Raw genomic sequence first — 115,343 nt, 5'->3', positions numbered from 1 at the left:
CGGAAGCCGTTTGCTAAAGAAGTTTTCGGCTGCTCGTCACATTCCACCCTACTCGCTGCTTCTTGCCGCTATTGTCCCAGCCCTCATTGTGCTTGGATCAAAAGTCTCTACAGATGCGCTTACAAAGGTCATCAGTTTTGCGGCATTTGGCATTTATCTTGGTTTCCAAATGGTTGTCTTTGCTGCACTTCGAGCTAGACTAAAAGGATGGAAGCCAAGTGGTAAGTATCAATTGGGCAAATGGGGAATGCCGATTAATATTGGTGCGCTTGTCTACGGAATCATTGCAATGATCAACATGTGTTGGCCAAGAACACCAGATGCCCCTTGGTATGATAACTATATCGTGCTGCTTTCAGGAGTCATAGTTGTTGGTATTGGCTTAGTGTATATGGTGATTCATCGCAGCTACGGACATAGCGATGTGCCATATGATGTTGCGATACCGAAAAAAAATAAGCTTGATAACGTGTCTATTAGTCTTGACGCGCCGGCTGATTCGGCAAATCAGTAATTTAATAGACGGAACCTTAGGAATGTGTCTAAAAGTAAAGCCGCCACGAATGGCGGCTTTATTTTTAATGTTGGACTTGCTTTTGTTGTTCCATTACCTTTTTATGTGAAGGAAGGAAGAAACTAACTAATAGGTTTGCAATCGCGATAAAAAATACAAGAATAAACACAAGGTGAAGGCCATGTGCAAGAGCCTCTTGAATCATCGTAACGATGTTAGCGGGCAGTTTATTGATTGTTTCAGAATTTAAGGCATTACTAATATTGCCTCCTCCGCCCCATGGTCCATTCGAATGTTCCTTACCAAATTGAATGAGTGAGTTATTAAAAATGGTTCCAAAGACTGCAATTCCAACCGTTTGTCCTATTGAACGTGTAAATGAGTTTGTAGCAGTTGCCGCTCCCCGCATTTGCCAGCCAACCGCGGATTGAACAAGAACGGTTGTTGGGGTTGTGGCATAACCCATTCCAAGACCAATGACAACCATAATTCCGACAAAATACCAATAAGGTGAGCCAAGTTCCACAGCTAGCAACCATGTTCCCCCAAGGGCAATCAAAATTGCTCCAAGGACTGCGGTTAACTTTGAGCCAATTTTATACATATAACGTCCTGCAAAAGTGGCACCTAAAGGCCATGCAATCGACATTGGCATTAATGTAAGCCCTGAGCTTGTAGCGCTGTGGCCAAGAATCGTCTGGATCCACATTGGCAAATAAACATTAACCCCTATTAATACAGCACTTGCCAGAAAACCAATGAAGTTTGAAACAAAGATCACTGGAATCCGGAATAACGATGGCGGAAGCATCGGTTCCTTCACCTTAGTTTCAATAAAGCCAAAGAGGACAATAAAGATTACCGCAACCGCAAACAATGAATAAATTGCTGTCGAATTCCATGCATATTTCTGACCCGGACCAGCATTTAGAAGCGCGTATAAAAGGGTTGAAATCCCAATTGTAAAGGTAATCGCTCCAAGATAATCGATTTTTGGGGCCTTTTTCAATTCAACTGTTTCATGGAAGAAGACAGTGATTAATACCAATGAGACTAAACCAACCGGCAAATTAATGTAGAATATCCAGCGCCAGCTGATTTGATCCACAAAGAAGCCGCCTACCAAGGGACCAAGAAGACCGGCTATTCCCCAAACCGAACTAAACACTCCTTGCATTTTTGCACGCTGTTCACCAGGGTAGAGATCACCGATAATCGTAAAGGTTAACGGCATCACCGCACCAGCTCCAATTCCTTGAAAAGCACGGAACCAGATTAACTGGGTCATCGTATGAGCAGCACCTGACAACATCGAGCCTGCCACAAACAAAATAACCCCGGTAATAAAAATTTTCTTACGGCCAAATAAATCAGCTAATTTTCCGTAAATCGGAGTCGTTACAGAAGTGGTAAGCGTATAGATGGCAAATACCCAGCTGATTAATTTTAGCCCGCTAAGGTCACTGACAATCCGCGGCATTGCAGTACTAACTACCGTGACATCAATAGCGACTAAAAGAATGGCAACCAGCATCGCGGCAGTTACCATTTTACGATTCGTCGTTTTTTTGGACATGTTTCTTATCTCCTTTAAGGATTTGTCAAATGATTGCTAAATTATTTTAGTTTATCCATGCTTTTTAGTCAACAACTTGACTAAAATAATCAACTATTTTAAGATAGTCAATAAATTACGAAAATGATTTTGCTAGCTATCACGGAGGTTTAAATGGAAGATTTAAAAACAAACATTACATTAGATTTCTTGAGGATATCCAATCTATTAAGCAGATATGGCTCAAAAATAGTTGCAGATGTTGGCTTAAACAGCATACAGCAATGGGTGATTCTGAGAACAATCATTAATAGAGGAGATATTTCAATTGGTGAACTAAAAGAAGAATTGCTAGTTACGAAACAAAATATGACAGGGATGATCAATCGTCTTCAAAAATCAAATTTGGTTACACTATTTCAAGATTCCGAAGATAAACGACGAACGCGTGTAAAAATAACAGATGAAGGTCATCGAGTTTATGAGCAATTGAAATCTTTAAGAAATGATTTTAATGCCAAGACGTATCATATTTATAATGACCAAGAAATATTGGTTTTGAGCGATTTACTTAACAGGCTTATTGGACATCTGAAAGAGGAATGATTTTTTAATTATAGTCAAAAAGCATGAAAGGCAACCCCTAAAAAGGTTAGTTGCCTTTCTCTTTTGTCATTCCCGTGGCATTCATTATCTTATCCTCTTAAGCTTGTTTGTAAATATAACACTAGTTCAGTGCGATTGTTGAGCTCGAACTTGTCAAGAATGCGAGAAATATAGTTTTTTACTGTACCTTCCGTTAAAAACAGCGCACTCCCGATTTGCTTATTGCTTTTTCCTTGCATAATCAGTTCCACGACTTCGATTTCCCTTGGTGTCAACATATTGACCAATTGTTCTTTTATCTTATTTTCATTAATAGATGTCTGATCCATGGAATTTAGCACTTTGGAGATTTTTGAGCTGACTTGTGAATGAAGCAGCATATTGCCTTCACAGGCCGCCTTGATCGCTTTAATGATTTCTTTAGAATTTGAGTCTTTGAGAATATAACCGTCTGCGCCAAATTTAAGTCCGTTGAATATATACTCATCTTCATTAAAGGTTGTCAGAATAATTACTTTTACACTCGGATAGGTTTCTTTCACGATTTTTAATGTCTCTATGCCGTCCATTACTGGCATTCGTATATCCATTAGAATGACATCAGGCAACATGTTTTTCAGAATCTCAAGCAATCGCTCTCCATTTCCGGCTTCCCCGACAATTTCTACTTCTTCATGCAGGCTCAAAATCATCCTCAGCCCTTCTCTTACCATTTCCTGGTCATCGACAATCATAATCTTTGTCATGTGCGCCTTCACCCTCTTTATGACATTTGTTATTTTTTAAGCTGGTATTTCAGCCGTCAGTTTAAACCCGTATCCTTTTTCCGAAGAGAAACTTACCTTCCCATTCATTAAAGCAATTCGTTCTTCAATTCCTTTTAGACCATGTGATTTTTTGATATGACCGCAGCCTTGGCCATTGTCTTCCACAACGACTCGTATTACTTCACCGCTTCTCTTGATATCAATTTGGAACTGCTGTGCTTTGCCGTGCTTTAATCCGTTGGTCACCGCTTCACGTACTGAAGTATAAATACAATTTTTCATATCCTGCTGGCCCAATTCAACCTCTTTATCAAAATTAAGTGTGAACTTTAACTTGCCTGTGGTTTCCAGGCTTTCAATCATATCGTTCAATAATTCCTCCAGCTCAATTTGGCTGTTTATCGATTGATCCTTTAATACAGCAACAGCCTTCCGAAGCTCCTTTATGGATTTTTTGGAAAAATCATGGGCTTTCGAAATGGCCGCCCCTGCTTTTTGCGGATTGACCTCAATCATATTTTCGGCAAATTCCAAGTGCATACGAAGTGCAATAAGGGAATGTCCAATGGAATCATGCATCTCTTGTGCAATTCTTGTTCGCTCCTTAACAATGGTGATTTCTTTCAATTTGGCATGTGCCTCCACCAATTCAGCACTTAATAGTTGGCCTTTCTCTCTCTCCAAACTGATGGCCCTAAACAAATAAACCAATAGCAACATGGCAAGGTAGGGAATTAACGATGTTTGAACATCCGCCTTCACAATGACCGTTCCAGCTAAAAAAACAATAAAATGGAAGGCAATAATCCCCTTTTGAATTGACTGACCGGACAAAAAGATTTCTGCGAGGGGAAATACATAATAAATACCCGTTAACGGACTATCAAACAACACCATAAAAATGCCGATCACCGCAATATTCACTACCAGTGACACCTTATAAAGAATTGGATACCCCTCTAATAAGCGATAGCGGTTTCTGAAAAAATCATTTGCTTGCAGCAACAAAATAACCGTGACCCATACAGCTTTCATTTCGATTGAAAGGCTTTCTCTAGTGACAATTTCATACAAAATCGAGAAGACAATCACTGCTTTAAAGGCCCAAACCATTTTTCCAGACTTACTGTTAAGCATATATCTCTCCTCCAAAAGCCATATATATAAAGATATTATACTATTACATTTGTTGGAAAGAACATAATCCATCGTCATATCAAAATGATGACTAAAGTCATATAGCAATTGTTGACGAAGGTGACTACTTGGAGAATGTCAGGGACCTTATAATCAAGGTGTGATAACGAAAACAAAAATTCATTACAAATAAACTTATTTAAAAAGGAGAATCGGAAATGAACGGAATAGCAATGTATGGAATCATGGTTGTGATTATGGGATTGGTTTTTTGGAGTAGAACAAGGGCGATGGTTCGTCCGATTCAAGGGTCAGGGATCAGGATATTACTTCCGGTGCTTTATATACTTCCGGGGCTTTATGCATTATCAACTCTTCCATTGCAATTGAAAATATCAGAAATGGCCGTTGCATCTTTCATTGGGTTATTGCTTGCGGTACCCCTTATGTTGACGACCAATTATGAAATTCGTCAGGACGGCAAAATTTATGTACAAAAAAATAAAACCTTTTTCATCGCATTGGTTGCAGTTGTGGCGATTCGAATCATATTAAGGCAGTTTATATCGGGCTTGGATCCAGCAAGTTTAACTATGCTTTTCTTAACAGTAGCTTTCAGCTATATTGTACCTTGGAGAATGGTTTCCTTTGTTAAATTTAGAAAAGCAAAACTGGCACAAGCCCTTGGTAAAGAGATTTTACCTATTAATTAAAAGAGATTGTTTATATTAATTTCGTTTTAGTACCTGATTAAAGTGGAATTATTTAAAAGTAAAGGAGACCATCTAAAAGACGGCTTTGAGATGGTCTCCTTTATCAGAAATTTTTATGGTTCAGGCTTCATTTTTCCTAAAAGTGCCACCCGAACCGTCCTCTCTGGCACTCCCGGTCAGAATTAAATTTTATATTCACTCTTTATAAACTTTTCCAATGCTGGCAGTGAGCGTTCCACTTTTTCTGTGTCGATGCAATAGGCCATTCGGAAATAGCCCGGACATCCGAAACTATCGCCCGGAACCAGAATCAAATCATATTTTAATGCCTTCTGACAGAATACTTTAGCATCTTCCTCAAGCGCCTTTGGGAAAATATAGAATGTCCCGCCTGGTTTCACACAGGTAATTCCCAATTCTACTAATTTGTTATAAATCAAGTTCATATTTGTTTCATAAACAGACATATCACTCGTTAAATCCACAACTTCCGAAACAGCAAGTTGAATAATGGAAGGCGGGCAGTTATGTCCTATGCCCCTTGAAATCTGTCCGCACATACTGACAATCAGGTCAGAATCTATGCAGGCAGGATTTACCGCAATATAGCCAATCCGTTCCCCCGGCAGTGAAAGGGATTTAGAATAGGAGTAACAGGATAGTGTGTTGTCATAATAGTTTGACACATAAGGAGCTTCTACCCCTTCAAATACAATCTCCCGGTATGGTTCATCAGAGATAATAAAAATTTCATGTCCGTATTCTTGTTCCTTTTTGCGAAGAAGATCTGTTAATTTTTGAATGGTTGCCGTTGAATAGATCACTCCCGATGGATTGTTTGGAGAGTTAATCAAAACGGCAGATACTTTCTCCGTCAGCATTTCTTCGAACAAAGTAAAGTTTATCTGAAAATCTTCTGAATTGGGAGGAACTACTTTCAGTACCGCACCTGTTATATCTATATATGGATGGTATTCAGGGAAAAATGGTGCAAATGTCAGTACTTCGTCCCCAGGTTGTGTTACGCAGCGTACTGCATGGGCAATTGCGCCAGCCGCACCACTTGTCATAAAAATATGATTTTCCGTGTAATTCATATGAAACCGGCAATTCAATGATTGGGCTATTTTTTTTCTGACAGAGGGAATTCCTAAACTAGGACTATAGCCGTGAAGCTCTGCAGGACTTTTACTGTTCAACAAATCCATCATCGTCTGCGTAAATTCTTTCGGAACGGGGACAGATGGATTTCCCAAACTGTAATCAAATACATTCTCATAACCTATTTCCTCACCGCGGGCTGCGGCAAATTCAGCTAGTTCTCTAATAATAGATTTACCTTTTAACATATTCTTGTATTGTTCTGAAATCATTCTTCTCCTCCTAGTCTGTTAAGCCTTTTTCATATAGTTATTTTAATCCCTAAATTAACTTTATGACCAGAATTTCAATATTTCAAGAACTTATCCAAAATACTTTTGTAAAGGTCCTAACAAAAGCAAAAAAGACCCTCTCAGGAAGCAATCTGCTTTTGAGTTGGTCTCTGTGTGCCAATAGAATCCCCGTGGCATCGGTCGCTTCTTATTGAACTTTTTCCAAGTGACGGACAATTTGCCCATAATGCCCCAAAACATGCTGAACAATTAAGTGGTCGACTAAAAATGATAACGGTTTTCCGTCAAAGTTTGGATTATAACTTGGAGCTGTTTTCACTAGATCCTCTTCTTTAACTTTTAAAAGTGCTTCTTCTACTTTAGGGACTAAGTTTTGCAATGCATTTATGGCATCATCTTTATTTATACGTGATACAATCTCTTCATTTACTGCAGCTAAACGACGCACATGTTCATGATTACGTCCCCATTTTGCCCCTGGAACCACCAACAGTGCTTCCAAATCTACAACCCAAAAATCTACAGCTTCTAAAATATGAGAAACAATTTGCATGGCTGACCATTCATTTTCAGAAGGTTTCACATAAAGTGTCGCCTCTTCCGTATTTTTCAATATTGCTACAATATCCTCAATACCCTTTTTAAACAATTCCAATTTTTCATTCAGTACCGCTGTTTTCATAGAATATGTCCTCCCTCAATTAGGTAAAAAAACGTCCAGAATATCTGTGCAAAGAAAATGCGCTAGAGTTAGCTCTAACGCGTTTTTCTTTGCGAAAAGTTGTAAATTAGCTATCTACACGCTGATAATTCTTATTGAAATAGCCATATAGGAAATCAACATTGTGGTAATCAGTTGGTTTGTGCTGCTCGAAAAGACGGTCACGAAGCAGGGTGATAAGCGGATCCACTGCGTGAATCGTTTCGCCCCATTTTCGAGCCGATCTTTGAACCATTGAAGCACGTGGAATTCGAACTTCCTGGTATGTTTTAAAGGCTTCTTCGTAGGAATTATGTCTTTTTAGTTCTTCTCCCAACACGAACGCATCTTCAAGTGCTTGAACGCCGCCTTGAGCTAAATATTGAAGCATGGCATGACCAGAATCACCTAATAATGTAATTTTGCCTTTTGTCCAATTTTCGATTGGCTCACGGTCATACATTTGCCAGCGGAATTGGCGGTTAATGTAATTTAATGCATTTTGCACTTTTGGATGACTATTTTCAAAACGACGTGCCATTTCTTCTGGTGTTCCCCAGTCTTCCACTGTAGCATCATAAGATTTAAATACTACTACCTGATTATAAAGCTCACCACGGCGAACTGGGTATTGTACCATGTGAAGGTTTGGTCCAATCCACATGATTACATCATCTAAGTCTAAGTTTGTGCCATGAGCTATTTCTTCAATTGGAATAGCCCCACGGTAAGCTACATACGCTGAGTTTACTGGTTCATCATCAATAAAAAGTTTGCGAAGCTTAGATTTTACCCCATCCGCACCAATAACTGCCTCTGCACTAAACGTTTCACCATTTTGGTTGACAATAGTTACTGTATCACCATTTTGTTCCGCAGTTTGAATACATTGGTTTGTAAAGAATTGGATATTACCGCGTTTTTGACATGCTTCATAAAGGACTCTGTGCAAGTCAGAGCGATGCAATACGATATAGGGTTGGCCGTATTCTTTTTGGAAAGCTTCCCCTAAGTCTAGAGTTGCTAATTCTTTTGCAGTATACACATCTTTAAGGACAAGACGTTTTGGGAACACCGCATATTTCACAATTTCTTCCTTTACACCCAGCCGGTCTAAAACTTCTAACGCGTTTGGTGCCAACTGAATCCCTGCACCTATTTCCCCAAATTCAGGTGCCTGCTCAAAAATTGCGATTGATTTACCAGTTTCCTGGATTGATAGAGCTGCAGCTAAACCACCGATTCCTCCACCGACGATAATAATATCGCTTACATTAGTCATTGAAAATTACCTCCAATTAAATTATTATTTTCTATAAATAGAGAACAGTGTTCCTGATAAGTAAACTTTATATCATTTTTCACTATTTCGTCAATACAAATGTTGAAAAATTTAGAAACTTCTAATCTCTTCTTATATTAAAATCTAATCATCTGAGTTATTTTTCTGAAAACAAATAATATTGACAATCCTTAAAAATTCAATTAATATTTTTATAAATAGTGAACTAAGTTTATAATTAGTGGAAATAGGAGGATAACAATGAAACTTATAAATTTTACAGCCGCTGGGAATACACGTGCAGGGGCAATCGTTGATAATAAAGTGATCGACTTAAACTATGCTTATCAAGCACAGTTAAAAGCAGAAGGAAAATACCGATACGAAGCTATCGCAAAAGCATATGTGCCAGATAATACAGATGAGTTATACCAAGGTGGTAAGGAATCACTGAAACTAGCACAAAATGCCGTTGATTTCATTTTAGCTAATCCTGAAAGCTTTGATAAAAAGGTGGTTTACAATTTTGAGGATGTTAAAGTAGAAGCACCTGTGCAGCGTCCAGGCAAAATTATTTGCGTTGGTCACAACTACCGCGAGCACATTTTAGAAATGGGCCGGGAAATCCCTTCGAACCCAGTTATTTTTGCGAAATTTTCCAATACTATCTTAGGACCAGAGGACAATATTCCGCACTATCCAATTTCTGACCAGCTTGACTATGAAGCAGAGTTTACTTTTGTTGTCGGAAAACAAGCTCGCAATGTTTCCGAAGAAGATGCATTAGACTATGTAGCAGGTTATACCATTACAAATGACGTAACCTATCGTGATATTCAACGTCGCACTCTTCAATGGCTACAAGGAAAAACTGTAGAAGGCAGTGCACCAATGGGACCATATTTAGTAACTTCCGATGAGATACCAAATCCATCCGGCTTAGATGTTGTCCTAAAAGTAAATGGTGAAGTACGTCAAAAAACGAATACTGCCAATCTAGTATTCACCGTTCAAAAATTAGTAGCTTTCTTATCAAATTTAATGACGTTAGAGCCGGGAGATGTTGTATTAACAGGAACTCCTGGGGGCGTTGGAGTTGCTATGAATCCTCCGCAATTCTTAAAAGATGGGGATGTAGTTCGGATTGAAATCGACCAAATTGGTGCTCTTGAAAATAAGGTAAAGGCAACAGAAGTGGTAGCCACTGTTTAATTAGAAGATGCAATGGGGTTGAGTAGCATACACGCTGCTCCCCTTTTCCCTATATATTTGAATAGTAGAGGAGAATGTGAAATGGCTGAAGTAAATCAAGAAGTTCAGGAATTTATGAAAAGCTCAATTGTAACCGATTACACAAAAGATATTCAACAATACAACTTAGGACCTCTTTGGGAAGCAATCCCAGCAATTATGCACAAAACGCCAAAGCCTCAAGCACAAGCTTATCTTTGGAGCGATGAATTAATCAAAAAGAAAATGGCTGAAGCAGCTCAAATCTTCACACCAGAACGCGGCGGTGAACGTCGTGCGATATATTTCCAAAACCCTGGCTTAACATATCGTGAACCTTGGGGATGGGGATCTACAACTCAAACGATTTATGCAGCGGTACAAATGTTATTGCCTGGTGAAAAAGCTCCATCTCACCGTCACTCACAAAGTGCATTGCGCTTCATTTCTGAAGGATCAGGTGCATACACGATCGTACAGGGGGAACGTATTTTCATGGAGGAAGGCGACTTTTTAATTACTCCAAAGAACTTATGGCATGGGCATGCACATTTAGGTACAGAGCCTATGTATTGGATGGATGCTTTAGATATTCCGACTATTTACTCAATCGGCGGTACATTCTTTGAACCATATGAAGATGGCCTGCAACAACCGGATATTCCAGATAATTTTACAGAGAGACGTTATCGCGGCGGAATGGTTCGTCCTGTTGGCGATGATAAATTCACGGTTGCTCCACTTGCTAATTATAAATGGGATCGCACTGTAGAAGGAATTAAAGGCTTGATGGAATTCGAGCCAAATCCACACCATGGATACGCGGTTGAGTACATTAACCCCTCTACAGGTAAATCGGCTAACCCGACACTTGGCACAAGAATGCAGCATTTGCCAAAAGGTTTCCAAACAAAGGCATTACGTCATACACACTCAACGGTTTACCAAGTACACAAAGGTGAAGGTTTCACAGTAATTGACGGCATTCGCTTCGATTGGAAAAAAGGAGATTACTTTGTTGTTCCAAACTGGGCTTGGTATGAACACTCTGCATCAGAAGACTCTTACCTATTCTCTGTTAACGATTTACCGATTATGAACCGTTTCGACTTAGAGCAAGAGCAATCATTTGAGGAAAATAACGGCCACCAAAAAATTACTGGAGAATTTAAAGCAGACTTCCGTTAATAGATTGGGCAAGGTTAAATAAGGGTAGAACTCAGATTCTTCCAATTCAAAGTAAGAAAAAGAGACCATCTCAGGTCGCCAAAATGGCTTTTGAGATGGTCTTTTTTATCATCTATTATAGTTTCTCTTCAACATCACTTTACAACCTATTTGGTTGTTTGACCAAATGCTTGGTCCACATACTGACAAGCACAAACACAAGAAGTGATACAACGATAGGGATTGTTACACTATTCATACCAAATAAATTGACATGGAAGTGATAAATATAAACATAGGAAACAAGTCCGACAATCATCGACGTAATCGCTCCGTATTTATTCGCACCTTTCCAATATAGACCTAACACCACGACCCATAAAAATGCCGATTCCAGCCCGCCAAACGCAAATAAGTTTAGCCAAATTAATAGATCTGGCGGATTTAAGGCAAATAACACAACGGCAATTCCGACAACTGTTGTCACAATAAAGCTCATACGTTTAATTTCAGCATCTTTTGCACTTGGTTTAATAAAATTTAAATATACATCTTTTACAAGCGTCGAGCTTACTAAAATTAATAAGGCGTTTACCGTCGACATAATGGCTGCCATTGGTGCAGCTAATACAATTCCAGCAAGAACAGGCGGTAAAATATCGAGCGTTAATGTTGGCATCACTTTATCGCCAATTTCTATCCCTGGAATCACTGCACGGCCGAATACACCGATTAAATGCATCCCAAACATAATGGTCCCAATCCCAATTGTTCCAATAATGATTGCCCGATGCATTCCTTTTGAATCTTTATAGCTCATCGCACGAACGGCAATTTGCGGCAAGCCAATTACACCGATTCCAATTAAAATCCAGAAGGTTGATACATAAAGCGGTGAAAGGCTTGAATCTGCACCGTATGGCGAAACAAGATTTGGATTTTCTGCAACAAGATTTGCCATAATGGCAGAAACCCCGCCTCCTTCAATGGTAACCGCTACAAGGAGAATGACTGTACCTATAATCATAACGGAACCCTGCAGTGCATCTGTTAAGGCCACAGCCGCAAAGCCACCAATAATTACATATACAAGCACCGCTACGGCAAAGATGAGCAAGGCACCCCGGTAAGGTAACCCGGTTAAGGACTCGATTAATCGTGCTCCTCCAACCCATTGCGCTGTCATCGATGCGAATAAAAAAACAAAAATAGCAATTGCAGAAAGCAGCACAATCGCATTGGATTGATAACGAGCCTTTAGGAAGTCAATTAACGTAATTGCCTCGTATTTACGTGCAATAATCGCAAACTTTTTCCCTAGAATCATCAAGACAAAATAACCTGCAGGTAATTGAGCCATTGCAAGCAGCACCCAACCTAGACCTGTTTGATACGCTACACCAGGGCCACCAATAAAACTTGATGCACTTCCATATGTTGCCATCATGGTCATTGCGAGCAGGAAGCCACCCATTTCACGTCCACCAAGGAAATAATCTGATAGAAACGAATCTGATTGTCGAACACGCGCATTTGCCCAAAAGCCAATAAAGAAAATAATGACAAGGAATAATGCAAGTGGAATGATTACTTGCCAGTGCATTCTTCATCTTCCTCCTCAAGTGAAACTTCGGAAAAGAAGAATTTCATGACGATGGCGATTAACACAATCATGAAGACCGTACCAGCAATACAGCTATAAAAGAACCATGCCGGAAAACCGAGGATGTACGTATATGTTGTCGGGTCCTGCCTTCCAAGACCGTACGCAAAACCATACCAAATAGCAAAGTTAATTATCACAAGAATGACACCTATCATTGCTTCTCGGTGTGCAATGCTAAAACGTTTATCTTCCATAAGTTCACACCTTTCCTTACTTCATTTTAAGTCTAATTTATTGAAAGACAAGTATTATATACAATAAAACCGCCAGCACAAGCATCTTCATGAAGGAAACATGCGCTGCCCGACCTATATGTTGCAGTCGGACAATGGTATTGCTGACTAACAAGATACTTTAAATAAAAAGGGGGAATCTTAAAAGTTTTTATACTTTTAAGGTTCCCCCTTTTTAAATTACCCTGTTATTTTTGCTTATAGCACCTTACTTAAGAAAGCCTTCGTTCTCTCATGCTGAGGGGCACCGAATAACTGATTCGGTTCATTTTCTTCTACAATATACCCTCCATCCATGAAGATAACACGATCTCCAACTTCCCGGGCAAATCCCATTTCATGTGTAACAACTACCATGGTCATGCCTTCTTTAGCAAGCTGCTTCATAACCTCTAAAACATCCCCGACCATTTCAGGGTCAAGTGCAGAAGTCGGTTCATCAAAGAGCATGATTTTAGGATTCATTGCCAGCGCTCTTGCAATGGCAACACGCTGTTTTTGTCCGCCGGATAGTTCTCCCGGGTAGCTGTTAGCTTTTTCTTTAAGCCCAACCTTATTAAGTAGCTCAAGAGCGATTTTTTCAGCTTCCGCTTTATCCGTAGAAAGAATTTTAATAGGTCCTAAAGTGATATTTTCTAAAACGGTTTTATGAGGGAAAAGATTAAATTGTTGAAACACCATTCCAACTTCTTGTCTTACTTTGTTTATATTAATTTTGGGGTCCGTTATATTATGTCCGTTAATGACCACCTCGCCACCCGAGATTTCTTCTAGGCGATTTAGGCATCGAAGAAATGTACTCTTACCTGATCCAGAAGGACCAATGACACATATTACTTCTTTTTCTTGTATTTCTGCATTAATATCTTTTAATACCTCTAGATTTCCGAAAGATTTTCTTAAGTTTTTTACTGTTATAATGCTCATCGAACCTGAATCCTCCTTTCAACAAAATTAGCAAGAAGGGTTAACAAATAAATGATGATAAAGTAAATCACACCTACAGCAAGCCAAATTTTAAATGCCTCAAAAGTTGCTGAAGCCTGAATTTGACCCTGTTGTGTTAAATCCGCAATACCAATAACGGATAATAAGGAAGTGTCTTTTAAACTAATAATGGATTGATTCGTAATGGTAGGCAGCATTCTTCTAAAAGCCTGTGGCAGGACTACGTAACGCATGGTTTGTGCTCCAGTAAAACCAATCGATCTAGCTGCTTCTGTTTGTCCCTTATCGATTGATTGAATTCCTGCTCTGATAATTTCTGCAAAATATGCCCCTGCGTTAATGGCAACGGTGATAATACCGGCTGTTGTACTGTTCAAGGAAATCAAATGGAGGGAATTCACTCCAAAATAAATAAAAAATAGCTGTACGATAAATGGGGTTCCTCGAATTGCATCAACATACACCTTGGCAATCCAATTCAAGATTTTAATAGGCGCTAACCGGAACAAGGCCATCACTAAGCCAATTAAAAAACCTAGAATAATAGCAATAACAAATATATAAATTGTGACTTGAAGTCCTTTTAATAATATCGGTAAAGATGCAGTAATTACGTCCACTGTTTCATCCCCTTTCAAAAAGAAAGCGCGCTTTTATGCGCGCCTATTAACAATATTATTCACCAAGATAAGATTTTACAATTTTATCATATGTTCCATCTTTTTTAAGTTCAGCAAGACCTTTATTAATTTTTTCAATTAAATCCTTGTTTTGACCTTTCAAAACAGCAATTCCATATTGGTCGCCATTTAATCGATCACCCACAATTTTCAAACCAAGGTCCTTTTGGGCAATAGCGTAAGAGATAACTGGGTAGTCTTCAATAAGTGCATCTGCATTTCCATTAGAAACTTCCTGGAACATTGCAGGACTATCGTTAAATTGAACGACTTTAATTCCTAGCTTAGATGCATTATCTTGTGCATATTTCGCACCTGTTGTTCCTTTTTTAACAGCAACAGTTTTTCCTTTAAGTTCATTAACTGACTTAATAGTTGAATTATCTTTTTTAACAACAACTGTTAAGCCTGCGTCAAAATACGGAGTTGAGAAGTCTACTACCTTTTTTCTTTCATCTGTAATGCTCATTCCAGCAATCGCTACATCAAGCTGATTAGCCTGCATGGCTGGAATAATTCCACCAAAATCCATTGGATTAAGTTCAATCTTAAAGCCCTGATTTTTCGCAATTGCATTGATCAAATCAATATCGATACCCTTATAATCATTTCCATCTTTATATTCAAATGGTGGGTAAGTGGTATCCACGCCTACTTTATATACCTTTCCACTATCCGCTTTCTCTCCTGTTGTTTCCTTGCTTCCGCAAGCTGCGATAAAGAGAGTAAGGATTAAAAATAAACTAAATAAACCAAATTTCTTCATTCATAGCACCCCTATTTTTTAGATTATTTTTAATAGAATAAAAATATTACTTTATTAATATATCACAGATATTCAATATTATTAAAGTATTAATTTTTGGCATTTAAATTCATCTTATTTAATAAATATAAAACCGCCTCCGTACTGTTAAGTTTTCAATAAAAATATGTAATTCTATCAATGTAATAGGAATATGATTAAAGTAAAATTCGGAAAAATCTATTATTTAGTATTTCTCAATATTCCGATTAAATTATTTAAATATAACAAATCTCTTAAAAAAGTACAGCTATACTACAGCAAAGAATTTTGGTTCGGAGTAATTGTTATCCCCCCTTAACAAAAAAATCCCCCAAACTAATTAGAATGAGGGGGCGTTTCCTAATTAAGTTTAACGAGGTACTTACTCAGTTATCTTCAACTGTGTCCGCGTTGAAAACATCGGATAAATCGTACTGTGAATCAAACTCCATAACATCTCGAGAGCAAAATATGCCATCGCCAAACTCGATATTGTAAAGATCCCGCGCAAAAGCTTCTCTCCAATAAATTTCCGGGACCAAGCAACCAACAGAGATATGCCAACACACCAGACAAAAGCACCAGCAGCAAAGCCAACAAACAAAATCACCAACTTATCCATTAACGGCATGCCTGTAATACGGGCTGCAAATCCTCCGCCAATCCCGCCCCAAAACGCAATACCAAACGGATTGGCAATTGAAAATACAATCCCCGTCAAAAAATCCCGTTGTTCTTTCTTTCCTGACTGATTCAAATCAATGGGTTTACGAGCGTCTAAAAAGGACATCCATGCCATTCGAAGTAAAAAAGCAGCACCAGCAATCCCCAAAATGATTTGTACTGCCAAAAAGTGAAAAACTAGTGCCACACCTGTTAGCCCGACAACAGCCCAAAGCAAATCCCCTAGTAAAGCTCCGATCTCCACGGAGAAGGCTGGCATAAATCCTCGCTTTAATCCTCTTCGTAACGCTTCTGTGTTGACCGCTCCTGGGGCTGCACTGTAAACAAATCCAAGAACACAAGCCGTTATAATTAAACTAATCATTCAAACAACCCTTTCCGTTTCTCACGCATCCAATCGGCAACCTGGGTTTCCGCTTGTTCATCTGATTTTTCAAGTTCTGTAACAATTTTTTTATAATCAGTGTCCTTCCGATTTTGGCTCATTTTAGCTGCGGCTTCAATGGAGGTAATTTCTATTCTAAAACCAACAATTCCTTTCATTTCGCTCTCAAGCAACTTAGGATCGAGCGTAGACATCAGCCTCCCGTTTTCTCGGTGAGACTCGTAACGGTTGAGCAGCATATTCAAATCCGCTATCAACTCATCACCAGTAACGATGCGTGCTGTTCCATACGCATGTACGGCTAGATAGTCCCATGTGGGGACCTCTTCTACCGTATACCAACTTGATGATATATAAGAATGAGGTCCTTGAAAAATAAGCATTACATCAGCATTATTATCTAAAGTCTTTTTCTGCATGTTTCCGTAGGCGATGTGCCCTGCCGCATAGATTTTCCCTTCATCTTCGCGAATCTCTATGGGAACGTGTGTAGCAATGGGTCGATGTTCATCGACAGTAATTAATAATGCAAACGGATGAGACTTCATAAATTGAATTGCCTCATCATTCTCCATACGATATTGCTTAGGAATGTACACAATAATCATCCTTTCAGCTTGTAAATAAGTTTTAATAAATTAAACTTCCGATAAAAAAATAATATTATACAAACTGACATAAAAAAAGGTACAATAATCAACAAATATACATGTCAGAAGGAATGCAAATGAATAATACCATTTTTACTTTTAAAGATAACTCTCCAAAATACAAACAAATCTACGAGAAATTTAAATCTTTTATTGAACAAGGAGACATTCTGGCAAATGAGCAAATGCCCTCCATCCGGGGGCTTGCTGATTCCTTACATGTAAGCCGCAATACAACATTAATGGCATACGAACAACTTGTTGCTGAAGGGTATATTCGTGGAGAGGGCCGAAAAGGTTATTTGGTAAATGAGTTAGAACCCCTGATAACTCAGGACACATTATTCTCTCATAATAAAACGCATACAGAGTCCAAGAAATCTCCGGTAGTTAATTTCAGGGCAGATGCCGTTGATCAAGCACATTTCCCACTGAAAGTTTGGAGAAGAATTGCCAATCAAGTATTAACATTACAGGATAGCTTTCGATATGGAGAACCATTTGGGGAAGTAGCCTTGCGCGAACAAATCTCCACCTATTTATTCCAATCACGCGGAGTGAAAACAAATGCAAATGCAATTATTATCGGAAGTAGTACCCAACAAATGCTTGTATACCTCGGACAAATACTGAAGGATGAATTCCAGAGTATTATAGTTGAAGACCCTGGTTACGATGGTGCAAGGGAAGCTTTTCAATTCCATCGTTTTATGTTTGAAACTTTGCCGGTTAATGAAACAGGTGCTGATTTTTCACAATTAGAACAAACCAGGTCACAGCTAATCTATGTAACCCCCTCCCATCAAAGTCCAATAGGAGTAAGCATGTCCATCGGGCAAAGGCAAATGCTTATACACTGGGCTAACAAGATGCATGGATATATTATTGAAGATGATTATGATAGTGAATTTCGCTATACGCAACAACCATTTCCAGCACTTGCTTCCATGGATTCAACAAGAGTCATTTACCTAGGGAATTTCTCAAAGTCCTTTCTTCCGGGAATCCGTCTAAGTTATATGGTTCTGCCACAGGAACTTTTAAACCGTTATAAAAATCAATTTCTTCATTTCGAGAGTACCACTTCGCTTCTTAGCCAGCTTACAATGGCTAAATTTATAGAAGAGGGAGAATGGAATCGCCATATTAAACGAATGCGTATTGTTTATAAAAGAAAAATGCATTACTTAGTTTCAGAATTAAAGGAACATTTCAAACAAAATCTATCCATTATTGGGGAGCAATCTGGTTTGTATGTACTAGTTAAGGTACATCTAAATCGTTCAGAAGATTGGTTAATCGAGCGCGCTTCCATTTATGGGGTTAAAGTGTATCCTACATCCATCTATTTCATAAAAAATCATTCTAATGAACCAATTATTAAACTTGGATTCAGTAATCTTACCAATAATGAAATAAAGTTAGGAGTAAAGCTTTTAAAAGAGGCTTGGGCATAAAAAACACCCCTTCGTCGTTAGTTGAGCCTAACGAATGAGGGGCGTCCATTATTTGATTAAATCTATCAACGTTCAGCACTCAACTTACACGGAGTATATATGGCAACACATGGGGTGTTGATGAGTTTACACTCGTTTTTTAAAGCTTTGTATAGAACTCAACCAATTCTTTCATTTTTTCTAAAGTATTTCCACATTGGAATAATTCATTTCTTACCTCCAGGTTCGGTTGTATAATAGACTCTTACCCAGTTGTTAAACGCCCAAGTATATAAAATTCAATTTTAATAGGATGGGGCAGACTTTATTTTAGCCCAAAATCGAATTACATTTTTCACAAAAAATAACTTCAAGATAGAAAAAGCAGCCAAAATCTAGTAAGATATCCACATGTGACATTAGATAAGGGGTTAAAAAAATGAGCGTATTAAACGTACAAAATTTAAGTCACGGTTTCGGTGATCGTGCGATTTTTAATAATGTGTCTTTTCGACTTTTAAAAGGAGAGCACGTTGGACTAGTTGGAGCAAATGGTGAGGGTAAGTCCACTTTCATGAATATTGTTACTGGGAAGTTGCAACCCGACGAGGGGAAAGTTGAGTGGTCGCGAAAAGTTCGTGTTGGTTATTTAGATCAGCACGCTGTACTTCAAAAAGGTACCACGATGCGTGAGGCTTTGAGTACTGCTTTTCAATACCTTTTTGATGCTGAATCAGAAATCAATGAACTTTATGCAAAAATGGGTGACGAAGGCGCTGACATCGATGCATTACTTGCAGAAGTTGGAGAGCTACAAGAAACTTTAGATAGTAATGATTTCTATCGAATTAATTCAAAAGTTGAGGAAGTTGCTCGTGGTCTAGGATTAGATGATGTTGGACTCGATCGGGATGTAGATGATCTTAGTGGTGGGCAACGTACGAAAGTGTTGCTAGCTAAGCTTTTGCTAGAAAAGCCAGAAATCCTATTACTAGACGAGCCTACGAACTATTTGGATGAACAGCATATCGAATGGTTGAAGCGCTATTTACAGGAATATGAGAATGCATTTATCTTGATTTCACATGATATTCCATTTTTAAACAATGTTGTTAACTTGATCTATCACATGGAAAACCAAGAGTTGAATCGCTATGTTGGTGACTATGATAACTTTTTAAAAATACATGAAATGAAGAAGCAGCAGCTAGAGTCTGCTTTCAAGCGTCAACAACAAGAAATAGCTGATTTGAAAGATTTCGTTGCTCGTAACAAGGCAAGTGTTGCGACTCGTAATATGGCGATGTCCCGTCAGAAGAAGCTCGATAAAATGGAAATTATTGAATTGGGGAGAGAGAAGCCGAAACCAGAGTTTAATTTCAAAGAAGCTCGTGCAGCTAGTCGTTGGATTTTCACGACTGAAGATCTTGTTATTGGTTACAACGAACCACTTTCCCGCCCTCTGAATTTGAAAATGGAACGCGGGCAAAAGATTGCATTCGTGGGTGCAAACGGTATTGGTAAGTCTACTCTTTTAAAAAGTATTCTTGGGTTGATTAATCCGCTGGAGGGTAAAGTGGAACGTGGTGAGTATCAACACATCGGTTATTTCGAGCAGGAAGTTAAACAGTCCAACTACAACACTTGTATTGAAGAGATTTGGAGTACGTTCCCAAGTATGAATCAGGCTGAAGTCCGTGCTGCTCTTGCAAAATGTGGATTAACGACGAAACATATTGAAAGTAAAGTCGAAGTCCTTTCTGGTGGCGAAAAAGCCAAAGTTCGATTGTGTAAAATTTTAAACACAGAAACGAATTTATTAATTCTAGACGAACCTACCAATCACTTGGATGTGGACGCAAAAGAAGAATTGAAGCGTGCTTTAAAGGCATATCGCGGAAGTATTTTGATGGTATCCCACGAACCTGATTTCTATCGTGAAATTGCAACCGATATTTGGAATTGTGAGGATTGGACTACGAAAGTGTTTTAAATATAGATTAAGGGGTACCCAATGAGTAAATTATTCTTGGGTACCCCTTTTTATAAACCATCCAAAATTATTCAGGCTTAACAGCTTTAAATTCGTCAATAGTTTCAGGGGTATTTTTACCTTCTTTTCCTTGGAAAAGGTCGATATTAACGGTCACATCCATACAGCCAAGGTATTTTCCATTTTCATCACGTACCGCCATGAATTTTTGATAAATTTGTCCAGATTCACCGGAGTGTTTTGGAAACCAAAATTCCCATTCATCGCGTGTTCCTGAACGGAAATCATTCAACAATTTTTCAACGTAGTGAGCCACTTTTGGGTGAAGCTCAAGCACAGGGCGACCAATCGCTTCTTTACGGCGATCATGCACACGGTTTGGATTATTTGAATACCAACGGAAAATATCGTTGGCGTCGCAAAAACCCATTTCAAATGGCAAAAGTTTGATGATTGAATCCAAAGTACTTGCTTTAATCGCACCAGTTTCAAAATTAATCACAGCTTCAGGACTAATTAATTCTGACAACTTTTTTTCAGACATATATAAGACTCCTTTATGAGAAAAAAATAGTACAAATATTAGTGAGCAAAAACAATCGCCCACTAATATTATAATCCTTTTATTACTATTAACCTATTCTTAGATTGCTTCTGCATAGATTGCTGCAAATTTCAAGAGTGCATCAACTGGTTTAAATTCGTTGGCTTGGTACATTGTATCTTGTTCACCTTCAAACTCGAATTAATGAATTAAATATAAAAAGGAGTGGGCTTGAAGCCACACTCCGACATGATGAATTTCTTGAAATGATTAAAAAACCTTCGGAACACAATTAACCGTTTCTTACCTCTTAATGAAGTAACGGAGGAGATACTCCACCACTTTGTTAAGCGTATTGAAGTTGACAGGAACGGCACTCCGATAATTATTTTTCAGTTTTCAATTTTACCTGGTTAATTTCCCCTCAAAACTATCTGCGACACACATTCCACATGTGTGGACTGTAATTGACAACACAATTGATGTTGGTGGGTTTATCAACATTCTAAGGACTTTATAAAATGATTGTCTTTATAATTACGATGGCACTTCTAACAGTAAACATCCTTTTGTTGATTGGTCTAAATTAGAAGTACGCCAGCTTAGTTGGGGTACTTAAAGGTGGATTGCTAATCAAAAATAATTCACCCTTAATGTATGGACATCTTATAAGAGACGGTATAGTTATTAAAGTATAACGTTTTGAGTTGCTTTATTCCCGTTACCAAAAAAAGAACTGCATTTTGCAACTCCTCTGTTTAAACAAAAGCACAAAATTAGTTTAAGGAAGCCATTATCAATTAACTTACAACTGGATTCATATAATCTGCTTTTCCATTCAATAAAATGATTTTATCCTTAAACAAAAAAAGTCTCAAAAAACAATCGTTTTTGAGAAGTTAAATCACAGCTGGGAAGCAAGATCTAGAGTTATGCTTAAGCAATTCCTTTGTGCCCGAACTTCCTTGTGCTTCTTATCTCTGTTACGGAAGATATATTGATGGTGTTATATTCTCTAAACTCACATATTTTAGTTGGGCTCTAGGTGATTTAGTTCCAATATTCCATATCTCATCCTTCAACTGCTTTATATTTGTAAATCTTGACTCTTGTTTAATAAGAACTGATTCTAAGTATTCTAAAAACCGTTCCTTTTGTGTTTTATTATCTGATGGATATTTAAATGAACTAAAGGTACTAGGAATAGCCAGCCCATCAAAATTTATTTCTTTATGTAATTCAATTAAAACTGCATCTTCCAAGGAAACTGAATTTTTAACTGCATACTGTTCGAATTGACTCCAATTCTTTCGCTTTAATGATTTGAAATCTTTTTTATACTTATTTAAATTTAATCCCTTACCTTTTAATTTACAACGGGTATTAAATGGGGGATTATACTTTTGTATCATTCTAATTTCATAAAAGAACCTGTGGTGAGGGTTTTTATCAAAAATATAAATTTCAGATTTATATATGTACTCATATTCATCTTTGTGTTTAATATACCTCCCGCTTTTTGTTTGTCCTAAGTGCGTATCTCCTTCAAAATGGTTTGTCAGTCGATCCCCCAAATTTTTCGCTTCACCAATATAAATAGTTTCACCATTCTTATCTTTAAGTATATAAACACCCGATTTTTTACTTATTTTTAATTGTTCTAGTTTATCACTATCCCATACATATACCTCTCCTGCTTTAATTGGGTCATCGATTGTAATAGTAATTGACATAAAACCATTCTTCTCCTTGTTTATTTGTTTTGTACGTATTTTATTTAGAATGAAAACCCTTATAGTACTTACCTGTTTCGTTACTTCATAGAAAGGCGATGCCATTCATTAGCACACGCTACTAATCTTAAATCCATTTGAGTTGCTTATTATTAAGTTTTAATTGATACAAATCTTCTAGCTTTTCAATTAAATATTCCTGAATACTATTGATGTGATCTTCGTTAGATAAAAAGTCCACTAAACTCTTTGCACTATATCCATAAAAATAATCATTTTCGTCGGAAGGTGGATTGAAGATCCAATCGGCTGTGTCTCTACAAAAATCCTGTATGACCTTTTTGGCATCCTCTTTCCTTCCGCAATTTGGGTGTACTTCTATGAATACTGTTAGAAAGGGATACTCCTCCTCAGTAAACTCAAATCCACAACCTATAAACTTCCAATCAGTTTGATCATTTATGAGTATGTATAAGTTATTGTCTCTTAATTGAGTTGTTCTATGTGACCATTGTTTGGGTTTTCCAAACAATTCACTAAACTTCACAGATACCTTACCATCTAATGTTTCATCCAGCATAGATTGAAGCCTTTGTGCGTTTTGTATAGCGTAAATATCTATTGGTGTAAACTTTCGACTCTTATTCAATTCCAATCCCTCCATATAATCTAATACTTGGCTGCAATATAAGTCTGCCTTGAATTGTAACAGCCAGTTGTATACCTGGTACCATCTTATTTGGGTAAAACCACTTCCATTAAAACTATCCAATATATTCGAATCTTTTGGATCATAATGTTTCGTTATATATAGAAGGTGTGTAAAATAACCACTTTTCCGGTGTTCTCTTAGATGATCTGCATATCTTGTTAATTGGTCAAATCCTTCTGCACTACCAATCTTATTTTCTATAAATAATAAATGCTCTTTATTTTTATACGCAAAAGATATTACGATGTCAGGACGGCTATCGACCGTATGCCAAATTAATTTATTGTAAGTTCTCTGAGTAAAGACCTGAATTGAATTAATTTCTGATTCATTAAAATTAATTTGTAAGAAATTATTTAAAAATGAAAATAACCACTTTGAATTCTGTAAAATAGGGCTGATTATTTCGGTCAAGTAATCCTCTAACTGATGAGTGTCTTTATTTTTAAGTAAATCATAAATTCTATTAAAAAGTGGTCTCTTCATTTAACCCCTCCTTGCTTGTGTATAATTTCCCATTTTGAATCATAGCGTTAAGGAAGTAATCCCGTTCTTTAGTATATGTATAGTAGCAGCTTTGTTAATCTTTTTATCATAATCAGCAAGAAGCAATTGAACTTGAGATAATAGTTCATAACTTTTTTCAGATGTTTGTGGTAATTTTACAAACCACATTTTTAATACATCTTCAGTATCAACACCCGTTTTCCTTGAACCTCTATCGTACTTTTTAGTACTCATAGCCCTGTAACCAATATATTTGCTTGGCCCAAATAAATTAATAGAGGCAATAAAATACCAATGTCTAAACTGCGACAATTGTGTAATTATATCAGTCTTATTTTTTAAATCTTCATTAAATTGTTTTACGTTTTCTAGGACCTCTTCTAGACTTGTTACTAATTCATCCATAACAGTTCTCCCCAAAATTTATTTATCTCTACCTGTTTCTCTTGTTAATTCTTAATACTATAAGAAAAGCAATTAACATATTCGAAAAACTAGTAAGTATAACTCCGCACATACTTACTAGTTTTGTTTCTCTACTTTAAAACATAGTATGGATTTTCTACTAATTCGATTCCTGCTGTTTCATACCTAATAAACAAACTTTCATAATCCCATTCCTCATTGACACACATTACCCTTCTTAGCCCTTTTTCATCTAATTTTTTATCTTCTTCTTTGGTTATAAGAGCTGTAAAGTAATACTTTAATAGGATATTACCGATAATACCTTTATCCGGAGACTCATTTTTTAATTCTTTAATAATATCTTTGAAATATATGTTTTTACATACTACGTGTTCCTTAATGTATGGAGTTTTCTTGATAGGATCATACATTTCTAAAGCTTTTGGGGTAATATATTTATGCACCCTTATACCATTCCAATCATAATTTATATCTAAAGTTTCTTTTGCAGAGGACCTTAAACATCTATATACGAAACCTTGAATAAAATTCGTACTATTTTGAAAGGTACGTATAGATTCAGGATCCATTAATTTTATTGCATTGTAGTTTCTTACTAACCACTCTACAGCCCTTTTATAAACTAATTTCTCGGCTGATGTAGTATTATTTTTTAACATATTCATACCTCACTAGTGCTTAAGGAAATAACACTTACAGTAATTCGTATCATACTCTTAGCTAGATTTAGACTATATGTATCCAGTTTTCCCTTAACAGCTTCTTTATCGGTTGTAAAAAAATAAGTAGCTCCATCTTTAGAATATGATTCACCGTACCAAATCCCCTTTAATAGCAGACCAATTGAAACGTTTAAAATTTGTTTCTTTTTTGAAAAATCTTGCCGCCTCCTGAATACTTTGACATTCAGCGATTAATCCTTCTCCTTTGAAAATGTTTAGGGGGGGTTCTACTTTGTTTTGAATTATAGGTCTTTTTCTCTCCATATTGCACCTATCTATTTATTATTTTTATTCATCTGTATTTATTTCGAAAAACTCTAAAACTTTATCAATAGTGTATTGACTTCTCAATTTATAGGCACTATTCTGATTAGCTCTTAAGCCCTTCACCCAAAAAGCTTCCTCCTTAGATACATTGGCTAACCACTTCACTTTAACAACATACTCACACTTCTCAAGATCTTCTACATCGTGAAACATATTGGTTGCTTTGAGGTTTAGATCTGACATTTTAACTTCTGTTTGATTAACCTTAAATGTAACATCTTTTATTGGTTTAACAGTATCTATTACTGTACCAATACCGACATATCCACTTTTAGGTATCATACAAAATATTCTTGAACCAACAAATAATTGGTTTAATGTCCTACTATACCAACGTCCACCACCTGCTGAAATAAATCCATAATTTACTGCATCCTCCCATTTTCTAGAAGCCTTATCTTCAAAATTAACTACAAAATCTTGTTTATTCCATTTTTCCTTTTTATTCTCTACTTTTGTATTACTAGATTTCTCATCTATTACATTAGGATCTAAAAGCCAACTTCTAGTTAAGAAATGTTGTTCTCCCTCTTCGAAATACCGGAAGAAAACAGCATTAATTGGAACATCATAATTATTTGATAAATAATTAATTATTCTCTCTGTTTCACTATCAAGTTGTGACGAAACGATCGTAATTTGATGTGTGTCATTTAACTTATCTGGTAAACTATCATCAAATTTTTCAGCAAATGCTTCTTCTAAGGGGCCGTTATTTTTTTCTTCGTATATTCTTAATACTTGATCATATGAAAGATTCTGTACCCAGGATGCATAGTCTATTGCTTGAGCTACTACTTCTCTAGGTGCTCTATTCTTCTTTAATTCAATAATATGAAGGTTTCCCTCTCCATCTATTGCGAGCATATCTAAATATTTCCCATACTCTGTTTGAACTTGTCTACCAATCAATAAAAGATCATCAGATAGAATAGACAAATCTTTCGACAATATATCTTCTAACTTTTTTTCTGATTCAATTACAGAAAAATCAACCTTTTTTATACCGCCATTTACCTTCCATATCCCAACTTCTATAGGCATATACTCACACCTCTATATAATATTAATTAAAAGAAAAATTGTAATTTTCACACTTAGTTTTATAGTATAATATTACCATAATTTCCTAAGAGAAAGGTGAGTAATATTGTCTAAAACAAAATCTTTAACACACGATGCAATAATGAAGGCCTTAGATTGGTCTTATGATAAAGCAATTAATGGTGGTGTACCTGGAATGGACACCGCCATAGAATTAGCTGATAGTTATTTAAAAAAGAGTGGGACCCTAGACGAAAAAGTTAAAAGTTTAATACTTTGGCAAAACACAAAAAGTGCTACTAGTGGATTTTTAACAGGTTTGGGAGGACTTATTACATTACCTGTTGCTGTACCCGCCAATATAACTAGCGTTATTTTAGTTCAAATGAGAATGGTTGCTGCTATTGCACATATCGGTGGTTATGATGTAAAAGATGACCAGGTTAAATCTTTTGTTTATGCCTGTTTAGCTGGAAATGGAGCAAAAGATATTCTTAAAAATGCCGGCGTTCAGATAGGAAAAAAACTTGCAGTAACCGGTATTAAAAAAGTTCCTTTCGAAGTAATAAAAAAAATCAACCAAGCTGTAGGCTTTCGCCTACTAACAAAGTTTGGAGAAAAAGGAGTCATCAATTTAGGTAAGATGGTACCTTTAGCAGGAGGAATAGTTGGCGGTACCGTGGATGCAGTTGCTACAAATACTATAGGGAATGTTGCATACAAGCTGTTTATTCAAGAACAAAACTTTAAAAGTAATGAAGAACCTGAAATTATTGATATGGTATAGAATTATAAGGTCTGTTTTAAAACATATGAAGTTTGAGGATTTATACTACAAATTCATTAAAGCTGAGGGTGAGTTCTATGAAAATAACCAAAGACATAATTGCTCGATGTTACTATTATTCAAAAAAAGTCTATCAAAGGCAGATTAATAGAACTACTTCTACTATTTAGTGAGTTAGGAATGAACCAAGGTAGTGCTGGAGATTGCATTGAGGATTGAATGACACATCCTTCAGGGAAATAATAGTATAGTTTTAGGAGTTAGAAATTGAGAACAAAGGTAAGTTATTCGCATTTACGAGAATTTAAGCCTTTTCAACACCACGCTTGCCTAGCAGTTAATGTTGACTTTATCTTTCTTTTTATTAATTGATGGTTTTAAATTAAAGATAAAAATTTTAATTAATGTTGGTTAATATTATTAATGTATGTTGAAAGGCTGAAAGTTAATGGATCTAAAAGGGAGAGGAAATATTTGTACGACTTTACAAATCTAAGTGATGTAGAATTTGAAAAACTTAGTTCAGATATATTAAGTAGAAAGTTAGGAGTGAAATTACGATATTTTGCACCCGGAAGGGATGGAGGGATTGATTTAGTAGATGATGTTGCACAAAAAAATATTATTGTTCAAGTAAAACATTATGCTAAAAGCAGTTTTAGTAGTTTATTAACCTCTTTAAAAAAAGAAGTAGATAAAGTAAAAAAACTGAAGCCAAATCAATACTATGTATGTGTCTCTCAACAAATTACAGCGGATAATATAAATGATATTTATAATCTATTTAAAGATTATATGGAGGATACTTCCAACATAATTACAAGAGATATTTTAGTCGAATTCTTAGAACAAGATAGTAATCAGGATTTACTTAGAAAAAATTTCAAATTATGGTTATTATCAGATAAACTTTTAAAGGATATTTTTAATAATAAAGTATTTATTGATAGTGAAGTATTATTAGATGATATTAACGAAGAATTTAAATATTTTGCTCAAACAAAAGTTTTTAATGAAGGTCTAGAAATTTTGAAGAAGTCTAGATTATTAATGATTCAAGGTTCGCCCGGGGTAGGAAAATCAATTAACTCAAAAATGTTGGCTGCTGCGTTTGTCAAAGAAGATTATATTATTAGATACACTACGGATGGACAAGTTAGCAATATCAAAAGTGTCATATCCCAAAATCCAGATGTAAAGGAAGTCATATTATTAGATGATTGTCTAGGACAGTATTACTTTAGTTTAAAAGAAGGTCAAGATTTAGAATTGGTATCTTTAATAAAGTATATAAAACAGTATGAAAATAAAGTTCTTATTTTAAATACTAGAGTTACAATTTTTAACGAGGCAAAAAGGTCCCGACTTCAATTCAGGCGTTATTTAGACAAAGGAAAGTTACCTATTAAGACTATTGATATAGATGCAATTTCGTCAGAAGAAAAGGCAGAGATTTTTTATAACCACCTGTCAAAAAATAAAATACCTAAAACTTATTTTAACGAATTGCGAAAAGATAAAAAGTATAGAAAAATAATTGAGCATAGGAACTATAACCCACGGATAATTGAATTTGTTACTGAAGAGTATAGATATAGTAAAGTTAGTCCTCCTGGCTATTATAACTTTATTTTAAATCACTTAAATAATCCTATGGACGTATGGGCAGATGAATTTGAGCAAAAATTAGAGGAAATAGATAGAATATTTATGTATACACTCTTTTCTTTGACGGATACATATACGGATATTATTGCTTTAGAAGATTGTTTTATTTTTAGATTAAATAACGAGGGTCGTGCACAAAGTACAGTAAATCTATTTGATGATGTTAAATCTAGATTAACTAAATCTTTAGTCAAAATTATGGATGTTAATGGTTCAAGTAAAATCGGCGTTCTAAATCCCTCTATAAATGACTATATGAACAGTTATCTCCAGTCAAATAAAGTTGGGCTAAATGCAATTAAGGAATCTATTTTATATATTGAACAATTTGAAAAGGTTTTTGAGAAAGAAGAAGTAGAAAAAATATTGATTAGTAAATTGATATCAGGAGAATTTATTAATTTAAAAAGCTATGGTAATAAAAAAATTGAATACTTATTTTATGGTATATCTAAATATAATATTTTAAATGATAGTTATAAACCACTTATAAAAAGTTGCTTTTATAAAATAGATGAAAGTTTAAGTTTTTTTGGTGAAAAACTCGAGAAAAAAGATCTTTTAGTTAAATTCCTAGAAGAACCTGCATTGTATAATTTTTATGAGATTGAGCAGAATTTAATGACCGAGGAGTTTAAAGATGATTTTATAAGTAATTTAGATTATAAAGGACTAATTGAAGTTTTATCAGTAATAAAGAATAAAGAATTATCACTTCCCGGATTAACTGAACAATTGAAGTCGGACTTTTTTGATTCATTGGATTATTATTTAAGTGACGATATAGAGATATATGACTATATAGAAGATATTGATGGTTTCGAAGTTTTTTATGATTTAATGCCACCAGAAGAGCATTCTAAGGAAATCGATGAAGAGATACAAAAACTTCATTCTAGTGTTAGTAATCTTATTTCAGATGAATTAAGAAGTCAGTTAGATAAAAAGGTAGATTTTGAAGCAATTAAAGAGGAAGTGGAACAAATACTTGAAAAAACCATTTCTAAAGATAAAATATATGATGCAGTTGAAAGACATCTTTATCAAGAAAATGAACCTGACTTCGATGATTATCCAGATGATTATGAAAATAGAGGGTATGAACCCGGAGATGTAGATCCAACTGATATAATATTTGAAAGAGATTATTCAGAAGAAGAATAAATAATATTGTGTCCTTACACATTAACTATGTTATACACAAAAATATTTAGTTCTATTTATCAATGATCAGGATATTCAGATTAGAAAGTTTATATAAAAAAACTAAACCACCCTGGATTATATATTAGGGTGGTTTTATTGGTGAATACACCAATATATTTTTATCTTACTTTTTTTCACTACCACTAGCAACTTCCTTCATAGCGAATTTGATCTCAACTAGTGCTTCTTGTTCTTCTACCTTTTCATCTGCTTCTCCATCTTTATCAATATGAATTGTTTCATATTGATAATCACCCATCATCATATTGAAATGAGCCCTATGATCCTGAATATAAAATATCTTCTTAAAAACATCGAAGTATCTTTCCACAACTTCTTCATTACCTTCGACATACAAGTCTTCACTTATATAATGTGAACCATCATTAATCCACGAAATCAAGGAGCGGCATATCACTTTTTCTTCATATTCAAATTTATCTTCTAAATCATCGATATTTATATTTCCGAAGAACTTAAAATAATTTTCTAGAATTCTCCGCATAACATTTTGAATTGAGACAATACTTTGGTTCTCTCTTATTTTTAATTCCCTCCATAGTAGTTCATATGAGGTCTTTATCGGGTTATCTTGATACCTTTGAATGTAGGATTTATTATTGCTCTTTCTAACAATCCAGAAACTTCCTTCACCGTAACTCTTCTTTCCTTGATTGAAAGTAATTTCTTTATGGAAATAAATATTATGAGTAAAAATAAATAATTGCTTAATATCTGTGGAATTATTTTTTATATCGAACATTATTTGTCTAACTAAGCTGCTCACCATAAACAGAACGTTACTGTCTAGACTGGAAATAGGATCATCAATAACGACTACCTTATCCGTAACGATATCTTCTTTATTATTAGCACCTTTTAAAAGTTGGTAAAAATATAGGAATGTTATAAATGTCTTTTCCCCTTCACTTAATGTATCTTTAACATCTTCACCATCTTCCCTTACAATTTTATAATTTCCTTTTTCAGAAGTTGTGGCCAATTTAAAGTTTTTAAAGCCAAAAGATTTAAGGATATTATTTATCTCATTGACTGAATGCTCAACACTAGTGACTTGTTCTTGATATTTTAGAAGATCGTTCTCAAATTGGCTCTTAAAACCATTCTTTGTTTCCCGGCTACGATCCAAACCTATCAAAGCCTTTTCAATTCTGGACTTTTCTCGGTTAAAATTATCAATGTTTGATTTATTTTTTTCCGCAATATATCGCCACATATCATTAATTAGATTTTCTTTTTCTACCTTTACATTCTCAATCAATCGATTATATTCATTAATTTTATTATTTGCATATGTAATCTCTTTATTTATCTCTTTTATGAAACTTGATAATTTGACCAGTTCTACAGATCTACTTGGTTCCTTCTTCTTTTGTTGGATTAATAGCTTGTTCTCTTCATACTTAGATTGAATTAAATTAAGTAATTGTTGAAGTTTGTCTTTTTTAATAAACGAATTTTGTTGTTCAGCTAATATACTTATCTCTGCTATTATAGATTCGATTCTCTGATGATATTTCTCAGTAGCGGTTGTTAAAGCTTCAATTTGTTTTATGTATGTTTGATCAAAATAACTGTTTATTTTGTCTTCAAATGCACTAGGAAGGGTTTGCTGACAAAAAGGGCATATCCCTTCCGTCTCTTTTAAAATCAAACTTCCTTGTTGTACCCAGTCACTGATGTTTAATTTAGATATTAAGTCAGCAATATCAACATCTTCCTTACCTATAATCTTTTGGCTTAAAATGGGGTTATTCTCTAATGTCTCATCATAAGAAATACTTTTAATTAATTGAACTTTTTCAGCCGGCCTATCAAAAATAGACTCCTTCTTAAGTTTAATCTCTTCGATTGTTTTTAACTCTTTATGCAAATTACTAGATTCCTCTAAGCACTTTTGCATAAATTTATCTTTAGAATTTCTAAATCCCTCAATTAAATCTTTAAAGTCAGTATCTATTTCTCTTTTTATTTCCCAACATTTTTCTCTGAACTCATCTATTACATTTTCTTTTTCCCTTTTCTTTTCATCATATATATCACTTATTCTTTTTATTTCATCCTGGTGACTACGTACCTTTTCCTTTAAATCGTCTATTGTTGCTTTTAAATCAACCGAATCCTTACCTAACGTAAATATACCTTTAATTGGATTATCTAAGCGGAAATTCTCATTAACAAAGTTACGGTTATAAACATAGGTAACCATATTTTCATCTTTCCACTCTAATGAGCAGTTTTGAAAATTTTCTGGGTTACGAATAAGCTCAGTAATTGTTGTTTTACCGGTTCCATTGTTACCGTATATAAAATTTATCTTTTTTAAATCATCTAGTGTAGCACCGTCTTCATTATAAGTGGCAACGCTTTTTAAACTAATTCTACTGATCATTTTTTCACTCCCTAATCTGCTAGAAAATAAGTCCTCATATCCCAATTAAACCTTACCATAAAATACCATACAAGAACTGTGGTTTTATTAAAATTTAAAGAATATAATCCTTTCGATTAAATTTTGATCTAGTAAATTAGGAATAAATAAAACGAATAATTAAACACAACTTTTGTTGTTTCCTAATTTGATGAAAAAAATATTTATTTTTTTCTAGAAACCTTGGTTTTTGAAAAAATTAAAGAATATAATCCGTTTGAAAAATTAAAACAAGAAATTTGGAAGTAATTCAACCAATAATTAAACACTTACATAAAAGATAGAGTATTGAGCTTTAGTTACATCCATTTTTCAGAAATATTCATCATAAGAATAAGGAGAGATACTTTATGAAAGTTTTCCGCTGCTATGCTTCACAAGAAAATGCACTGAATGTAAAAACTATTATCCAAGAGTTATTAGTTTCTGAAGTAGAAAGAATAATAGACCAATCAGCAAAAGATAACAATCCACTAGATAAAAATAGACAGTTAGGAAGTGATTGTGCTTGAGACATACAGAACAAGATTTTTCATTAACAAGAATAGACCACAACAACTTTGCAGAAAAATTAGTAAGGCTACAGGAGGATGGTTACATCTCACCATTCCTACTACAGCAATTTCTCAGCTATAAATATTGGAGGATAAACAATGAAAGAAAAGAACTTTAAGTCTTTTCCCGGCCAGGAGAAAGGAATTATCCAAATACTTATTAAACAAACAAATGTAGAAGAGTCTGTTCAGCTAAGATTTGATTTGGAATTCGACGACCCGTGCCCAATAGTTAGTTAAGTTTCCTTAACCGTTTAAAACACACCTATTTCCGTCAAAGATGTAAAGCGGAGGTGTGTTTATGCGGAAGAAAATTAATATCCAGACGGATTCTGAGATTAACCCTGTAGCTGAGATTTGGATTCAACATTTAATTCAGCGAATAATTGTTGAGCAATTAGATTTACCTCATCGGCTTCAGGCAAAATTACTTCATCAAAAAATTCCGAAGGAAAGTGAGAACAATGATTCAAACAAAAGAAAACATAACAAAGTATAAGGTATTCTACCGTCGAGCTAACATCACCAATCAAAATCTAGAAATGCAGGAATCAGCTGATGCTTTATACAGAGAGAATTATTCACCTAGTGAGATTTTAATAATGAATGAAAATGGAGTTTCTGCAAACACAACTATTGAGAATCGGCCACAAATGAAAAAACTGTACCAAATGATTATGAAGGATCAGATTGATCTTATCTACGTTTATGACCGGTCAAGATTGTTCCGAGATTTTTATTTATTTAATGATTTTCTTTTACTCTGTAAAAAGCATAATGTGAACATTTTTTATACTTCAACAGGAAATGGTTATCAAAAGGAAACACACTCCACACTTTTAGACAATCTTTTTATTAAAGATAGTAAAGGGAAAAGAAACAATGGTTCAAACAGTAAAGAACAAAAGCAAGTATAAAATCTTTTTTCGTAGAGTGAGTACCACCAACCAGGATTTAGCTATGCAGGAATCAGCTGATTCTATGTATCGCAAGAATTACATTCCTAATGAGATTTTAATTTTGAATGAGGATGGAGTTTCTGCTAACAAACTGGATATTGAGAAAAGGCCACAAATGAAAAAACTAATCCAAATGATCATTAATAATCAAGTTGAGATTGTCTATGCCTTTGACCGCTCAAGATTGTTCCGGGACTTTTATGAGTCTAATTACTTTGTTTCACTGTGTAAGAAACATAATGTAAAGATTTTCTTTACATCAGCTGGGAATGGTCATCAACAGGCAACAGATAGCACACTTATTGAAGGCGTAATGAACATTGTAAGTGATGTTGAGGGAAAAAACATTGCTAGGCGAACAGAAGAAGCGAGAAAAAGATATCCAGCTCATAAGCTTGGATACATAAAACAAAAAGAGACTAAGCAGTACATTAAGGATCCTAGTAAAAAGGATGCTTTACTCCAATTCTTTACTGCAATCAAAAAGGTTACAACACACAAAGATTTGGAAGAAATTTTAAAAGAGTATAGAAAAATCCTTAAAACTACTACAAATCAACTAATTAGAATTGCTAAGGATCCTTTTTATGCCGGATATGATTTGACTACAGGGAAGAACAACCTTTCACACGTAGAGCCTTATTTAAGTTATGAGGGCTTCCAAGAGTTACAAGCTCACAATACCGTGTTTTTAACTTATCAAGAGATTGAACGATCTTTAAGGAATCAAGATATTTACAATGTGAGTTGCGGCATTTGTAGGAAGCCAATGATTTTTCATATGAATATCCCAGCTGAAAAAGCCTGGTACTCCTGCTCACGAAAACACTCAAAAACTTTATTAGAAACTGAAGATTTATTTCTAATTATTAATAAGTCACTAGGCAAAATCATTGAGCACTTAAATACAGAACTGCTGCTTAAAGATTCAAGGCATTTCTTCCAAATACTTCGGAAAAATGTTGATGCAGAATTGAAATCACTAGAAGTAAAAAAACATAATTTGATGGAAAAAATCATTTTTGATACTGATGATTTTACCAATTGGAAAGAGAACCCTCATTACGTTGAAATTACAAAATTAGAGAACATACAAAAGGAGCGTCTTAACCTAATAGAAGAAAAAGGTGACCTTTTATTAGAAAATGAAAGTTTAGTAAAACTTGTAAAAGATTATTTACATAAATGCAAACAAACTAATCCTTTTTTCCTAACTTCGTTGCTTATCCGAACATTATATGTTTATCCAAATGAGGTAAATATTGAAGTTAACAAATTTGACTATCTCCAAGATTTTCGTTCCCAATACATTTTTAAAGGAGATGATTTACTTTGAAATTAGCATTTGCTTATATTCGCCGCTCTTCGTATAAGCAACAAGAAAATAACAGTGTCGAAATCCAGAAACAGCATATTCAGGAATTCGCCAAGCGGAATCAAATCATTGTTCCTGATGAACTAATTTACATCGAGGATGTTACAAGTGCATATTCCAAACGTGCGGCTCAACGGAAAATGTTGATGGAACTGGGAGAAAAAATGGTTGAAATGAATATACCGACTGTTATTTTTCACGATATTTCTCGGATGGATCGTACTGGTTATTCATTCACTATTGATTTTTACCGCCCAATGTTAGAAAAGCTGCCGGAACTAGAAGTCTATACAACTGACTCGAATAAACCTATTGATCCTGAAGACACTAGTATCAAAATGAATTTCTTGTTATTCCAACACGAATCAGAAGTAAAATCTGAGCGTGCAGTAGGTAATTTAACAACTTTTTTAGAAAGTAAAGAAACATTTAGACCCGGATCAAAAACTCCTTATGGATATAATCAGATTAAAAAACAAAAACACCAACAACAATTGGAACCAAATGAAAATGCTGACATTGTGTCTTTTATTTTTTTCCTGTCAAGCTGGGGGAAATCTTTACAAAAAATCGCCATAATCTTAAATGAAGCAAATATTCCCTCACCGATGGGAGGTACTTGGCGGTCTAGCACAGTTGAAAATATCCTTAAAAATCCAGTTTATACAGGAAAATTAATCTGGGATATACCTAAACGGACAGATGGTGGAAAAAAGCAATTTGTTTTTGAAGATTCACATCCCGCAATTATAAACAAATTCCAACCACAGTTAATAAAGTTAAATAACCAACTTCAAAAGACTTTCGGCAGAATAGATACACCGTTTCTTTTTTTAAACAAGGTGAAATGCAGACATTGCGATCAATTGTTAATTACTCAAAATGCTTCGACTAGACGAAATGGTAAAAAGTATCCTTATTATTACTACGTATGTAAGCATTGTGGTTATAAAGTAAACATCCAAGAAGTTCACGACAGGTATATCCCTTTGATTTTAAAGCGTGTAATGGAACTATTATCTAGACACCAGATAGAACCTCAAACCTTATCATTTATTAATCATATGATTAATGAGGTTGAAAACAGTATCAACTCTAAAAATCAACTCTTAAAGAAACTCGAGGAAAAACTAAAAATTGCAAGGGATCTTAAAGATCGAGAACTTGAGTTGAAAATTTTGGAATTTATTCAACAACACAAAATTTTTTTAAAAGAATACACGATTTGCCAAGAAAATTTAATGACAACTTATCAACTTGTAGAAAAGGATCAGTTCTTTTCCAGATTTAATGAAATACTGGATCATAAATTAGGATCAGATGAGAAAAGACTCATCATCTTGTATTTTGTAGACTACCTTATTCTCTCTACTGATCAGGAACCACAATTACATTTTAAATCAAATATCTTCTCCCAATCTAATGGATTAACCTATTGGATGAATTATCGAAATGTAATAATTGATTATTGGACAAATAACCGAACATTTAGCTGTTGGAAATATCGCCAACTTAGACTATACCCAGAACCCCTATAACAAGGGGTTTCATTTGAGGCTTGTTCGGTACTTTATCCAGATTGGTATACCATTACGGACAAAGTATCGAAAAATTATTATTAGTATGGACGAACTACCGAAATTTATACATAGGTAAAATGAAAAAGGAGAAATCAAAATGTACTTAAACTCAACTCAGATAAGCTCAGCAACTATTGGCAATGCTATAGTCATAAACCCACCAACATCTCAATACTTTACTACTTTTGGTGGTGAACGCATTATGAGATGTGCAATTTATGCTCGTGTATCCACTGAGATGGAGACACAAAGAACTTCTATCGATAATCAAATCGATTTATTTCGAAATTACGCTGCCCAAAATAATTGGGAGATCGTAGAGATATACACAGACAAGCAATCAGGAACAAAAGGAAACCGTCCAGGTTTAAAAAAACTGATTGATGACGGTAAGGCTGGTTTATATGATGTGATATTAGCTAAGGAACTTTCCAGGTTAGCTCGAAACGGAAGATTGTCTTATGAATTAAGAGATACCTGCCTACTAAATAACATTCATATTGTCTGCCTTGATAACTCGATTAATACAATTACCGGGGACGTTCAGAACTTTGGTCTTTTTGCTTGGCTGTATGAAAATGAGTCAGCAAATAGCAGCCGAAGAAATAAGGCTGCCAAACGCACAAAAGCTAATAGACGTTTATTTGTAGGTTCCAATCCACCTTATGGATACTACTCTGACAAAGGTAAGCTAAAAATTCGTGACGATAACACACCGGAAATTGTTAGACGAATTTTCGAAGAATACCTGGATGGAAAAGGAATGGATTCCATAGCTAAAACCTTCACAGCTGAAAGAATCCCTACTCCTTCTCAAATCGCGAGAAAGTCTAATGCATCACCTTTATGGCACGCATCAACAGTAAAAAACATTTTAAACAATCAACATTATTGTGGTGACCTTGTTCAAAACAAAACTGAAACTGTATCCGTTACAACAACAAAACGAAGAATTCTTGGTGAAGACAAAGCTACGATACAAGAGAATACTCACGAGCCTATCATCTCAAAAGAGACATTCCAGGCCGTCCAAAAGATGCTTCAAACAAGAACTCGTACAAGTACAGCCCCTAAAAAGCATCTGTTTACGAATATTTTGTTCTGTGAAAATTGCCAAAAGGGAATGTGGTTTAAGGCTAATCAAAAAGGCTATAGGTGTGGCGGCAATATTAAACACGGAGATACTTTCTGCGAGAATAGAGTAGTTATCCGAGAAAAAGAACTAGAAAACATTATCATCGAAGATTTACAAGAGCTTTTTAAATCTATTCAAGACGATGAGTTCCTAAGAAGCTTACAAAAGAGACTCGATCAGAAGAAATTTCTGATAAATAATGAACTCAAAAAAATTGAAAACAAATCAAATAAATTACGTTCTAGAAAGAAAGATTACCTTGATATGTATGCTGACGAAATACTATCTCGGGAAGAGCTAGTGGAATATCGTAAACAGATTGATCAGGAAGTATCAAATTTAGAAACGGCTAAGATCAAGTATCAAGAAAAACTAGAAGAATGCGAAAGTGAGAACTATGCAATTGATTTAGGTAAGAAGCTTAAAGAAGTTTCAATACTAAACGATTTAACTCCTCAAGTCTTACACTCACTGGTGAATAAAGTCACCTGTAGCGTTGATGGTAATCTTCGTATTCATTACAATTTCGTAAATCCTTTCGAAGAACAGGAATAGGCAACAACCACAAGGGTTAGTTGCCTTCTTTTAAAATGAGTTGCGAGATACATTCGACGTGCGCCGTCTGTGGAAACATATCCACCGGCTGAATGTACTTCACTTCATATTTAGCACTCAGTGTCTGAATATCCTTCGCCAGTGTCGATGGGTTACAAGATACATAAATCAATTTTTCCGGTTTTACCTGCAAAATCGTTTGCAGCAATTGGTTATCAAGTCCAGTTCTTGGCGGGTCCACAACCATAACATCTGGATTCCAGCCTTTTTTAACCCATTTCGGCAGCACTTCTTCCGCTTTCCCAGGTACATACTTTGTATTTGTGAATCCGTGGCGTTTGGCGTTTTTCTTTGCATCATCAATCGATTCTGGAATAATATCCATCCCGCGGACTTCCGCAGCCTGATCCGCCAGCCATAACCCAATTGTTCCCACGCCGCAATAAGCATCGACCACTTTTTCGGTACCGGTAAGCCCAGCCGCTTTCTTCACTTCATTATAAAGCTTGACGGTTTGCGTTGGATTCAGCTGAAAAAAGGTTCTTGCTGAGAGTTCGAACTGTAAATCCCCCAATGTTTCTTGAATGACTTCATTACCGGCGAGCGAAACCGTCTCCTCGCCAAAAATGAGTGAGGTTTTCTGGCCGTTAATGTTTTGCACAATCGACTTCACATTCGGGAGCCTTTCTTGGATTTCCGATATGATAAGCTCCTTTTTAGGAAGTTCCTTTTGTGAAGTGATTAAGACAATTTGGATTTCACCTGACTGCACACCAACACGGGTGACAATCGTTCGAACGATTCCTTTACGGGATTTTTCATTATAAATCGGGATCTTTAAATCCTCTAAAATTCGTTTCACCAGCGCTGTGGCTTCATTAGTTTGTGAATGCTGAACAGCACATTGGTCAATATCAATTAACTGGTGAGAGTTTAAGCCATATAATCCGGCAAGGACCTTTCCATCTCTTTGCCCCACTTGGAAACTGCTTTTGTTCCGGTATCCCCACGGATCTTCCATTCCAATAGTTTCACGGATGTCCAATTTGTTTACTTCCAGTTTTGTATGGCGTTCAAGCGATTGAATGACAATATCGCGTTTTTCTTTAAGTTGTTGGTCATATCCTAGATGCTGAAGCTGGCAGCCGCCGCATTGATCATATACTGGGCAGAGCGGCTGAACACGATGAGGTGATTTAATGCGGATTTTTTTAATTTTTGCTTCGGCAAATTTCGGATTAATTTTTGTCGCCTCAACAACTACCTCTTCTCCTGGCAGTGCCCCCGGTACAAAGACTACCTGTTTTTTAAAATATCCGACTCCTTCGCCGTTGATGCCCAACCGTTTTATGGTCAGCGGGAAGGTTTGATTTACTTGTATTTTAATGTTTTGATCTGTTTTCATGTTTTTCACGATTCCATCCATTTTTATTTTCAACGTATTATAGCATGTTTCCAGATTAATTGTCGGAGATTCCTTTACCGCCTATGGGTAAAATTTCCGTTGCCTCAATACCAGCAATAAGTGTTTTGGCCCGCTCAATCATTGCTTTTGACTCTTCTAATAATAGTGATCTTTTGTGGGCTTCCACATTTGTCCAAACCTCTGTAACCCAGATTACTTCCGGCTCACTTTTTGATTTATTGACGATATAGATTTCACACTCATCAAGAATTTTCAAAGCTTCTGTCGCGTTTAACAATATTTGTAATAATTCATCACTTTTCCCCTGGATTGCGGTAAATTTAACGTACATGCCATATTTATTCATACGTTCCTCCCTCATTTATATCTGCTATAAGTATGGTCACACATCGTTATATTGAAAACAAGTTCTTTATGAAAAAACCCGAACTCCTGTTGGAATTCGGGTTTTGGTCTTATTTTTTATAGTCATCCAGACTTTTGAATTTATAGCCTTTATTTTTTAAATCCTTAATCACTTTTTCTAATGCATCCGCATTATCTTTTGAAACCGTGTGTAAAAGCATGACACAGCCCGGATGAATTTGCTTCATGATATTATCGTACGCATATTGCGCACCTTTTTGCTGATTAACATTCCAATCCACATAAGCGAGTGACCAAAATACATGGGTGTATCCCGCATCTTTGGCAACTTTCATCGTTCTCTCGCTAAAGACACCTCTAGGCGGGCGTAAATATTTCATTTCTTTTTGACCCGTTAATTCCTTTGTTTTGATCTTAACGGTATCCAGTTCCTCTTTGATTTTTGCGTCGCTGATGGTCGTCATATCGGGATGATGCCAGGAATGGTTACCGACAATATGACCTTCTTCCACCATTCTTTTGACGAGATCCGGCTGGGAGGTTAGGTAATGACCAGTGATAAAAAATGTTGCTGGTACCTTTTCTTTTTTCAGGACATCAAGAATTTTCGATGTGTAGCCATTTTCATAGCCGTTATCAAAGGTTAAGTATAAGGTCTTTTTTTGAGGATCCCCTTTATAAAAGGCCCCATACTTGGCTAGAAGTTGATCGTACAGTGCCCCAGCCTCCGGCGGTTGCTCATTAACAGCTTTTTTGAAGCCCCAATGAATCGGTTGATTCGAAACAGCTCCATATGTAACACTTGGAACGAGCATAAGCAGCATTCCAAGCATGGGCAGTATTTTTTTCATCCATGTTCCCCCTATTTTGTTTCTTTTAGTGTTTGTTTTAAGAGGGAAAACATAATTGGAACTTATAGGAAGGTTTTTGGTTGGTGGTAGATACGGCCTTTGTTAGTGCCAGAATGGGGGAAATTCAAAATGGAAAATAAATAGGCTGCGGCTCTTGAGGATGGAAGTTGAAGAAACCAGCATAATTCTGCGTTTGTGATATAGGGCTTGATTAGGAGAAAGAAGTCTTTGAGAGCGGAAAGATGAGCATCTATTGAAATGGCATTACACCCAGGGCATCTCCACTTTCTTCCTTTATAGTGCATAGGAAGATATAAACATTTTGGACATAGAACCCCCGGTATTAATTCCCTTGGGCAAATATTGTACATTTGGAGAACATCACTTTGAAGTGGTGTTTGTTTATTCAAAATTTGTTTTTTTATTTTTCCCATTTGCTTTGGATCAAGACAGTCCTTTTTAAAAAATTTTTCATATTCAGCAATCTTCATTAAAAGGTTTTCTGCTCTGCAAACTTTCTTTTCTGCCTCCATATATCCGGGGGTAATGTGCAAAGTGGCTTTTGAGTTTGTGAAACAAACAAGATGATCTAAGGGGATAATTGGTAATAGATTTTTTTCAAAAAAATAATTTAATAAAATTTTATGGCGGGCGACTTGAGAAAGTGGATTGGAATATACCCTTTTATTTTCATTTACCTCTTGAGTTAGTTGATGCCGTTCTAAAACAAGCGAACCAGAATAGTTTTTACTATCAATAATTAAGCCGGATTTTTCAGAAAGGAGGAAAGCATCAATTTGGAAGTAGGAATCTCCTTGCGGGAGTCGTATGTCGTGGAAAATGTGGTATTTTTTTGGTGGAAGTAAGCTTAAATAGTAGTGTAGGTTCTTTTCTCCTCGATATCCCGATCTTAGATTTGTTAGTTTTTCTTCAATATCTTGCCTACTTGGATGATTTTTAGCTGTTCTTCGCTCAAGGGCCTCGTGCTGTGCCAGTAAAATCGGTTTGGTCAGGTCTTTTTCAAACAAAAATATCACTCCTTTGTCTTTTGAGTTTAATTTTATCGAAATTTGGGGTATTTTTTGCTTGGTAAATTAGACAACTTTTTGACTATTTTAATTTATCAACACTTTTCGGGAGGATATCAACACTTTCTGGGCCGATATCAACACTTTCTTTAAAGATATCGACACTTTTTCAGCAGATATCAACACTTTTAGCAGGATATCAACAATTTCCGCCAAAACGGAGTACTCTGCCCCCACTAAGTTGCAAAATCATCAAAGAAAAAGGGACAAGCGCAAGCGCCCGTCCCCCAAAGCAAAATCTTATTTAAAAATCGGTTCCTTAAACTGAGCTAATTTTTCCAATGAAGACTTATCCACATCAGCATGCAAGCTGTTACCGTGAGAGTCCATCGTTACAACAGCAGTGAACCCTTCAACCTGAAGGTGCCACATCGCTTCTGGAATACCAAATTCCATAAGGTCAACACCTTCAACAGACTTAATACAATCTGCATAATACTGAGCCGCGCCGCCGATGGCATTTAAGTACACACCACCATGCTCTTCTAATGCAGCCAAAGTTTTTGGACCCATACCGCCTTTACCGATAACGGCACGAATACCGAACTTCTTCATGATATCACCTTGGTAAGGCTCCTCACGAATACTTGTTGTTGGGCCAGCAGCCTTCACATGCCACTCACCTGCTTCGTCTTTTTGCATAACAGGTCCACAGTGGTAAATGACTTGTCCATTTAAATCAACTGGTGCATCGTGATCCATTAAATGTTTGTGAATGGCATCACGGCCAGTATACATCATTCCCGTAATTTGAACCACGTCGCCAACCTTCAAATCGCGGATTTGCTCTTCTGTGATTGGTGCTGTTAACGTAATTACGTCTTCAGATTTAGCTGCAGCAGTTTCCTTTTCAGCCTCAGTCGCAGCAAAATCAATGAATTCTCCATCTTGGTACATCCATTCATTGATTTCCCCTGTTTCAGGATTTACTGCAACACCCATGCGGCGGAATGCCCAACAGTTATAAGCAACAGAAACATAGAAGCTGGCAGGAATACGGTTCATCACGCCGATTTTACAACCTAGAAGAGTTGCCTCGCCGCCGAAGCCCATTGTACCGATGCCAAGTTTATTTGCATTTTCCATTACGTATTCTTCTAACTTACGAAGATCTTCGTTCGGATTTACATCTTCAACTGAACGGAATAACTGTTCTTTAGCTAGATCATAGCCGGAAGAACGGTCGCCGCCGATACCTACACCGATAAAGCCGGCACTGCAGCCTTGTCCTTGTGCTTGGTAAACAGAATGCATGATACATTTGCGGATACCATCAAGGTCACGACCGGCACGGCCTAGGCCTTCAAGTTCACATGGAAGGCTGTATTGGATGTTTTTATTTTCACAGCCACCGCCCTTTAAGATCAAGCGCACATCAATATAATCTTTTTCCCATTGATCAAACTTGATGACTGGTAAGCCTGCACCAAGATTGTCACCGCTGTTTTTACCTGTTAAGGAATCAACAGAGTTTGGACGTAATTTTGCTTCTTTTGTCGCTAAAACAATCGCATTGCGAATCGCTTCTTTTAATTCTAGTTGGTTCACCCCAACAGGAGTTTTAATTTTAAAGGTAGGAAGACCAGTATCTTGGCAAATTGGTGAAACTTGATCATCCGCCATTTTAATATTGTTCGTAATCGTTGCAAGGCTCATTGCGGCACTTGTACCTGCATTTTCCTGTTCCTTGGCAGCTTTTACTGCACGGCGAACGTCTTTTGGAAGTTTCGTAGAAGTTTCTACAACTAGCTTGTACATGCTTTCTTGAAATTTTTCAATATTCAATTCGAGTACCCCTTTCCCTTTGTCCCACTGATTTATCTTTTTTAATTTTATAACTATTCGACGGAATCCATTATACTCCTAAACGCCCTAGAATTAAAGGATAAGCTTGAAATCGGTTACTTGGTATTATGCGGTAAATCGCTTAAAAGCCATATAAAAATGAGCCTGCTATTAAACAGACTCATTCGTTTCACGATTATTGAATTCTCGGCATTTTGATTCCATATCATCGAGCATGGAAAGTAAACGGTCAATATCCTCAAGATCCGTATCTTCCGGATCAATTGCATCTAACACATCAAGAAACATATTTAATCGTTGTTTTAAAAAGGTCACTTGTAGATTTTTATCTTGTACAGGACTACCCATAGTAGTTCACTCCTTTCGTGAACATTATAACAAATGTTGCACTTGATTACAGTTTAAATTGGGTAATTGTGCCTTTAAGTTTTTCTGCTTGTTCTTTTAATTCACTCACCAATTTTTCTACATCCATAATGCTTTCTGTTTGTTGGTTCGTTACGGATGAAACTTCATGTGCACAGGCAGAGGTTTCTTCGGCGATCGCTGCAACTTCACTGGACTGACGGGAAAGCTCTTTAATTGCTGTCATTTGTTTATTGACAAGAGTTGCAATTTCTGATGTTGAAAGAACCATTTCATTCACACTTGTAGTCATTTCTTCAATCGCTATATTTGTTTGGGTTCCTTTAGCGACTTCGCTATTGACCGATTGCAGTTGTTCGGTCATTTGATTGACGACATTTTGAACTTCTTGTTGTATATTCTTTATTAATTTGGTGATACCTTGGACAGCATTTGCGCTTTCATCTGCAAGCAAGCGAACTTCATCCGCTACAACCGCAAACCCTTTGCCATGCTCTCCAGCGCGTGCAGCCTCTATGGAAGCATTTAGAGCCAATAAATTGGTTTGATTTGCAAGATTACCAACAAGTTGAATGATTTGTTCCACTTGTGAGGCATTTTCCTTAAGTCTTATTACGGTCTGGAGAGAAGCTTGATTACTTAAGGAAAGATTTTCAATTCCCGAAATTAATGATTGAATAACAATTTTTGATTTTTGTAAATCTTTAACTACTCCCTCCGATACAGACTCAGAGGCCTTCGCTTTCTCCTCAACCTCTAAGGCAATCTGTATTACTTCATCAACCGATTGAGCGGTAGCTTGTATAGCGGCGGCTGAACCTTCTGCTCCTAAAGAAATCTCATTGATCGCCTTTGCAATCATATTCGCCTCCTCTGAAGCTATCGCAGATTGCGATGAAATCGTAATAACCTTATTATTGGTTTCATTAAAATTTTCATCAATATTTTGTACCATTTCTCTTAAACTAAAGAGCATTTGATTAAAAGCCATTCCAAGTGAACGGATTTCATCATCTGCTTTCGATACTTCTGCATCCTCACTAATGTCGCCGCTAGCTGCCTTTAATGCTATTTTTTCCAACTTTTGCAAAGGCTTTGTTATAAGACCGGCGGCAAGAAAGGCCAGGATACCAGACCAAATAATTCCAAGTGAAAATGTTAGAATAGTAAAAGTAATTTCCCCCATTCCTATATTTTGTTTTAAAATTGGATAAAAAACATAAATAAAAATGGCACTTGTTGAGTATGTAATCACTGCCAATACGATAATAAAAAGAACGAGCTGTTTTCTAATGCCAGACCTATACTTTATTTTCTCCTGCATTCTTATGTCCTCCCTGAATCTGGTAAAGCAAATCCCCGATAATTCTCTTGCTATTCAACATTATATGACAATTTCCGCCAATACTATAGATTAAATTTGACAATGTTCGTAAAATTGCCATTATGAATGAACAAGACCCCTACCGAACCAATCTGTAGGAGTCTCCAGTGCTAAATCAACGTGGGTGTTCAGGTGCTATGAACCCAAAAGATACAAAATCTTGAACCGGAATCCATGCGCCAATGCCCTGAGAGGTAACATTTTTAACAACAATAAACTTTTTATTTCCTTTTAACATGAGATAGACTTCCCCATACGTAACTTTCCCTTTTTCACTTACCCCTGGTGCATAAGCAAATAAATAGCCTAAGCGGTTAGCTGGAATGTTATAAACATGATCATTTTTCGTTCCACCGCCAATAACCGTTTCAAACGCAAGTGGCAGTCGGGTTTTCTCCATCGCCGTGAGCAGCATCATTTTCTTAACCATTTCTGCATCCGGGATTTTAGAGGTCAAACCGCCACGGACGATTTTTTGCGATTCTTGGACATAGTGAATCTTGTAGGGTGCCTTGCCGCCACGATTATCAAAAAAGTTGGTATTAATTTTTTGATACTCCCAATTCGGCGAGGTTTCCGTTGACTCATAGTTCAGCGGCCATTGCCCTAAATAAACGATGGCACGATAGCCAATCGCAAATGGAGTACTATTAATGCTGGACTCATTAAGCATGCGAATCAAATCAGGATTTTGAATCTTTACCTTCGAAGAGTCAATTAATTTCTTTGTCAAATCACTTGGCTGTAAAAGCGGCAAATCCTGTGTCGAATTCGGATAAGTATTTTCCTTTGAGATATTTCGAACAGAAGATGGGACAGCATATTTAACTGCCTCTCTTTTCACCGCAGCTTTTTCAGCAAAAGCAGTAGGCAAAATTGTCATGATTAATAGCATTGACATAAGGACAGGGGCAAATTTTTTCACTAAAAAAACTCCTTTCAACATATCGCATTAAACCGTCTGCTCATAGTTTTTTCGGAGTTCCTAAATATTATCCCTTTCGAAAAATAATTTCTGGTCAAGCCTCTGAATTCCTGTTAATTTTTGACCGTTTTTAAAGATTTGACACAAAAATGTAATAATCAGAACATTTACAAAATTCAATCATTCAATTATAATAAACTTAACCTTTTAATAAAGGAGGGCAGCAATCAATCTGCTAACCAATTATCATTTAAGGAGGTTGGGATCCCCGACTTATATGAAATTTCAACACTCGTGTTTTTTTCAGGTTCGTTCTTAACTAACATGAAGGTTGGTGATTGATGGTCCCATTGAAAAGCGAGATTGATTTTAGCCTAATTTAAATTGTCACTATAGCACATGAAGCGTGAATTACCCGTACATGAGAATTTAGTAAAAAGAAGACTCTAAGTCATTTGACTTAGAGTCTTTCCTGGCTGGTAAGAAAGTGCAACTACTCCTCTGTCTTCCATTAGGGCTCGCCAATCGGCGAGTTTTCTTTATTAAAGAAGGAAAAATCCAATCCCCAATATCACGTAGGCGGCGATTAGGGTCAATCCTTCGAACCAGTTGGATTCCCCATCATTGGAGATCACGACCATTAGCAAAACGGATGAGACCATTGCGATGAGTTCCTGCCAGCTAAATAAGAGCGGCATCGAGGTTTCAAAAAACAGCGAGATAATAACCAGAACAGGAAGAACAAACATCGCAACCTGTAGTGTTGAGCCGATTGCGATTTCTACTGCAATATCCATTTTATTTTTAAAAGCCATTAAAACAGCTGAAGCATGCTCTGCCGCATTTCCAACAATCGCAACGATGATAATTCCAATGAACATCTCTGTCCAGCCAAAGGATTCCGCCACAACCTCAAAGGTATGGACAAGATGCTCAGAGATATAGGCAACCGCCACAGTGGCAATGGCTAAAACGGCAATCGCTTTTCCTTTTCCCCATTCCGGATCCTCTTCATCATGAACAATATTTTCACTATCATGTTGATAAACTCCCCGATGCGTAACGAGCTTGAAAAATAATGCAGCTAAATAAAGGATAATCAGGATAATCGAAATTCCAACGCTTAATGTCAGTTTTTTGTCTTCATTCATGTTCATCGAAAAAACTTCTGGAATGACAAAAGCAATCATCACTGCAAACATCAAGAGTCCGGAATTATGACGGGCATCGTAAATATTAAATTCCTGACGTTTGTATTTAAGACCGCCGACAAAAAAGGATAATCCAGCAACCAGGAGCAGATTCCCTAATACGGAACCCGTTAACGAGGCAAGAACAATCCCAACAAGCCCGGCTTTTAAGGAAAAGATTGAAATAATTAACTCAACCGCATTACCAAAGGTTGCATTTAAGAGGCCGCCAATTCGTGGTCCAGCCACAATCGCCAAACTTTCCGTGGCTCTGCCCATATAGCTTGCCAGTGCAATAATTGTTAAACAATAAATAATAAATAAAAGGATACTAGACCAATGTAATAGTGTGCCAATAATTGAAAGTGGCACTCCAATGAATGTCATGAGCATAAATATTTTATTTGTCACGGCGTTCCCTCCAGCCTAAAATTTTTTCCACAAATACCACTATTCTCCTGTAAAAAACCCCATCAATGAGAATACACTATTTTACAGCTTATTAAAAGTTTCGATAAATTTTTTTCTTGCAAATACTGGATTTTCTCGTTACCATCATTTAGATACGATTATTTCAGAATAGTAAGTAAGAGGTTAATTTTATGCAAAAAAATCATTTTCATTTTTCAATTTTAGTTAGTATTGTTGCTATTTCCGGGTTTTCTCAAGGAATGCTGCTGCCGCTAATTGCGGTCATCTTTGAAAAAAGTGGTGTTTCTTCTTCATTAAACGGACTAAATGCCACAGCACTTTATATTGGAATTCTCCTCGTCTCTCCTTTTATGGAGATGCCTTTACGAAAGTATGGGTACAAACCGGTGATTTTAATAGGAGGAGGAATAGTCGTTGCCGCACTCGCCCTTTTTCCCGTTTGGCAATCATTTTGGTTTTGGTTTGTTTTGCGTTTACTGATTGGAATCGGCGACCACTCGCTCCATTTTGCCACCCAAACCTGGATTACTTCTTCCTCACCACTCAATAAACGTGGAAGAAACGTTGCCTTGTACGGATTATTTTTCGGAATTGGCTTTGCAGCTGGTCCACTAATGACCCCATTGGTGAACATCAATCAGTCTCTTCCGTTCATCGTTTCGTCGGTCCTTTGCTTGATTGGTTGGTTCTTTTTACTGGCTCTAAAGAATGAATACCCTGAACAGGATGCAGGAATCAATTCCTTTTTAAGAACGATTAAAAGGTTTAGCCAGGCATTGAAATATGGCTGGGTTGCCTTTTTACCGCCCTTTTCATATGGTTTCTTAGAATCATCCTTAAACGGCAGTTTTCCCGTATATGCCTTGCGGACGGACATCAATGTGGCCAGTGTTTCCATTGTTTTATCGGGATTTGCCATCGGCAGTATTGTGACACAACTTCCTTTAGGAATGATAAGTGACCGCTATGGACGGAGAAATGTGTTAATCACCGTTCTATTTTTGGGGTTTTTAAGTTTTACTGTCGCAAGCTTCCTAGAGCATTCCTTAATTGGCCTATTTATATGTTTTCTTTTTTCCGGAATGGCTGTCGGTTCCACGTTCTCTCTCGGAATTAGCTTTATGACAGACCTGGTTCCAAAAAACCTTTTAGCAACAGGAAATTTGTTATGCGGAATCTTTTTCAGCTTGGGAAGCTTGAGCGGCCCGATTATTGGCGGCCTGTTTATCCAATTTTTCCAAAACGTTAATTTCTTCTATATTATTAGTACGATGCTCCTTGTTCTATCCCTGATTATTTATCTTTTTGGAAAAAGAACCGTTCCGATGCTGGAGGGCCAAAAAAATTAAGGAACGAATCTTCCTATTTTTCACAGAGCAAATTCATATCCGACGCATAGAATATGTGGTAAAATAAAATAAATATAGGATAACCTTAAAAAATAAATGTTCGCTGTCATCATTCGATGACAGCTTTCGTGTTTTTTAAGGGTGCTGAGTTTGATTATTCTTCTCATTAAGAAAAGCAGAAGCACTGGTAAGCTAGGACTAGAAATTTATATAAAGAAAAATATTGATCCTGATTATGGAGGGGGAAAAGATGAGTTCAGAAGCGAAATCACTTACACACAGAATACAAAAGATTTCTTTTATTGAAAAAATTAAGCCGCATGCAGAGCTGATTGCTGCTGCGGTGAGCGGACTTTTAATTGCAGCAGGATGGCTGTTTGATAAATACGATAACGAAGTGGATTCCATCATCGCTTATTTGCTTGCTTTTGTGATTGGAGGCTTTGCCAAGGCGAAAGAAGGGATTGAGGAAACCTATGAGAATAAAGAACTAAATGTCGAAATGCTGATGATTTTTGCTGCAATCGGTTCAGCGATTATTGGCTACTGGACAGAAGGAGCCGTGTTAATCTTTATTTTTGCCGTCAGTGGTGCTTTAGAAACCTATACGATGAATAAGAGCCATAAAGAAATTTCTTCATTAATGGAACTTCAGCCTGAAGAAGCACTCCTCATTCAGAACGGGGTCGAAAAAAGAATTCCAACCTCTGAGCTGCAGGTAGGGGATCAGATTCTTGTGAAACCCGGCGAGCGGATCCCTTCAGATGGAATGATTGTAAAGGGAAAAACCAATATTGACGAAGCTGCCATCACAGGAGAATCGATGCCCGTTTCGAAAGGAGACCAAGAGGAAGTCTTTGCGGGAACGGTTAATCTAACAGGTTCCATTACGGTTCAAGTGACCAAAGCAAGCAGTGACACCCTTTTTCAGAAAATCATTCAGCTTGTTCAATCAGCACAAAGCGAAAAATCTCCTTCCCAGCTTTTTATTGAACGCTTCGAAGGAACTTATGTAAAGACCGTTCTAGCTGTAGTAATCCTGATGTTTTTTATTCCTCACTTTCTATTGGGTTGGAGCTGGCATGAATCCTTTTACAGAGCAATGATTTTGTTAGTGGTTGCATCCCCGTGTGCATTGGTTGCATCCATCATGCCTGCCACCTTATCCGCCATATCTAATGGAGCGAAGCATGGAATCTTGGTAAAGGGCGGGGTTCATCTTGAGAATTTGAGTTCTTTAGAAGCCATTGCCTTTGATAAAACCGGAACCCTCACAAAAGGAAGGCCTGAGGTAACCGAGGTTATTGTAAATGATGGCCTGGATCGGGAAGATCTTTTATGGAAAGCGGCTTCGATTGAAAATCATTCGAACCATCCGCTTGCACAAGCCATTGTCAAATATGCTAAACAACAGCTGAATCGGGAGCTTCTTCATCCTGATTCACTTGAAGACCTTCCCGGCTGGGGTGTAAAAGCAAGCATTGGACTTGAACAGTGGAAAATTGGGAAAGCCGATTTTGTAGGAAAAGAAACTGCAGAGGCATTTGCAAATGGAAAAGCAAAAGAATTAGCCAGCCTTGGAAATACCCTTGTTTTCGTTGAAATCAATGGTGCTCTTTCCGCCATGATTGCCTTGAAGGATGTAGTCAGGGAAGAAACTAAGATAGCCATTGATCAATTAAAACAAAAAGGAATTTATACTGTCATGCTTACAGGGGATAGTCAAACAACGGCGAGCGCCATTGCCGCTGAAAGTCATGTTGATCAATTTTTTGCTGAATGCTTACCGGAAGAAAAAGTAGAGCAGTTGAAAGAATTAAAGACTAAGTTTAAAACAGTAGCAATGGTGGGTGACGGGATTAATGATGCCCCTGCCCTAGCCATTGCAAATGTTGGAATTGCCATGGGTGAAGGTACAGATGTTGCGCTAGAAACAGCAGATATTGTCTTAATGAAAAATGATTTACCAAGGATTGCAGAGGCTGTACGCCTTTCGCAAAGAATGAATAAAATTATCAAGCAAAATGTTATTTTTTCTATATCCGTCATCATGCTTTTAATTGCTTCGAACTTTTTCCAGCTGCTTGATTTGCCATTCGGAGTAATTGGCCATGAAGGAAGCACAATTTTGGTCATTCTAAATAGCTTAAGACTTCTGAAGTCATAAGGAAGACCGGGGTGATATCCCCGGCCTTTTTTCATTATCCATGAAGCACTATAGTGCTTCCGCTTTTTAGTGATATCCGTTCGAGCCGTTTGCAGACCCTGAAGTTTTTTGTTTTGGATGATTCTTCTTCCCTTTTTGTTTTGTTCCGCCATCTTTTTTTGTTTGTTTTGTCATGATGTAAGCCTCCCGGAAAAATTGTAGGTAACCCTCAATCATAGTTTGAACAATTCTACGGTTTTCATAAAGGAAAAATGAGGGGAACTTAACAGTTTTTCTTACTTCTTTCACTATAAAAAGCGTTGATTTCCCCGCCTAAAACGATGATAAAAGCCGATAAATACAGCCAAATCATCAGCACGATAATCGCTCCAATACTTCCATAAGTCAGAGAAAAATTGCTAAAGTTCCCTACATAAAAGCGTAATCCCATGGAGGTGACAATCCAGCCAATTGTGGAGAAGGCCGCTCCCGGAAATGCGCTTCTGCACCGTAATTTCACATTCGGAGCAATCCAATAAAGGCCAGTAAAAATTAAAAACAAAATAATCGCACTTACAAGATAGCTTAAGGCATCCCAAATCTTACCAAACTCGTCCGAAAATCCTACCTTTGAAAACAAAAATACGCCAATTTCTCTCCCAAAAACCGGTAAAATAATCGCAAGGATAAAAACAATGATCATTCCCAGGGTTAAGAGAATGGCTACTCCTCTTGCCACAATGAAGGATCGATTTTCTTTCACATTGTAGGCTTTATTAAAAGCTCTGACCACTGCATTAATTCCATTGGAAGCTGACCAGATCGTACCGATAATCCCAAAAGAAAGCAGACCGCCATTTCGGTGATTCATGACATATTTCACATTTTTCTCGATTAAATCCATCGTTTCGGCAGGAGCAAACCCTCTGATAAAACCAAGAACGTCCTGATGTGGAATCGGAATATAGGGGAGTAAGGTAAAAAGCACAATAAGAAGAGGAAACAAGGAAAGGAGAAAAAAATAGGCGAGCTGGGCACTTAAACCATTCAAGTCATCTTCTTCAATCCTGTGCCATAGTAATCGAATTAAAGATGAACGAACATTTCCTCCCTTTTCCACGCTTATCCCTCCTTCATGATTTTAATCTTCTTTAATGACGGCATCCATAAAGTCTGAGTCTTCATGATCGGCAAAGGCATCTTTTGTTTCCTTTACCATATCGGTTACTTTCGGGGTGAGTTCACGAAGTTCTTCCACTTTCTCAGTGATATAGGAAATATCCTCACTCACTTCCTCTACCGTTTCTTTGATTCTGATTGCTGTTTCTTTTATTTGTCCAGCAACCTCCCGCGGATGTTTTACTATATAGAGCCCCTTGTTGGATACCTTTAGAACATTTTCCTTCATTACTTCCCTGGTATCTCTATCTAAAAGGCTGATTACACCACCCGCTAATGCTCCATAAAGCATTCCTTTCCAAAATTGATTCCTCTTTGTCACTTTAAACTCTCCTTCTTTGCTACAATTTATCATCTTAACTCCCATTTTGCGATAAGCCCATTCCCTATGCAAGTTTAAATGGTAATATTTAATATTCTTTCATAAACATTCCCCTTTTGTAAAAGAACAAAACACTATTTTTATTGACATCTACCCATTATAATGAAAAGATGAGGATAAAAATTCAGAGAGGGTGTCCGGGATGAATTTAGCAGAAAAATCGACCGAAAATGTCGAATACATGATTGAACAAATTAAAGAAAAATTAAAGGTTTTAAACTTGGGCGCCATAAAACCAACTCATTTCGATGAAGAAATGTACGAAGATCTAAAAGAAATTTATGATTTGGTCATGAAGAAAAATTCCTTCAGTCCAAATGAAATGCAAGCTCTTGTTGAAGAACTTGGAAACCTTCGAAAAAAATAAAAAGCAGACCCTAGGGTTTGCTTTTTATTTTTGTTCTGTCAAAATGATTGGACCATCCTTCGTAATCGCAATGGTATGTTCATATTGGGCGGAATAAGTTCCATCAACGGTTCTTGCCGTCCAGCCATTCAAATCCATTTTTGTATGGTACATACCGATATTCACCATTGGTTCAATCGTGAACACCATTCCTTCTTTAATGCGCGGTCCTTTTCCCGGAAGGCCGTAATGTGGAACATCCGGTTTCTCATGAATTACAGTTCCAATTCCATGTCCAATGAAATCCCGTACAACCGATAGTCCTTCACTTTCAACATATTTTTGAATTGCGTGTCCGATATCACCAATTCGATTTCCTGGAACAGACTGTTCAATTCCTTTATACAGTGCCTCTTTTGTTACCCTTAATAAGTGGTCCGTTTCAGGAGAAACACTGCCAACAGCATAGGACCATGCTGAATCGGCCAATGCCCCATTATAATTGACCACCATATCGATCGTGACAATATCCCCGTCTTTCAAGGGTTCTTTTCTTGGGAATCCATGACAGATTTCATCATTAATACTTGCGCATGTGGCAAATTCATACCCTTTATAACCCTTTTGCTCCGGTGATGCGTTATTTTTTCGTAAAAATTCATCAACAAATTCTTCAATTTCCCAAGTCGTAATACCTGGTTTAATTAATTTAGCGATTTCTTTATGGCATGAAGCAAGAATTTCTCCCGCTTTCTTCATTGCTTCAATTTCTCTTTGTGATTTTAAGACAATCATTGTTTTCCCTGCCTTTTTATATTTTTCAATATCCACTCTAAAAACATCTTATCTCTATCCAAGCTTTTTTTCAAAGAAGTGATTTAAGAATTCATTAATTCTTTGTTAACTCCGAGCGTATATTGTAAAAAATACGCCGTTCGTAATATGGAACTTTTATCTCCCTTTTGGTAATATTATAATATAGATTATCTTTATTAGGTGTGTGAGATGCCATGATTGGAGAACGAGTAAAAAAACTGCGTTTAGAAAAGAAAATGTCCCTTTCCGAACTTGCTGAACAGGCGGGAGTCGCAAAGTCTTATTTGAGTTCCCTAGAAAGAAACTTACAAACAAATCCTTCTATTCAATTTCTCGAAAAAATTTCGGCAGTCTTAAATGTCCCTGTTGATTATTTAATCCATGAACGAATTGATCAAGAGGAATTGGACAGCGAGTGGATGAAGATTGTAAAAGAAGCAATGAATTCAGGAGTATCCAAACAACAATTCCGTGATTTTCTTGAATTTAACAAGTGGCGGGCTGACCAAAATAAGTAGTATTAATTTTTAAAAAAAAGAAAGCATTCCCAAAAGGATTATTCATCTTTTTAGGAATGCCTTTTTTGTATGTAACTTAACATTGCTCAGCCAACTGCTCCTTCACATCATTTTGATTTAGAAATGTTCGAACTGTTTCCTTGTCAATTCCCAGTTTTTTTGCTTCGAGTATTAGAGTAATCCATTCTTCATCCATTACTTCCACTATACCTTCTGTGTTTCCCAACTAAACTCACCCCTAAAATACATATCGTATTCCAGGCAACCCGGCCATCATAGCAAGATGCTCTTACCTTAGATCCTCGGCTTTGCGTCCCTCTTTTTCAAAAGGTTTGCCTTTTTCTGATTGTATGGTTATAAAATAACAAAAAATTCATTATTTATTACTCAGGACTAAATACTTAATCCTTTTAGATATGTTTATTATAAATAGTTCTTTTTTAGTAGGGTGTTAGATTTTGTCAGTTTTTTATAATTTTCACATTACTTTTTGCCACAAATTAACTAAATTTTTGACAAAAAACTGCCAAACCATTAAGAAACACTTCATTCTTACACAAAGAATCCATATTTTCGAAGAAAAAGGAGGGAATTTTTGTCGAATTCCCTCCTTTTTCCTTATCTTTGAAATGCAATAATAGATTTAAATCCTTTTTGCCCGGGTCCCCTGCAGAAATATCGTTGAAATGAATCCGTTAGGTTTTGATTGTTTAGTTCTGGATTTACGGTTTCTTTCGACCGAATGGTTAAATAAGAACAAGAAAGACCTATTTTGCACGAGTCCTCTGTATTTAAACCCTTTAAATTCCCATATATAATTCCAGCAATAAGTGAATCACCCGCACCTGTTACGTCCGTAACCGGCACCTCAGGGGCAACCAATGCTCCAGCTTCCCCGTCTTTGGTAAAATAAATTAATCCCTTATCTCCTCTACTGATCACGACCTTTTTAACGCCCTTGTTTAGAATTTCCACAGCCGCCTTAAAAAAGTCCCCCTCGGTCCTTATTGTAATATCGGACAATACTTCTGCCTCTTTTTCATTTGCAACGAGCCATGTAATTCCTTCAAGCGAACGCGGTAATTTTTCAGATTTTGATACTGAAACTGTAGCAATGCAAATAGGAATATTTTCACTCCTGCAATGTTGGATAACGAGCTCAAGGATTACTGCAGGTAGATTTGTATCGAGTAAGACGATGTCAGGCCGGTCTTGGGGCCATTTTTTTTCAATAAAGTCCTCTTCCGTATGATCATATATAGCCATATCAGCCAACGCGATTGCCATTTCACCTTCTTCATCAAGGACAGCTGTATAGGTACCCGTTGACTTTCCCGGCAGGGCCTCCAAAAGGCTTACATCCACATATTCTCCTGTTGTTTTACGAAGCCACTTTCCTTCAGGGTCATCTCCTACATAACCAAGTAAGGAACTATTAAGACCGAGACGCCCAAGGTTTTCAGCAATATTTCTTGCTACTCCGCCACAGGACATCGTACTCTTTGCAGGGTTCGATGTTTTAAAGGTAAGGTGATTTATCGTTTGTATTTTGCGATCTATATTGGCTCCGCCAATACAAAGAACATTCATGGTTTCAAACACTCCTCTGGACAGGCAACTAAGAATTAGAATTCGACAAAAATCCTCTCCTCTATAACTAGTACGATACACACCTAATAAAAACCTTTGGATAAAATTGTATTTCTCTGTATTTTGCGCAAACGTTTTCCTTGAAAAGTGAATAAATCAAGGCCTCATTCGGTCATAATTTTTTAAAAATTTTTTTAGACCAGAAAATTTGTCTAAATCGTGACATTTAGCATATAATGTAAATAATATATAAATATTCCGAATATTACAAAAAATATAGGAGGTATAAGAGAAGATGACTCTTCTTCATGTATTGAATTACTCCATTCCCATTGGTTTTATTGTGTTCTTTGGTTTTCTTCTTGATCGTATGTGTAAACCTAGTAATCCGAAACAAAAAGCTGGCGATGAGTGAAGTCTAGTCAATAGAATTCACCAAAGCCAGCTTTTTTTACGAGATAAAAAAGGTTACGATTGACAGTACCACAGATGTAATCAGCATTGCGATTAGCGGGCGGGCAGCTTTTGTCCGAAGATCCCGCAGGCTGACATTTAAACCGAGACCGACCATGGCAGAAGTCAAAATAAAGGTAGTAGCCGTTGCGACCCCGTCTAACGCTGCTTTTGAAACTGGAATCGACTTGCCGAAAACATAGCTTCCAAGCAAACTCATTATAATAAAACCAATTAAAAACCATGGAAATTCAATTTTCGTATCCCCTGTATTCGCTGTATTTTTCCGTTTTACCCAAAACATTAAAATAAAAGATAATGGAACAAGCAGCAATACTCTACCTAATTTCGCCAGTAGGGCAATCGCTAAGCCATCAGGACCAGCAGGAGCTCCTGCCAAAGCGACATGAGCAATTTCGTGAAGGCTGGTACCGCTCCAAATTCCATATTCAATCGCCGATAATGGAAGAAAAGGTCTTAGGATGGTATAAGTGATGGAAAATATCGTTCCGACTAGCGCGATAATCCCTACTCCTATCGCGGTATCTTCATCCTTTGCTTTGATAATGGGTGAAACGGCTGCAATGGCTGCTGCCCCGCATACTCCAGTACCAACCCCCAAGAGAAGAGAAAGGGATGATTCTGCTTTCAATAATTTTCCGAGCCAAACGGTTAATACTATAGCAAAAGTAATAACACCCACATCGCGTGCAAGTAGTCCAAGCCCTTGATGCAGTACAATATCAATATTTAGTTTTAAACCGTACAATATTATAGCAAACCGCAAAAAACGTTTCGCAGAAAATTGAATACCGGTGCGCAATTTTTCTGGATATCCAAAAAATTGCCGGTAGATTATCGCAATAACGATTGCACAAGCCAGCGGACCAACATGATCAAAACCAGGGACTTTTGATAAAGCATAGCCAAGTGCTGCAACAACAATCGTAAAGGCAATTCCACCTAACCATAAACCAACGGAAGGCTTAGGTTCCAGATTTTTTTGCTGAAGTCCGTCCTGTTCAGTGATAGATAAAACTTTAGCATTTAGGTTCCCCATTTTTATCACCTCATTTAATTTCTAATTTTAGAATACTCCTGGTTCATGTATAAGGAAAATAAAGATATATAATAGGGATGATAAGTAAATTCATATACATAAGGAACCGAAGCGAGGGTAATCGGATGGATCAACATTTAGAGGTATTTATAAAGGTTGTGGAAAAGGAGAATTTTTCTAAAGCTGCAGAAGATCTGCATATGACACAGCCTGCGGTCAGTCAATATATCAGAACTTTAGAGGAATCTGTCGGCGCGAGACTGCTTGAAAGGAGTAATAAATATGTGCGCCTCAATAAGGCAGGGGAAATTGTTTATCATCATGCAAAAGAAATTTTGGCACTTTACACAAAAATGCAATCATTAGTCGATGATCTGACCAATAAGGCAAGCGGGCAGATTTCGATTGGTGCGAGCTATACATTTGGTGAATATATTCTGCCACATATTATTTCAAGAATGCAGTGGCAATATCCCTTAATTCGTCCATCAATCAAGATTCAAAATACAAAGGAAGTGATTGAGCTGGTAAGAATGCATCAATTGGATATAGGAATTATCGAGGGTTTTTTGAAGGATGATCATTTAAGTTCAGAAGTCATTTCTGAAGATAAAATGGTGGTTGTTGCTTCGCCCACTCATCATCTTTTATCCAAACTTGGTGAAAAACGAATTTCTGATTTGGTGGATGAAACATGGATTTTAAGGGAGGAAGGTTCCGGTACACGGGAGGCTGCGGAAAACTTTTTTCGCTTGCATAACTTTACGCCCAAAAAAATTATGGAATTTGGAAGTACTCAGGTGATAAAAGAATCCGTGGAGGCAGGTCTGGGGATCAGTCTATTGTCACGCTGGGCTATTGAAAAAGAGATTGTCCATAGTTACATCCGGATCATTCATATTGAGGGTCTGCCTTTCAAACGGAATTTTTCGTTGATTACTCAGTCCGCCTATCAAACAAAAGCCTTAAAGACATTTATTGAAATTGTGAGGGAGTATTTGTCGGAATTCTAATTCGTTTCGTCTGAATAGGAGTTTGGAAGGAAACTTTCTCGGTTTCTACGTGATTTTGTCTTTCTAACTGCTCTAGAAGGACACTTTCTCAGGTTTCTACGTGATTTTGTCTTTTTAACTGCTCTAGAAGGACACTTTTACTCATACTTTTTAGTAATTTGTCCTTCCAACGCATCTGTAAGAGGGTTATTTCAACTTATTGTGCACCTTATGTTCATAGTTTTTAAAAAAAGAGGAATTCGTTTTAACGCCTCGTTTGGACATCATTTGATTGAAACGCAGAAGCTTTTCATTTAGCTTTCTTCTAAGTCCTTCCCGCTCTGCCGGGTCATCACATTTTTTCATTAAATCCTCAATTGTCGTCATTTCCCTGCGCAAATGACTTTCCTCTTCGGTATACCCAGCATTTTTTAACAACTTATAAGCCATGCGCAATTCCTTTGGAACTCCTGCGAGGTCATCGAGAGGAAGCGGCTTGCCCATCCCAGGAAGATTTTCAAACTCCCCATCTTCATATGCTTTTTTAATCCGTTCTTCTGAGACAATATGAAATAGATCCAAGTTTTAACCCCCCTTTTTACCTTACCTACTATGTAAAGTATATCAACTATCCATTTATATGCCTATTAGCTTAAATGTAATTTTTTATCCTCATTGGGGGAATGCTACAAGCGTAAACGAAAGGAGTGTTGAGTTTGGCACGTGGAGAACATTTTAATCATAAAAAGAAAAACCACCCAGGCGATTTTCCAAAAAACAGCCTGACGGAAAAACATACTAGAGAAGTCATTGAAGATGAAGAACTAATCGTCACCCAAGAAGCATTCAAAAATAGAGTCGAAGAGGAAGAGTAAAAAAGCGTGAGGAGCACCTCACGCTTTTTTTGATTACAACACAACCGGTTGTGTTAATTCAGCAAAATCCAACTTTTTTAGACCTTCTGCAGCTTTTTCAATATCCTTCGAGAAGATACGGTCTTTTTTAATAGAAGGAACAATTTCTCTTCCCTTTTCGTAAAGTCTTCTTGTTTGTGTAGCCATTTTATCCACACCACGGTATTCCACAGCCTGCATTGCACAAATTAATTCAATCGCAAGAACTCTTCTTGCATTTTGAATAATTTGATGTGCATGTCTTGAGCCAATGGTTCCCATACTTACATGATCCTCTTGGTTCGCAGAAGATGGGATCGAATCGACACTTGCTGGGTGTGCCAATGTTTTATTTTCAGAAACAAGCGCTGCTGCCACATATTGCATAATCATCGCACCAGATTGTAGACCTGGCTCTGGGCTTAAGAAAGGCGGCAGATCATTTAATTGTGGATTGATTAACCGTTCAATGCGTCGTTCTGAAATATTAGCCATTTCCGCAACGGCAATTTTCATAAAGTCCATTGCAAACGCAATCGGCTGGCCATGGAAATTACCTCCAGAGATAACTTTCTCACCATCATCAAAAATTAATGGATTATCTGTTGCCGCATTCATTTCAATTTCTAATTTTTCTTTTACATAATCAAGTGCCTGCCATGAAGCTCCATGAACCTGTGGGATACAACGAAGTGAATAAGCATCCTGCACGCGAAGCTCGCCTTGTTGTGTAGTCAATAAGCTGTCACTTAAATAACTGCGGATTCTTGCTGCTGTATCAATTTGCTGCTGGTAACCGCGTGCAACATGAATGTCTTCATCAAATGCATCAATAATTCCATTTAATCCTTCAATCGTCATGGAAGAAATAAGCTCACTTTCAAACGCAAGCTGTTCTGCTTCTAAGTAGCCGACAACGCCCATTGCAGTCATCGCCTGTGTTCCATTGATAATTCCTAATCCTTCTTTTGCCTCTAATGTAATTGGCTGAATTCCTTCGATTTGGAACGCTGTTAAAGAATCCATACGATTTCCTTGGTAGAATACCTCTCCCTCACCAACAAGTGCTAATGCTAGGTGGGAAAGTGGTGCTAAATCTCCACTTGCACCAAGTGAACCTTGCTGCGGAATAACAGGTACAATATCATGATTCACAAGATTTAATAATGTTTCAATTACCACTGGACGGACGCCAGAAAAACCCTTTAACAGTGCATTGGCACGAAGAAGTACCATTGCTTTTGCTACATCCACAGGAAATGGTTCGCCGACGCCGCAAGCATGAGAACGGATCAAGTTTAACTGCAGGTCTTGAACATCGTTCTGATCGATTAATACATCACTAAATTTACCGAATCCAGTTGTAATTCCGTAAATCACTCTTCCTTCTGAAACAATTCGATCTACTGCTTCCCTGCTCTTTTTTACTGCTTCCATGCTTTTATCTGATGCTTGGACCTTTTGACCACCATATAATACTTCTTTCATTTCTTTTAAAGTTAAACCTTGCCCAGTTAATGTAATCATTTATTATCTCTCCTCTACCACTTTAGTATAATAAAGAAAGAGGCTGGATTCCTGTTTACTTAGTTTAGGAGTCCAGCCTCTTTAATAATCATAATGGAATATTTAATTTTTATTATTGGATGTATAAACCGTCTCATATGTCTCATTCTCCTTTTAAAAAAATATAAATATTCCTATTCCTATGATAATTATTTTATGTGAATCAAGCCCTTACTGTCAATGAAATTTTCTGAATTTTAGCACGATAACACTTTAGCACAATAATAAATGAAAGATGATCAGGGTTCTAGACTGTTCATTATTAATTTAAACACATTTGTTTTATTATTCTTTTAGTAGATAATACTGTAGAAAACATGATACATTTAAAAAAGGTATATAATGAAAGGGGTTTATTATGTTCAATATTGGGCAGATGCAATTAAATAACTCCTTTACTTTAGTTGGGCCGCATACATCTTTGATACATATAAAAAACGAACTTTTAGAGCATGATTTTGTTGTTGTTTCCGGTGAAACCTACTACGCAATCTCAAATAGTGAATACAACCTTATAGCCTTAAATGAGGATTCGCTTCCTGTAATCAACTGGATTGAAAAGGTAAATTGGCTCCCTTCCAAAGTTTTTACTATCAATGAACTTTCTACATCAACAACAGATTGGAGACGGCCAGTTCTGATTAAGGATAAGGATAAAGAAGATATTATCGGGATTGTGACTGCTAACCATTGGTTTCAGCAACTTGAAGGGGAAAATAAGAGATTATCCGCTTACTTTTATACATTGGCCGAAACAATTAATGATGCAGTCACAGCTGTAGATCAGGAAGGAACTGTTATTTGTTGGAATTCTGTAGCTGAGAGGACGTATAAAATTAAGCGCGAGAATATCCTTGGGCAAAAGATTGGAGAACATTTTAAAGCGGAATCCCTTATATTACACCATATATTAAATGAGGGGCGGACTGTTCGCGGCGCCTATCATCGCCCCAATAACGATACTCACGTACTGATAAATGCTTCTCCTATTATAAAGAATAATACCATTATTGGGGGTATTGCGATCGAGCGCGATATTACCGGATTCGTTCGATTAAACGAGGAACTTGACTCATCGCTTCCTTCGCTAATTGATCAAGAAAAGCCTTTTGATTCAATCATAGGAGTTAGTTCAGAAATTCAACAAGCATTACAAATTGCACAAAAAGTTGCCTCTGCTGATATTCCTGTTCTGTTAACCGGGGAACCTGGTACGGGAAAAGAGATGCTGGCCAATGCGATCCATTATGGCGGTTCAAAAAACACTGGACCTTTTGTAACTGTCAATTGTTCAACGATTCCTTCTGGCCTTTTAGAAGCCGAATTATTCGGATACCATGAAGGAGTCTTTACATCCGATCGAAAGGTCGGACAAGCTGGAAAAATCGAACAAGCAGGTAATGGAACTTTGTTTCTTGAAGAAGTTGACAAAATGCCCCTGGATATTCAAGAGAAATTCCTAAATTACTTGGAACATCAATCCTTTTATCGAGTGGGTGGATCTGAATTAATTACAACAAACACACGGATAATTGCCTCTACTTCTCAACCATTAGAATCTATGGCAAAGGATGGGGAATTTAACGAAACCCTTTATTATCGTTTAACTGTAATTAACATTGATATCCCTCCTTTGCGTAAAAGAACAGAGGATATTATTAAACTTGTTCAACAATTTATACTTGAATTTAGTTCTAAGTATAAGAAACCCATTCCGGAAATTACTCCTAAGGTAATGACCCTTTTGATGAACTATGATTGGCCAGGAAATATCCGCGAGCTCCGCAATGTCATTGAACGCTTTATCATTCTTAATGATGAAAATTTAATTACACTTCATCATCTTCCCAAAAATATAATTGACACTTATTCTGGAGATAACAGCAATGTTCCAAGCCAAAACGAAACATCACTAAAGGAACGTGCACCTATAAAAGAAGAGGCATTAATCATTGAGGAAGCTTTACGGAAAACTTATGGAAACAAGAGTGCGGCTGCCAAATTACTCGGTATATCCAGGGGAACACTTTATAATAAGATTAAAGAGTATGAGCTTAACTAAGGTAAGGTTAAAAACAAGAGATATTTATAATTCCGTGGCCGATGCTTCCGCATCGGCCATTATTTGTTCTAGATGTCTTATAAACGGAGAGATCCAGGAAAAAAAAGACGCTTTCTGTATTCAGAAAAGCGCCAAGAACGGAACAAAGTCTTTATTTCTTTTTTTTATTCCCCACAGTCAGTCTACCCATAAAAAATGCTCCTGCGGCCAAGCCAACCAGTGTGTTGGTTTTTTTGTTAAATACTTGTTTAGCAACAAGATTTAAGTTTTGCGGTCTTTCAGCAAGACGGCGCATGAAATAACCGTACCAGTCTTTACCGAAAGGCACATAGGTACAGAAATTGTAGCCTTCATTTGCTAATTTTAGCTGAAGGTCTTTTCTAAACCCATATAGCATTTGGAATTCAAATTTATCATTCGGAATATCATTCTTTTTAACAAATTGTTTCACATGGTTAATGATTTTATGGTCATGTGTTGCAATGGATGTGAATTTTCCATTTAATAAATGCCATTCAATTAGCTTAATAAAGTTTTTATCGATCTCTTTCTTATCTTGATAAGCATATTGTTCCGGTTCTTTATAGGCACCTTTTACTAAACGCAATCGATAGTTTTTATATTTTTCAAGATTTTCTTGTGCATTAAAAAAATATGCCTGAATGACTGTACCAACATTGTCATATTCCAACGATAATTCTTCTAAAATATCAAAAGAAGGCTGTAGATGTCCATAATCCTCCATATCAAAATTAACAAAAATGCCATAATTGCTAGCTTGATGAACGATTTCTTTAAGATTTTCCAAACAGAAGTTGTAATCAATATCTAATCCTAATTGTGTTGGTTTTAAAGAGATATGTGCATCTACGTTATTCTTATGAATCGCTTCTATTACCTTTAAAATTTGGTCTCTCGCGGCGATTGCCTCTTCCTTTTTAAAGACAAACTCTCCCAAGTTATCGACCGTGCATGAGATACCATTTGCGTTAAGCTCTTTAATGCTTTTAATCGTTTCTTCAATATTCGTACCTGCAACAACACTTTGTGCCCCTAGTTTCAATCCATACTTTTTAGCTGCGCTATTAAGAAATTGGTTTTGGGATAATCCCATAAAAATATCTTTTAACATTACCATTACTCCTTCTTGTTGTTATATATTAGGGTATCACTTTCAACAAATTATACTTTTATCATTTGTTATTTTATTAGGATTCAACTAAGTAAGAATCATTAAAATAAACAACATTGGAAAGGATTTTATAACCTTGAATTCTCCCAAAAGCCTCATTTGCTTCTTTTTCAGTGTCAAACTCAAACATTTGAATATTGTTCTTTGAATAAGCAGTAATGATCCACACGGAAAATTCCCTCCAGGTAAAAATGACTTTAAGGGCTGCACCCTTCTTAAAGTGTTTCGCTCGTTGTTTTTGCCTGCATATGAAGGATCAGATAATCAGGGCCTCCTGCCTTTGAGTCCGTTCCTGACATATTAAATCCGCCAAATGGCTGGTAACCGACAATCGCTCCTGTACAGCCGCGATTGAAATAAAGATTACCCACATGGAATTCTCGTTTTGCCCGCTCAATATGTTCACGATTGTTCGTGATTAACGCACCGGTTAAGCCGTAATCAGTATTATTCGCAATTTCCATCATATGGTCGAAATCTCTCGCCTTACAAAAAGCAAGAACCGGACCAAAGATTTCTTCCTGCATCAGACGCGCCTTTTCATCCACATCCGCAATGATAGTTGGTTGAATAAAGTACCCTTTGGAGTCGTCCCCTTCTCCACCCGTCATTAATCTGCCTTCTTCCTTACCAATTCCGATATATTTCATAATTTTGTTATAAGAAGGCTGGCTGATCACAGGGCCCATATAGGAATTGGCATCTTCAGGGTTTCCGACGGATAGCGTTTTAGTCAATGCCACTGCCTTTTCAAGAACTTCATCATAAACATCCTGATGTACAACCGCACGAGAGCCTGCTGAACACTTTTGTCCCGAGAATCCAAAAGCGGAATAAACAATCGAAGAAGCTGCAAGATCCAGATCAGCATCTTTATCCACAACTACTGTATCTTTTCCTCCCATCTCCGCAATCACACGCTTCAACCAAACTTGGCCTGGATGTACTTTTGCAGCACGCTCATAAATTCTGCAGCCAACTTCACGAGAACCCGTGAAAGAGATGAAGCGAGTTTTAGGGTGATCAATAAGGTAATCTCCCATTTCAGAACTATCTCCAGGAACAAAGTTCAGCACCCCTTGAGGCAAACCTGCTTCTTCCATGACCTCTACAAATTTTGCTGCGACAACAGGTGTATTGGCAGATGGTTTTAGAAGTACGGTGTTTCCTGCAACAATCGCTGCAGTAACTGTTCCTGCCATAATCGCTAATGGGAAGTTAAACGGTGAAATGATAATACCTACACCAAGTGGTATGTACTTAAACTGATTGATTTCTCCGTCTCGGCTGTTAACTGGAACCCCATCTTTTAATTGCACCATCTGACGTGCATAGAATTCAAGAAAATCGATTGCTTCTGCTGTATCCGCATCCGCTTCTCTCCAAGGCTTTCCGGCTTCCTTAACAAGGTAGGCTGAAAATTCATGTTTGCGACTGCGAAGGATTCCTGCTGCACGGAATAAGATGTTTGCCCGTTCTTCCGGATCATGGTTTTTCCATGTTTCAAACGTAGAAAGGGCGGCTTGCATTGCTTTTTCAGCCAACTCTTGATTCGCTTTTGAAACTGTTCCAATGATTTCTTCCTTATTACTTGGGTTTATCGATATTGTCTGTTTATCAGTTCGAATACGTTCCCCTCCGATCACAAGCGGATACTCCCCACCTAATTGTGACTGGACGAACATCAATGCGTCTTCAAACGCTTGCTTGTTTTCTTTCGTTGTGAAATCAGTAAACGGTTCATGTTTATAGGGTGCAATCGTATTTTGATAATCTGTAATCATTTGATTCTCTCCCTTATTACAAGATTTTTAATATATTTAATATTCAAATTTAGCACAAATATATTATAAACACTTTTTGACACATTTGTATATTACTTTTTATAAAAATTGTTTAAATTTATTATTTTTGAACAAATATGTTTAATTGAGGAAGTTTTTTAAACATTTATGTGCAAAACAAAAACTTTTCATCTATATTTGTACAGTAAAATAACCATTAAATTAAATAGGTATTAGATTTTATAATCAAACGTCAACAAAAATGTATTAGGTAATTTACAGATTGACAACCTTAGACAATAATGTATAAAATGTGTTCATGGAAAAGACTATAAATTTATAATTCTCTGAAATATCCAATTGATTTATTGGGTATTTTAATTAGAATTTGGAAGGGTTTTCATTTGTCTTTTTTCTACGATAAAGAAATTGAACGCCTTTCTTTTAATTTTGGATAATAGGTTAATAGAGGAGGATGGTTAATGCATCATCAACAAACAGAGTTACAGAAAGGGTTGAAAATTCGGCATATTACAATGATTTCTCTGGGGGGAATTATTGGGGCTGGATTGTTTATTGGGAGCGGATCCTTAATTAATATGGCTGGACCAGCCTCCATCTTCTCCTATGCATTCGCAGGGTTGCTTGTGGTTTTAGTGATGCGGATGCTGGGAGAAATGTCCATAGTCAATCCATCAAGTGGTTCTTTTGCAACATATGCCCGGGAAGCGCTGGGCCAATGGGCTGGCTACACAATCGGGTGGCTATACTGGTTCTTCTGGGTAATCGTCATTGCAGTTGAATCGATTGCAGGTGCAAATATTATTCAATACTGGTTTCCTTCTTTGCCTTCTTGGTCGCTTAGCCTTTTGCTTACCTTTTTATTAACTTTGACAAACATGTACTCTGTTAAATCGTTTGGTGAGTTTGAGTACTGGTTTTCTCTTATCAAAGTAGTCAGTATTGCCTTATTTTTGATTCTTGGCGGGGCTATTATATTCGGACTTATACCAGGGGTCGAATCCCCCGGAACTTCAAATCTTCTACATCGAGGCGGATTCTTACCGAATGGAATTAGTTCTATATTTTTGGGAATTACTCTTGTTATGTTTTCTTTTATGGGAAGTGAAATTGTCGCAACCGCCGCAGGAGAAACAAAAAATCCCGAAAAAGCTATTACTGTTGCAACAAACAGTGTTATTTACCGGATTCTCATTTTTTATCTTGGTTCAATTTTAGTGCTGGTCACGATTCTACCATGGGATTCTCATACCCTGCTGAAAAATCCTTTTGTTTCCGTACTTGAGATTTTAAAAATACCTGCCGCAGCTCAAATCATGAATTTTATTGTGTTGACTGCTGTACTTTCCTGTTTGAATTCTGGTCTTTACACGAGCTCGCGTATGTTGCTTACGATGGCACAAAACGGAGACGCTCCCCGAATGTTTTTAAAGATCAACAAAAAGGGTGTACCGCTTCAAGCCATCTTGGGCTGTACCGTTATCTCCTATATTAGCGTAGGATTTAATTACCTATCTCCTGATAAAATATTTCTCTTCTTAGTCAATGCTTCCGGAGGAGTTGCGCTTCTTGTTTACCTAGTAATCGCCTTCTCGCAACTGCGTATGAGAAGAAAATATGAAAAAGAGAACCCTGAAGCACTGAAAATAAAAATGTGGTTATTTCCTTATTTGACATACGCTACTATTCTTGCAATCATTGTTCTTTTTATTGCGATGGCATTTATTGATTCACTACGTTCACAATTCTTTTTAACCACTCTCATCGCTCTATTTGTAATCGGTTCTTTCTATGTCAGCAAAAACAAAAAATCATTAGATTTATTACCAGAGAAACAGAAACAAATGTCTCTCCATTCAAAAGCGGAGTAGATTTTAAAAACAAGGAGGAAAATTTATGAACAATGAAACGTTACAATTGATCTCAATAGGGATTTACTTAGCCGGGATGCTTTTAATCGGTTGGTATGCCTATCGAAAAACAAGCAACCTCACAGATTACATGCTTGGCGGCCGTTCGTTGGGGCCAGCTGTAACCGCTTTAAGTGCCGGAGCTGCGGATATGAGCGGCTGGTTACTAATGGGTCTGCCTGGCGGTATTTATGTTACTGGTCTTGCAAGCGCATGGATCGCCATCGGGCTGACAATTGGTGCTTACCTGAACTGGAAACTCGTTGCACCACGCCTGCGCTCTTATACACAGGTCGCAAATGATTCTATCACCATTCCAAGCTTCTTAGAAAACCGTTTTAAAGACAACACAAAATTACTCCGGATTGTTTCAGGTATTGTTATTCTTATTTTCTTTACTTTTTATGTATCATCAGGAATGGTTTCCGGTGCAGTCTTTTTCCAAAGCTCCTTTGGGACAAGCTATCATACTGGTCTTTATATCGTGGGCGGCGTTGTTGTTGCCTATACTTTATTCGGCGGCTTCCTTGCCGTAAGTTATACCGACTTTATTCAAGGATTAATGATGCTGCTTGCCTTATTATTTGTTCCGCTTCTTGGTATTTTTAAAACAGGCGGCCCTGCGGAAACATTTGAAACCATCCGCCACATTGACCCAACATTACTCGATTGGTTCAAAGGTACAACTTTCGTAGGAATCATTTCAGCAATGGCTTGGGGCCTCGGATACTTTGGCCAGCCGCATATTATTGTCCGCTTTATGGCAATTAGTACTGTTAAAGAAACAAAAAGCGCCCGCCGTATTGGCATGAGCTGGATGATTATCACATTAATTGGAACAATCTTTACCGGTTTAATTGGTAAAGCATATTTCTATCATAATGCAGCTCATAAACTTGACAATCCAGAAGCTGTATTCATTCAGTTAAGCCAGATCTTTTTCCATCCATTATTTGCAGGATTTGCATTAGCTGCCATTCTTGCAGCTGTTATGAGTACAATTTCTTCGCAATTAATCGTTACCTCCAGTGCGTTAATTGAAGACTTATATAAGGTTGTAGTCCGTAAGGATGCTAAGGATAAAGAACTTGTATTCTTAGGAAGAATGGCTGTGCTAATCGTCGCTGTTGTTGCTTCCGCTCTTGCCTTCAAGCAAAACAGCACAATTTTAAGCCTTGTTGCTTATGCATGGGCAGGATTTGGCGCTTCATTCGGCCCAATCATTCTTTTAAGTTTATTCTGGAAAAAAATGAACAACTGGGGCGCCCTATTCGGAATGATCGTTGGTGCGGTTACCGTAATCATTTGGAAAAATGTTGGCCTAGGGGACACCCTCTATGAAATCGTTCCAGGCTTCGTATTTAACTTTATCGTTTCTGTTGTTGTCAGCTTAGCTACACATAAGAAAAACGATGAGATCGAAAAAGAATTTGATGAAAGTATCCGCTTATTGAAGCAAGAATCAGCGTAATATAAAAGTTACCACCTAAAATTGACAAAGGGGCTATTCAAAAAGATGTTCACTCTTTTTGAATAGCCCCTTAAATAGGTTAATCAAACTTCAACCCTTTTAATGCTTCTGCCAACGCATTATTCAAAGGTTCTTCCTCTTTGTTTTGTTTTTTCAAATACTTTTGTACCGTGCGTTTATCCACTTTTCCACCAGATTCCTTTTTACGGCGTGCTTCGAAAGCAGATAGTTTTTCACGGTATCCACATTTACATGCAAAGATTTGGCCCTCGCCTTCACCGCGTAGCTCTAGTTTTTTATGGCACTGCGGGCATCGTGCATTGGTGACACGCGAAACATTTTTCCGGTGTCCACATTCGCGGTCTTGGCATACGAGCATTTTGCCTTTTTTCCCGTTAACCTCTAGCATTGGTTTCCCACAGTCCGGACAATTTTTTGTAGAAATATTGTCGTGCTTATATTTTTTATTACTTGCCTTAATTTCTGCAACGATTTCATTTGTGTAGTTTTTCATTTCGCTGATAAACACGTCTTTTTTCAACTTACCATGGGCAATTTGATCCAGCTTTTGTTCCCATTCCGCTGTCAAAGTAGGAGATTTTAGCTCTTCAGGCACTAAATCCAGCAATTGACGGCCTTTAGAAGTAATGTGAATGTCTTTTCCACGCTTTTCGATTAGGAATGAATTAAATAGCTTATCAATAATATCCGCACGTGTCGCAACAGTACCTAGTCCACCCGTCGATTTTAATGTTTCTGCCAGCTGTTTATTTTTTGTTTCCATATACTTCGTAGGGTTTTCCATTGCCGAAAGTAATGTTGCCTCATTAAACCGTGCAGGCGGATTAGTTTGACCAGATGTTTGGGCGATTAGTTTCACGTTTAATGTGTCGCCTTTTTCGATGCGGGGTAATATCTGTTCCTTTAGGTCATCAGCCGCATCCTCATCTTCAAAGCGATTTTCGTATACTTCTTTCCAGCCAGCCGCTAAAATCGTTTTTCCCCTTGCAACGAAGTTCTCATCCCCGATTTTCGCACGAAGTGTTAATTGCTCATACTCAAATGCCGGGAATAAGACGGCCAAGAATCGTTTCACCACTAAGTCATAAATTTTCCGCTCTTTATCCGTGAAGGCAGAGAAGTTTACATAGCCTTCTGTTGGAATAATGGCATGGTGATCGGATACTTTGCTATCATCTACGAATGCTTTCGTAGCTTTTATTGGCTTGCTTAAGATTTTATTAATTAATGGACGATATTCCCCAACACCACATGCTCGCAAACGTTCAGGAAGCGTTCCTACAATATCCGAAGAAAGATAGCGCGAGTCTGTACGAGGATACGTTAAGACTTTATGTTGCTCGTACAATTTTTGCATGATGTTTAACGTTTCCTTTGCAGAGTAACCAAAGATTTTATTCGCATCACGCTGTAATTCTGTTAAATCATAAAGACCTGGAGAAAATGACTTCTTTGGCTTTTTCTCGATTTCTTTTACAATCGCATTTTGTTTGCCTAGTTTTCTCACAATCGCATCGATTTTCTCTTTATCAAAGCTGCGGCTGTTCCCTTTTGCATCTTGCCATGCCAGCTTTAAATGATCTGCTGTTTGGGCTTCGATGCCGTAATAGGTTTGCGCTTTGAAGTTTTTGATTTCGTCTTCACGTGCTGCAATCATTGCAACAGTAGGTGTTTGAACACGGCCGCAGTTTAGTTGGGCATTGAACCTAGTGGTTAGAGCACGGGTTGCATTAAGTCCGATATACCAATCCGCTTCTGAGCGCGCGACCGCTGAAGCATATAAATTGTCATATGACTTGCCAGGCTTCAAATTAGCGAAACCGTCTTTAATCGCTTTATCGGTAACAGAAGAGATCCATAGACGTTTAATCGGCTTATTAACTTTTACTTTATCAATAATCCAGCGTGCGACTAATTCTCCTTCTCTCCCTGCATCTGTAGCCACGATGATTTCTTTCACATCATTTCTTGTTAGTTGGCTTTTAACCGCATTAAACTGTTTTCCTGTTTGCTTAATGACAGTCAACTTCAAACGATCCGGCAGCATTGGCAGATCTTCTAAATTCCAAGTTTTATACTTCACATCGTAGCTTTCGGGGTCAGCAAGTGTGACTAAATGTCCGAGTGCCCACGTAACAATGTATTTATCTCCTTCAAGGTATCCGTTTCCTTTTTTATTACAATTCAGCACGCGAGCAATATCACGTGCGACAGAAGGTTTTTCAGCAATAACAACACTTTTTGCCATTTTTTAAACATCCTTTCGAATTTCAGGTAAGTTAACTATAGCATACGTTTCAAATGGATTCAGGTATTCCGAAGATTCCAATACATAAAGGTATTGAAACTAGTTCCAGCAGGATAGTATGATGTAAATGCTTACATGAATGAAATGGAGATTTTTTATGAGAATTAGAGATTGGGACCGTAATTTAAAGGTCCGTTTATTTGCAGAAGCGATGATGAATATTACTTTTTGGATGTTCTTTCCGTTTTTGACAATTTACTTTGCAGATGAATTTGGTAAAAATAAAGCCGGGATTTTATTGGTATTTTCGCAAGTTTTCTCGGTGCTCGCCAATCTGATGGGAGGCTATTGTGCCGACCGCTTTGGCCGAAAACGAATGATGGTTCTTTCTGCAATTGGTCAAGGTCTTTCTTTTATCATATTTGGAGCTTCCAGCTCACCGTGGCTTGACTCGCCATGGATTGGCTTTATTTCCTTTGCGATTGCCGGAGTTTTCGGTGCGTTCTATTGGCCCGCAAGTCAGGCAATGGTAGCAGATGTCGTCGAAGAGAAAGATAGAGGGAATGTCTTTGCGATTTTTTATACTTCGATTAATATCGCCGTCGTTATTGGACCGATCTTAGGTGCAATTTTTTATGTGAATTACCGCTTTCAGCTTCTACTCGTGGCTGGTATTGTCTGCATTATGCTAGGGTTAATCCTGGCAAAATGGACCCGGGAAACCGCTCCATTGAAAAAATCAACCTCCATTGATGTGGAAGGGAAATGGTATTACTTTTTACAAAATCAGCTTCGCGACTATTCACTCATTATAAAAGACAAAACATTTCTACTGTTTATTCTTGCTGGCGTACTGGCTGGTCAAACCTTTATGCAGTTGGATTTATTAATTCCCGTTTATATGAAAGATGTGCTAAAAACTCAAAGTCTGTTCTCCTTTTCAATTAAAGGTGAGCAGGCATTTGGGATCGTACTGGCGGAAAACGGGCTTCTTGTCGCATTATTGACCGTTTCCGTTACAAAATGGATGAGCCGGTACAAGGAACGAAATGTATTTATTCTTTCTTCTATTATGTATGCCATTTCGATTTTGCTCTTTAGCGTAACGGAATGGATCTGGGGATTTATTATTGCCATGGCCATCTTCACATTTGGTGAATTAATGGCGGCCGGACTTCAGCAAAGCTTTGTTTCCAAGCTTGCACCCGAACATATGAGGGGACAATATTTTGCTGCTGCCAGTTTGCGGTTTACAATTAGCCGGACCATTGCCCCAATCTTTATCCCGATGACCGTGTGGATTGGGTATCACTGGACATTTTCCTTCCTATCGATTGTGGCTTTAATCAGCGCTGGTTTCTATTGGCTCATGTTTTATTTTTTTGAAAAACAAATACCCCCAAAAAGTTCAAAAAACTTTCTATAAATTGTACTAAAATGTTCACATCTCCCTCTTTTACTATTATAATTAACTTGTAAAGGTTTTCTATTATTAAGGGCGGTGGAATGTATGGATGGGTCACAGTTTTTGTCTCCAACATCAATTTCAGGCATTATTACTTTTCTAGTTCTATTTTCCGCAGGGGTTTATTTTAATATAAAAGTATACGGTTCTAAACTGCAGTAAAGATGAAAAGTCTTTACTGTTTTTTTATGCCTTTTGGTCAAAATGGCTGCTAGTTTCTTTTTCCAATTAAACAAGCTACAATATATATGAAGATTCTGGTAAAGGAGAATACATAAAATGAGTGAATTTCAGAAGAACCTTGAAAAATATGCTGAGCTTGCGGTAAAAGTGGGCGTAAATGTTCAAAAGGGACAAACATTAGTCGTGAATGCTTCCTTAGATGCAGCTGAATTTGTTCGTCTTGTAGTAAAGAAAGCATATGAAGTTGGGGCATTCAATGTTGTGGTCAATTGGGCTGATGACTTCGTTTCCCGTACAAAATACGATTTAGCACCTGATGAAGCCTTTCAAGAATTTCCTGCCTGGCGTGCAAAAGAGACAGAGGAACTTGCCGAAAAAGGCGCAGCTTTTATGTCAGTTATTTCTTCTAGCCCAGACCTTTTAAAAGGAGTCAATCCAGAACGAATCTCCAATTTCCAAAAAGCGGCTGGTACCGCATTAGCCAAATACCGCCAGGCGATTCAATCCGATAAAGTTAGCTGGACTGTTGTAGCCGCAGCATCTCCTGCATGGGCTGCAAAAGTATTCCCAGATGTTCGAAGCGAACAGCAAGTTGAAAAACTATGGGAAGCAATTTTTAAAGCAACCCGCGCAGATGTTGATAATCCTGTGGATGCCTGGAAAAAGCATGATGAAAATTTACATGAAAAAGTTCATTATTTAAATGAAAAGAAATATTTGAAGCTACATTATAAAGCTCCTGGTACCGATTTAACGATTGAGCTTCCGAAAAACCATCTTTGGGTTGGGGCAGGAAGTATAAATGAAAACGGTCATGAGTTTATGGCAAACATGCCGACGGAGGAAGTTTTTACGGTTCCGCTTAAAACAGGTGTGAATGGTACAGTTGCCAGCACGAAACCTCTTAGCTACGGTGGTAATATTATTGACCGTTTTTCGATTACGTTTGAAAATGGAAAAATTGTTGGGGTAACAGCGGAAGAAGGAGAAGAAATTCTGAAGCGTTTGGTTGAGACGGATGAAGGCTCGCATTATCTTGGCGAAGTAGCCCTTGTTCCTTTTAACTCACCGATTTCACAGTCCAATATTTTGTTCTTTAATACCTTGTTTGATGAGAATGCGTCTAATCATTTAGCGATTGGAAGTGCGTATGCGTTCTGTATTGAGGGAGGCAAGAAGATGTCTGCTGATGAATTAAAAGAAAATGGACTAAACCAAAGTATTACCCACGTTGATTTCATGATTGGTTCGGCGGAAATGGATATTGACGGCATTACTGCTGATGGCAAATCAGAGCCCGTATTCCGCGGCGGAAACTGGGCGTTCTAATTGATGATATGAATGATGAGAAAATGTCCTTCGATTTTTAGTGTTGAAGGACATTTTTTCTTTTTAATGATGCGGTTACTGCCCATCGTTCCCGTGATTTTCAAAAAATCAGCGGGGCCGGCACTATCCAGGGTTCATAGTTCCCGTGTCTTCTAAAATATCAGCGGCGCGGGCACTATCCAGAGTCCATAGTTCCCGTTACTTTCAAAATATCAGCATTGCGGGCACTATCCAGGGTGAATAGTTCCCGTTACTTTCAAAATATCAGCATTGCGGGCACTATCCGGGGTTCATAGTTCCCGTGTCTTCTAAAATATCAGCGGCGCGGGCACTATCCGGGGTTCATAGTTCCCGTTACTTTCAAAATATCAGCTTTGCGGGCACTATCCAGGGTTCATAGTTCCCGTGTCTTCTAAAATATCAGCCGCGCGGGCACTATCCGGGGTTCATAGTTCCCGTGTCTTCTAAAATATCAGCGCCGCGGGCACTATCCGGGGTTCATAGTTCCCGTTACTTTCAAAATATCAGCATTGCGGGCACTATCCGGGGTTCATAGTTCCCGTTACTTTCAAAATATCATCATTGCGGGCACTATCCAGGGTTCATAGTTCCCGTGTCTTCTAAAATATCAGCATTGCGGGCACTATCCAGGGTTCATAGTTCCCGTGTCTTCTAAAATATCAGCGCCGCGGGCACTATCCGGAGTCCATAGTTCCCGTTACTTTCAAAATATCAGCATTGCGGGCACTATCCAGGGTTCATAGTTCCCGTGTCTTCTAAAATATCAGCGCCGCGGGCACTATCCGGGGTTCATAGTTCCCGTTACTTTCAAAATATCAGCATTGCGGGCACTATCCAGGGTTCATAGTTCCCATGTCTTCTAAAATATCAGCGCCGCGGGCACTATCCGGAGTCCATAGTTCCCGTTACTTTCAAAATATCAGCTTTGCGGGCACTATCCAGGGTTCATAGTTCCCGTGTCTTCTAAAATATCAGCGCCGCGGGCACTATCCGCGGCTCATAGTTCCCATGTTTTTTAAAATATCAGCGAGACGGGCACTATCCGGGGTCCATAGTTCCAAGGCCAAACCTTTACAATTAAGAAGAGCGCACTTCCCTGGTCAGTCTAAGACTAGTATTGGAGGCCCTGGCGGTGGTGAAGTCGTTCTTTGACTTCCATCGACAGGCGTGACGCAACCTCGAGGGGCGGGATACTTGTGCCGGACAATTCTCAAAGTCAGTACTTTTTATACCTTCTTTTAAAAAAGAGGATCCCTGATCTTTTTCTACGCTCTAAATAAAATCACCCCGTCCTTCTCCTTTGACACATTATCACGCATCTTCTCTAGCTGCTCAACAGGGTCATCAAGCATTATTCTTCCCAACAAATCCAGTAACCCCAACGATTTTAGCAACCCATCATTCCATTTTTCAAGCCATTTCGTCTCGGTAGCATTCTCGGAACAAACAGCCCCTAAAGCTACCTGCTTTTTGAGCGCTTCATCAATTAAATCCAAAGCAAGTTCTTTCGATATAACCCCTTTAGCATCATCAAGCCGTTCACATACCGATTGCACGGTCTCTTCTACCTTCTTCTTTGTTTCCGTAACCACTGGTTCAACTGTCTTCACAACAGGTTCCACTGGTTTTACTACTGGCTCCAACGGCTTTGTCGCCGAATCCACCACCTTTGTCACCGGCTCCAACGGCTTCGTTACTGGCTCCAGTGGCTCCGATACCGAATCTACCACCTTCGTCACCGGATCCAACGGCTTCGTTCCAGAATCCACCACCTTCGTTCCAGAATCCACCACCTTCGTTACTGGTTCCAGCGGTTTCGTCACCACACCGACCACATCGTTTACCGGTTTCGTTATTTTACTGTTCTTCCCCTGCTCATCCGCTCCTTCCTCACATGTGAGCGGCAAATGCCTCTTTGAAATCTTTTCAATTTCTTGATTCAGTTTCTGTCCAGAAAGCTTCCCTAATTCTTGAAGGATACCTAATTTACCTGGCTCAGAGCCACCTGCCTGCCCCGAAATCGTATTCAGAACAAGCTGCTTTATACTGCTATCCGCATTATCCATATAGTGTGCGACCATTACTACATTTTCCATCCCTAATTCCGGAACCGTTTCCGATGCTTTTATACATGCACCCTGAAAGGAAATCGCTGTCGTATCTACAGTCATTCCTTTTACCGTTACCGGCCCATTCGCCTTTAACGTGATGCTGACGGGACCTTTGGGACTATTCACTTGTTTTACTAAACTCATTCCATAAATAGTGGCTGAATCATAGTGAAACCTGAGCATTGGTTTTCCATCATTCGTGGAGGTTTCTTGTTTTACAATGAAAGCAGTCATGCCTGTTCCAATCACCCGGTCGGCTTTAATGATAAAACCATCCGCCTCATTCGTTTCGGCTTTAACTTTTCCACTAATGGAGAATATGGTTAAAAACATGATATGGAGACATATACTGCACAAAAAAATCCTGCTTTTCCACCACATATTTCAATTCTCCTTTAGAATGTTTGTGCCGCTTTTTCTGTATTGCTTGGCGGTGTAACCTTTACCTTTGCAGGACCGAGCCTCCAGGCCATTAGTAAGGCCCCGCCGATAATGCCAAGAAGTGTCCCGAAGAGAAAACCGCCCAAGGCACCTATCACAGATAAAATCGATAAGAAGATTGTAAAGATCCCTAGAACCTTGGAGGCATTTGGAAAAAATAAAGCACAGATCCCTATCAATGTAATCGCCCCGCCAAACAGCAGCCCAATGGTTGCAATGGAGCCAGGCAGGAAGGTGCTTAAATAAAGATTTAACGGGATCCATAAGATTAATAATCCGCTAATAATGGTAATGATGGCTCCCCCTAAGGGTCTTTTCTTCCGCCACTGTTTAACTCCCACTCTGTTCATCCTTTCCTACTTTTTGATTCTTTCCACTGTTAATCTCATTCCGTTCATATTAATTGTTTTTTGAAATAGATAATGGGTTTTCAGCTTTGCATGTTCAAGAGTAATAGTTGAAGAGGTTTGTCTAAATTGGTTTTGCCAGTCATCACTATGGTGTTCCTTAAGAACTAGATTAGTGAATTTCGCGTCTGCTTGAATCAGACTTGCATCATGCTGCAGCCCGGTAATTTGAACCGGTTTTGATGCCGTTATTTTCACGCGGATCCATTGCCCGCCTACCTTAAAATCCTTGTACAACTGAAGATTATCAATAACAAGATTATCCATAATATTGGTTCCTTGGGGAGCAGAATCTTCACTGCTCGTTTCTCCCAATTTTGGATAAAACGTATAGCCATTTCCTACAAGTTTATCAAACTCAACATAAAAGTCTCCAACTCCCGCAATGGGTACGGCATAGGCCACCCCCGATAAACCAAAAGAAACTAGCAGCAGTCCCAAAACCAAAATCCCTGAAGCTAACGCTGACCAAAAAACCTTTTTACTCGTTGTCCCTTCTACAAGTTGAATCGAACTTTCCATTCACTCGCCTCCCTGTTTTTTAAATTTTTAGAAAATATACGATTTCTTTAACATTACTTTGAAAACCCTGCAACTACAATCACGGAAAATATCGTGATTATCTGACAACCCCGTCAAATGTCGGGTGAAGGTTAGTACTACGGACATATGGGAAACCGGAAAAACGAACTGTTATAATAAGAGAGACCGTGCGGGGGTGTAAAATAATGGAGCATAAAGTAGAGCAGTTGCTACTTAAAGGGCTTAGCATCCTATTTGAATATAAAGAACCATTTTTAAAAGAATGGAAAAAGCTTGTTTCATCAGCGAACATCCAGCATACCACACTTGCATCAGAATTTGACTCCATGATTCAACTTGCCATTCATCAAGTATCCAAACAAGAAACTCCAACTGTTGACACTATTATTCTTTCACTTCTAGATGAATGGCAGAATCGTTTTTCTTCCATCCATGATGAATATGAATCTATCTTTCTGCTTACTTCTATAGAAAATTTGTTTCATAAACTGTTAGTAAAAAATCCAATGACTGCTGAGATCGATCACCAGGCAATTCAAGCTTTTTTTTCTAGAATACTTGATCATGCTTTGTTAACCCATGACTTGCAGGACCGGACTGAAAAATGGTTAAAAATGATTCTAGCCACAAAGGTCATTCCGATTAAGTGGATTGCCCTTGTTAGAAAAGAAGACCAAGATTTTCAGATTTCCAAAGTAGTTTGTTCATCCAAATTTTCTGTCGAGACTCACTTGCTTGAAATATGCTCAAATCTAAAATCGAAGGAAATCAATCACCTGTCGAATGCCCTTTCTAGATTAATTGATTCAAATTCACCAGAGGCTTCTATCCTGCAAATTAGCTGTTTTAATGAAACCTTACTCCTTTGTCTTCAAGAAAAAGATTTTCCGGTGACCCACCATCAAACGGAGTTTATTAAAGGGATGTATCTCCGTCAATTAAAGCTTCACCATCTTGAAAGTAAGCTAGAATGGAAGGATGCTTCCCTGCTGTTTTTACAGAGTTTGCTTAAGTCGAGGAGTGTCGATCGTGCTGTTCAGGCGATTACAAAAGGATTAACTGATTTTATGCCCTTTAAGCGCTGCGCCCTATTTTTGTATAATCACCATGAAGAAAAAGGGATTGGGGTTTGCGGCTATAATGTAAACAATTCCTCCCTCCAGCAAATTAGGGAGACCATTTTTAAGCTGCCATTAATAAAAAAACACCTAAATTCATTAAATTATTCACAGCCTCTTTATTTTTCGAATGCGTTGGAAGTTCTGCCAAAGAGATATGTCCGCGAGTTCCGTTTAAAGTCCTTTGTGGTATTGCCCATCCTTGCAGCAACAGAAGGAAATTTACTTGGCATTGCCATTTTAGACCAGGGAGAGGATTCACAATTTGAGGTTTCAACACCAACCTTAACCACTTTAATAAAGTTTGGACAATATGCCGGCGAATCACTCCATTCAATATGGGATGAAGCACTGCAGCAGTATGGCAGCAGCAACAGCGTATTAACAACACGTGAAAAAGAAGTCTTGAAGCTGATTGCAGAGGGTGCTTCCATTAATGAAGCGGCACAGGAGCTCCATCTCAGCAGCTATACTGTTCGTGATTATGTTTCAATAATCATTCAAAAGCTTGCCGCGAAAAATCGAACAGATGCCGCTGTGAAGGCAATTAAAATGAAGCTAATTTCATAAATATAGAGCAGCAATAGAGGGGCTGCTCTTCTTTATTGGTTGATAAGGTACCAATGAAAATTGTAAAATAAGAACTAATACATTATGGAGGTTTATTTATGTGGAATGAATTTAAACAATTTGCAATGAAAGGAAACGTCATTGACCTCGCAGTCGGTGTAATTATTGGCGGTGCCTTTGGAAAAATTGTTACTTCCCTCGTTAATGATGTTATTATGCCCTTAATCAGTTTACTGATTGGCGGGGTTGGATTTGATTTTACAAAACTCCAAGTTGGTACACTTAAATACGGCCTATTTCTTCAATCCGTGCTCGATTTCTTTATTATCGCTTTTTGCATCTTCCTTTTTGTCAAATTCATCACTCGCTTTAAAAAGAAAGAGGAAGCTGTGAAGGAAGTAGTAAAAGTGGACCGCTCCGAAGAACTTTTAGCGGAAATCCGTGACATATTAAAAAAAGATAAAGATTTTTTCAGAAAAAATGAAACATCTTGACCACTTCCTCGTATTAATTAATAAGAAACTATTTTGAGGTGAAGAAATTTGTACACACAAACATCTACTGAATTTATGCCATCTGTTTTAAGGACGTTTGCACTTTCGCTTGCTTTCGCCTTTATTGGCACAATGGCAGGTGTATTTGTACCAACTGCTTTATTTTTACCTTTGTCAATCCTTGAATTGGTCATGCTTTTCGCCGCTTTCTTCTTTAGAAGAAAAAAGGCGATTTCCTATTCGTTCCTTTACATTTTTACATTTATTTCCGGTATTACCCTTTATCCAATTGTGGCTCATTATTTAGCAACAACCGGGGCAAATACAGTCATTATGGCCTTTGCCACCACAACGGTAGTATTCACGGGGATTGCGATTTATGCATCAAAATCAAAACGAAATTTCTCCTTTTTAGGAGGATTTCTGTTAGCTGCCTTGCTTGCTCTTGTGGCGATTTCAATCTTTAATATCTTCTGGCCACTTAGCACAACAGGAATGCTTGCTTACTCCTTTATCGGAGTCATGGTTTTCAGCGGTTATGTTCTCTTTGACTTTAGCCGGATGAAGCATTATGGGGTAAGTGCGGAAGATGTTCCATTGATGGCATTAAGCCTATACTTAGATTTCATTAACCTATTCATTAGCATTCTAAGGATCTTCGGGATTCTTCAAAGTAAAGACTAACTTAAAAGGAGCTTGGATCATGATCCAAAGCTCCTTTTTCTTATGATTCATTGATCAGCATTTGCCCTCGTTCAATCATTTGGCTGATGGATTTTTCCCAGTCGGTATTCTTTAGGGATTCTTCAACATGCGTGATGGAAGGTTCGGCTATCTTGTATTTTTTAAATAATTCCAGAATTTCTAACCGGAGCAGCCAATCATTTGGATATTGATGATCTACAATTGTTAAAATTTTATTTATTTGTAAAAGACTCTCCTGATTCCATTCATCCTGCTCTCGAATCTTCCGGACTTCCGCGTATAAATGCTCTAATTCTGTTAGGCTTCTCATTTCAACCAATCCCTCTACTTCTTCTTCTTTCTGCAAATCAAAATAGGCATTTGGGTCGGCAGCACCGGCAAATACCGATGTAATTTTTGCCCCTACCGGCATATCAAAAATGCCCCAATCCTTGGCAAATAGAACTTGATCCTGATAGGTAACCATACAATCCTTGAAAGATATTACTATCGGGTGACCGCTAGACCACAATATTTCTTTAACTGTCCCCTCTACTTTTACCCCGCTTTCGAAGTTTAAACAAGCTTTCCCCCTTTCTACGATTTCGAGTTCTTCTAACTCCTGACTCGTGCAATTTTCAAGTAATCGGTTTCCTTCTAACACTCCGATTGGCGCACCAAAACCATTATGATGAGTTTGTTTGCCGTGCCCTGGTAATTGCTGATCATTTATAGATAAGGCAGTTGGTCCTTTGGTTCGGATATACACGGCTTCTCCCTTTTTATTCTTTATGATGGTCGATAAAGTCCCTGTGACCTGCAGACCTGATGAATAAACAATCGTTGCAGTATTATCAGATTGAAGCGCTTTTTCAAGACTTTCTGTTCCACCTTTTTGAAAAGCCATTGTGGCAGCAAACTTTTCAATTTCGTCTACTAACTCTTCAAAATTCCTGCAGACAAATAATTGCGGCTGTGGCTTTGTAACGTCATAAGAGGTTTTGATACATTCTGCAACGGAGAAAGGGATTTTCCTTACGTTATCCGCTAAACAGCTTTGACTTTCTCCAACAGAAGATAGCAAACCTGCACCATATATTTTAGGATTATTCAATTCGCCAATTAAACCATATTCTACCGTCCACCAAAACAAGCGCGAGATATAGTCTGCCTCTGCCAAGCTTTTTACCTTTTTTCTCGCCTCAGCAACCTTTACCTCTGCTAGTTTGACCTGTTCAGGGGTTGACGCTGGGTCCTCTGCGACAATGGTTAAATGTCGAACAGCTCGAAATACGTCCAGCTTCTCCTTACTTGAAAGGGCTTTGGATCCCATTATGCCTATCTTTTTTACATACTCACGATAGGTCTGATCCAACAGAATCGGGGCGTGTCCTGCCGCTTCATGGAGCATATCGGGGGCAGGAGTATAGGCGATATTCTGCAGTTTCCGAACCTCGGTTGCTATTGGTAAAATGCCATTCGCTAAAAAACTGTAGAAAGCTGAACCTGGAATTAGACCGTCAATCGAAACAGCCCTCCATCCAACTCTTGCAAGGCTCTTATCCATTTCCTCTACCTTTGGAATCGATTCAGTTTTAATTCCCGATTGCGCCAGCCCATTTACATAGGAAGGGTGGGCGATTTTTTTAAAGAAAAAATGGTTTTGCTTCATGACGAAACGCCATACCGCATGATCGATAGGGGTATAGCTTTCGTAATGTTGCTTTGATATATAGGGTTTTAAATGGGCAGGGATGTTCATTGTCGTTTTTCTATTCATCTGACCGACCTCCTTGGTATCATATTTATTTGATTCCAGTAAATTTAGACCCAAGGACCTGGCCAAAATAAGCAATTATCGTTGAACTGCTCCTCTTAGGAAAACGGATATTCCGATTTTTTTGCAGATGGTTAGATAATGCATAAGCGCCAGGAGAACAGCCCCTGTATTCATGCCGATGATGACCCCTTCCATTCTCCATTCTGGATAGGAACCGAGCCAAACCATTATGGTAAACGAAACAACAACCGACCAGATAATTTGGATAAAAGAATCTTTAATCATATCAAGCCCAATCAAAAAGGCTTGGAATGGCATGATGAAAAAGTGGAATAAGAAATATGGCCACAGCATTTGCAAGAATACCGCGGGAGTAGATGATTTAAAGAATAGGGAAGTTAGTTCCGGTGCGAAAAAGTAAAAGACCCCGACTGCTGCAACTCCGTAAATAAAGGTCATGAACATGACTTGTTGGAGCATTTTTTGCAGGCTTGAATAATCTCCAGCAGCATGGGTTTTTGAAACACCTGGAATCAGTACGATCATCAAGGAATGGGCAATAAAAGCAGGGAAAAAGCCAATCGACATCGCTACCCCCATCAGCATCCCAAACTGCTCTGTAGCCATTGTTGCGGACAAACCGGATCGAACCAGCGCTGCCTTAATCAGAAAAGGTTGAACAGCCCCTGTTACGGCAGAAAACAATCTCATCCCAGTAGTCGGAATGGAAACGGCCATTAAATTTTTCCGGACTACCTTTCGATTTAGATTAGAAAAAGGAATCCGTTTGACCTGCTGGAACTGAACGATAAACATATAGAATAAATAAAGAAAGACCACCACCTCACTGCCAATCAATGCCGCAATAGCAATCAACAATGCACTTTCTGTTTTAAATTGAAACAACCGAAATAAGACAAAAAGGGCAGCAAGCTGAAAAACCTTTCTCAGAAAGTTGGCGACGGCAATTTTCCCCATATGATGCTTCCCCATGAAATATCCTCTTGCCACAGAGGTAAAGGAAATCACCGGGATTAGAATAAGAACCAGCCATCTGACATAGGGATGGTACCCATTAAAGACTGGGATAAACTGCATAATACTTGTGGCTAAGAGCAGCAAAACACTTGTAAAAATAATCGTAATAGTAAGGGCGTGATAAAGGATATTTCGGTGGTACCTGTCCTCTTTTTCGGCAATAAATTTAGAAATGGACACCTGCAGTTCAAAGCTTGCGAGCAACACAATTAAAAATATCGTCGGCAAAATGGACATATATAGCCCCAGTCCATGTTTCCCAAGTTCACGAGCCAAAATCATATTAACAAAAAATTCGATGCCTTCGCCTAGAAATGCGGATGCCGCTAAAAAGAAGATACCTTTGTAGTAAATAGCCATTTTTTTCGATTCCCCTTCAATAGATCTCACTTCTATAAACCTATGAGACAAGTCCTTTGAATAGTAGGGAAACTTTTTTACTTTTTCTGGATGGCACTTTTTCATCCTGCCAATTCCTTCAAAAAAAAGGCACATCCAGCTATCCGCCAGTTGTGCCTTTTTTAATATAACCGCCTATGCGGCTTGTTCTTCTTGATGATCTCTTACTTTGTGGCCTTCCCATTTGGAAATAACAATTGCAGCAAGTGAGTTACCGACAATGTTTACACATGTACGGGCCATGTCCAGCAGCCTGTCTACACCTAAAATAAACGCTAGGCCTTCGACTGGAACACCGACACTACCTAAGGTTGAAAGCAGAACTACAATTGAAACTCCAGGGACACCTGCAATCCCTTTCGAAGTAACCATTAAAATTAAAACTAATGTAATCTGTTGTCCAATGCTCATATGAATACCATACATTTGCGCGATGAACAAAGCGGCAATAGCCTGATACAAAGTCGAGCCATCCAAATTAAACGAATAACCAGTCGGGATAACAAATGAAGTAATCCCTTTTGGACAGCCGATTCGTTCCATTTTTTCCATGATTTTTGGAAGAACGGTTTCCGAACTTGCAGTAGAATAGCCAAGAATTAGTTCGTCCTTTAAATAGGCTAATAATTTGAAAATGTTATAACCGCAAATTTTCGCAACAATGCCGAGCACGACAACAATAAAGAACGCCATCGCACCATATACGGTAATAACCAATTTTCCAAGCGGTATTAATGACTCCAAACCAAATTTTGAAACCGTAACCCCAATTAAAGCAAATACCCCTAATGGAGCAATCTTCATAATCTGATTGGTTACATAGAACATCGCATCGGCTGTACCTCTAAAAAATTCAATAATCGGTTTGCCTTTTTCACCAATCGCTGCAACACCAAGACCAAACATAACGGAGAAGAAAATAATCGCCAGCATATCTCCATTTGCAAACGCCTGAACCACATTGGTCGGTACAATATTTACAAGTGTATCAATATGAGAGTGTGACTCCGTTGCTTTTTCAGTCGTAACATAGGAACTGATATCTGATTTAACCAGTTGCGAACGATCCACCCCTGTACCTGGATGAAAAATATTAGCAACTAACAGGCCGACAACAATCGCAATCGTTGTAATGATTTCAAAATATAGAAGCGTTTTGCCTCCGAGTTTCCCTAGCGATTTCATATCGCCGGCACCGGCAACACCAACTACGAGACATGAGATGACAATCGGCACAACAATCATTTTAATTAATCGTAAAAAGATGTTTCCAATTGGCTGTAAAAATTGCTCGATATGTGGATTCCCGTAAAAAATGGCTCCTAAAATAATCCCAAGAATTAACCCAATAAAAATTTGCCATGCTAAACTAATTTTTTTCACTCGCTTCTCTCCCATCGATAAGTTTTTTGATTTTTGATAATATTATAGTAGGAATATAGTTTGTAAACGATTACAGTTTATATCATAACGGCCGACCTACGATAACCTACAAAAAACTACAAAGTGGGTTAAAAAAATTTTTACAATTGAAAATAATTTTTTTACTATAGATAGGGGGGGATCGTATTCGCGATAAAATTTTAGCCTATTTGTTTATGATCATTGCCGTGCCTATTACCGGAGAATTAAAGTTTTACCCCTTAAGTGGTGCTGATTTAAGATTCAGCATGAGTACAACTGTATTCTTCTTCATTTTGTTATGGTCACGAAAAATACATCCCGTCCTTGCGGGCTTATTAACGGGAAGCGCCGTCGTTTGTTTCCGAATCATTCTGGACAAGCTTCAAGTTGGCTCCTTTGATTTCCCTGACCATTTTCCCGTGTTTTTCTATTACATGATCTTTGCTGCTTTCTTTCATATTTTTAAAGTAAAAAAATTATATCATCGGCCCCTGCTCATTGGTCTGCTTGGAATGGTGCTCGAAATAATGGGGAATTTTTCAGAAATGATCATTCGCCATTACACAACCGATATGAAAATGACAGCCTCTGGCTGCCTGATTATTGTAGGGGTAGCAATCATCCGCAGCTTCTTTGTACTTGGCTTTTTCAATACGATCCTGGTGCGTGAGACAAGGCTTGCTGAAGAGCAGCAACGGAAGCGGACTGAAGAGGTTTTACTGTTAGTCTCAAATTTATATGTAGAAATGTTCCAATTGGAAAAATCAGCAAAGAACGCAGAGCAGCTAACCAGCGCCTGCTACACGATTTATCGAGATTTAAAAACGCTAAACAATCAGAAGGAAGCCCAAGCCATGTTGAAAATCGCCGGGGAATTACACGAAATAAAAAAAGATAATCAACGTATTTATGCTGGCTTGTCTAAATTAATGGCTAAAGAAAAATTAGACGACTTTATGAACATTCGCGAAATCATTTCAGTTGTAACGATTTCAAATAAAAATTATAGTGAACTGCTCGGGAAATCGGTTGATTTTCAGGTAAACATTTCGGGGGAACATTCGGAGTACCATACCTTTATCCTTCTTTCCCTTATCAATAATCTTGTTGCCAATGCGGTGGAAGCCATCCATCAGGAGGGCCAGATTGTATTAACGGTTGAAAGGGTTCGAGAACAAGTCAAAATAAGTATAAAGGATAGTGGAAACGGGATTTCTGAGAAAAACAAAATGTATATTTTTGAACCAGGTTTTACAACAAAATTTGATCAAGCCGGGATTGCTTCAAATGGAATCGGTTTATCCTACACAAAAAATGTCATTGAAAATCTGAATGGCACAATAAACCTAGTTGAATCAGAGAAAGGAAAAGGTACAACCTTTGAAATTCTGCTTCCGGTCAATAATTTAACGAAAAAGGGGTGATTACCATGAATTTTTTTATTGTCGATGATACCGCCACCATCAGAGGGATGCTATCAAATATCATTGAAGAGGAAGGTTTGGGGTCGATTGTAGGGGAAGCAACGGACGGGGCTGAAGTGGATGCCCAAACCCTTGCATTACTGGATGTGGATATCCTAATGATTGACCTGCTCATGCCCATCAGGGACGGAATTGAGACGGTCAGAGAAATTGCTCCCTCCTTTCAAGGGAAAATCATTATGATCTCTCAAGTCGAGACAAAGGATATGATTAGCGAAGCGTATTCTCTGGGAGTGGAGCAGTATATCACGAAGCCGATTAATCGGCTTGAGGTGGTCAGTGTCCTTAAAAAAGTTAGTGACTATTTGATGCTGGAAAAATCACTTCATCATATTCAAAAATCATTAAGCTTTTTAACACAGCATAATACAAACAACCGCATTTTGGAGAACACTCGTCCAAGTAAACAACCTTCCTTTATCTCCTCTGCCAAAAGCATCCTTCTTGAACTTGGGATTGTTGGCAAGAGTGGTGAAAAGGATCTTTTGGATCTTTTAGCGATTTTACATCAATTAGACATGGAGGGAAATCGCGACCTCCCGCCTTTGAAAGAGTTATATGAACAAGCGGCCAAGACTCGGCTCGGTTCAGCCGCTTCACCGCAGGAAATAACTAAGGAAGGTAAGGCCGTGGAACAACGGATCCGCCGTACCATTCAACAGGTGCTCGAGCATCTTGCCTCACTAGGTTTAACCGATTATGCCAACCCAACCTTTGAGTACTTCTCATCCAAATTATTCGACTATACCCAAGTACGAATGAAAATGCTCGAACTCGAAGGAAAGAAAAACACCACTTCAACTACCCGAATTGATATCAAAAAATTCCTTCATTCTATCCTTATGGAAGCAAAGGTTAGGGGCTGACACGGTGCCATATAAAAAAATACTCAATCAAAATAGGGCCGAAATGGCCCTTTTAAACATTTGCAGGTATTGACTTTTTAAAGAATTTTTTCTTTACCGCGTAAGTCATGAAGAAAATAATCACAAGCAATCCAATTTGTGTTAATGTCGTTTCCCACGTTGGGTAAAGTCCAATCCAGTCAACGTATGGAAGCTTATTAACTGTCGTGGTCGGAATCATATTTGATATTTGCAGGGCATGAACGCTGATACCAAGAATTTTAAATGCCAATACATAAATAAGGATGGTTGCCGCTTTAAAGAATAACCGGATTGGAATTTTCACACTGTAATTGATGATAAGGAACCCAACCACAGCTAAGATTACCACTGCCAGTAATACTCCGATAACGAGTTGCTGTAAGCTGATATAAGGGGTAATCCCCGCATAAAAAATAATCGTTTCTGCGCCTTCACGAAAAACAGACAGAAAACTAATCATCGAGAAGGAAAGAAGGCTGCCTTTTGCGATTGCCTGTTCCATTTGTTGATTAATAAACTTATTCCAATTTCCGATGCTTGATTTATTATGCAGCCATGCCCCGATGGTTAACATCATTAACACCGCCACAATGCCGGTAATGCCTTCGATATATTCCCTACTCGAAGCAGCAGTTAGTTTTGAAAATAGAATGTTGATGAAAATAGCAAGAATTGCGCTTAGAAAAATACCCGCACCAACCCCTGTCCATATCCATTTTTGCTTTGAAGATTGCCCCATCTTTTTAAGAAATGCCAGCAATGTAGCAACAATTAATAATGCTTCCAAGCCCTCACGTAGTAAGATTAATGCTGCATCCCATAAAGTGTAATCGGTTTTGCTCAATAATGGAGCAAGTCTGGTATGTAAATCCTCAATGATTTCAGACGCCTTTTGGGCATTAACATTTTTAGAGTTAAGGATGCTGATCGCTGTTGGAACCTTTGTTTCCATATCATTATATAGCTTACCATCCCTTGTCTGGACATCCCCTTCGACCATTGGCCAAATCGTTAAGACCTCGTTAAGCGTACTGCTCGTATTTTGATAATCTTTTTGGGAAATTTGGTCTTCAGCCTTCGTTAAAAGGTTAGATAAATCTTGTAAACTATACGTTTCTTGAGACTTTCCTGTGCTCTTTCCGACAAGGAAGTTTTCAATTTCTTTCGTTAATTCATCTAATTGGAGCTGTGCCTTTTTTAAATCCGGCGGTTCCTGAGTGATTGCAATTCGGACAAGAGCCGTGTATTTTTCAATATTTCCATAGGAAGCAATACTTTCATCGTGAACGAAGGTTTCATTGGCGGTCCATTGGTTCATTAATGTTTGATATTGCAATTTCACCTTTGAGATATTCCCTTGTTCGCTGCTTTCCTTCATGGTGTCAATGATTGGAAGAAGCTTTTTAACCTGTTCTTTTCCCTTTTCTTTATCAACTGGGTTTTGTTCTTGATCATATTGCACAACTGCACTTGAAAGAGCAGAGAGACCTTTTGTAATGGCTTCATTATCCGCCTTCTCTTTTAGGAGACGATTGACATCATTTAGTTTTGTGTTAACTGTTTTTGCAAGTTTACTATCTTCTTTTTTAAGAGCATTCCACTCTTTTGAAAATTGTTCCATGTTTTTCGAGACAGTGGCTTGATCCCCTTGTTTTGCTTTCATTAAGCTATCGCCAATTAGAACAAAAAGCTCATCATGATTTTCAGCTGCTGCTGCAGGCTGAATCATTAGGATGAGCATGAACAGGCTGATGAATAGGGCCAGTGATAATTTTATTTTCGTCTTCATTAATTCTCTCTCCTTTAAAGAGGAGAAACATTAGCTAAATAATGTTTCCCCTATGAAACCACCTTGTTTGCATCCTGGTAAACAAGCAAAAATCGCACTTCCGCGGTGGGAAGTATATTCATTTAACTTATCCATTTTTGCTAGCCGCTTCTGAATCGGGATAAATTGCTTGCTCGGTTTTCGTTGAAAACATAAAAACAATAATCCTGCATCAAAGCTCCCAGTTTTTACATCCATTCCGTTTGAATAAGAATAGGCCCGGCGCAGGATCTTTTGCGTTCCATCCCCGTGCGAAAGTCTTGTATGTGAATTAACAGGAATAAAGTCTTTACCGTATTCATCTTTATGATTGAAATCAAGCTTGTCGAATTCATTCTTTTGCCCGAGTGGTGCTCCACTAATACGATTGCGGCCAAATGTATTCTCTTGTTCTTTTAATGTCGTGCGGTCCCATACTTCAATGAACATTTGGATTTTACGGACGACAAGGTAACTTCCGTTAGCAAGCCAATTAGGACCATCTCCCGATTGCACCCAAACCTGCTCATTCATCAGCTTTTCATCATTTACATCCGGATTTGCAGTTCCATCTTTAAATCCAAACAAGTTTCTTGGAGTTCCTTCCTTCGGATCAGCCTGTGCCGTACGTTGAAATCCTGATTGGGCCCAGCGCAAAATCGCTTTCCCCCTGGCAATGCGAACGAGGTTTCGGACGGCATGAAAGGCGACCTGCAAATCATCAGCACAAGCCTGGATACAAAGATCTCCGCCGGTCCACTCTTCTTCTAACGCATCAAGTGGAAATTTGGGAAGATCCACTAATTCCTTTGGCTGCTTATGTTGTAGCCCAAAACGGTCTTGATTTTCCTTTTTAAATAGCGTCGGCCCAACCCCAAAGGTAATCGTTAATTTGGATGGCGATAATCCTGCTGCCTCCCCAGTGTCTTTTGGCGGGAGAAATTCATTACTGGTTAGCTCCCCGACTGACTTTCCTTCCGTTATTAAAGCAGCTGCTTTTGTCCAATCCTTAAAAAGTCTAATTAAATCCTGTTTATTCGTTGTGGTTACATCTAAAGCAGCAAAATAGACATGATTCTGTGTTTTTGTTGTAATTCCTTGTTGATGTTTCCCATAAAACGGGATGCTCTCACCAGAGTCTATTTGTTTAGCCTTGCTCTCCGTTATCGAGAGCAAACCGCCTAACCCGGATGCTCCGACTAATACCCCCACACCGCCTATTCCGGCAGTTTTAAGGATATCTCTTCGTGAGAATTTTTTTGCTATTTTAGTAGATTCATTGTTGATATTTGGGTTTGTTGACAATTAAGACGCCTCCGTTACCATTCCTATTTGAGATAGTGGTTCTGCTAATGCATCAATCGCCTGACTTAATTCTTTTACTTGTTCTTTAGAAAGTTCAGTATATAGCTGGTAGCCGTCACCTTTTTTGTATTGGTTTAAAAGGCTGTACATTTCATCGAAACGGGTTTGAATTTCTTTTGCCACATCGGCATCTTTATCTTTTAAAGCTGGCTTTAAAAGTTGATAAATCTTTTCTGCGCCCTGTACGTTCGCCACAAAGTCATACAAATCGGTATGCGAATAGCGGTCTTCTTCTCCTGTTACTTTAGAGGTTGAAACCTCATTCAATAGGTCTACCGCTCCGGTAATTAATAGGTCAGGAGTAACCTCTACTGTTTCCACCTTAGCACGGAGCAAATTAACGTCCTTCATTAATTGATCGGCATATTTTTCATAGCCTTTGGTGGTCTTATCAACCCAAAGTCCTTTTTCGATTCGGTGATATCCTCCCCACTCTGCTTCAGGAACATCACCTTCACGAGCATCGATTTTTGGATCAAGATCGCCAAACACTTCAGCGATTGGTTCCGCTCTTTCGTAGTACATGCGGGCTGGACCGTAAAGCTCTTTCGCTTTTTCAATATCTCCGTTTTTTACTGCGGTCGTGAATGCATCTGTTGCCTTAACGAATTCCTCGATTTCACCAACAGCATACTCACGATATGTATTCGTGACACCATCAAGATTAGCCGCACTGCTTTTTGGTTCTTTTACCTTTTCAGGTGCAGAGCTTTTTTCTGTATTGGAACATCCGAATAATAGACTGCTAGATAATAAAATAACGCCTGATACTTTATATAAATTCATTCTGTAAAATCCTCCGAATTTCTATTTAATAATGATAATCATTTTCACTTATTTTTATTTTAACAGTTATTGAGAATAATTATCAATAGTTTTTTATTAAAAACAAAAAAGACCTTCCAAAAATCACTTGGAAAGTCTAACTAAAATTTTTTCGTCATTTCGTTAACGAATGCTTAAACGCATAAATAACTGCTTGGGTGCGGTCCTGAACACGTAACTTGCTTAGGATATTACTAACATGAGTTTTCACCGTTTTTAAGGCAATAAATAATTCATCCGCAATATCCTGATTAGTTTTCCCTTCGGCCATTAACAGCAGAATCTCGAGCTCGCGGCTTGTCAGTTCTTCATGAGGTAAATGCTGATTTTTCTGGCGCATTTTGACCATCATTTTTCCAGTTACTTCAGGCTCAAGGACCGATTGACCATGATATGTAGCTCGAACAGCATCCGCAATTTCACTTGCCTTAGAGGTCTTCAGCATATAGCTGGTTGCCCCTGCCTCCAGTGCAGGATAAACCTTTTCATCATCTAAAAAGCTTGTGACAATAATAACCTTTGCTTCCGGCCATTGCTCGATAATCTGTCTGGTTGCTTCAATTCCGTCCATTTCCTTCATAACCAGATCCATTAAAATGATATCGGGCCGAAGTTCCAGTGCAAGCTCTACTCCTCTTTTGCCATTGTCCGCTTCCCCAACCACATCTATATCAGGCTGTGCTGATAAATATGCAGAAACACCGATTCTTACCATTTCATGGTCATCTACAAATAATACTCTAATCACTTGTACCATCCCCATTCTTCATCACTGGAACCTTCACTTCCAGGCGGGTCCCTTTATTTTTCATACTAATCACCTTTAATGTCCCACCCACTTCAAGGGCGCGTTCATGCATATTCTGCATCCCATAAGATCCTGCTTTTGTTTCGTCATCTACCTCAAAACCAATCCCATCATCGACCACCCTCATAATAACAAGGTCATCCCGCTTGATGAGCAGTACGTCAAGTTTCCCGGCTTTTGCATGGCGAAGTGTGTTGGATACAGACTCTTGTAAAATCCGAAATAAATGGTCCTCCACTCCTTTATCAAGCGGAAAGGATTCAACCTTCCATTTAATATCCATCGTTACCTTCATGGATAATTCAAGTAATAGTTCTTCAATCCCTTCTTGCAAGGATTTGTTCTTTAAGGCAACAGGTCGTAAATGAAGCAGAAGTGCCCTCATTTCTAATTGGGACTGATGAATCATTTCCTCAACCATTTTCAGCTGCTTCGCTTCTCGGTCATCTTCAGAAAACTGTTTCGTTTCATTTATCGCAGACATCATCATCGAAGCGGCAAATAACTGCTGACTGACAGAATCATGCAATTCCCTTGCTAGACGATTTCGTTCCTGCTCGATAATCTCCTGTATCCTTGATTCCTGGTCCTCCACCTTTTCAGTTGCCAACCGCTGCGACAGCTTAGCCTGCTCTGACATTTGTTTGCCGATTTTCTCAATTCTGCTTGCAATCGTTTGTACTTCTGTAATTGAAGGTTTTATTTTAATCTCTGCCTGCAGTCCTTCTTCTAGTTGATGTAGAGAATGATCAACAGATAAAAGCTGTCTCCTCCAGAAAAATCCTGAGACGGCACCAATCAGGACTCCTAAAGCAATACTAAAAACCGGTATAAAAATTACAATCGGAATATCCATAAAGTGCCGATCCCATAGCTCCGACCAGTTAGATAGCGGGAAAACATTAATGAACACGGCCGAAACAATAATGGCAGTCAAAAAGGAAAAGCAAACACTCCAGATAATTTGACGTTGTGCTGTACTCATATCCGGCTCACCTCTAAATTCCCAACCACAAGCGAGGTAAAGATTTTTACCTTTTGCTCAGCCGTTTCATAGCCTGGTGTTTTTAAATGAATTACCTGGTTAAATACTTTTGGCTCGTGGTGATCAAAAATATGGGTGGAACCCGCCATACAAGAATGGTGGATGCTTACTTCGATTTCATAAGGAACAAGGATTTGCATGTTTCCGATTATATTCCGGATAAAAATAACGGTTTCCCCTTTTGGAAGCATGGTATAACTAAGATCAATCACTGTATCCCCTATACCCGTCTGGATATTAATATCCTCCCACTCATACACAGCTTGAGGGGTTTTTTGCTGCCCCAAAAAGATATTTTCAAAGAGCGGTTTACTCTTGTACATTGTTTCTTCCAACGGGTCCTGCTTGTGCTCGGCGACGTCTAATTGGATTTTCTTTGGATTTTTTTTCGAGGTCATAAATTGAATAAAAAAGTGCAGTAAAAACGCTAATAATAAAAATTTGAAGGTCATCATATTGATGATGCTAATAATAAAGAAAAAAACACCGGCAATGAAAAGCACTCTTCCACGCTTTTTCCCAGCCTTTTTGCGGCCTAAATACATCAATCCACAGGAGAAAATAAGAGAGAAAATAAGCCCTCTATTAAAAAATAAAATCTCAAGCCCGAGGACGAGGGCACCAATCATTGCCAGCCAGCCAATATAATCATTTTTCGTATTTTTAAACATTGGCTCACCCTCCCCTTTTAATAATCATGGCGTAATACGAAATTAAACAATATGGTCAAAAGGCGTAGAGATCCTACGCCCTTTTAGAATACCATGATTTGGTTATAATGTGGACTTGCTTTCTTCAACTTTCATTTCGCTTTCCAATTTGGCAATTCTTGCATCGATGGTACTGCGGTAAAATGAATGGTTCACCTGTTGTTCTAAACGATCTAAATAGTTTTCAATTTCCTTAAATCGGGGAAAGGCTTTTTCGGAGTTTGGATTAGAATCTAAGACCAGGTTCATCCGGTGGTTTGCCCGTGTCATATTTTCCCGGCCCATTAATTCCATCCGGCGGATTTTCATATCTTTTAACTTATGGTTCATTTCCTGATATTTTCTCTCTAATTCTTCAAGCTGCCCTTTGATTTGCTCAAGAGACTGACTTAACCGCCCAGCACGTTCCGCATATTGTTGATGTTCAGCTGCAGCAAATTGATAAAGTTCCATTTCACCTGCTTGGGAAGCAATTTCAGACTGGCGCTTTCTCTTTTCAGCAAGCTCCACCGCTTGAACATACTCCTTGGTAAATTCCTCTTTAAGGGTGTATTGGCGTTCCAAAAGCTTGCGAACTTTTTCTGTTTCCTGCTCGCATTGGCGAAGATATTCATTAAGCAGGCCAATTGGGTTTTTCTTCTCTTTTTGATCTAATGCCTCATGTAAATCAGCGGTAATCGTGTTTTTAATTCTTGTAAATAAGTTTGTCATTTTACATCTCTCCTCTTGGGTTTAATAATTTTTTAAATCGTTCCATTGGTTTTCAAAATTGGCAAACGGATCATTGGAGTCCTTTTTCATTTTTGTCTGTTTGTTCTCGTTCCATTTTTTATATACAAGATAGAGTACATAGGCAGCGCCGACACCGATAATCGCCGGTGCATTATGAATGGATGCCACTAGGACGATGAATCCTAAGATACCAAGGCCGATTTTGGCACCTGTTGACTCGCTCTTTAAAAACTGTTTGAAAATGAAATATAGGATCACCAGACTGAGAAGTAAACCAATCATTGGACCGATGGTTGAGAGCAGGATGACGGCTGCAATCCCTCCTGCTACTAGTAAACCGAATTTTTTCATTTCGTTTTCCTCCTTTCGTTATCTTGATATCATCTTACCTTTTTTCTTTTATTTCCATAATTGCGCCAGAGCTTGATTTTCATCTCGGTCCTAAGACGTAGAAAGGGTCAGCCCCATTGAAGGACTGACCCTATAAAGTCACTTAGATATAAACTGCTGTACCCAATAATACCGCATGGACCCGCCTTTTGCGTAGCCTACCCCAATCCGGGTGGTACTGGTACTTAGTATATTGGCCCGATGCCCCGGACTATTCATCCAAGCATTAACCACTTCTTGTGGAGTCGTTTGTCCGGCCGCAATATTCTCTGCCGCAGCGCGATAGGAAATCCCAAAGTTCTTGATCATCGTAAATGGATCCCCGTAGGTTGGACTTGTATGGGAGAAGTAATTCTTATCTCTCATATCCATTGCCTTATAACGTGCAACCCTTGAAAGTTCCCAATCAGGTGTGAACGGTTTTAATCCATTTTTCGCCCTCTCTTGGTTCGTTAATTGAATCACCTGATTTTCAATACTTTTGGTGGCACCCAAATCAGGAATCGTCACCTTTTGACCTGGGTAAATTAAAGCTGGGTTTTTAAACTGCGGGTTCGCTGAAATAATCTCCGATAAACCAACCTGGAACCGGACGGCAATTTTCCAAAGCGAGTCACCCGGCTGTACCGTATAAATTTGCTGGGCAAATGAAACGCTTGGGATGCAGAATATTGATAGGAAAAACAGAATACTAAACCAAAATGATTTTTTCACTTTTTCGCCTCCTCCGAATATATATTTTTAATTTAAGGCTCAAAATATACAGGGACTCATAAATAATTCGTTTTGCTCTGGAGGCTAAAAATGTGAGAGACATTTCATGGATTACCTACATCATGTTAATTTTGGCAAGCTATCGTTTAACCCATTTAATTGTTTTTGATAAAATAACCGAGTTTATCCGCAAACCCTTTATGAAAAAAGTTGAAGTAGAAACAGAAGAAGGGACAAAAATTAAGGAAGTACCAGCATCGATGTTTGGGTATCTATTGAAATGTTACTGGTGTGCCGGGGTTTGGAGTGCCATCCTGCTTGGAGGTGCCTATTTACTTTTTCCAAAAGTAACCTTTGTGTTTATTTTCATTTTTTCAATTGCAGGCGGCCAGTCGATTATTGAAACGTTTGTAGGAGTGAATATTAAAAAGGTTGATTATTATGGAGGACATGAGAAGAAAGAATAAGACATTATCACTATAAATACAATGGAAAAAATGTTCCCCCCAAGGCATATAGTGTAAAAAGGGGGGATTTTTCATGGCTTTATGGTGGGCTACAGCAATTGGCTTTATCATTTGTCTTGGATTTATTTTTGGATCATTTATCCTTGCTATGCGAAGAGCACTGGACACTGAAGACTCAAGTCGGATTGACCCCATTCCAACAAAACCTGAAGATACGCATCAGTCTCCATCTTAATGAATCAATAAAAAAATCACCCTGGACACGATTTCAGGGTGATTCGCACTATTATAGTGATTTCTCAACTGCCTGCTCAAATTGAGCAATAATATCCTCGGCGTGTTCAATTCCGACTGAAATTCGGACGACCTCTTTTGTAATTCCTAAGGCTTCCGCAACCTCCTGCGGTAATTCCCGGTGCGATGTCATTAATGGGTGGGAAACGGTCGTTTCAACCCCGGCAAGTGTTGGAGCAATTTTGATCCAAGATAATGAACGGAAAAATTGCTTAATATCTACCTTCTTTGAAAGCTGAATGGTAACCATCGCACCGTAGCCTTCAGCATCCTTATCAAATGGGTAATAAACTCTTTCAATAAAATTATTCTGAGAAAGAGCTTCCGCTAATTTTCTTGCATTGGAAGATTGTGCTCTCATCCGTAATGCAAGTGTTTTTAAACCGCGGACAGTCAACCATGCTTCAAATGGGCTGACATTTGTCCCGAGATTGACCACCTTTGTTTTCGCCTGTGCAACTAAATCCTCTCTGCCGGTCAAAACGCCAGAGATGACATCACTGTGTCCGCCAATATATTTAGTCGCGCTATGGACAACTAAATCAACGCCCATTAAATATGGACGGCAATGATAAGGGGTTGCGAACGTATTGTCCACCAACGTAATCAGCCCATGCTTTTTAGCAATTTGTACAACCCCTTCTATATCCTCTACGCGCAATAATGGATTCGAAATCGATTCCGTATATAAAAGTTTTGTGTTTTCTTTAATAGCGTTTTCCACTTGAGTTTGGTCAGTAAATGAAACAAAGTTTGTCTCAATACCAAAATCATTTAGCTCTTTCTCAAGCATATGATAGCTCCCGCCATAAAGATCATCGGCCGCGACAATATGATCGCCATTTTTCACCACTGCCAGAATTCCTGCAAGAATGGCTGCTAATCCGGAAGATGCTGCAACACCAGCTGGTGCTCCTTCAAGCCTTGCAACGGCTTCCCCTAATTCATCTGTGTTTGGATTGCCTGTACGCGAATAAAGGTAGCTGCCATTGCCTTGATAAAATCCTTCAAGGTCGTCAAGGTCCTTAAACGTAAAAGCAGATGTTTGATAAATAGGGGTTGCTTTACTCGAAATCTTTTTTTCCCGTTTCTTTTCCTCGTGTAAAATTACTGTTTCAAAATGTTTTCCCATACCTTTCACCCTCTTTTATTATGTATTTTCCTTATTCATTTTTAGGGCGAAAACTGCTCAGCTCTCACTTTTTGCGGTTAAGGCTCCAGAATTTATTGAATATTCTTATATAAAAATATCAATCCAAATAACCCTCGTCAATCTAAATAATCAAAAAATTATCCGATGACAATAGATTATTTTTATCATTTTAGGAAAAATTAACATAAGCAAATTTTTGTAACTGGAGGATGGAATATGAGCTCATCTGAAACAACCAATAAGTTTCCGAAAACATATTGGCGTGAAATAGAATTACCGACTTTTGAAGCATTAAAGGAAGATCTATCAGTTGATGTAGCGATTATTGGTGCCGGGATTACCGGGATTACCGCAGCCTATTTGCTGTCTAAAGAAGGAGCAAAGGTGGCACTGCTTGAGGCAGGCGGAGTGTTGAATGGAACTACCGGGCATACGACGGCAAAGGTTACCGCCCAGCATGGCATATTATATGATGAATTAATCAATCATTTTGGCGAGGAAAATGCCAAACTCTACTTTGAATCCCATTCAAATGCGATTCAGTTTGTTGAAAAAATGGTAAACGAAAAAGGAATTGACTGCGATTTTAGCAAGCAGGATGCCTACATATATGCCACAACTGAGCAATATAAAAAACAGCTTGAAACAGAAATGTCTGCCTACGAGCGATTAGGAATCGATGGTGCCTTAAAGGATACGATTCCCTTTAAGATTCAAACAACCGGTGCACTCATGATGCGAAATCAAGCGCAATTTCATCCGCTTAAATTTTTAAAGTCACTATTGGATGAGGCTGTTAGTGCGGGTTGTCAAGTGTTTGAGAATACAACAGCCATTGATTTGGAAGAGGAGGAAACTTCTCATCCAAAGGTTGTGACCAAGGAAGGGCATATCGTTACATGTAAAAAAGTAGTGATTGCTTCCCATTTTCCTTTTTATGATAAACCTGGCCTTTATTTTGCGAGGATGTATGCTTCACGATCATATGCGATTGGGGTTAAATTGACGGAGGACTATCCGGGAGGCATGTATATCAGTGCCGATAGCCCGCCCCGTTCGATTCGCTATACGCCTTTTAATGGGGAAAATTTGTTGATCATAGGCGGAGAAAATCATAAAACAGGCCAAGGAATTGACACACTTGCACATTATCGTGCCCTTGAGGATTTTGCCAAGGAAGTATTTGGTCTCTCTGAATATACCTATCGCTGGTCCGCGCAGGATTTAATCACTCTGGACCGAGTCCCTTATATCGGTCAAATTACTGAAAATAAGGAAAATGTATTAGTGGCAACGGGTTATAAAAAATGGGGGATGACCACTGGGATTTTTGCCGGTCATTTGCTGACGGATTATGTTCTTGAACGGGACAACCCATATAAAGAACTTTATTCCCCATCACGGTTCCAAGCCGATCCAGATTTAAAGCAGGTGGTATCGACCAATGCTGATGTGGCAAAACATCTTTTAAAAGGCAAACTGGAATTTGTACCAAAGGACCCGGGAGATTTACGTCCAGGCGAAGGGTCTGTAGTGATGCATAAGGGGAAAAGAGCAGGTGCTTATAAAGATGAAAATGGCAAACTCTATATTGTGAATACCACTTGCACCCATATTGGCTGTGAAACGGAGTGGAATCACGCGGAAAAAAGCTGGGATTGCCCATGCCACGGCTCGCGGTTCTCTTATTCGGGTGATGTGATTGAAGGTCCGGCGTTAAAACCGTTGAAAAATGTCGGGGATGAGTATTATTCCTAATGGGTAGATATGCTTTGAGAATGGTTATCAACACTTTTTAGGTGAATATCAACACTTTTTCAATAGATATCAACACTATTTGGCAGGATATCGACACTTTTTCACCCGATATCAACAATTTTAAAAAATCATCAACTTAAAACGCCTCCTTTGAACAAAAGGAGGCGCTCTTGATTATTTACTATTCGGACGGTTCTGTTTTAAATCTTCACCTGTTGTAAATTCAACAAGTTCCGAACTGGTCTTCATCGGTTTTTTACGATTATTATTTCGTTGGGCATTCGCATTACCAAGCTTCGTTCTTCCCACACATACCATCTCCTTTTTCAAGAAAGTCAATGATAGTATGAGTGAAATGAGGCAAACTTATTCTAACACGGGCGGCTTGCGGACGGGCAGTAATTGTTCAAAACCATAGGCTGCTTCAATAAGAAGCGGCTCATGATAAGCTGTTCCCGCAAAGGTAATTCCTACTGGTTCCCCATCAACCGTGTAGCCTGCCGGGACGGCAATGGTCGGATAGCCGGCTTTGGCACTAATATGTGACCCCTCTTCCCCAGGAAAAACAATCACATCCAATTGATAGGTTTCCAGAGCAAAATCAATTCCTTTTACGGTTGCATGATAGTGATCAAATTCTAATGCTTTGAAGTAGGCCTCTTCCGTCAACGAACCGCTCGTTTCTTCTGACTCAAGCAAGACAGCTTGACCGTATTTAAGCATCGTATCCTCATTGTTCAGATTAAACTCAATCAAATCCTCCAACGTACGGAAAGGTACTGATGGATGAAGTCCATTCAAATAAGCAATTAAATCCGGTTTAAATTCATAAGTCAGGACATCGTACTTCCACTTGGATTTTGCAGATGGGATCTCAATAGACTCAATCACCTCGGCACCAGAGGATTTTAAAATATCAAGGGCAGCAAGAATCACTTCCCTCTGATCATCAAGAATCGGGTCAATAAAGCCTTCCCACGCAATGCCAATTCTTTTTCCTTTAAGGCCATCCCTCACAAGGTGCTTCGTAAAGTCGTAATTTTCAAAAGGATTTGTCCTAGTAATTGGATCTTCTTCATCTCTTCCGGTTAATGCATTTAGCAGAATGGCGGCATCTTCAACTGTACGAGCCATTGACCCCGCGGTATCCTGCGTGTGGGCAATCGGGATAATTCCCCTGCGGCTAATAAGCCCTACCGTTGGTTTGATTCCAACGATTGAATTATGACAAGACGGATTAAGGATTGAACCAGATGTTTCGGTGCCGACTGCTGCCGCGGCAAGATTGGCTGCAATCGCCGAACCCGAACCGGAACTTGAACCGCCCACATCAAATTTGCCAGGACCATATGGATTTAATACCTGACCTCCACGCGAACTGTAACCATTTTTCATTCCGAGCGCCATGAAATTGGCCCATTCCGTCATATTTGTTTTACCGAGAATCACCGCTCCAGCGTTGCGCAGCTGCTCCACAACATAGGAATCCCTTAAGGCAATCGAATCCTTTAAGGCTAAGGACCCGGCACTTGTGTGCATTTTGTCCTTCGTATCAATATTATCCTTGATTAAAATGGGAATTCCGTGCAATGAGCTGCGCGGACCGGCTTCTTTCCGTTCAACATCAAGTGCGGCTGCAATCTGCAGCGCATCCGGGTTCACTTCCAGGACCGAATTAATGACAGGATTAATTGTTGAAATTCTATGTAAATACATCAAAATCAGTTCTTTGGAAGTCAGTTCTCCGCTTGTTAATTTTTCCTGCATTTCCTTGATCGTTGCTTCTTCAATCCATTCATCATGTAATTTTTTCAACTTCGGATTTTCCATATTGAATCCCCCTCTTTCCCTTAACTATTCTTGAAAAAATAATAAAAATCCTTCCATTAAAAAACAGTGGGGATTTCCCCACTGTTTAGCGTCGCACTTTTTCTTCCGGTTCAGCAATTTGCCCTTTATAAAAAATACGTTTATGGACTGATACTTTTAACTCACGGCAAAATCCTTTCAGTTCCCGTTCTTCTCTTTCCGTAACGAGCGAGATGACAGTGCCGTTTGCTCCCATGCGACCGGTTCTTCCGGATCGATGTACATATTGTTCAATGTTCCTTGGAAAATCGATATGGACAACATGAGTAACGCCCTGGATGTCGAGACCTCTTGCCGCTACGTCTGTCGCAATCAGCATCGCCATTTTTCCATCGCGGAAAGCCTTTAATGTCGCTTGGCGTTCTAATTTCTTCATATCACTATGTAAAATACCGACTGATAGCTCTTTAAAATGTAATTTTTCTTTAAGCACTTGAATTTCGCCAATGTCATTGATGAATGACAAGGCTTTAATTCCTTCTAAGCGAGCAATTTTTTCAAGAAGTTTGATTTTGTCGCGCGGTTCAGCAAGGAAGTAAATGTGTTCAACTTCTCCCGAGGATGCTGCTTCATCCTTCTTAATTCGCAAAACCTCTGGCTCTTTGGTTAAATCAGCTGCAAGCTTTTCTGTCCCGGCTTTCATGGTTGCCGAAAATAAAACCACTTGTCGGTCTGCCATCGTGGATTTGACTATGTTTTGAACGGTCCCATGATGTTCAGGAATCAGCAATTGATCTCCTTCATCCAAAACAACCAATTTAACTTCATGCATTTTTATCTTTTTCTGTTTTATTAATTCGTATAATCGGCCAGGTGTGGCAAAAATAATATGCGGACGCTTTTTTAATTTTTCCAGCTGCCGTTTTACGTTTGCCCCGCCAATAATAGAGGCACCGCGAATTCCGCTGCCTTCTGACCATTTTTGAAACTCTTGATAAACCTGCATTACGAGCTCCTGCGAGGAGGCAAGCACTACAGCCTGCAACGAAGACGAGCTGGAGTCAACTTTATTTAAAAGTGGCAGCAAGTAGGCAAGCGTCTTGCCTGTACCTGTTGGTGACTCGGCGATGAGATCTTTTCCTGCTAAGACGAGCGGGATGGCTTCGGTTTGGATGGCAGTCGGCAATAAGAAGTCTGATTTCTGCCATGCTTCCTGTAAGAAAGGCTTTAGTGTGTTTAGCATAGGGTACTCCTTTTTTCTTTACGTTCTTCTTATTATATTCGTCTTTGATACTAACTTATTCAATGGGCAGTGTCTAGCTAATTAGCCGGTAGTATTTAAATAAAGGAGAATCCACACTAGATGATAAGCAAGGACGGAAAAATAGAGGATGCCGGCAGCTGTAAGCAGTGTTCTGATTCTTCCTTTAAGCGGGCGGAGGTAAAACAAACCGATTAAGACAAGAGGCAGAATAATTTTAATCATATAAAAATATACCCAGCCCAATTCGATCACCTGTTTCATAATCGGATTTCCCTCTTTGATAATTCCATACTCAATTCCAAGGTTCGTCAAGACCGCATCTAATAAGCCAGCAAAAAGCAAGAATACACAAATCTTCATCCTTTCCTCCTCAACAGAAATAAATTGTTCTCAATAAAGAATGTATTAATAGTTCAATTCTTTCTATCTAGAGATAATTCCTGCAGAGAAAAAGCGCTATTATTGTCGATGTTGAAGAACGTTAAAAGATAATAAAAGGGCTGCTGAAACAGCAGTCCAAAAAAACAAGATTTTTCACAATAAAAAATTGATTCTAATTTACGTAACGGCTATGGTTTGGCATAGCGATTTTTCTAAAGTTTTCAACCAGATGACGAAGACTTTTCGTTAATTCATTTCCGGTCATTGGCAGTCCATGACCGGTTACAGCTGTCCTGGGGTTAAATGCTTCTAACTTTTTCACTGACTCAAAGGCAGCATTCCAGTCCGTTGTATAGTATCTCGGCGGGCCGCTGATTTCCTGTGTTTGGGTCATGACCTTATAGAGCGATTCTTGCTTCACAGTAACAAATGCATCTCCTGCAATGAGAGCACGGTCGTCTTCGCGAAAAAGCGAAATATGGCCCGGTGTGTGTCCAGGTGTATAAATCCACTTCCAGCCAGGCATATTGGGAATCGATTGATCTTCTGGGAGTACTTGTACCTGGCCGCTTATATTAATCCCATGGTTCGGAAACATCGGAGACATTTTTGCTACAAGACCGCTGTCGACGCTGGGGTCTCCTGGAGGATAGTCCTTCTCTCCTATTAAATAAGGAATCTCTAGCTCATGTGCATAAACAGGCACTTTCCAATCCTCCAGCAACTCTACCAATGAACCGACATGATCAAAATGGCCATGAGTTAAAATGATGGCTCTCGGGCTGGCATTTTCGCCAAAATGTTCTCCTATCATCGCTTTAATTTCATCGGCTGATTTTGGCATTCCCGCGTCAATCAGTACAAATTCGTCCGCGGTTCCTACTAATCCGAGATTGACAATTTTATTCGTATAACAATAGACATCAGGTAAAACAGCAATGCCAACGCCGCTTCCCACTGATGTCATTGGTAAAAAAGTATCCTCAAATTTACTATCCTGATTATGCTCCAAACAAATTCCTCCCTTTTTTTTCATAGTATTTAACGGGGAGGAAATATTATTACAGTGCTTTCAGTCGAATATTCTTAATGCCAATTTATGAATACTGCTTTGAATTTCATCTTGATGAATAATGGCTTCATTGTACATGACTTTAATCGTTCCGCTGCCGGGGATAATTGTCACTTTTTCAATGCCATCGTATTTTTTTATCTTTTTTTTGATCTTTCCAATACAACCTGTGCAAGCCACATCATTTAATGCAAATTGGATGGTACTCATGTTCATAAAACACCCCTTAGATCAAAATGATTTTTCACAAAATCCTCGCCAAACTGAATACATTGCTCTATTTCTGAATCCGTCGGTGCCAAATCAATTTTCAAACCATCGAGAACTACTTCAGCCCCTAATTCCACTAATTTATCGGATAAAATATCGACCGCTCTGCCCCTGTGCTCGTAACAAGAATCACAGGACCCAAATGCCGCAGCATACTTACCGGTTAAATCCAATCCATCCATTTCTTCGTAAAAGTCGAGGAACTCATCCGCAAGATCCCCGTCTCCCCATGTATAGGAGCCTAAAAGAATTCCATTATAGTTTTCCAGGTCTGTAACATCGGCTTCTATTATATCTTTTATCTCAACGGTTCCACCCGCCTGAAGAATTCCCTCTCCAATATACCGGGCTAACTCCTCTGTGTTTCCTGTCATACTTGCATAAACAATTAAACAAGCAGCATTCATAAGAAATCACCTCTTGTTTTTCTTTCATTTTACTTCGACTGAAGGTTAATAACCTTGACCTGCGTCAAGAATTTGATTTAAATCACAACATTGGTTTGTAAATCGCAGTAGAATAAAAGGTATTACATCTATTTAGGAGTGGTGTTTGCATGTGCTGTGATCATTGTTGCTCTCATGAAGCTTCATGCTTAATGTCTGTTCCTGTCTTTCAAGGAATGAAAGAAGACGATCTCCAGATTTTGCAGAAGGTAACGCGGAGCCGCAAATTTCAAAAGGGGGAATTCATCTTTCAGGAAGGTGAGCGTTCAGAGACACTGTTTGTTGTAAATGAAGGGTTAATTAAGCTGAGCAAAATGTCGGCGGAAGGAAAAGAACAAATTGTCCGCCTATTGTTTCCAAAGGACTTTTTTGGATTATATTCGTTGCTTAGGGATGAAAAACACTATGTACATGCGGAAGCCGTCCAAGAAACAGTTATTTGTTATATTGATAAAAAGGATTTTATAAAAACAATGGAGGGAAATGCCGGCCTGTCCTACCGCTTTTTAATCGCTGTCAATGACCGCCTTTATGAAGCAGATGAATCTGTAGGTCTTCTCGGTTTATTAGAGGTAGAGCAAAGACTGGCACGGGTACTCGTGCTTTTTTATCAAAAAATGAACCCGCAAGATGGAATGTTCACCTTACCCATCTCAAAGAAGGATTTAGCAAGCTATATTGGAACAACTCCAGAATCGGTTAGCAGAAAGATGTTAACCTTTATCTCTCAAAAGCTGATTAAAATGGATGGCAGGAGAAAGATTCAGATTCTAGAGTTGGACCAATTAAAAGAAATTGCCGGCCTGGATTAAAATTCATTCAATTTTACGGCCATAAGCCTAAAATGCATTGGTTCTAATTCGTTTACGATGACGTTCATGCCTAATCCCTGTAAATTAGCAATCAGCGGTTCGGCACGGTGCGGTAAATGTATTTCAAAAATTGTTCCTACCGGCGCTTCTTTCACAAAATTTAATATTTCACGGCGTGGATGCTCTCCCTTTAAAATTCTTTCACGAACATCCATGACAGCTCTTTTATCTTCGATTTGAAATGGCATGATTTAGAGGACCCCTTTGGATTTTTATATCCAAAGTTTATCAGCAAAGTGTCCGAAACAAATTGATTTATATCAAGTTGAACTGATTAAAAGAACGTTCTTTTTGAAACCTTTGTGAACAATGCTGTCCAAGCGATATAAGAGCCATTAATGATGGTAGAATGAAAACAGCAAGATAACAATATTTCGGAGTTGAATATAATGTTAATAAAAATCTCCAAAATTGCTTTGCTGTTATTTTTCCTACTAGGATTCAACGTATTTTCACAATCTCATATAGAAGCCGCTACACACAAAACAGCCGAAAAAACCGAACAGGCATCCTTCTCGAAAAAAGTAGAACCGGAATTAAAATCATATATTATTCCAGGTACAGTCGGTGTCGTCATTGTCCTGGGCATTGCAAGCTATTGGTTAATTTACCGTAGAAGACATGCCTAACATTGAAAAAGCAGCGTGAATCATTGAATTCACGCTGCTTTTCATTAATGAAATGATTTCCAAAAATCCCCGTTACGATTAATGATTCCCCTTAATTCTTCAAATGGAATCGTAAAGGTAGGCATCCCGGCAGCATATGAGGCAATTTCATACTGGGCATAATAAATATTCAATCCACCCTCGCTGATAAAAAACGACTGATTTGGTTGAATATCTTTATATTCATTGATATTTAGGTAGGAATAGTTTTGATTATTCTTAATCTGGTTCCTGATGCGGTCACTGATGATTTTTACATAGGCTGCATCCGGCTTAAATAAGTCTTTCAGCTGATAAAATAAGCCCGTTTTCAAATTGACATGCGCATACTTTTTAATCGACATCCCATGTGCCGCTCCAAAAGGATAATCATAACCGTTTATTTCAATAACTAAGAGATTTTTCTTGAAAAAACTCACTTCAAAATCTCCAATATAACTAGAATTGAGCTGGGTATCTGCGGGAACTTCCTTTATACCCGAGAGGTCTTTCAGAGTTTGATTTACATGCTCAAATGCTCCGCCTTGAATTTGCGGGAAATAAACTAAATAGTCCTTGTTTGGCTTGTATTTATGTTCCGTCACTGCATACTGCTTGTTTAAAGGAATGACGGTATTCTGCTTCCAAACCAGCTCTCCTTTTTTATTAAAATATAGAAGCCGATAATCAATTTCTCCTTTGATTAAGGTTTTATCCTTTTCCAAAGTACCGCTGCCCGAAACCATTGGAAGATAATAAGCGCGATTTCCATTTCGATCAATAAAAAAAGTGGATTGATCATTCGATACGGAAGCAATCCCATCTTTGTACTTCGTGATATCAAAATAAATAAATCCAGTAATAAGACGGCCCTCTAAATCTGCAATTGCGTATTTTGCACCAAGATAGGGCTGTTCCGGATCAATCGCCTTTCCGATCTGATATCTTTCTTCCCCTAGATAGAATATTTGATAATGGTCAGGTTTCATAAGAAACTGTCCTTTTTGATTTATGACACCATAATGGTTGGAGTAATCATTTGAAACATTCACAATCGCCCGGCCTTGACTAAATGCCTCTACCCCGGAAAATTGTGGTTTGATCACTACATTTCCTAGCTCATCCATATAACCAAATTTCCCATCCTCGCTCTTTTTAAACGCAAGCAGACCTTCCCCATAGTTTCCGACGAACGCATACATATAGGAGTGAAGCACTTTCCCAGTAAGATCGATCAACGCATAGCTGCCGTTTTTTATTTTTACAATCGCTTTTCCCTCTGAAAAATCACTTGCATCCTCATAGGATGCAGGAATGGTCTCTTTTCCTTTTCGATTGAGATAACCATATAAATATTCCCCCTGCTGATTAGAATCAGCAAATCGCGCGCGTCCTTCCTTAAACTCGCTAATTGTGTAGTGAGCCATAGGGGTAATTTCTTTTCCCCTTTCATCGATTATTTTGAAGCCCTGAAGATCATTGGCAATCGCCCGGCCTTCTGAAAAGGAAGTAATATAATCATATTTTGGCTGGACAATAAAATGGCCATTAGTATCTATGATACCTGCCTGATCTGTCAATCGGACAATGGCCAGACCATTTTCCTGAAAATCTTCTGCTTGGTCATAGATAGGTGGGAGGAGGGATTTTCCTTTTGAATTGATATACCCCCATTTGCTTCCGCCTATTTCTTTTATCGAGGCAGGAAAAAGGGCAATAGCTCTTGATTCCTTGAAATCGAAGGAGCGTTGAGCGGTCTTCTTTTCAGCTTCTTCTAGATACGGATAATAAAATAAATAATCAGGATGTTCCTTAATTTTCTGTTGATAGTATTTCACTACTTTTTGAAAGTAATAGGGTTCAACATCTTTTGCGGGAACAAGTCGATCACTTTCCCAGCGGTAAACCTCTACACGGTAGGCTTCACCGGTGTCATGGGACCACAGAGCAATTTCTCCCAGTCCGTCCTTTCCGTTTTGCCCCGGCATGTCTTCTATTTCTATCTTACTAAAGGTGTAGTTCCCTTTGAGATCCAGTTCTTTTAAGCTGTTATGGTGCCATTCATAAATGGACAATTTGGACAAAACCGCCCCAACTTGCCAGCCGACCACCAGATTTTTTGCATTCCGACTCGTAATATTTGCCGTACCAAGGTAACTTACCTGATAACCTTTCCCCTTGATTAAAGAGATTATATGCCAGTGACCATGAAAGTTATTTAAAACAAAAAGGTAAAGTTCTTGATTTAATCGATAGATACCAATGACTTCCATAAACTCATCCTGATCCAAATTCACAAATTGCAGATATGCTTTTTTGGGCTGAGTCTCTGCGTATAATAGTTCTGCGCCATATGGGAGAAATGGCAGCATCCATTGTTGGCCTCCAGACATCATAATCCCCCAGTTTATTTTTTTATCTATAATATATGGGGGAAATGTCCCGATGTGCCGATGAGACCAAAACTCTAAGGGGTTTCGGTGAAATGGGCTTCATCGTTCGCTTGACAACGAATTCCTCAACCTTTACAAAAAAAAGAGACCCATTAGAGCCTCAGATCATCCATAACCGCTTACCTTACAATATGTTGAACCTATTACTAGTTTAAGGCCTTTCCCCACCTTTTTGATTCTTTTATAAATGGTCTTTTAGTTATATTGCTTTAAAATATTTTCCAGCTTTAAGGCTTTGCCAATATCGCCTTTAATTTTTAATTTCCCCCTCATAAAGGTGCTTTTAGACTTAATGCCCGATATTATTCACCTCCGGAATCAAGTGTTTCCATTCTTCATAGGAAATGATGGTGTTCCAGTGACCGGTTATTTTTGCAATCCCAACCACCAATAAAAAGAAAGCAAGGAAAGTTACAGGAACAACCCATTTGTTTACTTTTTTATTGGCAACCGTCATATTTAATGTATCTTTGATTGGACATACCTCCACGCATTGCATGCAAGCCGTACAGTTTGGAGTCACGACTGCCTTTTTTGTATGTACCTTTATTCTTTGCGGACAAACCTTTGTACACATTTCACAGTTCGTGCAGGTATCCTCATTTCTTCGGACTTTTGTGATTCTAAGAATCGAACCAAGCCCAATCATCGCACCGTAAGGACAAAGGAAACGGCACCAAAAGTTTTTAAAAAATAATGAAAGAACGAACATGACCAAAATAAATTTTAAAGTGAAGCCGCCGATATTTAAGAAAAACAGCAGCATTTTCACATCAGAAACTTTGTTATAGGGATCCTCCAGGAAGCCTTTCGCCACAAATGTCGGCATATCAAAGATAATCATTTTTAAAAAGAATAAGAGTAATAAATATTTTAGTGGCGTTAATAACCATACGAGCGGCTGTGGAAGGTCAAAGTTCCTTTTAAACAGTTTTTTTCCAAGCATCCCTGTCCATTCACTCACCGTTCCAACCGGACAAAACCAACTGCAAAAAGATTTACGAAAAAGAATTCCCGATCCAACAAAAAAGGTAAATAGCACAAGCCCCGCCGGGTGGATATTGTCAAAATCACCACTTGTCAGCCATACCTTCAATCCCACGAGGGCACTAATTGGCAAGAAGCCTTCAACAGCAGACGGCCGTTCAACAAAGGGCTCTTTTCCAAGCGTCTCAAAGTGCAGATAAAATTGATAAAATCTCAGTCCGACATAGAGTAAGAATAATAGGAACAGAGCTTGAACAATATGTCTTGTTATTTGAACGGGCTTTCGTTTTAGCTGTTTTATATACCAGGCCTTTGATTTCATCACAGTTCCCTCCCAAACTTTCAATATCCTAACTATATGGAATGGATATATGAGGGGAGTGTGATAAAAATCATTTGCCTCATTGATTTCATAAAGAGTTCACAAAAACTTTCTCAAAGTAGACAAAATAAAGGCCGGGGAATCCCGACCTTCTCTTATTTTTCAACATCAAAAATAATCTGATTTTGTCTACGTGCTTCTTCCGTTACCTCAAGGACAATTTGACTCCAATTCTTCAACTTTTCATATTTCTGATGATTATTGGTTTCAATGATTTCAGTCAAATTAATGCATTCGTATACCATATCCTTGTCATATTGCTCCACACTCAGGATTTGGCTTTTCTTTGTATGACTGTCTAAAAACTTGATCTCTGAAATTGGTGCCGCATCCTCAAGAACGAAAGTCCCTTTCTCCCCATGGATTTCACAAGGGATTTCGGAATGAGATATTTTCGAACAAAGAATGGTACAAACAAAACCATCATACGTTAACACAAGCGTACCGCTTCCGTCGACACCGCTATGTATTAATACCGGATGATAGGTGACTTTTTCCGGTTTCCCGAATAATCCAACCGCTAAGTAAAGGGGATATACGCCTAAATCAACCAGTGCCCCACCAGAATATTCCGCAGAGAAGATATTTGGTACTTCTCCTTGTAAAAATAAATCGTAGCGAGAGGAATACTGGATATAAGGCAAAACAGTACTCCTAAGCTTTCCTGCTAAATGGAGATTTTCTTTTAAGATTGCAAAATTAGGTGTATGGATATTGCGGATTGCTTCGAATAAAAACACACCATTCTCTTCAGCTGTTCGGTAAGCCTCTTCTAATTCAGCTGTAGTAGAAAAAATAGGCTTTTCACAAATTACGTGTTTTTTATTTTTTAAAAATAAAAGAGCCTGTTCAAAATGAACAGAATTGGGTGACGCAATATAAACAGCATCGATCGAAGTACTGCTAGCCATTTCATTTAAATCTGTATAAAAATTTGGTGAATGATATGTATCTGCGAGTTGTTTTGCTTTTTGCTCCGTTCTTGAATAAACGGCTGTTAAATTAAGTTTTCCACTATGTTTTGCTGCCTCAATAAATCTTGCGGTAATCCATCCTGTTCCTACTGTTCCCAGATTAAGCATAAACCTTCTCCTCTCATTTACCCATATATCCATTGATTTTATCTTTAATTTAGTTACTTTTGCAATTTTAAAATTTATTTCCATTCTGTTATGCTTATGATTGATGGGAATAATGGAAAAATATCAGTATTTATGGTATTTATAGTAGTAGATACAATGAAAGAGGTTGAAAATAGTGGAACATAATTCCAATTTTATAAAAGATGTCATGATAAAGGATTTAGAATCCGGAAAACATCAAACGGTCGTAACCCGCTTTCCACCTGAGCCAAACGGATATTTACATATTGGTCATGCAAAATCAATTATTATCAACTTTGGCTTAGCAGATGATTTTAACGGAAAAACGAATTTACGATTTGATGATACGAATCCGTTAAAAGAGGACGTTGAATTCGTTAACTCTATTAAAGAAGACGTAAAATGGCTTGGATTTGAATGGGATGACTTATTTTTCGCCTCCAACTATTTTGAAGAAATGTACAGCCGTGCTGTTCTTTTAATAAAAAAAGGTTTAGCTTATGTAGATGATCTCTCCGCAGATGAAATCCGTGAATACCGCGGTACACTTACAGAGCCTGGGAAAGAAAGTCCTTACCGTAATCGTTCGATTGAAGAAAACCTTGAATTATTTGAGAAGATGCGGGCTGGAGAGTTCGGGAATGGCGAGAAAGTTCTTCGGGCTAAAATCGATATGTCTTCACCTAACATTAATCTCCGTGACCCTGTAATTTATCGTATTGCCCATGCGACCCACCATAACACGGGTGATAAATGGTGTATTTATCCGATGTATGCTTTCGCCCATCCACTTGAGGATGCGATTGAAGGCGTAACACATTCCATTTGTACGATTGAGTTTGAGGATCAACGACCGCTTTATAATTGGGTTGTGGAGCAATGTGAAATGGAGAGCACACCGCAGCAAATTGAATTTGGCCGTTTAAATATCACCAATACCGTTATGAGTAAACGTAAGCTAAAACAGCTTGTCGAGGAAGAATATGTTGACGGCTGGGATGATCCGCGGATGCCGACGATTTCCGGAATGAGAAGAAGAGGATTCACCCCGGAATCGATTCGGAATTTTGTTCGTGAAACAGGAGTTTCTAAAGGTTCAGGTGTAGTGGATTCCCAAATGCTTGAGCACTTTGTCCGTGAAGATTTAAAATTAAAAGCACCGCGTACAATGGGTGTAATTAATCCGTTAAAAGTGGTGATTACGAACTATCCGGAAGGACAAATTGAACTGCTGGATGCCGAGATCAATCCGGAAAACCCTGAAATGGGCATGCGAAAGATTCCATTCTCCCGTGAAATCTATATTGAGCAGGACGACTTTATGGAAGATCCGCCGAAAAAATACTTCCGTTTGTTCCCTGGCAATGAGGTTCGCTTAAAGCATGCTTATTTCATCAAATGTGAAGAAGTGATTAAGGATGCGAACGGCAAGGTTGTGGAGTTGCACTGTACGTATGACCCAGTAACGAAGAGCGGTACCGGTTTTACCGGCCGTAAGGTAAAGGGAACGATTCACTGGGTGGAAGCAGCGCATGCTGTTCCAGCAGAGTTTCGTTTGTATGAGCAATTGATTTTGGATGAAACCGAAGAAGAAAATGATGGCAAGGAAAAAACATTTTTAGATAATGTGAACCCAAATTCTCTAGAGGTATTCCAAGGGTTTGTTGAGCCAAATATGAAAGAAAGTATGCCGCATGACAAATTCCAATTCTTTAGACATGGATATTTCAATGTAGATCCAAAGGATTCCATTGCGGAAAAATTAGTCTTTAACCGGATCGTTTCCTTGAAGAGTTCGTTTAAGCTTTAGGGATAGATAAAAAACACACGGTTTCAGCATGAAATCGTGTGTTTTTTGTTTACTTTTGAATGGGATTGGGGCGGTCGGGCTATAAAGGTCGTTTTTTGTTGCTTTTCATGAAAAACCTCCTTCATCCAAGCATTGAAAGACGTTTCTTACTGCTTCTCACAAAAAACGTCCTTCATCCAAGCTATGAAAGACGTTTCTTACTGCTTCTCACGAAAAACGTCCCTCATCAAAGCTATGAAAGACGTTTCTTACTGCTTTTCACGAAAAACGTCCTTCATCCAAGCATTGAAAGACGTTTCTTACTGCTTCTCACAAAAAACGTCCTTCATCAAACCCATGAAAGACGTTTCTTACTGCTTCTCACGAAAAACGTCCTTCATCCAAGCTATGAAATGACGTTTCTTACTGCTTCTCACGAAAAACGTCCTTCATCCAAGCTATGAAATGACGTTTCTTACTGCTTCTCACGAAAAACGTCCTTCATCCAACCCATGAAATACGTTTCTTGCTGCTTTTCACGAAAAACGTCCTTCATCAAAGCTATGAAAGACGTTTCTTGCTGCTTTTCACGAAAAACGTCCTTCATCCAAGCTATGAAAGACGTTTTTTACTGCTTCTCACGAAAAACGTCCCTCATCAAAGCTATGAAAGACGTTTCTTACTGCTTCCCACGAAAAACGTCCTTCATCCAAGCTATGAAATGACGTTTCTTACTGCTTCTCACGAAAAACGTCCTTCATCCAAGCTATGAAATGACGTTTCTTACTGCTTC

At 38.2% G+C, this 115,343-nt stretch carries 109 protein-coding genes and 1 riboswitch (1 of these 110 running past the window's edge); of the genes, 40 read left to right on the top strand and 69 right to left on the bottom strand.

Annotated features, from left to right (window positions below; translation table 11 throughout):
• A protein-coding gene (locus tag ACFQZ9_RS22985; RefSeq protein WP_498945626.1) for an APC family permease crosses the window boundary here: on the top strand, positions 1-514 show its 3' portion. Its footprint begins 1,028 nt before the window's first position; only the last 514 of its 1,542 coding nucleotides appear in the window; its start codon lies off the left edge, out of view; its stop codon occupies positions 512-514.
• A 64-nt stretch (positions 515-578) separates the two neighbouring features.
• Here the strand turns inward: ACFQZ9_RS22985 and ACFQZ9_RS22980 are convergent, their stop codons facing one another.
• On the bottom strand, positions 579-2,090 hold the full coding sequence (locus ACFQZ9_RS22980; protein ID WP_498945624.1) for an MDR family MFS transporter: 1,512 nt from the start codon (positions 2,088-2,090) through the stop codon (positions 579-581).
• 153 nt (positions 2,091-2,243) lie between these two features.
• Between ACFQZ9_RS22980 and ACFQZ9_RS22975 the strand changes: the two genes are divergently transcribed.
• Entirely contained in the window at positions 2,244-2,675 is a 432-nt protein-coding gene (locus ACFQZ9_RS22975) for a MarR family winged helix-turn-helix transcriptional regulator (protein WP_498945623.1), read from the top strand.
• Positions 2,676-2,764: 89 nt separating this feature from the next.
• Here the strand turns inward: ACFQZ9_RS22975 and ACFQZ9_RS22970 are convergent, their stop codons facing one another.
• Together ACFQZ9_RS22970 and ACFQZ9_RS22965 are read right to left on the bottom strand one after the other, a co-directional pair.
• A complete protein-coding gene (locus ACFQZ9_RS22970; protein ID WP_498945622.1) occupies positions 2,765-3,421 on the bottom strand; it encodes a response regulator transcription factor in 657 nt (218 codons plus the stop codon).
• Between the two features lie 36 nt (positions 3,422-3,457).
• Entirely contained in the window at positions 3,458-4,579 is a 1,122-nt protein-coding gene (locus ACFQZ9_RS22965) for a sensor histidine kinase (protein WP_498945620.1), read from the bottom strand.
• A 218-nt stretch (positions 4,580-4,797) separates the two neighbouring features.
• Between ACFQZ9_RS22965 and ACFQZ9_RS22960 the strand changes: the two genes are divergently transcribed.
• Positions 4,798-5,292 carry a cytochrome c biogenesis protein CcdC gene (locus tag ACFQZ9_RS22960; protein ID WP_498945618.1) on the top strand — a complete coding sequence of 165 codons (495 nt, stop codon included), beginning with the start codon at positions 4,798-4,800 and terminating at the stop codon, positions 5,290-5,292.
• A gap of 182 nt (positions 5,293-5,474) precedes the next feature.
• On the opposite strand, the gene ACFQZ9_RS22955 is transcribed toward ACFQZ9_RS22960, so the two are convergent.
• The 3 genes from ACFQZ9_RS22955 to ACFQZ9_RS22945 all read right to left on the bottom strand — a co-directional run bounded on the left by ACFQZ9_RS22955 (position 5,475) and on the right by ACFQZ9_RS22945 (position 8,668).
• Positions 5,475-6,665, bottom strand: a complete 1,191-nt coding sequence (locus ACFQZ9_RS22955) for a pyridoxal phosphate-dependent aminotransferase (protein ID WP_498945616.1) — start codon at positions 6,663-6,665, stop codon at positions 5,475-5,477.
• Between the two features lie 208 nt (positions 6,666-6,873).
• Positions 6,874-7,368: a DinB family protein gene (locus ACFQZ9_RS22950; RefSeq protein ID WP_498945615.1), complete on the bottom strand. Its 495-nt coding sequence runs from the start codon at positions 7,366-7,368 to the stop codon at positions 6,874-6,876.
• 106 nt (positions 7,369-7,474) lie between these two features.
• Positions 7,475-8,668, bottom strand: a complete 1,194-nt coding sequence (locus ACFQZ9_RS22945; protein ID WP_498945613.1) for an FAD-dependent monooxygenase — start codon at positions 8,666-8,668, stop codon at positions 7,475-7,477.
• A 261-nt stretch (positions 8,669-8,929) separates the two neighbouring features.
• On the opposite strand from ACFQZ9_RS22945, the gene ACFQZ9_RS22940 reads away from it, so the two are divergent.
• Positions 8,930-9,880, top strand: coding sequence for a fumarylacetoacetate hydrolase family protein (locus tag ACFQZ9_RS22940; RefSeq protein ID WP_498945611.1), 951 nt, complete (start codon positions 8,930-8,932; stop codon positions 9,878-9,880).
• An 81-nt stretch (positions 9,881-9,961) separates the two neighbouring features.
• The gene (locus tag ACFQZ9_RS22935; RefSeq protein WP_498945838.1) at positions 9,962-11,086 is read left to right on the top strand and encodes a cupin domain-containing protein; all 1,125 of its coding nucleotides are present in this window, start codon (positions 9,962-9,964) and stop codon (positions 11,084-11,086) included.
• Positions 11,087-11,225: 139 nt separating this feature from the next.
• Here the strand turns inward: ACFQZ9_RS22935 and panF are convergent, their stop codons facing one another.
• The 7 genes from panF to ACFQZ9_RS22900 form a co-directional block, all read right to left on the bottom strand.
• Positions 11,226-12,668, bottom strand: a complete 1,443-nt coding sequence (gene panF / locus ACFQZ9_RS22930; RefSeq protein WP_498945609.1) for a sodium/pantothenate symporter — start codon at positions 12,666-12,668, stop codon at positions 11,226-11,228.
• Positions 12,653-12,925: a YhdT family protein gene (locus tag ACFQZ9_RS22925; RefSeq protein ID WP_198311962.1), complete on the bottom strand. Its 273-nt coding sequence runs from the start codon at positions 12,923-12,925 to the stop codon at positions 12,653-12,655. Before ACFQZ9_RS22925 ends, panF begins: the two co-directional genes overlap by 16 nt.
• A gap of 237 nt (positions 12,926-13,162) precedes the next feature.
• The gene (locus ACFQZ9_RS22920) at positions 13,163-13,891 is read right to left on the bottom strand and encodes an amino acid ABC transporter ATP-binding protein (protein WP_286180203.1); all 729 of its coding nucleotides are present in this window, start codon (positions 13,889-13,891) and stop codon (positions 13,163-13,165) included.
• A complete protein-coding gene (locus ACFQZ9_RS22915; RefSeq protein WP_026573918.1) occupies positions 13,888-14,532 on the bottom strand; it encodes an amino acid ABC transporter permease in 645 nt (214 codons plus the stop codon). The genes ACFQZ9_RS22920 and ACFQZ9_RS22915 overlap by 4 nt, the downstream gene beginning before the upstream one ends.
• A 55-nt stretch (positions 14,533-14,587) precedes the next feature.
• A complete protein-coding gene (locus ACFQZ9_RS22910; RefSeq protein WP_498945606.1) occupies positions 14,588-15,358 on the bottom strand; it encodes a type 2 periplasmic-binding domain-containing protein in 771 nt (256 codons plus the stop codon).
• Between the two features lie 403 nt (positions 15,359-15,761).
• Complete coding sequence (locus ACFQZ9_RS22905) at positions 15,762-16,427, bottom strand: LysE family translocator (RefSeq protein WP_198311960.1); 666 nt, start codon at positions 16,425-16,427, stop codon at positions 15,762-15,764.
• On the bottom strand, positions 16,424-17,056 hold the full coding sequence (locus ACFQZ9_RS22900; RefSeq protein ID WP_498945604.1) for an FMN-binding negative transcriptional regulator: 633 nt from the start codon (positions 17,054-17,056) through the stop codon (positions 16,424-16,426). Before ACFQZ9_RS22900 ends, ACFQZ9_RS22905 begins: the two co-directional genes overlap by 4 nt.
• Positions 17,057-17,175: 119 nt before the next feature.
• On the opposite strand from ACFQZ9_RS22900, the gene pdxR reads away from it, so the two are divergent.
• Positions 17,176-18,555, top strand: coding sequence for an aminotransferase-like domain-containing protein (gene pdxR, locus ACFQZ9_RS22895; RefSeq protein WP_498945602.1), 1,380 nt, complete (start codon positions 17,176-17,178; stop codon positions 18,553-18,555).
• 418 nt (positions 18,556-18,973) lie between these two features.
• Positions 18,974-20,527 carry an ABC-F family ATP-binding cassette domain-containing protein gene (locus ACFQZ9_RS22890; RefSeq protein WP_198311957.1) on the top strand — a complete coding sequence of 518 codons (1,554 nt, stop codon included), beginning with the start codon at positions 18,974-18,976 and terminating at the stop codon, positions 20,525-20,527.
• 67 nt (positions 20,528-20,594) lie between these two features.
• Here the strand turns inward: ACFQZ9_RS22890 and ACFQZ9_RS22885 are convergent, their stop codons facing one another.
• The 6 genes from ACFQZ9_RS22885 to ACFQZ9_RS22860 all read right to left on the bottom strand — a co-directional run bounded on the left by ACFQZ9_RS22885 (position 20,595) and on the right by ACFQZ9_RS22860 (position 26,545).
• Entirely contained in the window at positions 20,595-21,071 is a 477-nt protein-coding gene (locus ACFQZ9_RS22885; protein ID WP_498945600.1) for a PAS domain-containing protein, read from the bottom strand.
• Positions 21,072-22,054: 983 nt separating this feature from the next.
• Complete coding sequence (locus ACFQZ9_RS22880) at positions 22,055-22,804, bottom strand: nucleotide excision repair endonuclease (RefSeq protein ID WP_498945598.1); 750 nt, start codon at positions 22,802-22,804, stop codon at positions 22,055-22,057.
• Positions 22,805-22,931: 127 nt separating this feature from the next.
• Entirely contained in the window at positions 22,932-24,002 is a 1,071-nt protein-coding gene (locus ACFQZ9_RS22875) for a PD-(D/E)XK nuclease family protein (protein ID WP_498945596.1), read from the bottom strand.
• Positions 24,003-24,041: 39 nt separating this feature from the next.
• Positions 24,042-24,428, bottom strand: a complete 387-nt coding sequence (locus tag ACFQZ9_RS22870; RefSeq protein WP_498945594.1) for a hypothetical protein — start codon at positions 24,426-24,428, stop codon at positions 24,042-24,044.
• Positions 24,429-24,559: 131 nt separating this feature from the next.
• Positions 24,560-25,111: a hypothetical protein gene (locus ACFQZ9_RS22865; protein WP_498945593.1), complete on the bottom strand. Its 552-nt coding sequence runs from the start codon at positions 25,109-25,111 to the stop codon at positions 24,560-24,562.
• 351 nt (positions 25,112-25,462) lie between these two features.
• Positions 25,463-26,545, bottom strand: coding sequence for a DUF8606 domain-containing protein (locus ACFQZ9_RS22860; RefSeq protein ID WP_498945591.1), 1,083 nt, complete (start codon positions 26,543-26,545; stop codon positions 25,463-25,465).
• 106 nt (positions 26,546-26,651) lie between these two features.
• Here ACFQZ9_RS22860 and ACFQZ9_RS22855 point away from each other — a divergent pair, with 106 nt between their 5' ends.
• Entirely contained in the window at positions 26,652-27,332 is a 681-nt protein-coding gene (locus ACFQZ9_RS22855; protein WP_498945589.1) for an EcsC family protein, read from the top strand.
• 474 nt (positions 27,333-27,806) lie between these two features.
• On the top strand, positions 27,807-30,164 hold the full coding sequence (locus ACFQZ9_RS22850; protein ID WP_498945587.1) for an nSTAND3 domain-containing NTPase: 2,358 nt from the start codon (positions 27,807-27,809) through the stop codon (positions 30,162-30,164).
• Between the two features lie 166 nt (positions 30,165-30,330).
• On the opposite strand, the gene ACFQZ9_RS22845 is transcribed toward ACFQZ9_RS22850, so the two are convergent.
• The gene (locus ACFQZ9_RS22845) at positions 30,331-32,619 is read right to left on the bottom strand and encodes an AAA family ATPase (RefSeq protein WP_498945585.1); all 2,289 of its coding nucleotides are present in this window, start codon (positions 32,617-32,619) and stop codon (positions 30,331-30,333) included.
• Positions 32,620-33,008: 389 nt separating this feature from the next.
• Between ACFQZ9_RS22845 and ACFQZ9_RS22840 the strand changes: the two genes are divergently transcribed.
• The 7 genes from ACFQZ9_RS22840 (at position 33,009) to ACFQZ9_RS22810 (ending at position 38,816) form a co-directional block, all read left to right on the top strand.
• A complete protein-coding gene (locus ACFQZ9_RS22840; protein WP_498945583.1) occupies positions 33,009-33,170 on the top strand; it encodes a hypothetical protein in 162 nt (53 codons plus the stop codon).
• A gap of 141 nt (positions 33,171-33,311) precedes the next feature.
• Entirely contained in the window at positions 33,312-33,452 is a 141-nt protein-coding gene (locus ACFQZ9_RS22835; RefSeq protein ID WP_498945582.1) for a hypothetical protein, read from the top strand.
• A gap of 61 nt (positions 33,453-33,513) precedes the next feature.
• Positions 33,514-33,711: a hypothetical protein gene (locus ACFQZ9_RS22830; protein ID WP_498945581.1), complete on the top strand. Its 198-nt coding sequence runs from the start codon at positions 33,514-33,516 to the stop codon at positions 33,709-33,711.
• Positions 33,677-34,129 (top strand): recombinase family protein, encoded by a 453-nt coding sequence (locus ACFQZ9_RS22825; protein WP_498945579.1) that lies wholly within the window; start codon positions 33,677-33,679, stop codon positions 34,127-34,129. The genes ACFQZ9_RS22830 and ACFQZ9_RS22825 overlap by 35 nt, the downstream gene beginning before the upstream one ends.
• A complete protein-coding gene (locus ACFQZ9_RS22820) occupies positions 34,095-35,507 on the top strand; it encodes a recombinase family protein (protein ID WP_498945577.1) in 1,413 nt (470 codons plus the stop codon). The genes ACFQZ9_RS22825 and ACFQZ9_RS22820 overlap by 35 nt, the downstream gene beginning before the upstream one ends.
• The gene (locus ACFQZ9_RS22815) at positions 35,504-37,084 is read left to right on the top strand and encodes a recombinase family protein (RefSeq protein ID WP_498945575.1); all 1,581 of its coding nucleotides are present in this window, start codon (positions 35,504-35,506) and stop codon (positions 37,082-37,084) included. Before ACFQZ9_RS22820 ends, ACFQZ9_RS22815 begins: the two co-directional genes overlap by 4 nt.
• Before the next feature lie 139 nt (positions 37,085-37,223).
• Positions 37,224-38,816 (top strand): recombinase family protein, encoded by a 1,593-nt coding sequence (locus ACFQZ9_RS22810; RefSeq protein WP_498945572.1) that lies wholly within the window; start codon positions 37,224-37,226, stop codon positions 38,814-38,816.
• 16 nt (positions 38,817-38,832) lie between these two features.
• Here ACFQZ9_RS22810 and rlmD read toward each other — a convergent pair whose 3' ends face one another.
• The 9 genes from rlmD to cax all read right to left on the bottom strand — a co-directional run bounded on the left by rlmD (position 38,833) and on the right by cax (position 48,629).
• Complete coding sequence (rlmD, locus tag ACFQZ9_RS22805) at positions 38,833-40,221, bottom strand: 23S rRNA (uracil(1939)-C(5))-methyltransferase RlmD (RefSeq protein WP_498945837.1); 1,389 nt, start codon at positions 40,219-40,221, stop codon at positions 38,833-38,835.
• Between the two features lie 55 nt (positions 40,222-40,276).
• Positions 40,277-40,588: a putative quinol monooxygenase gene (locus tag ACFQZ9_RS22800; RefSeq protein ID WP_498945570.1), complete on the bottom strand. Its 312-nt coding sequence runs from the start codon at positions 40,586-40,588 to the stop codon at positions 40,277-40,279.
• A gap of 109 nt (positions 40,589-40,697) precedes the next feature.
• On the bottom strand, positions 40,698-41,441 hold the full coding sequence (gene pdaA / locus ACFQZ9_RS22795; protein ID WP_498945835.1) for a delta-lactam-biosynthetic de-N-acetylase: 744 nt from the start codon (positions 41,439-41,441) through the stop codon (positions 40,698-40,700).
• A gap of 80 nt (positions 41,442-41,521) precedes the next feature.
• Complete coding sequence (locus tag ACFQZ9_RS22790) at positions 41,522-42,487, bottom strand: nuclease-related domain-containing protein (RefSeq protein ID WP_498945568.1); 966 nt, start codon at positions 42,485-42,487, stop codon at positions 41,522-41,524.
• A gap of 300 nt (positions 42,488-42,787) precedes the next feature.
• Positions 42,788-44,332, bottom strand: coding sequence for a fumarate hydratase (locus ACFQZ9_RS22785; RefSeq protein WP_498945566.1), 1,545 nt, complete (start codon positions 44,330-44,332; stop codon positions 42,788-42,790).
• Between the two features lie 171 nt (positions 44,333-44,503).
• A complete protein-coding gene (locus ACFQZ9_RS22780; RefSeq protein ID WP_198311951.1) occupies positions 44,504-44,701 on the bottom strand; it encodes an SE1561 family protein in 198 nt (65 codons plus the stop codon).
• Between the two features lie 46 nt (positions 44,702-44,747).
• A complete protein-coding gene (locus tag ACFQZ9_RS22775) occupies positions 44,748-46,043 on the bottom strand; it encodes a methyl-accepting chemotaxis protein (protein ID WP_498945564.1) in 1,296 nt (431 codons plus the stop codon).
• A 175-nt stretch (positions 46,044-46,218) separates the two neighbouring features.
• A complete protein-coding gene (locus ACFQZ9_RS22770) occupies positions 46,219-47,004 on the bottom strand; it encodes a YfkD family protein (protein WP_498945834.1) in 786 nt (261 codons plus the stop codon).
• A gap of 566 nt (positions 47,005-47,570) precedes the next feature.
• A complete protein-coding gene (gene cax / locus ACFQZ9_RS22765) occupies positions 47,571-48,629 on the bottom strand; it encodes a calcium/proton exchanger (RefSeq protein WP_198311949.1) in 1,059 nt (352 codons plus the stop codon).
• 191 nt (positions 48,630-48,820) lie between these two features.
• Here cax and ACFQZ9_RS22760 point away from each other — a divergent pair, with 191 nt between their 5' ends.
• Together ACFQZ9_RS22760 and ACFQZ9_RS22755 are read left to right on the top strand one after the other, a co-directional pair.
• The gene (locus tag ACFQZ9_RS22760) at positions 48,821-49,999 is read left to right on the top strand and encodes an MFS transporter (RefSeq protein WP_498945561.1); all 1,179 of its coding nucleotides are present in this window, start codon (positions 48,821-48,823) and stop codon (positions 49,997-49,999) included.
• A 250-nt stretch (positions 50,000-50,249) separates the two neighbouring features.
• Positions 50,250-52,166 (top strand): heavy metal translocating P-type ATPase, encoded by a 1,917-nt coding sequence (locus ACFQZ9_RS22755; protein ID WP_498945559.1) that lies wholly within the window; start codon positions 50,250-50,252, stop codon positions 52,164-52,166.
• Positions 52,167-52,428: 262 nt separating this feature from the next.
• Here ACFQZ9_RS22755 and ACFQZ9_RS22750 read toward each other — a convergent pair whose 3' ends face one another.
• Together ACFQZ9_RS22750 and ACFQZ9_RS22745 are read right to left on the bottom strand one after the other, a co-directional pair.
• Entirely contained in the window at positions 52,429-53,265 is an 837-nt protein-coding gene (locus tag ACFQZ9_RS22750; RefSeq protein ID WP_498945557.1) for a YihY/virulence factor BrkB family protein, read from the bottom strand.
• Positions 53,266-53,286: 21 nt separating this feature from the next.
• Positions 53,287-53,646, bottom strand: coding sequence for a YtxH domain-containing protein (locus ACFQZ9_RS22745; protein ID WP_498945555.1), 360 nt, complete (start codon positions 53,644-53,646; stop codon positions 53,287-53,289).
• A 202-nt stretch (positions 53,647-53,848) separates the two neighbouring features.
• Here ACFQZ9_RS22745 and ACFQZ9_RS22740 point away from each other — a divergent pair, with 202 nt between their 5' ends.
• Positions 53,849-54,073 carry a DUF1128 domain-containing protein gene (locus ACFQZ9_RS22740; RefSeq protein ID WP_198311944.1) on the top strand — a complete coding sequence of 75 codons (225 nt, stop codon included), beginning with the start codon at positions 53,849-53,851 and terminating at the stop codon, positions 54,071-54,073.
• A 24-nt stretch (positions 54,074-54,097) separates the two neighbouring features.
• Here the strand turns inward: ACFQZ9_RS22740 and map are convergent, their stop codons facing one another.
• Positions 54,098-54,847 carry a type I methionyl aminopeptidase gene (map, locus tag ACFQZ9_RS22735; RefSeq protein ID WP_498945833.1) on the bottom strand — a complete coding sequence of 250 codons (750 nt, stop codon included), beginning with the start codon at positions 54,845-54,847 and terminating at the stop codon, positions 54,098-54,100.
• Positions 54,848-55,062: 215 nt separating this feature from the next.
• Between map and ACFQZ9_RS22730 the strand changes: the two genes are divergently transcribed.
• The gene (locus ACFQZ9_RS22730) at positions 55,063-55,386 is read left to right on the top strand and encodes a helix-turn-helix domain-containing protein (protein ID WP_026573952.1); all 324 of its coding nucleotides are present in this window, start codon (positions 55,063-55,065) and stop codon (positions 55,384-55,386) included.
• Positions 55,387-55,462: 76 nt separating this feature from the next.
• On the opposite strand, the gene ACFQZ9_RS22725 is transcribed toward ACFQZ9_RS22730, so the two are convergent.
• The 3 genes from ACFQZ9_RS22725 to ACFQZ9_RS22715 form a co-directional block, all read right to left on the bottom strand.
• Positions 55,463-55,612, bottom strand: coding sequence for an anti-repressor SinI family protein (locus tag ACFQZ9_RS22725; protein ID WP_498945553.1), 150 nt, complete (start codon positions 55,610-55,612; stop codon positions 55,463-55,465).
• 31 nt (positions 55,613-55,643) lie between these two features.
• Positions 55,644-55,733: riboswitch (cyclic di-GMP riboswitch) on the bottom strand.
• A gap of 271 nt (positions 55,734-56,004) precedes the next feature.
• Entirely contained in the window at positions 56,005-56,976 is a 972-nt protein-coding gene (locus ACFQZ9_RS22720; RefSeq protein WP_498945551.1) for a carbohydrate kinase family protein, read from the bottom strand.
• A gap of 451 nt (positions 56,977-57,427) precedes the next feature.
• On the bottom strand, positions 57,428-58,489 hold the full coding sequence (locus ACFQZ9_RS22715) for a YeiH family protein (protein ID WP_498945549.1): 1,062 nt from the start codon (positions 58,487-58,489) through the stop codon (positions 57,428-57,430).
• Positions 58,490-58,614: 125 nt separating this feature from the next.
• On the opposite strand from ACFQZ9_RS22715, the gene ACFQZ9_RS22710 reads away from it, so the two are divergent.
• Positions 58,615-59,502, top strand: coding sequence for a LysR family transcriptional regulator (locus ACFQZ9_RS22710; protein ID WP_198311941.1), 888 nt, complete (start codon positions 58,615-58,617; stop codon positions 59,500-59,502).
• Between the two features lie 186 nt (positions 59,503-59,688).
• On the opposite strand, the gene ACFQZ9_RS22705 is transcribed toward ACFQZ9_RS22710, so the two are convergent.
• Positions 59,689-60,063 (bottom strand): DnaJ family domain-containing protein, encoded by a 375-nt coding sequence (locus ACFQZ9_RS22705; protein ID WP_198311940.1) that lies wholly within the window; start codon positions 60,061-60,063, stop codon positions 59,689-59,691.
• 134 nt (positions 60,064-60,197) lie between these two features.
• Between ACFQZ9_RS22705 and ACFQZ9_RS22700 the strand changes: the two genes are divergently transcribed.
• Complete coding sequence (locus tag ACFQZ9_RS22700) at positions 60,198-60,356, top strand: hypothetical protein (protein WP_198311939.1); 159 nt, start codon at positions 60,198-60,200, stop codon at positions 60,354-60,356.
• Positions 60,357-60,389: 33 nt separating this feature from the next.
• Here ACFQZ9_RS22700 and hutH read toward each other — a convergent pair whose 3' ends face one another.
• Positions 60,390-61,901: a histidine ammonia-lyase gene (gene hutH / locus ACFQZ9_RS22695; protein ID WP_498945548.1), complete on the bottom strand. Its 1,512-nt coding sequence runs from the start codon at positions 61,899-61,901 to the stop codon at positions 60,390-60,392.
• Positions 61,902-62,298: 397 nt separating this feature from the next.
• On the opposite strand from hutH, the gene ACFQZ9_RS22690 reads away from it, so the two are divergent.
• Entirely contained in the window at positions 62,299-64,002 is a 1,704-nt protein-coding gene (locus tag ACFQZ9_RS22690; protein ID WP_498945546.1) for a sigma-54 interaction domain-containing protein, read from the top strand.
• A 151-nt stretch (positions 64,003-64,153) separates the two neighbouring features.
• Here ACFQZ9_RS22690 and ACFQZ9_RS22685 read toward each other — a convergent pair whose 3' ends face one another.
• The 3 genes from ACFQZ9_RS22685 to pruA form a co-directional block, all read right to left on the bottom strand.
• Complete coding sequence (locus ACFQZ9_RS22685) at positions 64,154-65,134, bottom strand: proline dehydrogenase family protein (protein ID WP_498945544.1); 981 nt, start codon at positions 65,132-65,134, stop codon at positions 64,154-64,156.
• 76 nt (positions 65,135-65,210) lie between these two features.
• Positions 65,211-65,363 carry a hypothetical protein gene (locus ACFQZ9_RS22680; protein ID WP_498945543.1) on the bottom strand — a complete coding sequence of 51 codons (153 nt, stop codon included), beginning with the start codon at positions 65,361-65,363 and terminating at the stop codon, positions 65,211-65,213.
• Between the two features lie 46 nt (positions 65,364-65,409).
• On the bottom strand, positions 65,410-66,978 hold the full coding sequence (gene pruA, locus ACFQZ9_RS22675) for an L-glutamate gamma-semialdehyde dehydrogenase (protein WP_498945542.1): 1,569 nt from the start codon (positions 66,976-66,978) through the stop codon (positions 65,410-65,412).
• 482 nt (positions 66,979-67,460) lie between these two features.
• Here pruA and ACFQZ9_RS22670 point away from each other — a divergent pair, with 482 nt between their 5' ends.
• Positions 67,461-68,870 (top strand): amino acid permease, encoded by a 1,410-nt coding sequence (locus tag ACFQZ9_RS22670; protein WP_498945540.1) that lies wholly within the window; start codon positions 67,461-67,463, stop codon positions 68,868-68,870.
• A gap of 25 nt (positions 68,871-68,895) precedes the next feature.
• A complete protein-coding gene (gene putP / locus ACFQZ9_RS22665) occupies positions 68,896-70,380 on the top strand; it encodes an SLC5/6 family protein (RefSeq protein ID WP_498945539.1) in 1,485 nt (494 codons plus the stop codon).
• Between the two features lie 79 nt (positions 70,381-70,459).
• Here the strand turns inward: putP and ACFQZ9_RS22660 are convergent, their stop codons facing one another.
• Positions 70,460-72,649: a DNA topoisomerase III gene (locus ACFQZ9_RS22660; RefSeq protein ID WP_498945537.1), complete on the bottom strand. Its 2,190-nt coding sequence runs from the start codon at positions 72,647-72,649 to the stop codon at positions 70,460-70,462.
• 157 nt (positions 72,650-72,806) lie between these two features.
• Here ACFQZ9_RS22660 and ACFQZ9_RS22655 point away from each other — a divergent pair, with 157 nt between their 5' ends.
• Positions 72,807-74,075 (top strand): MDR family MFS transporter, encoded by a 1,269-nt coding sequence (locus ACFQZ9_RS22655; protein WP_498945535.1) that lies wholly within the window; start codon positions 72,807-72,809, stop codon positions 74,073-74,075.
• A 318-nt stretch (positions 74,076-74,393) separates the two neighbouring features.
• Complete coding sequence (locus ACFQZ9_RS22650) at positions 74,394-75,626, top strand: aminopeptidase (protein ID WP_498945533.1); 1,233 nt, start codon at positions 74,394-74,396, stop codon at positions 75,624-75,626.
• Between the two features lie 1,286 nt (positions 75,627-76,912).
• Here ACFQZ9_RS22650 and ACFQZ9_RS22645 read toward each other — a convergent pair.
• The 3 genes from ACFQZ9_RS22645 to ACFQZ9_RS22635 are packed head-to-tail and all read right to left on the bottom strand — an operon-like array spanning position 76,913 to position 79,128.
• Positions 76,913-78,115 carry a hypothetical protein gene (locus ACFQZ9_RS22645; protein ID WP_498945531.1) on the bottom strand — a complete coding sequence of 401 codons (1,203 nt, stop codon included), beginning with the start codon at positions 78,113-78,115 and terminating at the stop codon, positions 76,913-76,915.
• A gap of 38 nt (positions 78,116-78,153) precedes the next feature.
• Positions 78,154-78,540 carry a DUF6114 domain-containing protein gene (locus tag ACFQZ9_RS22640; RefSeq protein ID WP_198311603.1) on the bottom strand — a complete coding sequence of 129 codons (387 nt, stop codon included), beginning with the start codon at positions 78,538-78,540 and terminating at the stop codon, positions 78,154-78,156.
• A gap of 15 nt (positions 78,541-78,555) precedes the next feature.
• Entirely contained in the window at positions 78,556-79,128 is a 573-nt protein-coding gene (locus ACFQZ9_RS22635) for a DUF6230 family protein (RefSeq protein WP_198311602.1), read from the bottom strand.
• 206 nt (positions 79,129-79,334) lie between these two features.
• Between ACFQZ9_RS22635 and ACFQZ9_RS22630 the strand changes: the two genes are divergently transcribed.
• From ACFQZ9_RS22630 to ACFQZ9_RS22620, 3 genes are all read left to right on the top strand, one after another.
• Entirely contained in the window at positions 79,335-80,837 is a 1,503-nt protein-coding gene (locus tag ACFQZ9_RS22630) for a response regulator transcription factor (RefSeq protein WP_498945530.1), read from the top strand.
• Positions 80,838-80,935: 98 nt separating this feature from the next.
• Complete coding sequence (gene mscL, locus ACFQZ9_RS22625; RefSeq protein WP_498945529.1) at positions 80,936-81,331, top strand: large-conductance mechanosensitive channel protein MscL; 396 nt, start codon at positions 80,936-80,938, stop codon at positions 81,329-81,331.
• A gap of 75 nt (positions 81,332-81,406) precedes the next feature.
• On the top strand, positions 81,407-82,015 hold the full coding sequence (locus tag ACFQZ9_RS22620) for a Bax inhibitor-1/YccA family protein (protein ID WP_198311634.1): 609 nt from the start codon (positions 81,407-81,409) through the stop codon (positions 82,013-82,015).
• Positions 82,016-82,055: 40 nt separating this feature from the next.
• On the opposite strand, the gene ACFQZ9_RS22615 is transcribed toward ACFQZ9_RS22620, so the two are convergent.
• The 3 genes from ACFQZ9_RS22615 to ACFQZ9_RS22605 form a co-directional block, all read right to left on the bottom strand.
• A complete protein-coding gene (locus ACFQZ9_RS22615; protein ID WP_498945528.1) occupies positions 82,056-83,795 on the bottom strand; it encodes an aromatic amino acid hydroxylase in 1,740 nt (579 codons plus the stop codon).
• A gap of 75 nt (positions 83,796-83,870) precedes the next feature.
• Entirely contained in the window at positions 83,871-85,193 is a 1,323-nt protein-coding gene (locus tag ACFQZ9_RS22610) for an MATE family efflux transporter (protein WP_498945526.1), read from the bottom strand.
• 174 nt (positions 85,194-85,367) lie between these two features.
• Complete coding sequence (locus ACFQZ9_RS22605; protein WP_198311598.1) at positions 85,368-86,615, bottom strand: cation:dicarboxylate symporter family transporter; 1,248 nt, start codon at positions 86,613-86,615, stop codon at positions 85,368-85,370.
• Between the two features lie 287 nt (positions 86,616-86,902).
• Between ACFQZ9_RS22605 and ACFQZ9_RS22600 the strand changes: the two genes are divergently transcribed.
• Both ACFQZ9_RS22600 and ACFQZ9_RS22595 read left to right on the top strand, forming a co-directional pair.
• On the top strand, positions 86,903-88,060 hold the full coding sequence (locus tag ACFQZ9_RS22600; protein ID WP_498945525.1) for a sensor histidine kinase: 1,158 nt from the start codon (positions 86,903-86,905) through the stop codon (positions 88,058-88,060).
• Between the two features lie 5 nt (positions 88,061-88,065).
• Positions 88,066-88,986: a response regulator gene (locus tag ACFQZ9_RS22595; RefSeq protein WP_498945524.1), complete on the top strand. Its 921-nt coding sequence runs from the start codon at positions 88,066-88,068 to the stop codon at positions 88,984-88,986.
• 52 nt (positions 88,987-89,038) lie between these two features.
• On the opposite strand, the gene ACFQZ9_RS22590 is transcribed toward ACFQZ9_RS22595, so the two are convergent.
• The 9 genes from ACFQZ9_RS22590 to safA form a co-directional block, all read right to left on the bottom strand.
• Positions 89,039-90,796, bottom strand: coding sequence for an FTR1 family iron permease (locus ACFQZ9_RS22590; RefSeq protein WP_498945523.1), 1,758 nt, complete (start codon positions 90,794-90,796; stop codon positions 89,039-89,041).
• Between the two features lie 30 nt (positions 90,797-90,826).
• Entirely contained in the window at positions 90,827-92,119 is a 1,293-nt protein-coding gene (gene efeB / locus ACFQZ9_RS22585; RefSeq protein ID WP_498945522.1) for a Dyp-type peroxidase, read from the bottom strand.
• Positions 92,120-92,965 (bottom strand): iron uptake system protein EfeO, encoded by an 846-nt coding sequence (gene efeO, locus ACFQZ9_RS22580; protein ID WP_198311594.1) that lies wholly within the window; start codon positions 92,963-92,965, stop codon positions 92,120-92,122.
• A 154-nt stretch (positions 92,966-93,119) separates the two neighbouring features.
• On the bottom strand, positions 93,120-93,752 hold the full coding sequence (locus ACFQZ9_RS22575) for a response regulator transcription factor (RefSeq protein WP_327837985.1): 633 nt from the start codon (positions 93,750-93,752) through the stop codon (positions 93,120-93,122).
• Complete coding sequence (locus ACFQZ9_RS22570) at positions 93,745-94,797, bottom strand: sensor histidine kinase (RefSeq protein WP_498945521.1); 1,053 nt, start codon at positions 94,795-94,797, stop codon at positions 93,745-93,747. Before ACFQZ9_RS22570 ends, ACFQZ9_RS22575 begins: the two co-directional genes overlap by 8 nt.
• Positions 94,794-95,528, bottom strand: coding sequence for a cell wall-active antibiotics response protein LiaF (gene liaF, locus ACFQZ9_RS22565; RefSeq protein ID WP_498945518.1), 735 nt, complete (start codon positions 95,526-95,528; stop codon positions 94,794-94,796). The genes ACFQZ9_RS22570 and liaF overlap by 4 nt, the downstream gene beginning before the upstream one ends.
• Positions 95,529-95,630: 102 nt before the next feature.
• The gene (locus ACFQZ9_RS22560; RefSeq protein WP_498945517.1) at positions 95,631-96,278 is read right to left on the bottom strand and encodes a PspA/IM30 family protein; all 648 of its coding nucleotides are present in this window, start codon (positions 96,276-96,278) and stop codon (positions 95,631-95,633) included.
• Between the two features lie 21 nt (positions 96,279-96,299).
• Positions 96,300-96,650, bottom strand: a complete 351-nt coding sequence (locus ACFQZ9_RS22555; protein WP_498945516.1) for a lmo0954 family membrane protein — start codon at positions 96,648-96,650, stop codon at positions 96,300-96,302.
• Positions 96,651-96,788: 138 nt separating this feature from the next.
• Positions 96,789-97,403 carry a SafA/ExsA family spore coat assembly protein gene (gene safA, locus ACFQZ9_RS22550; protein WP_133336251.1) on the bottom strand — a complete coding sequence of 205 codons (615 nt, stop codon included), beginning with the start codon at positions 97,401-97,403 and terminating at the stop codon, positions 96,789-96,791.
• A 92-nt stretch (positions 97,404-97,495) separates the two neighbouring features.
• Here safA and ACFQZ9_RS22545 point away from each other — a divergent pair, with 92 nt between their 5' ends.
• Both ACFQZ9_RS22545 and ACFQZ9_RS22540 read left to right on the top strand, forming a co-directional pair.
• Positions 97,496-97,870, top strand: a complete 375-nt coding sequence (locus ACFQZ9_RS22545; protein WP_498945515.1) for a DUF1360 domain-containing protein — start codon at positions 97,496-97,498, stop codon at positions 97,868-97,870.
• Positions 97,871-97,943: 73 nt separating this feature from the next.
• Positions 97,944-98,105: a hypothetical protein gene (locus ACFQZ9_RS22540; RefSeq protein WP_498945514.1), complete on the top strand. Its 162-nt coding sequence runs from the start codon at positions 97,944-97,946 to the stop codon at positions 98,103-98,105.
• Positions 98,106-98,156: 51 nt separating this feature from the next.
• Here the strand turns inward: ACFQZ9_RS22540 and ACFQZ9_RS22535 are convergent, their stop codons facing one another.
• Positions 98,157-99,296, bottom strand: coding sequence for a trans-sulfuration enzyme family protein (locus ACFQZ9_RS22535; protein WP_498945513.1), 1,140 nt, complete (start codon positions 99,294-99,296; stop codon positions 98,157-98,159).
• A gap of 237 nt (positions 99,297-99,533) precedes the next feature.
• Between ACFQZ9_RS22535 and ACFQZ9_RS22530 the strand changes: the two genes are divergently transcribed.
• Complete coding sequence (locus ACFQZ9_RS22530; protein ID WP_498945512.1) at positions 99,534-101,075, top strand: FAD-dependent oxidoreductase; 1,542 nt, start codon at positions 99,534-99,536, stop codon at positions 101,073-101,075.
• Positions 101,076-101,249: 174 nt separating this feature from the next.
• Here the strand turns inward: ACFQZ9_RS22530 and ypzF are convergent, their stop codons facing one another.
• The 7 genes from ypzF to ACFQZ9_RS22495 all read right to left on the bottom strand — a co-directional run bounded on the left by ypzF (position 101,250) and on the right by ACFQZ9_RS22495 (position 106,278).
• Positions 101,250-101,384 carry a protein YpzF gene (gene ypzF, locus ACFQZ9_RS22525; RefSeq protein WP_498945511.1) on the bottom strand — a complete coding sequence of 45 codons (135 nt, stop codon included), beginning with the start codon at positions 101,382-101,384 and terminating at the stop codon, positions 101,250-101,252.
• Positions 101,385-101,441: 57 nt separating this feature from the next.
• Positions 101,442-102,905, bottom strand: a complete 1,464-nt coding sequence (locus ACFQZ9_RS22520; protein WP_498945510.1) for an amidase — start codon at positions 102,903-102,905, stop codon at positions 101,442-101,444.
• 85 nt (positions 102,906-102,990) lie between these two features.
• Positions 102,991-104,127, bottom strand: coding sequence for a DEAD/DEAH box helicase (locus tag ACFQZ9_RS22515; protein WP_498945508.1), 1,137 nt, complete (start codon positions 104,125-104,127; stop codon positions 102,991-102,993).
• 81 nt (positions 104,128-104,208) lie between these two features.
• Positions 104,209-104,508 (bottom strand): DUF5658 family protein, encoded by a 300-nt coding sequence (locus ACFQZ9_RS22510; RefSeq protein WP_498945506.1) that lies wholly within the window; start codon positions 104,506-104,508, stop codon positions 104,209-104,211.
• A 193-nt stretch (positions 104,509-104,701) separates the two neighbouring features.
• Positions 104,702-105,541, bottom strand: a complete 840-nt coding sequence (locus tag ACFQZ9_RS22505) for an MBL fold metallo-hydrolase (RefSeq protein ID WP_498945504.1) — start codon at positions 105,539-105,541, stop codon at positions 104,702-104,704.
• 60 nt (positions 105,542-105,601) lie between these two features.
• A complete protein-coding gene (locus ACFQZ9_RS22500) occupies positions 105,602-105,811 on the bottom strand; it encodes a cation transporter (RefSeq protein WP_498945502.1) in 210 nt (69 codons plus the stop codon).
• Positions 105,812-105,813: 2 nt separating this feature from the next.
• The gene (locus ACFQZ9_RS22495; protein ID WP_498945500.1) at positions 105,814-106,278 is read right to left on the bottom strand and encodes a flavodoxin; all 465 of its coding nucleotides are present in this window, start codon (positions 106,276-106,278) and stop codon (positions 105,814-105,816) included.
• Between the two features lie 149 nt (positions 106,279-106,427).
• Between ACFQZ9_RS22495 and ACFQZ9_RS22490 the strand changes: the two genes are divergently transcribed.
• Positions 106,428-107,129 carry a Crp/Fnr family transcriptional regulator gene (locus ACFQZ9_RS22490; protein WP_498945499.1) on the top strand — a complete coding sequence of 234 codons (702 nt, stop codon included), beginning with the start codon at positions 106,428-106,430 and terminating at the stop codon, positions 107,127-107,129.
• Here ACFQZ9_RS22490 and ACFQZ9_RS22485 read toward each other — a convergent pair.
• Positions 107,126-107,377 carry an amino acid decarboxylase gene (locus ACFQZ9_RS22485; protein ID WP_198311580.1) on the bottom strand — a complete coding sequence of 84 codons (252 nt, stop codon included), beginning with the start codon at positions 107,375-107,377 and terminating at the stop codon, positions 107,126-107,128. The genes ACFQZ9_RS22490 and ACFQZ9_RS22485 overlap by 4 nt on opposite strands.
• 201 nt (positions 107,378-107,578) lie before the next feature.
• Between ACFQZ9_RS22485 and ACFQZ9_RS22480 the strand changes: the two genes are divergently transcribed.
• Entirely contained in the window at positions 107,579-107,818 is a 240-nt protein-coding gene (locus tag ACFQZ9_RS22480; protein ID WP_198311579.1) for a hypothetical protein, read from the top strand.
• A 44-nt stretch (positions 107,819-107,862) separates the two neighbouring features.
• Here the strand turns inward: ACFQZ9_RS22480 and ACFQZ9_RS22475 are convergent, their stop codons facing one another.
• The 4 genes from ACFQZ9_RS22475 to ACFQZ9_RS22460 all read right to left on the bottom strand — a co-directional run bounded on the left by ACFQZ9_RS22475 (position 107,863) and on the right by ACFQZ9_RS22460 (position 112,740).
• On the bottom strand, positions 107,863-110,229 hold the full coding sequence (locus ACFQZ9_RS22475; protein WP_498945498.1) for a WG repeat-containing protein: 2,367 nt from the start codon (positions 110,227-110,229) through the stop codon (positions 107,863-107,865).
• Between the two features lie 255 nt (positions 110,230-110,484).
• Positions 110,485-110,583, bottom strand: a complete 99-nt coding sequence (locus tag ACFQZ9_RS22470) for an SCP2 sterol-binding domain-containing protein (protein WP_286180190.1) — start codon at positions 110,581-110,583, stop codon at positions 110,485-110,487.
• Positions 110,579-111,598, bottom strand: coding sequence for a 4Fe-4S binding protein (locus ACFQZ9_RS22465; protein ID WP_498945496.1), 1,020 nt, complete (start codon positions 111,596-111,598; stop codon positions 110,579-110,581). Before ACFQZ9_RS22465 ends, ACFQZ9_RS22470 begins: the two co-directional genes overlap by 5 nt.
• 155 nt (positions 111,599-111,753) lie before the next feature.
• Complete coding sequence (locus ACFQZ9_RS22460; protein ID WP_498945495.1) at positions 111,754-112,740, bottom strand: Gfo/Idh/MocA family protein; 987 nt, start codon at positions 112,738-112,740, stop codon at positions 111,754-111,756.
• A 175-nt stretch (positions 112,741-112,915) separates the two neighbouring features.
• Here ACFQZ9_RS22460 and ACFQZ9_RS22455 point away from each other — a divergent pair, with 175 nt between their 5' ends.
• From ACFQZ9_RS22455 to ACFQZ9_RS22445, 3 genes are all read left to right on the top strand, one after another.
• The gene (locus ACFQZ9_RS22455) at positions 112,916-114,571 is read left to right on the top strand and encodes a glutamine--tRNA ligase (RefSeq protein ID WP_498945494.1); all 1,656 of its coding nucleotides are present in this window, start codon (positions 112,916-112,918) and stop codon (positions 114,569-114,571) included.
• 95 nt (positions 114,572-114,666) lie between these two features.
• Positions 114,667-115,014, top strand: coding sequence for a hypothetical protein (locus ACFQZ9_RS22450; RefSeq protein ID WP_498945493.1), 348 nt, complete (start codon positions 114,667-114,669; stop codon positions 115,012-115,014).
• 62 nt (positions 115,015-115,076) lie between these two features.
• Positions 115,077-115,322, top strand: coding sequence for a hypothetical protein (locus tag ACFQZ9_RS22445; protein WP_498945492.1), 246 nt, complete (start codon positions 115,077-115,079; stop codon positions 115,320-115,322).
• Positions 115,323-115,343 lie beyond the last annotated feature (21 nt).

This window comes from Neobacillus sp. GCM10027624 (genome assembly GCF_042675345.1).
Classification (GTDB): Bacteria; Bacillota; Bacilli; order Bacillales; family Cytobacillaceae; genus Neobacillus; species Neobacillus cucumis_D.
Note: the sequence above shows the minus strand (reverse complement) of the source record. Positions and strands in the feature narration are given on the sequence as shown.

Coding starts and splice junctions, on each gene's coding strand:
- ACFQZ9_RS22980 (WP_498945624.1), bottom strand. CDS start 2,090: ATGTCCAAAAAAACGACGAATCGTAAAATGGTAACTGCCGCGATGCTG.
- ACFQZ9_RS22975 (WP_498945623.1), top strand. CDS start 2,244: ATGGAAGATTTAAAAACAAACATTACATTAGATTTCTTGAGGATATCC.
- ACFQZ9_RS22970 (WP_498945622.1), bottom strand. CDS start 3,421: ATGACAAAGATTATGATTGTCGATGACCAGGAAATGGTAAGAGAAGGG.
- ACFQZ9_RS22965 (WP_498945620.1), bottom strand. CDS start 4,579: ATGCTTAACAGTAAGTCTGGAAAAATGGTTTGGGCCTTTAAAGCAGTG.
- ACFQZ9_RS22960 (WP_498945618.1), top strand. CDS start 4,798: ATGAACGGAATAGCAATGTATGGAATCATGGTTGTGATTATGGGATTG.
- ACFQZ9_RS22955 (WP_498945616.1), bottom strand. CDS start 6,665: ATGATTTCAGAACAATACAAGAATATGTTAAAAGGTAAATCTATTATT.
- ACFQZ9_RS22950 (WP_498945615.1), bottom strand. CDS start 7,368: ATGAAAACAGCGGTACTGAATGAAAAATTGGAATTGTTTAAAAAGGGT.
- ACFQZ9_RS22945 (WP_498945613.1), bottom strand. CDS start 8,668: ATGACTAATGTAAGCGATATTATTATCGTCGGTGGAGGAATCGGTGGT.
- ACFQZ9_RS22940 (WP_498945611.1), top strand. CDS start 8,930: ATGAAACTTATAAATTTTACAGCCGCTGGGAATACACGTGCAGGGGCA.
- ACFQZ9_RS22935 (WP_498945838.1), top strand. CDS start 9,962: ATGGCTGAAGTAAATCAAGAAGTTCAGGAATTTATGAAAAGCTCAATT.
- panF (WP_498945609.1), bottom strand. CDS start 12,668: ATGCACTGGCAAGTAATCATTCCACTTGCATTATTCCTTGTCATTATT.
- ACFQZ9_RS22925 (WP_198311962.1), bottom strand. CDS start 12,925: ATGGAAGATAAACGTTTTAGCATTGCACACCGAGAAGCAATGATAGGT.
- ACFQZ9_RS22920 (WP_286180203.1), bottom strand. CDS start 13,891: ATGAGCATTATAACAGTAAAAAACTTAAGAAAATCTTTCGGAAATCTA.
- ACFQZ9_RS22910 (WP_498945606.1), bottom strand. CDS start 15,358: ATGAAGAAATTTGGTTTATTTAGTTTATTTTTAATCCTTACTCTCTTT.
- ACFQZ9_RS22905 (WP_198311960.1), bottom strand. CDS start 16,427: ATGATTAGTTTAATTATAACGGCTTGTGTTCTTGGATTTGTTTACAGT.
- ACFQZ9_RS22900 (WP_498945604.1), bottom strand. CDS start 17,056: ATGATTATTGTGTACATTCCTAAGCAATATCGTATGGAGAATGATGAG.
- pdxR (WP_498945602.1), top strand. CDS start 17,176: ATGAATAATACCATTTTTACTTTTAAAGATAACTCTCCAAAATACAAA.
- ACFQZ9_RS22890 (WP_198311957.1), top strand. CDS start 18,974: ATGAGCGTATTAAACGTACAAAATTTAAGTCACGGTTTCGGTGATCGT.
- ACFQZ9_RS22885 (WP_498945600.1), bottom strand. CDS start 21,071: ATGTCTGAAAAAAAGTTGTCAGAATTAATTAGTCCTGAAGCTGTGATT.
- ACFQZ9_RS22880 (WP_498945598.1), bottom strand. CDS start 22,804: ATGTCAATTACTATTACAATCGATGACCCAATTAAAGCAGGAGAGGTA.
- ACFQZ9_RS22875 (WP_498945596.1), bottom strand. CDS start 24,002: ATGAAGAGACCACTTTTTAATAGAATTTATGATTTACTTAAAAATAAA.
- ACFQZ9_RS22870 (WP_498945594.1), bottom strand. CDS start 24,428: ATGGATGAATTAGTAACAAGTCTAGAAGAGGTCCTAGAAAACGTAAAA.
- ACFQZ9_RS22865 (WP_498945593.1), bottom strand. CDS start 25,111: ATGTTAAAAAATAATACTACATCAGCCGAGAAATTAGTTTATAAAAGG.
- ACFQZ9_RS22860 (WP_498945591.1), bottom strand. CDS start 26,545: ATGCCTATAGAAGTTGGGATATGGAAGGTAAATGGCGGTATAAAAAAG.
- ACFQZ9_RS22845 (WP_498945585.1), bottom strand. CDS start 32,619: ATGATCAGTAGAATTAGTTTAAAAAGCGTTGCCACTTATAATGAAGAC.
- ACFQZ9_RS22840 (WP_498945583.1), top strand. CDS start 33,009: ATGAAAGTTTTCCGCTGCTATGCTTCACAAGAAAATGCACTGAATGTA.
- ACFQZ9_RS22835 (WP_498945582.1), top strand. CDS start 33,312: ATGAAAGAAAAGAACTTTAAGTCTTTTCCCGGCCAGGAGAAAGGAATT.
- ACFQZ9_RS22830 (WP_498945581.1), top strand. CDS start 33,514: ATGCGGAAGAAAATTAATATCCAGACGGATTCTGAGATTAACCCTGTA.
- ACFQZ9_RS22825 (WP_498945579.1), top strand. CDS start 33,677: ATGATTCAAACAAAAGAAAACATAACAAAGTATAAGGTATTCTACCGT.
- ACFQZ9_RS22820 (WP_498945577.1), top strand. CDS start 34,095: ATGGTTCAAACAGTAAAGAACAAAAGCAAGTATAAAATCTTTTTTCGT.
- ACFQZ9_RS22810 (WP_498945572.1), top strand. CDS start 37,224: ATGTACTTAAACTCAACTCAGATAAGCTCAGCAACTATTGGCAATGCT.
- rlmD (WP_498945837.1), bottom strand. CDS start 40,221: ATGAAAACAGATCAAAACATTAAAATACAAGTAAATCAAACCTTCCCG.
- ACFQZ9_RS22800 (WP_498945570.1), bottom strand. CDS start 40,588: ATGAATAAATATGGCATGTACGTTAAATTTACCGCAATCCAGGGGAAA.
- pdaA (WP_498945835.1), bottom strand. CDS start 41,441: ATGCTTGGAATGCTGCTTATGCTCGTTCCAAGTGTTACATATGGAGCT.
- ACFQZ9_RS22780 (WP_198311951.1), bottom strand. CDS start 44,701: ATGGGTAGTCCTGTACAAGATAAAAATCTACAAGTGACCTTTTTAAAA.
- ACFQZ9_RS22775 (WP_498945564.1), bottom strand. CDS start 46,043: ATGCAGGAGAAAATAAAGTATAGGTCTGGCATTAGAAAACAGCTCGTT.
- ACFQZ9_RS22770 (WP_498945834.1), bottom strand. CDS start 47,004: ATGTCAATGCTATTAATCATGACAATTTTGCCTACTGCTTTTGCTGAA.
- ACFQZ9_RS22760 (WP_498945561.1), top strand. CDS start 48,821: ATGCAAAAAAATCATTTTCATTTTTCAATTTTAGTTAGTATTGTTGCT.
- ACFQZ9_RS22755 (WP_498945559.1), top strand. CDS start 50,250: ATGAGTTCAGAAGCGAAATCACTTACACACAGAATACAAAAGATTTCT.
- ACFQZ9_RS22740 (WP_198311944.1), top strand. CDS start 53,849: ATGAATTTAGCAGAAAAATCGACCGAAAATGTCGAATACATGATTGAA.
- map (WP_498945833.1), bottom strand. CDS start 54,847: ATGATTGTCTTAAAATCACAAAGAGAAATTGAAGCAATGAAGAAAGCG.
- ACFQZ9_RS22730 (WP_026573952.1), top strand. CDS start 55,063: ATGATTGGAGAACGAGTAAAAAAACTGCGTTTAGAAAAGAAAATGTCC.
- ACFQZ9_RS22720 (WP_498945551.1), bottom strand. CDS start 56,976: ATGAATGTTCTTTGTATTGGCGGAGCCAATATAGATCGCAAAATACAA.
- ACFQZ9_RS22715 (WP_498945549.1), bottom strand. CDS start 58,489: ATGGGGAACCTAAATGCTAAAGTTTTATCTATCACTGAACAGGACGGA.
- ACFQZ9_RS22710 (WP_198311941.1), top strand. CDS start 58,615: ATGGATCAACATTTAGAGGTATTTATAAAGGTTGTGGAAAAGGAGAAT.
- hutH (WP_498945548.1), bottom strand. CDS start 61,901: ATGATTACATTAACTGGGCAAGGTTTAACTTTAAAAGAAATGAAAGAA.
- ACFQZ9_RS22690 (WP_498945546.1), top strand. CDS start 62,299: ATGTTCAATATTGGGCAGATGCAATTAAATAACTCCTTTACTTTAGTT.
- ACFQZ9_RS22685 (WP_498945544.1), bottom strand. CDS start 65,134: ATGTTAAAAGATATTTTTATGGGATTATCCCAAAACCAATTTCTTAAT.
- pruA (WP_498945542.1), bottom strand. CDS start 66,978: ATGATTACAGATTATCAAAATACGATTGCACCCTATAAACATGAACCG.
- ACFQZ9_RS22670 (WP_498945540.1), top strand. CDS start 67,461: ATGCATCATCAACAAACAGAGTTACAGAAAGGGTTGAAAATTCGGCAT.
- putP (WP_498945539.1), top strand. CDS start 68,896: ATGAACAATGAAACGTTACAATTGATCTCAATAGGGATTTACTTAGCC.
- ACFQZ9_RS22660 (WP_498945537.1), bottom strand. CDS start 72,649: ATGGCAAAAAGTGTTGTTATTGCTGAAAAACCTTCTGTCGCACGTGAT.
- ACFQZ9_RS22655 (WP_498945535.1), top strand. CDS start 72,807: ATGAGAATTAGAGATTGGGACCGTAATTTAAAGGTCCGTTTATTTGCA.
- ACFQZ9_RS22650 (WP_498945533.1), top strand. CDS start 74,394: ATGAGTGAATTTCAGAAGAACCTTGAAAAATATGCTGAGCTTGCGGTA.
- ACFQZ9_RS22635 (WP_198311602.1), bottom strand. CDS start 79,128: ATGGAAAGTTCGATTCAACTTGTAGAAGGGACAACGAGTAAAAAGGTT.
- ACFQZ9_RS22630 (WP_498945530.1), top strand. CDS start 79,335: ATGGAGCATAAAGTAGAGCAGTTGCTACTTAAAGGGCTTAGCATCCTA.
- mscL (WP_498945529.1), top strand. CDS start 80,936: ATGTGGAATGAATTTAAACAATTTGCAATGAAAGGAAACGTCATTGAC.
- ACFQZ9_RS22620 (WP_198311634.1), top strand. CDS start 81,407: ATGCCATCTGTTTTAAGGACGTTTGCACTTTCGCTTGCTTTCGCCTTT.
- ACFQZ9_RS22615 (WP_498945528.1), bottom strand. CDS start 83,795: ATGAATAGAAAAACGACAATGAACATCCCTGCCCATTTAAAACCCTAT.
- ACFQZ9_RS22610 (WP_498945526.1), bottom strand. CDS start 85,193: ATGGCTATTTACTACAAAGGTATCTTCTTTTTAGCGGCATCCGCATTT.
- ACFQZ9_RS22600 (WP_498945525.1), top strand. CDS start 86,903: ATGAGTACAACTGTATTCTTCTTCATTTTGTTATGGTCACGAAAAATA.
- ACFQZ9_RS22595 (WP_498945524.1), top strand. CDS start 88,066: ATGAATTTTTTTATTGTCGATGATACCGCCACCATCAGAGGGATGCTA.
- ACFQZ9_RS22590 (WP_498945523.1), bottom strand. CDS start 90,796: ATGAAGACGAAAATAAAATTATCACTGGCCCTATTCATCAGCCTGTTC.
- efeO (WP_198311594.1), bottom strand. CDS start 92,965: ATGAATTTATATAAAGTATCAGGCGTTATTTTATTATCTAGCAGTCTA.
- ACFQZ9_RS22570 (WP_498945521.1), bottom strand. CDS start 94,797: ATGAGTACAGCACAACGTCAAATTATCTGGAGTGTTTGCTTTTCCTTT.
- liaF (WP_498945518.1), bottom strand. CDS start 95,528: ATGTTTAAAAATACGAAAAATGATTATATTGGCTGGCTGGCAATGATT.
- ACFQZ9_RS22560 (WP_498945517.1), bottom strand. CDS start 96,278: ATGACAAACTTATTTACAAGAATTAAAAACACGATTACCGCTGATTTA.
- ACFQZ9_RS22555 (WP_498945516.1), bottom strand. CDS start 96,650: ATGAAAAAATTCGGTTTACTAGTAGCAGGAGGGATTGCAGCCGTCATC.
- ACFQZ9_RS22540 (WP_498945514.1), top strand. CDS start 97,944: ATGGCTTTATGGTGGGCTACAGCAATTGGCTTTATCATTTGTCTTGGA.
- ACFQZ9_RS22535 (WP_498945513.1), bottom strand. CDS start 99,296: ATGGGAAAACATTTTGAAACAGTAATTTTACACGAGGAAAAGAAACGG.
- ACFQZ9_RS22530 (WP_498945512.1), top strand. CDS start 99,534: ATGAGCTCATCTGAAACAACCAATAAGTTTCCGAAAACATATTGGCGT.
- ACFQZ9_RS22520 (WP_498945510.1), bottom strand. CDS start 102,905: ATGGAAAATCCGAAGTTGAAAAAATTACATGATGAATGGATTGAAGAA.
- ACFQZ9_RS22515 (WP_498945508.1), bottom strand. CDS start 104,127: ATGCTAAACACACTAAAGCCTTTCTTACAGGAAGCATGGCAGAAATCA.
- ACFQZ9_RS22510 (WP_498945506.1), bottom strand. CDS start 104,508: ATGAAGATTTGTGTATTCTTGCTTTTTGCTGGCTTATTAGATGCGGTC.
- ACFQZ9_RS22500 (WP_498945502.1), bottom strand. CDS start 105,811: ATGAGTACCATCCAATTTGCATTAAATGATGTGGCTTGCACAGGTTGT.
- ACFQZ9_RS22495 (WP_498945500.1), bottom strand. CDS start 106,278: ATGAATGCTGCTTGTTTAATTGTTTATGCAAGTATGACAGGAAACACA.
- ACFQZ9_RS22490 (WP_498945499.1), top strand. CDS start 106,428: ATGTGCTGTGATCATTGTTGCTCTCATGAAGCTTCATGCTTAATGTCT.
- ACFQZ9_RS22485 (WP_198311580.1), bottom strand. CDS start 107,377: ATGCCATTTCAAATCGAAGATAAAAGAGCTGTCATGGATGTTCGTGAA.
- ACFQZ9_RS22480 (WP_198311579.1), top strand. CDS start 107,579: ATGTTAATAAAAATCTCCAAAATTGCTTTGCTGTTATTTTTCCTACTA.
- ACFQZ9_RS22475 (WP_498945498.1), bottom strand. CDS start 110,229: ATGTCTGGAGGCCAACAATGGATGCTGCCATTTCTCCCATATGGCGCA.
- ACFQZ9_RS22465 (WP_498945496.1), bottom strand. CDS start 111,598: ATGAAATCAAAGGCCTGGTATATAAAACAGCTAAAACGAAAGCCCGTT.
- ACFQZ9_RS22460 (WP_498945495.1), bottom strand. CDS start 112,740: ATGCTTAATCTGGGAACAGTAGGAACAGGATGGATTACCGCAAGATTT.